This is a genomic window from Fictibacillus sp. 26RED30 (assembly GCF_015903845.1).
In the GTDB taxonomy this organism is placed as follows: Bacteria; Bacillota; Bacilli; order Bacillales; family Fictibacillaceae; genus Fictibacillus; species Fictibacillus phosphorivorans.
Genome location: NZ_JACZDV010000001.1, coordinates 460,386 through 575,728, shown reverse-complemented (window position 1 = coordinate 575,728; position 115,343 = coordinate 460,386). Strand labels below are relative to the sequence as shown.

The 115,343-nt window shown below is 37.8% G+C and carries 123 protein-coding genes, 1 tRNA gene, 3 riboswitches and 1 other annotated feature (2 of these 128 cut by a window edge); of the genes, 40 read left to right on the top strand and 84 right to left on the bottom strand.

Features of this window, described 5'->3' with window-relative positions; all coding sequences use genetic code 11:
* Positions 1 to 1,665, top strand: the 3' portion of a protein-coding gene (locus IHV11_RS02860; protein WP_197193639.1) for a methyl-accepting chemotaxis protein. The gene continues 519 nt to the left of window position 1, outside the view; 1,665 of the gene's 2,184 nt are visible here — the last part of the coding sequence; the start codon falls outside the window, past its left edge; it ends in the stop codon at positions 1,663 to 1,665.
* A 30-nt stretch (positions 1,666 to 1,695) separates the two neighbouring features.
* On the opposite strand, the gene mltG is transcribed toward IHV11_RS02860, so the two are convergent.
* From mltG to queD, 6 genes are all read right to left on the bottom strand, one after another.
* Complete coding sequence (gene mltG / locus IHV11_RS02855) at positions 1,696 to 2,721, bottom strand: endolytic transglycosylase MltG (protein ID WP_197193638.1); 1,026 nt, start codon at positions 2,719 to 2,721, stop codon at positions 1,696 to 1,698.
* 146 nt (positions 2,722 to 2,867) lie between these two features.
* A complete protein-coding gene (locus tag IHV11_RS02850; protein ID WP_197193637.1) occupies positions 2,868 to 3,380 on the bottom strand; it encodes a DUF84 family protein in 513 nt (170 codons plus the stop codon).
* Between the two features lie 13 nt (positions 3,381 to 3,393).
* Complete coding sequence (locus IHV11_RS02845; RefSeq protein WP_197193636.1) at positions 3,394 to 4,464, bottom strand: M42 family metallopeptidase; 1,071 nt, start codon at positions 4,462 to 4,464, stop codon at positions 3,394 to 3,396.
* An 84-nt stretch (positions 4,465 to 4,548) separates the two neighbouring features.
* Complete coding sequence (gene queC, locus IHV11_RS02840) at positions 4,549 to 5,220, bottom strand: 7-cyano-7-deazaguanine synthase QueC (protein WP_197131713.1); 672 nt, start codon at positions 5,218 to 5,220, stop codon at positions 4,549 to 4,551.
* Between the two features lie 2 nt (positions 5,221 to 5,222).
* On the bottom strand, positions 5,223 to 5,948 hold the full coding sequence (locus IHV11_RS02835) for a 7-carboxy-7-deazaguanine synthase QueE (RefSeq protein WP_197189599.1): 726 nt from the start codon (positions 5,946 to 5,948) through the stop codon (positions 5,223 to 5,225).
* Entirely contained in the window at positions 5,938 to 6,420 is a 483-nt protein-coding gene (queD, locus tag IHV11_RS02830) for a 6-carboxytetrahydropterin synthase QueD (protein WP_197131718.1), read from the bottom strand. The genes IHV11_RS02835 and queD overlap by 11 nt, the downstream gene beginning before the upstream one ends.
* Positions 6,421 to 6,666: 246 nt before the next feature.
* Here queD and IHV11_RS02825 point away from each other — a divergent pair, with 246 nt between their 5' ends.
* Positions 6,667 to 6,975: a PepSY domain-containing protein gene (locus IHV11_RS02825; protein ID WP_197193635.1), complete on the top strand. Its 309-nt coding sequence runs from the start codon at positions 6,667 to 6,669 to the stop codon at positions 6,973 to 6,975.
* A 258-nt stretch (positions 6,976 to 7,233) separates the two neighbouring features.
* Here the strand turns inward: IHV11_RS02825 and IHV11_RS02820 are convergent, their stop codons facing one another.
* From IHV11_RS02820 to trmB, 3 genes are all read right to left on the bottom strand, one after another.
* A complete protein-coding gene (locus tag IHV11_RS02820; RefSeq protein ID WP_197193634.1) occupies positions 7,234 to 7,770 on the bottom strand; it encodes a hypothetical protein in 537 nt (178 codons plus the stop codon).
* Positions 7,771 to 7,899: 129 nt separating this feature from the next.
* Positions 7,900 to 8,742 (bottom strand): YtnP family quorum-quenching lactonase, encoded by an 843-nt coding sequence (locus tag IHV11_RS02815; RefSeq protein WP_197193633.1) that lies wholly within the window; start codon positions 8,740 to 8,742, stop codon positions 7,900 to 7,902.
* 95 nt (positions 8,743 to 8,837) lie between these two features.
* Positions 8,838 to 9,479 carry a tRNA (guanosine(46)-N7)-methyltransferase TrmB gene (gene trmB / locus IHV11_RS02810; protein WP_197193632.1) on the bottom strand — a complete coding sequence of 214 codons (642 nt, stop codon included), beginning with the start codon at positions 9,477 to 9,479 and terminating at the stop codon, positions 8,838 to 8,840.
* A gap of 119 nt (positions 9,480 to 9,598) precedes the next feature.
* Between trmB and IHV11_RS02805 the strand changes: the two genes are divergently transcribed.
* Complete coding sequence (locus IHV11_RS02805; RefSeq protein ID WP_186320458.1) at positions 9,599 to 9,883, top strand: YtzH-like family protein; 285 nt, start codon at positions 9,599 to 9,601, stop codon at positions 9,881 to 9,883.
* Between the two features lie 50 nt (positions 9,884 to 9,933).
* Here IHV11_RS02805 and IHV11_RS02800 read toward each other — a convergent pair whose 3' ends face one another.
* From IHV11_RS02800 to thpR, 6 genes are all read right to left on the bottom strand, one after another.
* A complete protein-coding gene (locus tag IHV11_RS02800; protein ID WP_197131728.1) occupies positions 9,934 to 10,716 on the bottom strand; it encodes a phosphotransferase family protein in 783 nt (260 codons plus the stop codon).
* Positions 10,717 to 10,870: 154 nt separating this feature from the next.
* Positions 10,871 to 13,009, bottom strand: a complete 2,139-nt coding sequence (gene pulA, locus IHV11_RS02795; protein ID WP_197193631.1) for a type I pullulanase — start codon at positions 13,007 to 13,009, stop codon at positions 10,871 to 10,873.
* 157 nt (positions 13,010 to 13,166) lie between these two features.
* Positions 13,167 to 13,370, bottom strand: coding sequence for a hypothetical protein (locus tag IHV11_RS02790; protein WP_197189604.1), 204 nt, complete (start codon positions 13,368 to 13,370; stop codon positions 13,167 to 13,169).
* Between the two features lie 26 nt (positions 13,371 to 13,396).
* Positions 13,397 to 14,320, bottom strand: coding sequence for a diacylglycerol/lipid kinase family protein (locus IHV11_RS02785; RefSeq protein ID WP_197193630.1), 924 nt, complete (start codon positions 14,318 to 14,320; stop codon positions 13,397 to 13,399).
* Between the two features lie 48 nt (positions 14,321 to 14,368).
* Positions 14,369 to 15,151 carry a hypothetical protein gene (locus IHV11_RS02780; RefSeq protein WP_197193629.1) on the bottom strand — a complete coding sequence of 261 codons (783 nt, stop codon included), beginning with the start codon at positions 15,149 to 15,151 and terminating at the stop codon, positions 14,369 to 14,371.
* Between the two features lie 24 nt (positions 15,152 to 15,175).
* The gene (thpR, locus tag IHV11_RS02775; protein WP_197193628.1) at positions 15,176 to 15,733 is read right to left on the bottom strand and encodes an RNA 2',3'-cyclic phosphodiesterase; all 558 of its coding nucleotides are present in this window, start codon (positions 15,731 to 15,733) and stop codon (positions 15,176 to 15,178) included.
* Between the two features lie 111 nt (positions 15,734 to 15,844).
* Here thpR and cysK point away from each other — a divergent pair, with 111 nt between their 5' ends.
* The gene (gene cysK, locus IHV11_RS02770) at positions 15,845 to 16,777 is read left to right on the top strand and encodes a cysteine synthase A (RefSeq protein WP_197193627.1); all 933 of its coding nucleotides are present in this window, start codon (positions 15,845 to 15,847) and stop codon (positions 16,775 to 16,777) included.
* Positions 16,778 to 16,848: 71 nt separating this feature from the next.
* Here the strand turns inward: cysK and IHV11_RS02765 are convergent, their stop codons facing one another.
* Genes IHV11_RS02765 through IHV11_RS02755 form a run of 3 tightly spaced genes read right to left on the bottom strand, consistent with a single transcriptional unit; the run spans position 16,849 to position 20,520 of the window.
* On the bottom strand, positions 16,849 to 18,030 hold the full coding sequence (locus IHV11_RS02765; RefSeq protein ID WP_197193626.1) for an MFS transporter: 1,182 nt from the start codon (positions 18,028 to 18,030) through the stop codon (positions 16,849 to 16,851).
* Between the two features lie 20 nt (positions 18,031 to 18,050).
* The gene (gene pepV / locus IHV11_RS02760; RefSeq protein WP_197194901.1) at positions 18,051 to 19,457 is read right to left on the bottom strand and encodes a dipeptidase PepV; all 1,407 of its coding nucleotides are present in this window, start codon (positions 19,455 to 19,457) and stop codon (positions 18,051 to 18,053) included.
* Positions 19,458 to 19,512: 55 nt separating this feature from the next.
* Positions 19,513 to 20,520: an ion channel gene (locus tag IHV11_RS02755; protein WP_197193625.1), complete on the bottom strand. Its 1,008-nt coding sequence runs from the start codon at positions 20,518 to 20,520 to the stop codon at positions 19,513 to 19,515.
* 427 nt (positions 20,521 to 20,947) lie between these two features.
* Between IHV11_RS02755 and IHV11_RS02750 the strand changes: the two genes are divergently transcribed.
* The gene (locus tag IHV11_RS02750; protein WP_066243921.1) at positions 20,948 to 21,166 is read left to right on the top strand and encodes a DeoR family transcriptional regulator; all 219 of its coding nucleotides are present in this window, start codon (positions 20,948 to 20,950) and stop codon (positions 21,164 to 21,166) included.
* A 92-nt stretch (positions 21,167 to 21,258) separates the two neighbouring features.
* Here IHV11_RS02750 and IHV11_RS02745 read toward each other — a convergent pair whose 3' ends face one another.
* Positions 21,259 to 21,894, bottom strand: coding sequence for a PRC-barrel domain-containing protein (locus tag IHV11_RS02745; protein ID WP_197131749.1), 636 nt, complete (start codon positions 21,892 to 21,894; stop codon positions 21,259 to 21,261).
* Between the two features lie 41 nt (positions 21,895 to 21,935).
* Positions 21,936 to 22,664: a pseudouridine synthase gene (locus IHV11_RS02740; protein WP_197189612.1), complete on the bottom strand. Its 729-nt coding sequence runs from the start codon at positions 22,662 to 22,664 to the stop codon at positions 21,936 to 21,938.
* Between the two features lie 102 nt (positions 22,665 to 22,766).
* On the opposite strand from IHV11_RS02740, the gene IHV11_RS02735 reads away from it, so the two are divergent.
* On the top strand, positions 22,767 to 23,201 hold the full coding sequence (locus IHV11_RS02735) for a DUF6884 domain-containing protein (protein WP_197131752.1): 435 nt from the start codon (positions 22,767 to 22,769) through the stop codon (positions 23,199 to 23,201).
* A 51-nt stretch (positions 23,202 to 23,252) separates the two neighbouring features.
* On the opposite strand, the gene IHV11_RS02730 is transcribed toward IHV11_RS02735, so the two are convergent.
* On the bottom strand, positions 23,253 to 24,857 hold the full coding sequence (locus tag IHV11_RS02730) for a putative polysaccharide biosynthesis protein (RefSeq protein WP_197193624.1): 1,605 nt from the start codon (positions 24,855 to 24,857) through the stop codon (positions 23,253 to 23,255).
* Positions 24,858 to 25,041: 184 nt separating this feature from the next.
* Here IHV11_RS02730 and IHV11_RS02725 point away from each other — a divergent pair, with 184 nt between their 5' ends.
* Positions 25,042 to 26,304, top strand: a complete 1,263-nt coding sequence (locus tag IHV11_RS02725) for an NAD(P)/FAD-dependent oxidoreductase (RefSeq protein WP_197194900.1) — start codon at positions 25,042 to 25,044, stop codon at positions 26,302 to 26,304.
* A 57-nt stretch (positions 26,305 to 26,361) separates the two neighbouring features.
* On the opposite strand, the gene IHV11_RS02720 is transcribed toward IHV11_RS02725, so the two are convergent.
* The 5 genes from IHV11_RS02720 to leuS all read right to left on the bottom strand — a co-directional run bounded on the left by IHV11_RS02720 (position 26,362) and on the right by leuS (position 32,282).
* Positions 26,362 to 26,565, bottom strand: coding sequence for a sporulation protein Cse60 (locus tag IHV11_RS02720; protein ID WP_197193623.1), 204 nt, complete (start codon positions 26,563 to 26,565; stop codon positions 26,362 to 26,364).
* Between the two features lie 91 nt (positions 26,566 to 26,656).
* Entirely contained in the window at positions 26,657 to 27,292 is a 636-nt protein-coding gene (locus tag IHV11_RS02715; RefSeq protein WP_197193622.1) for an SDR family oxidoreductase, read from the bottom strand.
* 197 nt (positions 27,293 to 27,489) lie between these two features.
* Complete coding sequence (locus IHV11_RS02710) at positions 27,490 to 29,409, bottom strand: putative bifunctional diguanylate cyclase/phosphodiesterase (protein WP_197193621.1); 1,920 nt, start codon at positions 29,407 to 29,409, stop codon at positions 27,490 to 27,492.
* Positions 29,410 to 29,546: 137 nt separating this feature from the next.
* On the bottom strand, positions 29,547 to 29,846 hold the full coding sequence (locus IHV11_RS02705) for a rhodanese-like domain-containing protein (RefSeq protein ID WP_197193620.1): 300 nt from the start codon (positions 29,844 to 29,846) through the stop codon (positions 29,547 to 29,549).
* A gap of 15 nt (positions 29,847 to 29,861) precedes the next feature.
* Entirely contained in the window at positions 29,862 to 32,282 is a 2,421-nt protein-coding gene (gene leuS / locus IHV11_RS02700) for a leucine--tRNA ligase (RefSeq protein WP_197193619.1), read from the bottom strand.
* A gap of 61 nt (positions 32,283 to 32,343) precedes the next feature.
* Positions 32,344 to 32,572 (bottom strand) — a binding site (T-box leader).
* 201 nt (positions 32,573 to 32,773) lie between these two features.
* Between leuS and IHV11_RS02695 the strand changes: the two genes are divergently transcribed.
* A complete protein-coding gene (locus IHV11_RS02695) occupies positions 32,774 to 33,343 on the top strand; it encodes a biotin transporter BioY (protein WP_197193618.1) in 570 nt (189 codons plus the stop codon).
* 73 nt (positions 33,344 to 33,416) lie between these two features.
* On the opposite strand, the gene IHV11_RS02690 is transcribed toward IHV11_RS02695, so the two are convergent.
* Positions 33,417 to 34,613 (bottom strand): MDR family MFS transporter, encoded by a 1,197-nt coding sequence (locus IHV11_RS02690; protein WP_197193617.1) that lies wholly within the window; start codon positions 34,611 to 34,613, stop codon positions 33,417 to 33,419.
* A 165-nt stretch (positions 34,614 to 34,778) separates the two neighbouring features.
* Here IHV11_RS02690 and IHV11_RS02685 point away from each other — a divergent pair, with 165 nt between their 5' ends.
* Together IHV11_RS02685 and IHV11_RS02680 are read left to right on the top strand one after the other, a co-directional pair.
* Positions 34,779 to 35,744 (top strand): TIGR01212 family radical SAM protein, encoded by a 966-nt coding sequence (locus IHV11_RS02685; RefSeq protein WP_197193616.1) that lies wholly within the window; start codon positions 34,779 to 34,781, stop codon positions 35,742 to 35,744.
* Positions 35,741 to 36,316, top strand: a complete 576-nt coding sequence (locus tag IHV11_RS02680) for a class I SAM-dependent methyltransferase (RefSeq protein WP_197193615.1) — start codon at positions 35,741 to 35,743, stop codon at positions 36,314 to 36,316. Before IHV11_RS02685 ends, IHV11_RS02680 begins: the two co-directional genes overlap by 4 nt.
* A 334-nt stretch (positions 36,317 to 36,650) precedes the next feature.
* Here the strand turns inward: IHV11_RS02680 and IHV11_RS02675 are convergent, their stop codons facing one another.
* The gene (locus IHV11_RS02675) at positions 36,651 to 37,721 is read right to left on the bottom strand and encodes a tetraprenyl-beta-curcumene synthase family protein (protein WP_197131793.1); all 1,071 of its coding nucleotides are present in this window, start codon (positions 37,719 to 37,721) and stop codon (positions 36,651 to 36,653) included.
* A 41-nt stretch (positions 37,722 to 37,762) separates the two neighbouring features.
* Positions 37,763 to 38,551, bottom strand: coding sequence for an alpha/beta fold hydrolase (locus tag IHV11_RS02670; protein ID WP_197193614.1), 789 nt, complete (start codon positions 38,549 to 38,551; stop codon positions 37,763 to 37,765).
* Positions 38,552 to 38,635: 84 nt separating this feature from the next.
* On the opposite strand from IHV11_RS02670, the gene IHV11_RS02665 reads away from it, so the two are divergent.
* Positions 38,636 to 39,154 (top strand): gamma carbonic anhydrase family protein, encoded by a 519-nt coding sequence (locus IHV11_RS02665; protein ID WP_197131798.1) that lies wholly within the window; start codon positions 38,636 to 38,638, stop codon positions 39,152 to 39,154.
* Here the strand turns inward: IHV11_RS02665 and IHV11_RS02660 are convergent.
* A complete protein-coding gene (locus IHV11_RS02660) occupies positions 39,144 to 39,515 on the bottom strand; it encodes a VOC family protein (RefSeq protein ID WP_197131801.1) in 372 nt (123 codons plus the stop codon). The genes IHV11_RS02665 and IHV11_RS02660 overlap by 11 nt on opposite strands.
* A gap of 139 nt (positions 39,516 to 39,654) precedes the next feature.
* On the opposite strand from IHV11_RS02660, the gene IHV11_RS02655 reads away from it, so the two are divergent.
* From IHV11_RS02655 to IHV11_RS02635, 5 genes are all read left to right on the top strand, one after another.
* The gene (locus tag IHV11_RS02655) at positions 39,655 to 39,873 is read left to right on the top strand and encodes a spore coat associated protein CotJA (protein ID WP_197131804.1); all 219 of its coding nucleotides are present in this window, start codon (positions 39,655 to 39,657) and stop codon (positions 39,871 to 39,873) included.
* 41 nt (positions 39,874 to 39,914) lie between these two features.
* Positions 39,915 to 40,142 (top strand): spore coat protein CotJB, encoded by a 228-nt coding sequence (locus IHV11_RS02650; protein WP_197132171.1) that lies wholly within the window; start codon positions 39,915 to 39,917, stop codon positions 40,140 to 40,142.
* Positions 40,143 to 40,163: 21 nt separating this feature from the next.
* Positions 40,164 to 40,733, top strand: a complete 570-nt coding sequence (gene cotJC / locus IHV11_RS02645) for a spore coat protein CotJC (RefSeq protein WP_191752016.1) — start codon at positions 40,164 to 40,166, stop codon at positions 40,731 to 40,733.
* A gap of 120 nt (positions 40,734 to 40,853) precedes the next feature.
* A complete protein-coding gene (locus IHV11_RS02640; RefSeq protein ID WP_197193613.1) occupies positions 40,854 to 41,405 on the top strand; it encodes a phosphatase PAP2 family protein in 552 nt (183 codons plus the stop codon).
* A gap of 15 nt (positions 41,406 to 41,420) precedes the next feature.
* Positions 41,421 to 42,578 (top strand): glycosyltransferase family 4 protein, encoded by a 1,158-nt coding sequence (locus IHV11_RS02635; RefSeq protein WP_197193612.1) that lies wholly within the window; start codon positions 41,421 to 41,423, stop codon positions 42,576 to 42,578.
* A gap of 274 nt (positions 42,579 to 42,852) precedes the next feature.
* Here IHV11_RS02635 and metK read toward each other — a convergent pair whose 3' ends face one another.
* On the bottom strand, positions 42,853 to 44,058 hold the full coding sequence (gene metK / locus IHV11_RS02630) for a methionine adenosyltransferase (RefSeq protein ID WP_197131813.1): 1,206 nt from the start codon (positions 44,056 to 44,058) through the stop codon (positions 42,853 to 42,855).
* 164 nt (positions 44,059 to 44,222) lie between these two features.
* Positions 44,223 to 44,353: riboswitch (SAM riboswitch) on the bottom strand.
* 261 nt (positions 44,354 to 44,614) lie between these two features.
* Between metK and pckA the strand changes: the two genes are divergently transcribed.
* Positions 44,615 to 46,198: a phosphoenolpyruvate carboxykinase (ATP) gene (pckA, locus tag IHV11_RS02625; protein WP_197193611.1), complete on the top strand. Its 1,584-nt coding sequence runs from the start codon at positions 44,615 to 44,617 to the stop codon at positions 46,196 to 46,198.
* A gap of 68 nt (positions 46,199 to 46,266) precedes the next feature.
* Here the strand turns inward: pckA and IHV11_RS02620 are convergent, their stop codons facing one another.
* Positions 46,267 to 47,064: an alpha/beta hydrolase family protein gene (locus IHV11_RS02620; RefSeq protein ID WP_197193610.1), complete on the bottom strand. Its 798-nt coding sequence runs from the start codon at positions 47,062 to 47,064 to the stop codon at positions 46,267 to 46,269.
* Positions 47,065 to 47,224: 160 nt separating this feature from the next.
* On the opposite strand from IHV11_RS02620, the gene IHV11_RS02615 reads away from it, so the two are divergent.
* The 3 genes from IHV11_RS02615 (at position 47,225) to IHV11_RS02605 (ending at position 49,857) form a co-directional block, all read left to right on the top strand.
* On the top strand, positions 47,225 to 48,172 hold the full coding sequence (locus IHV11_RS02615; RefSeq protein ID WP_370568659.1) for an ABC transporter substrate-binding protein: 948 nt from the start codon (positions 47,225 to 47,227) through the stop codon (positions 48,170 to 48,172).
* Positions 48,173 to 48,293: 121 nt separating this feature from the next.
* Positions 48,294 to 49,073 (top strand): ABC transporter ATP-binding protein, encoded by a 780-nt coding sequence (locus IHV11_RS02610; protein WP_197193608.1) that lies wholly within the window; start codon positions 48,294 to 48,296, stop codon positions 49,071 to 49,073.
* Positions 49,051 to 49,857: an ABC transporter permease gene (locus IHV11_RS02605; RefSeq protein ID WP_197193607.1), complete on the top strand. Its 807-nt coding sequence runs from the start codon at positions 49,051 to 49,053 to the stop codon at positions 49,855 to 49,857. The genes IHV11_RS02610 and IHV11_RS02605 overlap by 23 nt, the downstream gene beginning before the upstream one ends.
* Before the next feature lie 9 nt (positions 49,858 to 49,866).
* Here IHV11_RS02605 and ytkD read toward each other — a convergent pair whose 3' ends face one another.
* From ytkD to IHV11_RS02590, 3 genes are all read right to left on the bottom strand, one after another.
* Positions 49,867 to 50,346 (bottom strand): RNA deprotection pyrophosphohydrolase, encoded by a 480-nt coding sequence (gene ytkD, locus IHV11_RS02600; protein WP_231618436.1) that lies wholly within the window; start codon positions 50,344 to 50,346, stop codon positions 49,867 to 49,869.
* Between the two features lie 183 nt (positions 50,347 to 50,529).
* The gene (locus IHV11_RS02595; protein ID WP_197193606.1) at positions 50,530 to 51,069 is read right to left on the bottom strand and encodes a hypothetical protein; all 540 of its coding nucleotides are present in this window, start codon (positions 51,067 to 51,069) and stop codon (positions 50,530 to 50,532) included.
* Between the two features lie 116 nt (positions 51,070 to 51,185).
* On the bottom strand, positions 51,186 to 51,449 hold the full coding sequence (locus tag IHV11_RS02590; protein ID WP_197131834.1) for a holin: 264 nt from the start codon (positions 51,447 to 51,449) through the stop codon (positions 51,186 to 51,188).
* A 213-nt stretch (positions 51,450 to 51,662) separates the two neighbouring features.
* Here IHV11_RS02590 and IHV11_RS02585 point away from each other — a divergent pair, with 213 nt between their 5' ends.
* Positions 51,663 to 51,875 carry a hypothetical protein gene (locus tag IHV11_RS02585; RefSeq protein ID WP_137788569.1) on the top strand — a complete coding sequence of 71 codons (213 nt, stop codon included), beginning with the start codon at positions 51,663 to 51,665 and terminating at the stop codon, positions 51,873 to 51,875.
* A gap of 46 nt (positions 51,876 to 51,921) precedes the next feature.
* On the opposite strand, the gene abbA is transcribed toward IHV11_RS02585, so the two are convergent.
* From abbA to IHV11_RS02565, 4 genes are all read right to left on the bottom strand, one after another.
* Positions 51,922 to 52,107, bottom strand: coding sequence for an antirepressor AbbA (abbA, locus tag IHV11_RS02580; protein ID WP_197131837.1), 186 nt, complete (start codon positions 52,105 to 52,107; stop codon positions 51,922 to 51,924).
* Positions 52,108 to 52,199: 92 nt separating this feature from the next.
* Positions 52,200 to 52,385, bottom strand: a complete 186-nt coding sequence (locus tag IHV11_RS02575) for a hypothetical protein (protein WP_197131840.1) — start codon at positions 52,383 to 52,385, stop codon at positions 52,200 to 52,202.
* Between the two features lie 44 nt (positions 52,386 to 52,429).
* Positions 52,430 to 52,513: riboswitch (cyclic di-GMP riboswitch) on the bottom strand.
* Positions 52,514 to 52,639: 126 nt separating this feature from the next.
* Positions 52,640 to 52,828 carry a Fur-regulated basic protein FbpA gene (fbpA, locus tag IHV11_RS02570; protein WP_197131841.1) on the bottom strand — a complete coding sequence of 63 codons (189 nt, stop codon included), beginning with the start codon at positions 52,826 to 52,828 and terminating at the stop codon, positions 52,640 to 52,642.
* 125 nt (positions 52,829 to 52,953) lie between these two features.
* On the bottom strand, positions 52,954 to 53,118 hold the full coding sequence (locus IHV11_RS02565) for a hypothetical protein (protein ID WP_153237601.1): 165 nt from the start codon (positions 53,116 to 53,118) through the stop codon (positions 52,954 to 52,956).
* 166 nt (positions 53,119 to 53,284) lie between these two features.
* Here IHV11_RS02565 and IHV11_RS02560 point away from each other — a divergent pair, with 166 nt between their 5' ends.
* Entirely contained in the window at positions 53,285 to 53,860 is a 576-nt protein-coding gene (locus tag IHV11_RS02560; protein WP_197193605.1) for a DNA-3-methyladenine glycosylase, read from the top strand.
* On the opposite strand, the gene IHV11_RS02555 is transcribed toward IHV11_RS02560, so the two are convergent.
* Positions 53,857 to 54,546: a hypothetical protein gene (locus tag IHV11_RS02555; protein WP_197193604.1), complete on the bottom strand. Its 690-nt coding sequence runs from the start codon at positions 54,544 to 54,546 to the stop codon at positions 53,857 to 53,859. The two genes, IHV11_RS02560 and IHV11_RS02555, sit on opposite strands and share 4 nt — an antisense overlap.
* Before the next feature lie 156 nt (positions 54,547 to 54,702).
* Positions 54,703 to 55,938, bottom strand: a complete 1,236-nt coding sequence (locus IHV11_RS02550; protein WP_197131851.1) for a dicarboxylate/amino acid:cation symporter — start codon at positions 55,936 to 55,938, stop codon at positions 54,703 to 54,705.
* Between the two features lie 168 nt (positions 55,939 to 56,106).
* A riboswitch (cyclic di-AMP (ydaO/yuaA leader) is annotated at positions 56,107 to 56,273 on the bottom strand.
* Between the two features lie 177 nt (positions 56,274 to 56,450).
* On the opposite strand from IHV11_RS02550, the gene IHV11_RS02545 reads away from it, so the two are divergent.
* Positions 56,451 to 56,645, top strand: a complete 195-nt coding sequence (locus IHV11_RS02545; protein WP_144698448.1) for a hypothetical protein — start codon at positions 56,451 to 56,453, stop codon at positions 56,643 to 56,645.
* Between the two features lie 220 nt (positions 56,646 to 56,865).
* On the opposite strand, the gene IHV11_RS02540 is transcribed toward IHV11_RS02545, so the two are convergent.
* The 5 genes from IHV11_RS02540 to IHV11_RS02520 all read right to left on the bottom strand — a co-directional run bounded on the left by IHV11_RS02540 (position 56,866) and on the right by IHV11_RS02520 (position 61,720).
* Entirely contained in the window at positions 56,866 to 57,579 is a 714-nt protein-coding gene (locus IHV11_RS02540) for an ABC transporter ATP-binding protein (RefSeq protein WP_197193603.1), read from the bottom strand.
* The gene (locus IHV11_RS02535) at positions 57,579 to 59,201 is read right to left on the bottom strand and encodes an ABC transporter permease (protein ID WP_197194899.1); all 1,623 of its coding nucleotides are present in this window, start codon (positions 59,199 to 59,201) and stop codon (positions 57,579 to 57,581) included. The genes IHV11_RS02540 and IHV11_RS02535 overlap by 1 nt, the downstream gene beginning before the upstream one ends.
* A gap of 114 nt (positions 59,202 to 59,315) precedes the next feature.
* Positions 59,316 to 60,383, bottom strand: coding sequence for a Fe(3+) ABC transporter substrate-binding protein (locus tag IHV11_RS02530; protein ID WP_197189632.1), 1,068 nt, complete (start codon positions 60,381 to 60,383; stop codon positions 59,316 to 59,318).
* 349 nt (positions 60,384 to 60,732) lie between these two features.
* Positions 60,733 to 61,473 (bottom strand): GDSL-type esterase/lipase family protein, encoded by a 741-nt coding sequence (locus IHV11_RS02525; RefSeq protein WP_197131860.1) that lies wholly within the window; start codon positions 61,471 to 61,473, stop codon positions 60,733 to 60,735.
* Between the two features lie 88 nt (positions 61,474 to 61,561).
* A complete protein-coding gene (locus IHV11_RS02520; RefSeq protein WP_197131862.1) occupies positions 61,562 to 61,720 on the bottom strand; it encodes a hypothetical protein in 159 nt (52 codons plus the stop codon).
* A gap of 132 nt (positions 61,721 to 61,852) precedes the next feature.
* Between IHV11_RS02520 and IHV11_RS21445 the strand changes: the two genes are divergently transcribed.
* Complete coding sequence (locus tag IHV11_RS21445; RefSeq protein WP_197193602.1) at positions 61,853 to 62,554, top strand: TrkA C-terminal domain-containing protein; 702 nt, start codon at positions 61,853 to 61,855, stop codon at positions 62,552 to 62,554.
* A 114-nt stretch (positions 62,555 to 62,668) separates the two neighbouring features.
* Here the strand turns inward: IHV11_RS21445 and IHV11_RS02510 are convergent, their stop codons facing one another.
* Positions 62,669 to 62,896, bottom strand: coding sequence for a hypothetical protein (locus tag IHV11_RS02510; protein WP_197131866.1), 228 nt, complete (start codon positions 62,894 to 62,896; stop codon positions 62,669 to 62,671).
* Positions 62,897 to 63,117: 221 nt separating this feature from the next.
* On the bottom strand, positions 63,118 to 63,762 hold the full coding sequence (locus IHV11_RS02505; RefSeq protein WP_197193601.1) for a 3'-5' exonuclease: 645 nt from the start codon (positions 63,760 to 63,762) through the stop codon (positions 63,118 to 63,120).
* A 353-nt stretch (positions 63,763 to 64,115) separates the two neighbouring features.
* Here IHV11_RS02505 and IHV11_RS02500 point away from each other — a divergent pair, with 353 nt between their 5' ends.
* Together IHV11_RS02500 and IHV11_RS02495 are read left to right on the top strand one after the other, a co-directional pair.
* Positions 64,116 to 64,781: a hypothetical protein gene (locus tag IHV11_RS02500; protein WP_197193600.1), complete on the top strand. Its 666-nt coding sequence runs from the start codon at positions 64,116 to 64,118 to the stop codon at positions 64,779 to 64,781.
* Positions 64,782 to 64,906: 125 nt separating this feature from the next.
* Positions 64,907 to 65,077: a YjcZ family sporulation protein gene (locus IHV11_RS02495; RefSeq protein WP_144698432.1), complete on the top strand. Its 171-nt coding sequence runs from the start codon at positions 64,907 to 64,909 to the stop codon at positions 65,075 to 65,077.
* Positions 65,078 to 65,131: 54 nt separating this feature from the next.
* Here the strand turns inward: IHV11_RS02495 and nagE are convergent, their stop codons facing one another.
* From nagE to nagZ, 9 genes are all read right to left on the bottom strand, one after another.
* The gene (nagE, locus tag IHV11_RS02490) at positions 65,132 to 66,538 is read right to left on the bottom strand and encodes an N-acetylglucosamine-specific PTS transporter subunit IIBC (RefSeq protein ID WP_197131871.1); all 1,407 of its coding nucleotides are present in this window, start codon (positions 66,536 to 66,538) and stop codon (positions 65,132 to 65,134) included.
* A gap of 14 nt (positions 66,539 to 66,552) precedes the next feature.
* Complete coding sequence (gene murQ, locus IHV11_RS02485) at positions 66,553 to 67,458, bottom strand: N-acetylmuramic acid 6-phosphate etherase (protein ID WP_197193599.1); 906 nt, start codon at positions 67,456 to 67,458, stop codon at positions 66,553 to 66,555.
* A 37-nt stretch (positions 67,459 to 67,495) separates the two neighbouring features.
* Positions 67,496 to 68,554, bottom strand: a complete 1,059-nt coding sequence (locus IHV11_RS02480; RefSeq protein ID WP_197193598.1) for a DUF871 domain-containing protein — start codon at positions 68,552 to 68,554, stop codon at positions 67,496 to 67,498.
* 19 nt (positions 68,555 to 68,573) lie between these two features.
* Complete coding sequence (locus IHV11_RS02475; RefSeq protein WP_197193597.1) at positions 68,574 to 69,947, bottom strand: PTS transporter subunit EIIC; 1,374 nt, start codon at positions 69,945 to 69,947, stop codon at positions 68,574 to 68,576.
* A 52-nt stretch (positions 69,948 to 69,999) separates the two neighbouring features.
* Positions 70,000 to 70,719, bottom strand: coding sequence for a GntR family transcriptional regulator (locus tag IHV11_RS02470; RefSeq protein ID WP_197189641.1), 720 nt, complete (start codon positions 70,717 to 70,719; stop codon positions 70,000 to 70,002).
* Between the two features lie 8 nt (positions 70,720 to 70,727).
* Entirely contained in the window at positions 70,728 to 71,447 is a 720-nt protein-coding gene (gene nagB, locus IHV11_RS02465) for a glucosamine-6-phosphate deaminase (RefSeq protein WP_197193596.1), read from the bottom strand.
* Positions 71,444 to 72,631: an N-acetylglucosamine-6-phosphate deacetylase gene (nagA, locus tag IHV11_RS02460; RefSeq protein WP_197193595.1), complete on the bottom strand. Its 1,188-nt coding sequence runs from the start codon at positions 72,629 to 72,631 to the stop codon at positions 71,444 to 71,446. The genes nagB and nagA overlap by 4 nt, the downstream gene beginning before the upstream one ends.
* Positions 72,632 to 72,753: 122 nt before the next feature.
* Complete coding sequence (locus IHV11_RS02455) at positions 72,754 to 74,007, bottom strand: exo-beta-N-acetylmuramidase NamZ family protein (RefSeq protein WP_197193594.1); 1,254 nt, start codon at positions 74,005 to 74,007, stop codon at positions 72,754 to 72,756.
* A 16-nt stretch (positions 74,008 to 74,023) separates the two neighbouring features.
* Entirely contained in the window at positions 74,024 to 76,045 is a 2,022-nt protein-coding gene (nagZ, locus tag IHV11_RS02450; RefSeq protein ID WP_197194898.1) for a beta-N-acetylhexosaminidase, read from the bottom strand.
* Positions 76,046 to 76,453: 408 nt separating this feature from the next.
* Between nagZ and IHV11_RS02445 the strand changes: the two genes are divergently transcribed.
* Positions 76,454 to 76,529 (top strand) — tRNA-Ala (locus IHV11_RS02445).
* 148 nt (positions 76,530 to 76,677) lie between these two features.
* Here the strand turns inward: IHV11_RS02445 and IHV11_RS02440 are convergent.
* The 3 genes from IHV11_RS02440 to IHV11_RS02430 form a co-directional block, all read right to left on the bottom strand.
* On the bottom strand, positions 76,678 to 77,841 hold the full coding sequence (locus IHV11_RS02440) for a tyrosine-type recombinase/integrase (protein ID WP_197193593.1): 1,164 nt from the start codon (positions 77,839 to 77,841) through the stop codon (positions 76,678 to 76,680).
* 1 nt (position 77,842) lies between these two features.
* Positions 77,843 to 78,043, bottom strand: coding sequence for a helix-turn-helix domain-containing protein (locus IHV11_RS02435; RefSeq protein ID WP_197193592.1), 201 nt, complete (start codon positions 78,041 to 78,043; stop codon positions 77,843 to 77,845).
* Positions 78,044 to 78,108: 65 nt separating this feature from the next.
* The gene (locus tag IHV11_RS02430; RefSeq protein ID WP_197193591.1) at positions 78,109 to 78,294 is read right to left on the bottom strand and encodes a DNA-binding protein; all 186 of its coding nucleotides are present in this window, start codon (positions 78,292 to 78,294) and stop codon (positions 78,109 to 78,111) included.
* Positions 78,295 to 78,975: 681 nt separating this feature from the next.
* Between IHV11_RS02430 and IHV11_RS02425 the strand changes: the two genes are divergently transcribed.
* Positions 78,976 to 79,929, top strand: coding sequence for an LAGLIDADG family homing endonuclease (locus tag IHV11_RS02425; protein ID WP_197193590.1), 954 nt, complete (start codon positions 78,976 to 78,978; stop codon positions 79,927 to 79,929).
* Positions 79,930 to 80,366: 437 nt separating this feature from the next.
* On the opposite strand, the gene IHV11_RS02420 is transcribed toward IHV11_RS02425, so the two are convergent.
* From IHV11_RS02420 to IHV11_RS02400, 5 genes are all read right to left on the bottom strand, one after another.
* Positions 80,367 to 81,422 carry a hypothetical protein gene (locus tag IHV11_RS02420; RefSeq protein ID WP_197193589.1) on the bottom strand — a complete coding sequence of 352 codons (1,056 nt, stop codon included), beginning with the start codon at positions 81,420 to 81,422 and terminating at the stop codon, positions 80,367 to 80,369.
* Between the two features lie 80 nt (positions 81,423 to 81,502).
* Positions 81,503 to 82,276, bottom strand: coding sequence for a hypothetical protein (locus IHV11_RS02415; protein WP_197193588.1), 774 nt, complete (start codon positions 82,274 to 82,276; stop codon positions 81,503 to 81,505).
* Positions 82,277 to 82,362: 86 nt separating this feature from the next.
* On the bottom strand, positions 82,363 to 82,818 hold the full coding sequence (locus IHV11_RS02410; RefSeq protein ID WP_197193587.1) for a hypothetical protein: 456 nt from the start codon (positions 82,816 to 82,818) through the stop codon (positions 82,363 to 82,365).
* A gap of 225 nt (positions 82,819 to 83,043) precedes the next feature.
* Positions 83,044 to 83,427, bottom strand: a complete 384-nt coding sequence (locus IHV11_RS02405) for a hypothetical protein (RefSeq protein WP_197193586.1) — start codon at positions 83,425 to 83,427, stop codon at positions 83,044 to 83,046.
* An 86-nt stretch (positions 83,428 to 83,513) separates the two neighbouring features.
* Positions 83,514 to 84,725 (bottom strand): hypothetical protein, encoded by a 1,212-nt coding sequence (locus IHV11_RS02400; RefSeq protein WP_197193585.1) that lies wholly within the window; start codon positions 84,723 to 84,725, stop codon positions 83,514 to 83,516.
* 763 nt (positions 84,726 to 85,488) lie between these two features.
* On the opposite strand from IHV11_RS02400, the gene IHV11_RS21330 reads away from it, so the two are divergent.
* Positions 85,489 to 85,611 (top strand): hypothetical protein, encoded by a 123-nt coding sequence (locus IHV11_RS21330; RefSeq protein ID WP_255547209.1) that lies wholly within the window; start codon positions 85,489 to 85,491, stop codon positions 85,609 to 85,611.
* Between the two features lie 622 nt (positions 85,612 to 86,233).
* Here the strand turns inward: IHV11_RS21330 and IHV11_RS02395 are convergent.
* From IHV11_RS02395 to IHV11_RS21325, 3 genes are all read right to left on the bottom strand, one after another.
* Complete coding sequence (locus IHV11_RS02395) at positions 86,234 to 86,692, bottom strand: YndM family protein (protein ID WP_197193584.1); 459 nt, start codon at positions 86,690 to 86,692, stop codon at positions 86,234 to 86,236.
* 89 nt (positions 86,693 to 86,781) lie between these two features.
* On the bottom strand, positions 86,782 to 88,380 hold the full coding sequence (locus tag IHV11_RS02390; RefSeq protein ID WP_197193583.1) for a sodium:solute symporter family protein: 1,599 nt from the start codon (positions 88,378 to 88,380) through the stop codon (positions 86,782 to 86,784).
* On the bottom strand, positions 88,377 to 88,502 hold the full coding sequence (locus tag IHV11_RS21325) for a symporter small accessory protein (protein WP_255520115.1): 126 nt from the start codon (positions 88,500 to 88,502) through the stop codon (positions 88,377 to 88,379). The genes IHV11_RS02390 and IHV11_RS21325 overlap by 4 nt, the downstream gene beginning before the upstream one ends.
* A gap of 264 nt (positions 88,503 to 88,766) precedes the next feature.
* On the opposite strand from IHV11_RS21325, the gene IHV11_RS02385 reads away from it, so the two are divergent.
* The gene (locus tag IHV11_RS02385; RefSeq protein WP_197193582.1) at positions 88,767 to 89,546 is read left to right on the top strand and encodes a hypothetical protein; all 780 of its coding nucleotides are present in this window, start codon (positions 88,767 to 88,769) and stop codon (positions 89,544 to 89,546) included.
* Between the two features lie 34 nt (positions 89,547 to 89,580).
* Here IHV11_RS02385 and IHV11_RS02380 read toward each other — a convergent pair whose 3' ends face one another.
* Positions 89,581 to 90,030 carry a hypothetical protein gene (locus IHV11_RS02380; RefSeq protein ID WP_197193581.1) on the bottom strand — a complete coding sequence of 150 codons (450 nt, stop codon included), beginning with the start codon at positions 90,028 to 90,030 and terminating at the stop codon, positions 89,581 to 89,583.
* A gap of 135 nt (positions 90,031 to 90,165) precedes the next feature.
* On the opposite strand from IHV11_RS02380, the gene IHV11_RS02375 reads away from it, so the two are divergent.
* Together IHV11_RS02375 and IHV11_RS02370 are read left to right on the top strand one after the other, a co-directional pair.
* The gene (locus tag IHV11_RS02375) at positions 90,166 to 91,473 is read left to right on the top strand and encodes an alkaline phosphatase family protein (RefSeq protein ID WP_197193580.1); all 1,308 of its coding nucleotides are present in this window, start codon (positions 90,166 to 90,168) and stop codon (positions 91,471 to 91,473) included.
* A gap of 37 nt (positions 91,474 to 91,510) precedes the next feature.
* Complete coding sequence (locus IHV11_RS02370; protein ID WP_197131935.1) at positions 91,511 to 92,782, top strand: MFS transporter; 1,272 nt, start codon at positions 91,511 to 91,513, stop codon at positions 92,780 to 92,782.
* Between the two features lie 48 nt (positions 92,783 to 92,830).
* On the opposite strand, the gene IHV11_RS02365 is transcribed toward IHV11_RS02370, so the two are convergent.
* Entirely contained in the window at positions 92,831 to 94,021 is a 1,191-nt protein-coding gene (locus IHV11_RS02365; protein WP_197193579.1) for a M14 family zinc carboxypeptidase, read from the bottom strand.
* Positions 94,022 to 94,283: 262 nt separating this feature from the next.
* Here IHV11_RS02365 and IHV11_RS02360 point away from each other — a divergent pair, with 262 nt between their 5' ends.
* Both IHV11_RS02360 and IHV11_RS02355 read left to right on the top strand, forming a co-directional pair.
* Positions 94,284 to 95,180 (top strand): formate/nitrite transporter family protein, encoded by an 897-nt coding sequence (locus IHV11_RS02360; protein ID WP_197131941.1) that lies wholly within the window; start codon positions 94,284 to 94,286, stop codon positions 95,178 to 95,180.
* 98 nt (positions 95,181 to 95,278) lie between these two features.
* Complete coding sequence (locus IHV11_RS02355; protein ID WP_197193578.1) at positions 95,279 to 96,193, top strand: DMT family transporter; 915 nt, start codon at positions 95,279 to 95,281, stop codon at positions 96,191 to 96,193.
* A gap of 37 nt (positions 96,194 to 96,230) precedes the next feature.
* Here IHV11_RS02355 and IHV11_RS02350 read toward each other — a convergent pair whose 3' ends face one another.
* From IHV11_RS02350 to IHV11_RS02330, 5 genes are all read right to left on the bottom strand, one after another.
* A complete protein-coding gene (locus IHV11_RS02350; protein ID WP_197194897.1) occupies positions 96,231 to 96,953 on the bottom strand; it encodes an amino acid ABC transporter ATP-binding protein in 723 nt (240 codons plus the stop codon).
* Positions 96,954 to 96,977: 24 nt separating this feature from the next.
* On the bottom strand, positions 96,978 to 97,637 hold the full coding sequence (locus tag IHV11_RS02345; RefSeq protein WP_197131947.1) for an amino acid ABC transporter permease: 660 nt from the start codon (positions 97,635 to 97,637) through the stop codon (positions 96,978 to 96,980).
* A 104-nt stretch (positions 97,638 to 97,741) separates the two neighbouring features.
* Positions 97,742 to 98,527, bottom strand: a complete 786-nt coding sequence (locus IHV11_RS02340; protein WP_197131949.1) for a transporter substrate-binding domain-containing protein — start codon at positions 98,525 to 98,527, stop codon at positions 97,742 to 97,744.
* Positions 98,528 to 98,749: 222 nt separating this feature from the next.
* Positions 98,750 to 100,573, bottom strand: coding sequence for a PAS domain-containing sensor histidine kinase (locus tag IHV11_RS02335; protein ID WP_197193577.1), 1,824 nt, complete (start codon positions 100,571 to 100,573; stop codon positions 98,750 to 98,752).
* 241 nt (positions 100,574 to 100,814) lie between these two features.
* Positions 100,815 to 101,360 (bottom strand): flavodoxin family protein, encoded by a 546-nt coding sequence (locus tag IHV11_RS02330; RefSeq protein ID WP_197194896.1) that lies wholly within the window; start codon positions 101,358 to 101,360, stop codon positions 100,815 to 100,817.
* Between the two features lie 139 nt (positions 101,361 to 101,499).
* Here IHV11_RS02330 and IHV11_RS02325 point away from each other — a divergent pair, with 139 nt between their 5' ends.
* The gene (locus IHV11_RS02325; protein ID WP_197193576.1) at positions 101,500 to 101,850 is read left to right on the top strand and encodes a hypothetical protein; all 351 of its coding nucleotides are present in this window, start codon (positions 101,500 to 101,502) and stop codon (positions 101,848 to 101,850) included.
* Between the two features lie 84 nt (positions 101,851 to 101,934).
* Here the strand turns inward: IHV11_RS02325 and IHV11_RS02320 are convergent, their stop codons facing one another.
* Entirely contained in the window at positions 101,935 to 102,246 is a 312-nt protein-coding gene (locus tag IHV11_RS02320; RefSeq protein ID WP_312035208.1) for a hypothetical protein, read from the bottom strand.
* A gap of 120 nt (positions 102,247 to 102,366) precedes the next feature.
* Here IHV11_RS02320 and IHV11_RS02315 point away from each other — a divergent pair, with 120 nt between their 5' ends.
* The 3 genes from IHV11_RS02315 (at position 102,367) to IHV11_RS02305 (ending at position 105,294) form a co-directional block, all read left to right on the top strand.
* Entirely contained in the window at positions 102,367 to 102,798 is a 432-nt protein-coding gene (locus IHV11_RS02315) for a hypothetical protein (protein WP_197131956.1), read from the top strand.
* Positions 102,798 to 104,423, top strand: a complete 1,626-nt coding sequence (locus IHV11_RS02310) for an anti-sigma factor domain-containing protein (protein ID WP_197193575.1) — start codon at positions 102,798 to 102,800, stop codon at positions 104,421 to 104,423. The genes IHV11_RS02315 and IHV11_RS02310 overlap by 1 nt, the downstream gene beginning before the upstream one ends.
* A 103-nt stretch (positions 104,424 to 104,526) precedes the next feature.
* A complete protein-coding gene (locus IHV11_RS02305; RefSeq protein ID WP_197193574.1) occupies positions 104,527 to 105,294 on the top strand; it encodes a potassium channel family protein in 768 nt (255 codons plus the stop codon).
* A gap of 33 nt (positions 105,295 to 105,327) precedes the next feature.
* On the opposite strand, the gene IHV11_RS02300 is transcribed toward IHV11_RS02305, so the two are convergent.
* The 3 genes from IHV11_RS02300 to IHV11_RS02290 form a co-directional block, all read right to left on the bottom strand.
* On the bottom strand, positions 105,328 to 105,732 hold the full coding sequence (locus IHV11_RS02300) for a YugN-like family protein (protein WP_197132189.1): 405 nt from the start codon (positions 105,730 to 105,732) through the stop codon (positions 105,328 to 105,330).
* A gap of 126 nt (positions 105,733 to 105,858) precedes the next feature.
* A complete protein-coding gene (locus IHV11_RS02295; protein ID WP_197193573.1) occupies positions 105,859 to 107,208 on the bottom strand; it encodes a glucose-6-phosphate isomerase in 1,350 nt (449 codons plus the stop codon).
* 173 nt (positions 107,209 to 107,381) lie between these two features.
* Entirely contained in the window at positions 107,382 to 108,545 is a 1,164-nt protein-coding gene (locus IHV11_RS02290; RefSeq protein WP_197131966.1) for an iron-containing alcohol dehydrogenase, read from the bottom strand.
* Between the two features lie 195 nt (positions 108,546 to 108,740).
* On the opposite strand from IHV11_RS02290, the gene IHV11_RS02285 reads away from it, so the two are divergent.
* A complete protein-coding gene (locus IHV11_RS02285) occupies positions 108,741 to 108,977 on the top strand; it encodes a DUF378 domain-containing protein (RefSeq protein WP_197131970.1) in 237 nt (78 codons plus the stop codon).
* Between the two features lie 39 nt (positions 108,978 to 109,016).
* Here the strand turns inward: IHV11_RS02285 and yugI are convergent, their stop codons facing one another.
* The 4 genes from yugI to IHV11_RS02265 form a co-directional block, all read right to left on the bottom strand.
* The gene (gene yugI, locus IHV11_RS02280; protein ID WP_066397183.1) at positions 109,017 to 109,436 is read right to left on the bottom strand and encodes a S1 domain-containing post-transcriptional regulator GSP13; all 420 of its coding nucleotides are present in this window, start codon (positions 109,434 to 109,436) and stop codon (positions 109,017 to 109,019) included.
* 80 nt (positions 109,437 to 109,516) lie between these two features.
* Entirely contained in the window at positions 109,517 to 111,433 is a 1,917-nt protein-coding gene (gene asnB, locus IHV11_RS02275; protein ID WP_197193572.1) for an asparagine synthase (glutamine-hydrolyzing), read from the bottom strand.
* Positions 111,434 to 111,661: 228 nt separating this feature from the next.
* A complete protein-coding gene (locus tag IHV11_RS02270; protein WP_197193571.1) occupies positions 111,662 to 113,044 on the bottom strand; it encodes a class II fumarate hydratase in 1,383 nt (460 codons plus the stop codon).
* Positions 113,045 to 113,510: 466 nt separating this feature from the next.
* Positions 113,511 to 113,666, bottom strand: a complete 156-nt coding sequence (locus IHV11_RS02265) for a sporulation protein YjcZ (protein WP_197131979.1) — start codon at positions 113,664 to 113,666, stop codon at positions 113,511 to 113,513.
* A gap of 539 nt (positions 113,667 to 114,205) precedes the next feature.
* Between IHV11_RS02265 and IHV11_RS02260 the strand changes: the two genes are divergently transcribed.
* Positions 114,206 to 115,090, top strand: coding sequence for an alpha/beta fold hydrolase (locus tag IHV11_RS02260; protein ID WP_197193570.1), 885 nt, complete (start codon positions 114,206 to 114,208; stop codon positions 115,088 to 115,090).
* A gap of 69 nt (positions 115,091 to 115,159) precedes the next feature.
* Here the strand turns inward: IHV11_RS02260 and IHV11_RS02255 are convergent, their stop codons facing one another.
* A protein-coding gene (locus IHV11_RS02255; protein ID WP_197193569.1) for a conserved virulence factor C family protein crosses the window boundary here: on the bottom strand, positions 115,160 to 115,343 show its final stretch. 947 nt of this gene lie beyond the right edge of the window; the window shows 184 of its 1,131 coding nt (coding positions 948–1,131); the start codon falls outside the window, past its right edge; it ends in the stop codon at positions 115,160 to 115,162.

Genomic DNA, 115,343 nt, shown 5'->3' with positions numbered 1-115,343 from the left:
ACGACGGTTGAAAGCTTTAAAGAAAGTGCTCAAACGTTTGATCGAATGTTAGATGAGAAAAACCTGCCTGCTGATCAGTTGTCTACTTTTAAATCAAATTTATTAAAATATACAACCTCTGCAGATACGATCCAATCGATCACAAAAAAGATCGGGGATGATATTTCGACTTTTGAAAAGATCGCTAATGTTGTAGATCAATCAACGAAAGATGCAGAAAGTAACTTGCAGAAGGAAAATGTTGAATTAACGAAAAACCAAAAATCAGTTAAGTTTTGGCTGACGATCAGTTTAATTGGTTTGAGTGTCGTAATCTTATCGATATTAAGTGTGATCGGTGTTTGGCTTCTACGGTCGATCCAATCCTCAATTTCGGTACTTAAAGAAGGAGCTGCCATTATTGGTGATGGTGATCTTTCTTACCGTGTAGAGACGAAATCTAAGGATGAAATGGGAGAACTAGCTCAAACCTTTAATCGTATGGCTGAAAAAATGCAAAAATCAATGAACGAAGTAAAAGATGCCGCTGAGAAACTAACGAGTTCATCTCAAAACTTAGCAGCCGTATCAGAAGAAACCACCGCACAAAGTGATGAAGTGACAGAAGCGATCTCTCAAGTAGCTACAGGAGCTCAAAGTCAGGCTGATCATCTGCAAGAATGTACACTTTTGCTTTCTGATGTGACTGGATATATTAAAGAAACGGCTTCGATCAGTGACGAGATTGCTTCTGATGCCATGCAAGCTGAAAACGAAGGAAAAGCAGGATCCAATATCGTCCATCAACTAAATACACATTCTGAGAACTTTTTAGAACTTGCTCAAAGTCTTATTTCAGAAATTCAAGACGCGAGCAAACAATCCAAACAGATTCATTCAATCGTTGAAACGATCCAAGAGATAGCAGGAAGTACTGACCTTCTTGCACTTAATGCAGCCATTGAATCCGCAAGAGCTGGTGAAGCAGGTAGGGGCTTTTCCGTTGTTGCCAGTGAAGTTCGAAAACTTGCTGAGCGTTCTAAGAATGAAGCACTAAGAATTCAGCAGCTAGTAAAATCCATGACATATCAAATGGAATTGTTATCAAAAGAAACAGTGCGCTTTGAGCAATATCGTGTTGATCAAGTTGAATCTGTTCAACAGACAGAAAAAGCGTTTTCAAGCATCATTCAAAATGTTTCTCAAATTAACGGAAGAATCTCTCAAGTAAAAAGTGCGATCGGTCGTGTTGAATCCGCTAATGAAAACTTATCTGAAAAGCTCTTTGAAGTGAGTGCGATATCTGAGGAATCCGTTGCTACAAGTGAACAAGTTAGTGCCTCAAGTATTCACCAAAAAGAAGCCATTCACCAAGTAAACATTGCTGCGACAGAACTGCAAGAAATTGCGCTCACTTTGCAAGAAGAAGTAGACCAATTTTCTTTAGGTGAAAGAGAAAATCTAATCACTGATGAAGAGATAGGTTTTATCGATACTTACCATGAAGCAGCAGCAACAGTTGATGATAGTGATGCAGAAGAGCTTGAAGCTCCAGACGATGAGTACAGAGAAGAAATTGAAGCAGAGACAGAAGTAACACCTGATCACCATGTTGATGTAGAGGAAATAGAGGATGATACGGAGTCTGTTCATTCTTTAGATCGTGAAACTAAAAAAGAAGATTAAGTATAAAAACCCGGTGATCACTCGCCGGGTTTAATAATTTCCACTCAATTGAGTATATTTTCTATGTTCTTTATACGTTTTTGAAAAGTAATGACTCCATGTACCATTCTGTTTTGCAACAAAGTAAAAATAGTTATGCTTTTCGGGATCTGCTGCGGCTTTTAAAGAAGATAGGTCTGGACTAGAAATCGGCCCTGGCGGCAGACCCTTATTGATATACGTATTGTACGGACTTTTAATCTTAATGTCTTTTCTTCTTAATGTTGCTTTTGGTTTTTCTAGCAAGTATTGAACAGTAGAGCAGGATTGCAGTTTCTTCTCTTCTTCTAACCTATTCACAAAAACACCAGCGATCCTACGTTTCTCTTCATTCAAAAGAGCTTCTTGCTCAATAATTGAAGCTAATGTTATCATTTCATATGGTGTTTGATCACTTTTAATTGTAATTTCTGTTGTTTCTTCGATTAGTCTTTCAGTCATTTGATGAATAACTTTATCTGCTCTCATTTTCTTCTCAAGATAATAAGTGTCAGGAAAAAGAAGTCCTTCCACAGCAAATTTTGTATCCGATTCTTTTACTTTCTTGTTTATTCCTAATTGTTCTTGTTGATTAACAGTTAATGTATCCCACGATTTTGCTACTTCAATAAATTGATTTCTATCCACAATTCCCGCTTTGCTTAATCGATCTGCTATCTCTATAACTGTCAAACCTTCTGGAATGATCACTTCAATGGCTTCTGTTTCATTTTCCAAAGTAGATAGATCTTGCAGAATCTCTTTGTACCCTTTTCCTTGTTTAATCGTATGTTCTCCTGCTATAACTTCACTTTTCTTTCCAGTAACTGTTGCATAAACGGTAAATAAAAATGGGCTTTTAATAAATTCGTTTTCTCTTAAATGATCGGATATCGTTTCAAAATCACTGTTTTCTTTTATAACAAAAGCCTTCTCTGCTGTTCCTTTAGGTGGTGAGACTTCATATACGACCCAGCCAACACAAAAAGCGATGAGGACAACACACAAGATCAGTACTCTTTTCGAATATGAGTTCAAAGTTAAAATCCGCCTAACGTTTTTGTTTCTAATTTCCCCTGATTATCTTTATTCATACAAAAAGGCTGTTAGGTAAGGTATACAAACCTTACTAACAACCTTCGATTGAAAAATATACTCTGCAATAGCATCGCGTTTTTAAACTTTTATTTGTTTAAACTGTATATATATTGCCCTAAAAGGATCGTGGAAATATGCAAAAACATCTCACTCCTAGACAGCATGCCACTGGTAAAGACGCCTATCGCTCCATCCTTTTTTCTGATCTCTGGGTCTTTTGTTAAGTCCCCCATCAATGTTCCAAGTTCCTTGCCCTGCTTCAGACCTGTTACGATTACCGCTGGAAGTAGAATGCGAGCTCCCGCAGCTGAATAGACGTTCCCATGTTGGTCAGCCACCGCTCCCCAGTTACATAAATACATGCCATCTTCCATCTCCATAACACCGCCTTCAAAACCAATGCCGATGTCCGCTCCTTGCTTCACACAATCTCTCGCACGATTGATAGCACCGATCTTTGTTTCCTCATCAGAAAAAGGCTGAGCCGCAACCAGTGAATCAGATGCGTAAGATACGAGTTCAGCATCCTCAAAATGCGTAATAAAAGGCTGAGCTGCTTTGATCTTTGCAGGATTAGAAGATCCAATTCCAATTTTCATCACATGCTCATCCTCAGCTGTTTTCTAAGATCGTTCTTAATGTAGATTCATCTGCTGTTTTCACAAGTCTTATTAACAATTCTTTTGCAGCCGCATAATCATCTACATGTATCATAGAGGCATGCGTATGAATATAACGTGAACAGATTCCGATCACTGCAGAAGGTACACCGTTACCGGAGATATGTACACTGCCGGCATCCGTTCCACCTTGTGAAATGAAATACTGGTATGGAATCTTATGCGTTTCAGCTGTATCTAGAATATATTCCTTCATTCCACGGTGAGTGACCATCGTTCTGTCTAAAATCCTTAACAACGCACCTTTTCCAAGCTGACCGAACTCACTTTTATCCCCCATCATGTCATTCGCTGGACTTGCATCTAAAGCGAAAAATAGATCAGGTTGAATCAAGTTAGCTGCTGTTTTGGATCCTCTAAGCCCTACTTCTTCTTGAACCGTAGCACCACTATACAATTCGTTAGGCAACGTTTCATCCTTTAATTCTTTTAATAGTTCAATCGCTAATCCCACACCATAACGATTATCCCACGCTTTAGCCATAATCTTCTTCGGATTGGCCATCGGTGTAAACGGACAGATCGGAACGATTTGCTGTCCGGGTCTTACGCCTAGGTTATGAACTTCTTCATCATTATCTGCACCAATATCTATGTACATATTCTTAATACCCATCGGTCTGTTACGCTGATCGTCGGAAAGAAGATGAGGTGGAGTCGAGCCGATAATACCTGTTATAACATCACCTTTATCCGTATAAATATTTACACGTTGAGCTAACAGAACTTGGCTCCACCAGCCACCTAACTCTTGAAATTTAAGCATGCCGTTCTTCGTAACCTTCGTAACCATGAAACCGACTTCATCCATGTGCCCTGCTACCATAATCTTTGGACCATTCCCTTTTTTAACACCAAAGATGCTGCCAAGACCATCTTGAATAATTTCATCTGATACAGGTTCGATCTCTTTTCGGACAAACTTACGAACATCTCTTTCAAAGCCTGGCGCTCCTGGCAATTCAGTCAATGTTTTAAACAAGTCGAGTGTTTCATTATTCATATAAAAACAACCCCTTCTAATTAGTCACATGTACATTTTTATTGTACACCTAATAAGAAGGGGTTTTCTATACTTATGAACGTTCTAGATTTCGTAAGTGATCGGATCGACTGCTCCTGCTTCTTTAAAACCTTTTAAACGTAAAACACAGCTGTCACATTGACCGCAAGCTGCCTCTTTCCCATTGTAGCAAGAAGTTGTTAGATCATATGGCACTTCAAGAGAAAGACCTTTTTCAATCGTTTCCTTTTTAGATAAAGAGATCAATGGTGTTTCTACTGAAATATTTTTCCCTGTCACACCCGCTTTTGTTGCAAGATTAATCGTTTCTTCCATGCTCTGAATGAATTCAGGACGACAATCTGGATAGCCGCTAAAATCAACCGCTGAAACGCCGGTATAAACGGCAGTAGCTCCGATAACTTCAGCATAAGCGCTTGCGAGTGATAAGAAAATCATATTTCTAGCAGGCACATAAGTTACAGGAATTCCTTCTTCTGCCTCAGTCGGAACATCTACCTTTTCATCAGTAAGGGCACTTCCGCCAATATCTTTTAAGAAGGTGAGATCTACAATTCGATGATCTGCTACATCATAAAATTTACCGACTTCAATCGCTTGTTCAACTTCTCGATTATGGCGTTGTCCATAGTGAAAAGTGATCGGATATAAGTCATATCCTTCCGCCTTTGCGATCCCCATACAAGTTGTGCTATCAAGTCCTCCGCTTAAAACAATAACCGCTTTTTTGTTCATGGTTAGACCCCTCTTTCTTCTGGATGCCAGATCACTTTATGAAGCTGAAGACTGAGCTTTGCATTTGGTAGTGGATTCTCCAACAAAAGTTCAACAAGTCGTCTCGGTGGCATACTTTCCCATACCGGACTTACACAGATCTGACCATTTCTGTAATGTTCAGAGACTACTTGTTTCGTTATCTCAAAATCATTCTCTGATCCCACAACAAATTTGATCTCATCTTGGTGCTGAAGCTCTTTGAAATTCTCCATGTGCATCCGTTCCATCTCACCAGATGCTGGGAGCTTATAATCCATCACGAATCTCATCTTTTTTTGTAAATCATGGTGAGAGTTGCGCAATTGCTCAAATGGCTGTAGATCGATAGCTCCGTTCGTTTCAATGTGGATATCCACAATATGATCCAAGTCAGCCATAGCTAGAAGCAAGGCAGCAGATTTTTCTCGGTGGATTAAAGGCTCTCCACCTGTAAAGCAGATTCGTTGTGAACGAAACGTCTTAATCGTATTCACGATTTCTTCAATCGTTGCTTCAAACTCAGGCTTAGCTGGTGCATAACTGTATGTCGTATCACACCATGTACAACGGAGATTACAATGAAAAACACGTACAAAAACCGTAGGATACCCAGCTTGTAATCCTTCACCTTCTACCGTTTCAAAAATCTCGACCATAGGAACTTTCCAATGTTTCCAAACGTCTTTAGACGGCAGATTAAACATCATCCTTTTCCACCATCCATTCTCTTTTCATGACAGCATAGCTAGTAGGTGTCTCATACAGCTTTAACTCTTCTAACCTGTGACCTTGTTCACTTAGACCTCGTTCGTTTAGTTCAAGATCAATTTGCTCCCAAATCCAAACCACCATATTTTCTGCAGTCGTATTCATCGGCGGAAGAACTTCATTTAAATATCGGTGATCTAGTTTACTGTCGATTGCTGATTTAAAGATTTCTTTTATCTCTCCAAAATCTACGGCAATACCGATTGAATTCACAAATCCGCTCATTGTGATCACTAGTTTGTATGTGTGACCGTGGAGATTTTTACATTTTCCATCATAGCAATGCAGATGATGAGCCGCATCAAACGTAAACTCTTTGCATACTGCAACCCGCTTATTATGGTACTTTAATTGTTCGCTCTTAATGTCGCGACCAAGTATTTGAACATCTGTTGGAATTTTATAAGTCATTCCAGTTCATCCTTTCGAATGGAGCACGAAAACAAAAAAACTCTGCTAAAAACGCAGAGAGTGTAAATGTTCATTCTTCACGCTCCCTAGTTTTGTTTTAAGAGGGGTGGGAATTTCGAACCCTCCATCTTTATCAAGAGTATCTTATCAAAAAAGCCCAAGAAAAAGAAGGCTTTTCTTTGTTATACTGATAAAGAAGAACCAATATGATTTTTAAAAATGAACTTACATAAGGTGGGAATAGTAATGAATTGGAGAAACCTGATTCTAGCAGGCCTCACAGGTGCTGCAATCGGTTATGTTGTTACAAAGAAGCAAACAGAAACCATCACACCAGAAAAAGCTTTAAAACAATTTAAGGAAAAAGCAAGAGATCATTACACAATCTCTGGAGCCTGGATCATGGTTAACTCAGAAGAAAAGAACGTGCACGGCCTTCCATACTCTGTATATAAGGGTGGCTTTTCAAACTCATCACCTGGAATGGTCGCCTCGCATTACGAATTCTTAATTGATGCTTCAACCGGAAGTCTTTTAGAGCTAATTCAAAAATAAAAGCTGTTTTCTTAAACTTTGTTGCTTTCGGAAGTGTTGATTTCCATGCCAGGCTTCTCGCTTTCTACGGTGCAGGCGGTGAGCCACATTCGTACGTTTCACTTTTAAATGTCTCACCTGTCTAGTTGCAGTGGCTAGACCCTCGAGGTCAAAAGATAAATGGCTGTGATGAACAAAATGCGCCTTCAAATCCAAAAACAAACACAAAGTAAAAAAAGCCCTTAGGAAAATAATTTCCTAAGGGCTTTCTTATGGAGATTAACGATATAATTTTGTTTGATCATAAAGATTGTTATCGATCTTGAATTTCGTAGTAAGATACTGACGCTTTTCCCAAACACCTAAAATCAATAAAGGAATGATGATTAGAAGAAATAATAGTCCTGTTACAACGATCCAATCCATATGAGTTCCAAGATCTGATTCGTGTGCTTTTTTATAATCTTTAATTTGAGAGTTTGCTTTAGCTACTGCTGCTTCAGCCAAAAGTTCGTTTTTGTCAGCATCATAGAACACAACTTCTGTGTGATCGAAGTAAAAAATATTATCTCTAACCGTATCATAGTTAGCAATGGCAACTGTTACTTCTGATGCATCTAGTTCTGAGTCTTGATTTGGGTATGTTTCAATGTCTGTTAATGTTAAAGAACCCTTTTTTAAATCTTTGTGCTTACTTTCAATACCCTTTTCAATCGTCTTTTTCATTTCATCTGTAGCTTGTTCAGCAGATACGAAAGTACCCATGGATAAAAACAGTGCTAAAACGGTAAAAATGGCAACTAACTGTTTTTTCATTTTCAAATCCCCTCTCATTTTTAACCCTTTAAGATATAAATAAAGTTCATCAATACATGCCTCTCATATTTTAACATATCCTGTCGATTTCGACATTCACTTGAAAATGGAAAATATGTGACGGTTTTTTTACATTTTTGGGGAACGTGGAATTCTTTCTGTCATGTCACCTTTTTCATCCCACTTAACAGCACGATAAATACAATCATGATAAAAGAAATACCATGTGTCAGGCTTTATCCATTTCTGTTTTTGAAAGATGGAAGTCATAGGATAATCATCATAAGCCAGCACCCATAGTGGGTTATGATGTGCATGAGTTGGCATGATGTCACCAATGTGATAGAGCTTTTCACCATTCTCTATCGTTAGCTCAATCAGGGAATGACCATCACTATGCCCTCCTGTATGAACCATTCTTATCCCTTCTAGAACATCTATCTCTTCTTTAAACGTCCTTACTTGATGCTGAATAGGTTCCCAATTTTCTTTCCAATATGTATTCTGAGACCTGATATTTGGATTCTTTAGCTCATTCCATTCTGTTTCAGAAGTATAAATAACAGCGTTTTCAAAAACAGGTACTAACTGATCATCTTCCCATCTCGTTAAGCCAGAGGCATGATCAAAATGCATATGAGTCATTAGAATAATATCAATATCAGCTGTTGTTAAACCTTCTTTTTCTAAACTTTTTTCAATAAGCGACTCTTCTGTAACGCCATAATTTCTTTTTTGTTTTTCGGTTAATTTCCCAAAACCGATTCCAGACTCGATCAATATGTTTTTTCCTTCAAAACCTTGAACAAGGATGGGTTCAGTTCTAAGTTCAATTTGATTCTTCTCATTAACAGGATATTTTCTTTCCCATAGAGGTTTAGGAACGACTCCAAACATAGCACCACCGTCCATGTGTGTGACCCCGCCATCCAACCATGTTAATGTCTTCGTACCAATTTTCCACTGATCCATATTTTAGTCTCCTTTCTATTTGGATCTCTGTACAAGTGTATCATAAGAAACACACATCAGATGAAAAGAAAAGACCCAAGCATATGCTTGGATCTTTATGAACGGAATTGTGCTTCCATTCGGTAAATTCGATATCCTTTTTCAGAGAATTTCTCTTCATATTCTGTCATAACGTTATCTTCCATATCACTCTTATGAAGATCAAGACTTACTTCGTTAAAGAACATGCCATAAGTTGACATGCTATGAAGTGAATACTCGAACAATCCTTGATTATCCGTCTTGAAATGTATTTCACCCGGCTTTTTTAATACCGTTTCGTATCGTTTTAGAAAACTTTCATGCGTTAATCTTCTTTTGGCATGTTTGGATTTTGGCCAAGGATCTGAAAAGTTGAGGTAAACACGTTCAATTTCTCCCGGTTCAAAATAATCCAGCAAGTGTGATGCATCTGCTCTAATAAGTTTTACGTTTGGTTTTTCGTCTTCTAGAATACGATCCAGTGCAGTAATGATGATGCTGTCATAAAGCTCCATCCCTAAATAATTTATAGAAGGATTTTGTTTAGCCATACCATTAACAAACTGTCCTTTACCTGTTCCAACTTCAATATGAATCGGATTGTCATTCCCAAAAAAAGTATGCCATTTCCCTTTCATTTTTTCAGGCTCTACTGAAACGTATTCAGGATGGTCGATTAATTTTTCTTTAGCCCAAGGCTTAAATCTTTGACGCATAGTTTCTCCCCACTTTTCACACTTTTATATACGATTTCATTTACCTCATAATAGTTTTAAACGAAGGATATTTTTTAGCATAATCCATAAGCTATGCAATGAAAGGATGTGCAGGAAAAATGCCCTTAAATCACAATGATCAATTGCATATCATAAGAGATCTTCTTCAAGACCATTATACCGATTGTGCTGGTTCACCATCTGAATGTGCTCAACTAGAACGTCTTGCTGCACATTTATTGGAGAACGGAGCAGTTCATGAAGAAGTACGAAACATCTTGTCCAACATTAACGAATATAGTCATACAGGCTTTTCACACCAGCATTTAGAAGAGCATATTACCAATCATCGTCCTCACTTAGAATCATGGATCAACACGATTCAAACACATCATCCATATTAAGACACTATTCCCTAGGAAATAGTGTCAGATGATCTTATATATTGTCAGTGTTAGATCGAACCAGCAAGTTTCTTAATACTTTCTGCAAAATGGGCAGTCTCTTTTGACTGTCCTTTTTCTTTATACCAGAAAAAAGAGCTTATCGTTTGTGCCAAAACATACCAATGCATTCTTCTTTCTAAATCATCATCAAGGGTTTCCCCATATATCTCGAGCCATTCTTCCCATTTTTCATAAGGGATATAGCTATAGAGAAGCATTCCAAGATCAAGTGCAGGATCAGCAATCATCGCTCCATCCCAATCGATTAAATATAATTCATCAGAATCGCTTAGCAGCCAATTGTTATGATTAACATCACAGTGGCATACAACCAAATTATCGACTTCCACCTCAGAGGCAGTCTCCATTAAATAAGCAAAGGAATCATTGATGATTTCTAAATAATCTTTTTCTTTCCGCATCTGCAATTGTATATCATTTAATAGGTCAACTGGTGTTAACCTTTTTTTCTCTAAGCGGTTCATCATGCCAAGCAGTTCTTGAGATCGGTGAATTTTCGCCAAAAGTTCAGCTACATTCTCACTTTTCATATCTGCTGCTTTCAATTCACGGCCGTTAAGCCATTGTTGAGCTGTTATAACATCTCCATTACCTAATCTTTTTGTCCATAAAAGTTTAGGAACAATTCCTTCTGCAGAAAGAACAGCTAAAAACGGAGAGGAATTACGCTTTAAAAACAGTTTTTGGTTCCCATATTCAGCTATATATGCTTCTCCCGTTGCTCCGCCAGCAGGGGAAACCTGCCAATCTTCTCCCAAAATCTGTTCCAAAATGTTCACCTTCTTGTCTAGTTAAGAAATCCGTTTTTTATTAGATGTTCGTTCAAAAAATTAAAGCTTTTCCGTATCGAATTAAATTACTGCGAAGTCATTATTTTAACACAAAAAATCAAGAAAAGCACTTGATTCTTGATTCTTTACAATTCTAAACAGAATAAAGCAAAGAAAAAGATAACGGTTCTAATCTATACGAATCCTCATTCAATACTACATTATCGTATCTTTCATCTTCAATCGCTATCATCCATCTATGCTGTTCTAAAGGGATGATTATCGGTTTAGTCGTTTGGTTGAAAAGCAATAAAGCTTTGCTCCAATAAGAAGCACCATCTTTTATTTCGGTGATAGGAAGGCGGTACTTAAATCCTAAACATCCATCTGGTACATTCCATTCCAAAAGCTCAACAGAGTTATCACGAAAAATAGGCTGTGATTTCCTTATACCTATCAGATGTTTAAAATAATCAACTTCTTTATGAAAGAACTCAGCAAGGTTCCAATCGAACGCATTGATCGTGTCGAGGAGATTATAGCTGTTCTCTTCACCTTTTTTCGTTCGAAAACATTCTTGCCCCGCATGGATAAATGGTACGCCTTGTGCAAAGATCGTAATCGCTAAAGCAAGCTGTTGCCTCTTTCTTCTCATTACTTCATCTTCGAAGGGGTGCCGAATGTACAAAAGGTCGTACAATGTGTGATTATCGTGACATTCTGTATAATTAATGCTTTGTTCAGCTTTAATAAATTTATCATGCTGACCTGCATAACCCTTCATCACATGACTCATCTGATGTTTGATTCGTTCATCATTATTACCATTAATAAACCCGCTTTGACCTTCAGGAAAGATACTTCCTTTAACATGGTCACGAAACGCATCATTAAAAAATGAATAGGATGGCATCTTCTTAGCAGAAGACAGAGAAGCTTTTCTTTCAGGTTCTAAATTCGTATTTAAATCCCAGCCTTCTCCAAGTAAAAACACGCCAGGATTCAAAGATTTTAACTTTTCTGCAGCCTGATTCATCGTTTCAACATCATGAATCCCCATCAGATCGAATCGAAATCCATCCACTTTATATTCACTCATCCAAAAAGTTAGCGCATCTAAGATGAACTTGCGCATCATTTTCCTTTCAGATGCTGTATCATTTCCTACACCCGTTCCATTAACCGGGTTTCCGCCATCGTCATAACGAAAATAATAGCCCGGAACGAGCTTTTCAAGTGATGATTCTTCACGTTTATAAACGTGGTTGTAAACCACATCTAGAATGATCGAGAGCCCATTGTGTTGAAGAGTCTGAATCAAAGTTTTTAGCTCTTTTATTCGACAGATCGGGTCATAAGGATTTGTAGCATACGATCCTTCAGGAGAGAAGAAATGAACCGGATCATATCCCCAGTTGTATGCTGAATCTGGCTGTGTTTCATCAACACTTCCAAAGTCTGCTACTGGCAACAACTGAACATGAGTAACACCAAGACTTTTTATATACTCTAATCCCGTATGAAATCCATTGGATGTTTTTGTCCCTTGTTCTGTTAATCCTAAATACTTTCCTTTATTTAAGACACCACTATCAGAATGAATCGTTAAATCCCGAACATGAACTTCATAGATGGTACTGTCTGTTTTTGAACGAAGGTTTATCTTTTTTTCTGATCGATTCCATCCGTCAGGATCTGTCTCAGGTAGATGGATGACAACCGAATGAACTCCGTTTGCAGTAATCGACCTCGAATAAGGATCTGTTGTTTCTATCCATTCATGATTTACGTTTACGACAAACATATATTCTGTAAGATGGTGATTTCCGTCTAACGTAGCTTGCCATACTCCTCTTTCAGACCGTGACATGTTTTGTTCAACAAAGGTATTAGAATGTTTAGTTTTATACTTAAGTATCATCGCAAAGGCAACAGGAGACCATACTTTAAATGTCGTACTCTCTGGTGTGTAATTCGCTCCAAGACTACTGTCATCATAATAGAGGCTATCGAACTTTTCGGTCCGTACAATGCTACCGATCATTAAAGGGATCTTTGTATCGTTATATGTGACCCAATATCGGTTTTTTAAATCAATGGGCGTTCTCGTTCTGCATTTGTAGATCACTTGATTATGATAATGTTCTTGTTTATCGATGGTTAATGGCTGCAATACCTTCTTATCATCTACCAATGAAAGTGATGGGATGATTGAAAAAGGGTTACAGACTACAATCGTTATCATAGAAAAATCATCGATATATGCCGACATTGATATATGATCAACTTTCATTGACCTCACCCCTTTTTATCGCTATTACATCATATTGAACTTAAAATGAATTTGTTATTCCTATCTATGAAAAAGAGGCCTATCCTAAAAGTAAGATAGGATTACTTTAGGCGGCCTCACGCATTTGGCGAAGATAACTAACAGATGTTTTTTATCTTCACTCCGCATTTAAATACTTATTCTTCATGATTCTCCCTGCAATAACGATTGCCGCATAAACGATGACAGGTACAACAATCCCAAGAATTAGCTGGTCATTGGTTACATCTAAAATCCATTTCTTCAAACCTGACTTCTTTTCGATCAACATAACCCAAAGGAAGGCAAATAGAGCAATATTAAAAAAATCTGTCCATTTCATTTTTATTCCCCACTCGTTTTAAAAATTTATATTTTAACTGAAACCGTACCTGGTTGAACTTCAATACGAACCGGAGTGGTTCCTTTGTACTCACCATCGGCATGAATGGCTACTGATTTACGTGTTATCACTTCAATCTCTTTACCTTTAAACTGAGAAACTCCTTGTACGTTAACATGACCACCCCAAAATACAGAAACAAAGAGCAATAAAAGTTTGAATAGAGATAGATCATGCACAATACAAACATCTAAAACTCCATCATTACACTTTGCGGAAGGACAAATTTTCATACCCCCTCCATAATAGGGCATGTTACCAACAGCTACAAGCCAGACATTGCTAAACTGATGTTCATGTCCATCGATTCTGATTTCCATGGAATCTGGTACATAAAATTTTAAAACCTTAAACAATGTAAAAACATAGGCAAGTGAACCTAATTTCAGCTTATGTAAATACTTTTTGTATGTCGCTTCATTTGTAAACTTTGCGACTTCTCCATCCAAACCAATACCAACGGCACTTATAAAAGACTGGATCTTATTGCTTCTTCCTAAAAGCTGAATACTTCCGGAGTCAGTCTTGGCCGTTCGATTGCGTTTAAGATATTGAAGTTGTTTTTTTACCCCTTTAACATCTTTCGTTAATACTCGAACGATATCATTGCCAGATCCCCCAGATATAAACCCTAAAGGAATGCTAGGATTCTCTTTCATACCGTTTAAAACTTCATGGATCGTACCGTCACCACCTACTGCAATAACAGCTTTAATATCAGCTTTGTTTATGTATGTAATCTTCTTCGCAATTTCTGTGGCATGACCGCTATACTCTGTATAAAACGTTCGATAGGTTATCTCTTCCTTGTCCATTACATTTTTTAATTGATTAAATGATTGAATCGCTTTTGGGTTGTTTGCGTTAATGATAAAGAAATATTTTTTCATTCCGTGCGTCCTCGATTTATGTTTTTAAAAGTAATTCGACAAAATCTCTCAAATACCTTCAAAATGAATCTCAGACTCACTGGATAACGGATCTTTTCTGTATAGAGAATTCGTTACACCTAATTTTAAGAGATCAGACACAAATTTTAATTGCAGTCCTTTAATCGGTGCCGGATTTTGTTGAAGAAGTGCATGCCATTCATTAAAATTGCGTTTATCTACATAGCTCACTCTTCTCCAATCACTCGTAAAATCAACAAAGGCATCTGGTGCAACAATACACGCTTTTAATGACAGCTGTTTTTGATAAGGTTCCCAAGCTTCTCGAACGAATGATTGCATGCGTTCGAGTCGAATAAATGGACTCAAGACGGTTTCTTTCTGCTCATCTCGAACATTTTTCCAGAAACGTTTATTTTCAGCTTCTTGCCAAATTCCTTCTCCATTCATCCAAACGATCAGCCATACCTCTGTGGGTCCTACCAAAATAATATTTAGTTCCACTCCTGTATTCTTCACTTGAAAGACAGGTTCATAGAACAAAAAGTAATTATCAGGAATTCCTTGAATGAGTAACTTTAGTGTTTCATCATGAAGATATTTATTATCCCAGTTTGAAATCTCTTTTACAGTCGAAGTGGCCCAGTTCATCTGATGATGAAATAATTTTTCCCGAAATTCTTGATGAGATTTCTTACGATTTTCTGTTCCATATTGTTGTTGAAATGCCCTCCAGCGATTTTCTTTAATCCGCATAAATAACGATTGATAATGATGCAAATTATTTTCGTATCTTGATACATAATCAAGTAATTTTACAAGCTGCGCCATTCGAACTCCTTTCTTTTCATCACTCTATATCGAATAAGAGTGTAAAACATGGTATTTGGGCTGTTTCTCTATATGTGTTTCATAGATAACCACTTCATCAGCTTGGAATCGAATGTTTTCACCATATCGTCTCCACCACTGCTGAGAATTCAGGGAATTACAGTCTGACTCTATATGTTTCCGTGCAAGCGTTATATGCGGGGCATAAGGTCTTTTATCAAGTTGAAAACCTACCTCTTCACATACATAAGCCACTTGTTTTTGCAGAGTATATAAACAGTGTTCTTCTTCAACACCTGCCCAAAAGATCCTTGGATGTTGTTCGTTTCCGAAAAAGCCAAATTGGTTTATTTGTAGTGAAAAACCACCCTCTGTTATACTCATTTTTTCGTTAAGTAATTCTTGCAGTTTTTGAAGCTGTTCTAACGAAGCAGCACCTAGAAAAGCTAAAGTGATATGAAAGTCATCAGGATGTACCCATGTTTTAAAATGATGTTCATTCCTTATAAGATTGCATATATTCGCAAGCTTTGTTTTGGTCTCATCAGGAAGCTTTAGTGCTAAAAAATAATGTCTTTGCATACTTCTCACACACCTTCATTTATTTTATCAAAGAATACATGGATTCATCTGCTTTTTTCCCGCGTGACTTATTTGTTATAATCGAATCAGCAAGAAAAAGGAGTGCAGTTTATGAGAGTTGTTACAAATATCGCAGATTTAATCGGTGATACACCTATCGTAAAGTTAAACCGCCTTCCTCATCAAGAGGGAGCAGATGTATATGTGAAGCTAGAGTATTACAACCCTAGTCGAAGCCTTAAAGACCGCGCTGCCTATAATATGATCGTTGATGCAGAACAGAAAGGTCTCTTAAAAGAAGGCTCTACCATTATCGAACCTACTTCAGGAAATACAGGGATCGGGCTCGCTATGAATGCGGCCGCTAGAGGTTATTCTTCCATTATTGTGATGCCTGATACGATGACAGAAGAAAGAATTAATCTTTTAAAAGCATATGGAGCAAAAGTGGTGCTAACTCCTGGTGATGAAAAGATGCCTGGAGCGATTAAAAAAGCCAGAGAGCTTGTAGAGGAAATTCCAAACAGCTATATGCCTATGCAATTTGAGAACCCTTCAAACCCTGATGCACACAGAGGAAGCACAGCAATTGAGATTAAAGAAGCCATCGAAGAGTTAAACAAGCCCTTTACTGCTTTTATCGCACCCGCTGGTACAGGAGGAACGATAACAGGTACGGGTGAACAGCTTAAAACATTTTTTCCGAATTTAACTGTTCATGTTGTAGAACCAAAAGGGTCTCCTGTTCTTTCGGGAGGAAAGCCCGGGAAACATAAATTAGTAGGAACAAGTCCTGGTTTCATCCCACCAATCTTAAATCAACAGGTCTATGATGAGATTGTTCAAGTTAATGATGAAGACGCGTATACGATCACAAGACGTCTTGCTTCAGAAGAAGGGATCTTGGTCGGTCCATCATCAGGAGCAGCTGTATATGCCGCTTTAAAAATTGCAGAAAAACGCAAAAAAGGTGAAGTCGTAATCTGTATGACGTGTGATTCAGGCGAACGTTATTTATCGAGTGATCTGTTTCAATTTGAATAAATGACAAAAGCATCCCAAACAGAATTGGGATGCTTCTTTTGTACATTGTTGCCATGAGGGTTGCTAATCTTTTATAGAGATCTTTGAATCAGTATGCGACCTTGCACTTCCATCTTTGTGAGGATTAACACCATTACCAGCCCTATGAACGATAAAGCACCAAAAAATAAGTACGTGTAAAAGATGCTGTGTTTATCAAAGATCACACCGCCTACAAACGTACAAAACCAAGAGCCTAAGCCATTCCCTACAGCTGTGTATAGAGAAACTGCGGTTGCTCTCACTTCTACTGGTGTATAAGCTCGCACATATTCCATTGCTGCTGGGATGAACAACCCAACTGAAAATCCTTGTACGATGGTTGTCAATAATACGATTTGGTAAGATGGTTCAAAAAAATAAAAGGTCCAACGAACAGCAGAAACCGTCGCTGCAAACACCATAATATGCATCATTCCCCATCTTTTTATGGTGAGTCCAGCAAACTTCATAAATGGAGCTTCACTTCCAGCTGCGATCAAGAAAGCAAGTCCCACACCTGCTAAAGTTCCGCCTGTTTCTTGAATATAAAATCCAAAGTAAAAGTTATTAGCAAAAATAGGACCAAACACCAAGAACGTAGCAGCGAGAAAAACGAGGTAGGAAGGCATCCTGACTAGCTGCCCAATCCCCTTCCTTAGATCTGTACGGAGCGATTGGTTATCTTTAGGCATCTTGAAAACAAATAAAATACAAAGAAGAAGAACAGTGGTAAACATATAGAAAATCACTTGAATTCCAATGGAATCTGAAAGCTTTCCTGCTATATATACAGCTACTGCAAATCCAATCGCCCCAAAAAGTCTGTAGTTTCCATACTGCTTGTTCTCTTTTTGTACGTAATTTAAAAGAATGCTGTCTGAAACAGGAACTAACGCACTCTGCATAAAAGAAAACGCGATAAGTATGCCGATCAACCAAAAATAGGACTCGAAAAGATAGATGCTATATCCTAACCCAGCTGTTAAAAGCAATGATAGAACTAACACGGATCTTGGACGCCTTGAATAATCTGTAACCACACCCCATAGAGGCTGAGCAAATATCATCACGACTGGACTGATAGACATTAATGTGCCTATTTCTGTCCCACTGAGACCTACTGAATCTTTAAAATAAACACCTAATAACGGAAATAAACTCCCTAGACCAAAAAAACTTAAAAGATAAAAGCCTTTTAGACTGATAGAGGTTTTATCGAAAGAATTATTCATGATGTACCCTCTCTTACATACTATTTAGCTAGTTCGTAAATGGCTTGAGCGTATATAGCAGAAGCGAGAAGTAAATCCTCTACAAACATGTGTTCATCCTTTTGATGAGCCACATCTTCTCGTCCAGGGAACAACGCGCCAAAAGCAACTCCTGTCTCCAATGACCGTGCATAAGTACCACCGCCAATAGCCATCAATTCACCCTTTTTCCCCGTTTGATCTTCATAAACCTTTTGAAGGGTTTGAATCAATGGGTGACTTTCTTCTACATAGTTAGGTGGATTATTTTCAATAATTCTCATCGACCAATCATCTGTCTTCGCTCTTGTTGATAAAGTATTTTCAATCTTCTTGCTATCATGTGTGACCGGATAGCGTATATTCAACCCTACTTTTCCGCCTTCTACTTGATCATATGAAAGGATTCCAGCATTGACCGTTAGATAACCGCTCGCCTCATCTTCTGCAGCAATATCTAGCTTATTACCTGTAAATTCGCCCGTAAGTTCGTCCAACAAGCGAAGAAATGACTTAGCGTTTCCAGTGAAAGAAAGAGTGTTTAAGAATTCACCAAGCATAAGTCCAGCATTCTTACCCATGTCTGGTGTACTTCCATGTGCAGATTTCCCTTTTACTTTTAGGATTAAAGCATCACCTTCTGTTTGAGCTTGGTATTCTATTACAGATTTCTCACCAAACGCTTCGAACGATTGTTGAATTTCCTCTAAGTTGCTTGCTTGAATCTTAGCCTCTGCATAGTCTGGAACCATATTTAAACGCTGACCCGATGTAAAAGAAAGTAAAAGAAGGTCACTTGTTTCTTCCTTTTGATTGTTATCTAGACGAAACTCCACATCAAATATTCCTTTTTCTGCAGAGATGATTGGAAAATCAGCATCAGGTGCAAAACCGATCGCTGGCATCTCTTCTTTCGTAAAGTAATGTCTCACACATCGCCAGTTGCTTTCTTCATCACAACCAATGATCATGCGGACTTTTTTCGATAGTGGAAGCTTGAGTTCCTGAATGATTTTCATCCCATAAAAAGCTGCCATCGTTGGTCCTTTATCATCAATCGCACCTCGTGCGAAGATTTTTCCGTCTTTCACTTCTGCTCCAAAAGGTTCTACAGACCAGCCATCACCAGGAGGTACTACGTCAACATGACATAGAACACCTACGATGTCTTCTCCGTTCCCAATCTCGATGTGACCGGCATATCCGTCCACATTCTTAACAATCATTCCACTTTCTTTTCCGAGGTCTAACATATAGGATAAAGCTTTTTCTATTTCTGGCCCAAAAGGTGCTCCTTCTTTGACATTTTCTTCATCAAGCAGACTAGGAATGCGCAATAGCCCTTTTGTATCCTCCATAAGCTGTTTTTTTCTCAATTCAACTTGTTCTTTCCAATTGACCTGATCCATCACACTTACATCCTTTCTAAATAAATTGTTCTGACGATTGTCTTTTCGATCACTATCAGATGATCGATTCGTATACATCTTTGCTGCAGATGATATAGAGACGTGCATCATCACGAATTGGTTGGTCCAACTTCTTGTTGATCGATAGATCGTTGCCGTCCGCAATAAGTGTAGCACCTTGTTTCAACAAACTGTCAAAAGCGTCTTTGTATGTTACCCATTCCGATTGTTTTCGCACCTCAAATAAGTTCTCTCCTTCTTTATGAGAAAGAAGCTGTGTGTAGATCTCCGTAATACCTTTAGAAAAGGCGGACCGTACAGCCATACGAGAAACTGTTTCATGACTTAAAACAAACTCATCTACTTTAGCATGCCTAAAGTTTTTAATATGTTCCTCTTTTTTGATCTCTACCGTACTATGTATGTGAGGAGTTAAACGTTCTACAGAAGTTACGATCAATAGTGTTTTACCATCAGCGAGTGCTGAATCATGAATCGAATCATCTGAAAACACAAGTACAGATTTGGCTTCCTTTAAATTTGCTTGTACGAGAGTCCCTTCTATTGATGGGTCACCTTGAATGTAATGCACACTTTGATGTGTAATCGGTGTAACAGGCAGGTTATCAATAAGAACTACTTCTAGGTTTGGATGAGTTTCGATGATTTCACTAACAGCATATTTTGCTTTCTCAGACCATCCGATAATAACGAAATGATTTTTACCTTGAAAAGTCAATCTTCCTTCCTCCTTTCGTTTACGATGAGCTCCTAATGCTTCTACCAGTTTCCCAATAGCCAGACCAGCAATACCGATGCCGATTAAAAAGATGAAGATCGCGTAAATTCTTCCTGCTGTGGATACCGGATAGTAATCACCATAACCGACCGTTGTAACAGTTGTCATTACATACCACAAGGCGTCAAACCAGTGAGGGAATGTTTTTGGCTCTAGAAGATGCATAACGACTGACGAAAAAATAACGATAAAAAAGGTAAATGAAAAAATTCCAAGCTTATTCAAAACGAAAAGCCTATTCATCAGTTTTTGTAAAATATACACCTCATCGCTCCTAACATAATAATTTTTAATAACCCTATTATTGTACCTTATTCCCATTAAAATGGTTAGAGTGTTTTGCTTTCTTAGGAATCATGGGATATTGACAAATAAATATTTTAGTGTATAATGGTGCCAAATGGGAGGTGTAGTGTTGGTTAACTAACAATTTTCCTCTATATCTTTATATTTAGGATCATATGTTCGTTATGAGGTTTTGCTGCCTAGCCGCACAGACATCTTTTTGAACGTTATTACTACATTTAATGGCTGAAGCAGCGAAGAACCAATACGGATTCTTCGCTTTTTTTTATAAAAAGGATGGGTCTTAAGAATTAAAAAGAATGTAATACAACGTTCATATTTCATTAACTTTAGACTGGTATCATATAGTGTGTTAACAACTATCTAAATAACAAGGAGTGGTTTTTTGAGTCCTTCAACTGACAGAATGTTGAATCGTGTGAAAGCCCTGTATTTGTTTATTCGCAAGAAAGGTACTGTAACAACACGAGAACTAGTTGAAGAATTTGGAACTACGCAACGTACCATCCAGAGAGATCTTAACGTCCTCTCTTATAACAATTTAGTAACAAGTCCTGCCCGAGGTATGTGGGAAACAACAGGAAAAAAAGTAAAAGTATCTTAAAAAGATATAATAAATTTTCGGATAAGCATATTGCATTAAATAATCCCCGCTAATTTCTTAGCAGGGACTTTTTTTGTTATTTACAATTAAGATTAAAGTTCATCCTTATTGTCTTTTAAGAGAAGATCAGGAGTTCTTTCAATGTTCCATTCACGGCTTTCCCAATTCGGCGTTCCTGAAACAGGCATATACTTATCATCCTGACCGAATAAGTTTTTCCAAAATCCTTCTGCAAGTGAAAAACCAATAACTTGCTGACGATCTGTATCAATGATCAAATCTTTTATCTTCCCAATTTTTTCACCATCTTGATCGATGACAGTCCAATCTTTTATAGCCATATAAGAATAACACTCTTTTGGTTCATCTCTTTGTAATTCATTTCCGGAGAACACGAGTTTATCTTCATCAAATTCTTTCACTTGATGCCAAGGGATAAAAAAGGTTTCTTTTCCATAGTTCTGATTAGCAGCAAGGTTAGAGCTTCCTGTAAACGGAGTATGCTGTGTACCGATGCCTGAAGTGGCAGCCACTACTGTTTCCATATGTTTATCTGAGGGAACCTCTTCACGCTGATTGATTCCGTTGTCAACGGTGTACGTAAAATAGCATAAGCGATGGTCGTACATATTAAATAGAATGTCGTTGATCTTGTGCTCGGTTTCTTCCGTTGAAATCGTATGATTTTGGGCTTTAGCATCCATTAACTTTTCTACAGATAATTTCATTGGTATACATCTCCTTTTTATTGGAAGATACCCCTTATAAATTATTCAAAAACATCCTCTTTTAAAGAAAGTAAGGAAAGTTCTTCGTCTGCGAGCTCTCTATACATTCCTAACTCAAGCGTTTCATCAAGCTTGAGTTGCCCCATCTGAATTCGCTTCAAGAAAATGACCTTTCTGCCGATTGCCTCGAACATTCTTTTCACTTGATGAAACTTCCCTTCAGTGATGGTTAACTCTATCTCTGATTCTTTGTCATCATTAGTCAGGGTTCTTAAAAAGGCAGGCTTTGTTTTATACCCATCATCTAAGATAACCCCCTCTTTAAAATCTTCAAACGCACCTTCTGGAATTGATCCATTTATTTTGGCGTAATACGTCTTAGGAACATGTTTTTTGGGTGATAACAAAGAGTGTGACAACTGACCATCATTGGTTAAGATTAATAATCCTTCTGTATCAATGTCTAATCTTCCAACAGGGAAAGGCTCGAAATTCTGATCTTCCATATAAAGAAGATCAATCACCGTCTCATGCCTAGAGTCTTCTGTCGCTGAAATTACTCCTTGGGGCTTGTTCATCATCAGATAGATAAACTCTTTATAAACAGCTTCTTCTCCATGAACCATCACGTTGTCATGATCAGGGTTCGCTTGAGTTTTTGCATCCTTTACAACCTCACCGTTTAACGTAACTGCACCTGATTTTAGTAACTGTTTTACTTCTTTTCTGCTTCCATAGCCTGTATTTGATAGCCATTTATCTATTCTCATAAGAAACCTCCTGATTGAATGATCTTTTTTTCCTATATTATTGTAAAAAATTGATTGATTTTTGAAGAAACAGGGTAATTTAGTACTATAGGAGGAATTGGAATGAAAAGGAAAATAGGTCTTCTAGCAACTGCACGAAAAAAAGCGTCTACCCCTTCTGCAGCTATAGATTTATACATAAGTCCCTTATTCGTTAAGTCTGTTCAATACGCACAAAATCATTATGATGATTTTTACTTTTTTAGTGCAAAAGAAGGACTATTAACGAAAGACCAATACATTGAACCGTATAATGTTTCTATCAAAAATTTTAAGACATCTGAAAAACGGGAATGGGCCCATCACGTTATTCAAGACCTTGAACAAATCATTAAGCCTTCTCAATGTAAGATTTATATTCATGGCGGTTGGGTATACCGAGAATTTTTACAGCCCGCGCTTGAAAGAGCAGGTTTTCAATTTGAAGTCCCGCTCGAAGGCTACAGTATCGGTAATCAACTTAAATGGTACGATGAACAGAATCATCAGAGTAAATAAAGACTATCGCAGAAAAAGAAGGCCAATAATCAGCCTTCTTTTTTCTTATGCTTATTTTCTGCGTTTCAAGAAAGGAATGCGATCTCCTAATATGATATTTAATAGTCCTGATCGGTGACTTAAGAACACATACACCGCTCCACCAGTGAGAATACCGATCGTTAATTTAATGATCGTATCCAGTCTTGTCTCTGTCTCACCTAAAAGTGCCGATACAATCATGACGGTAACTGCCATCGCTGCGCAAAATAACGTGATCAGAACCGTTCTTCGATATACCCATTTAAAGGAGAAGCCGCTGTATTTTTTAATGATATACAGATTAAACAAGATCGATAGTGTATACCCGATGTTTGTGGCAATGACAGAGCCAGTCCCACTGAACAGCAATAACAATTGCTTGTTCAAAATCAGTTTCGCTAGGAAACCAGCTGATAAACTGATAAACGCATAACGTTGCTGATTAAGCCCTTGTAGTATTGCTGCCGTAACGGTAAACATCGCAAACCATAACCCGGTCGGCGCGTACCATTGAAGATAATAACCACCGGTTTCCATAGATGATAACCCAAAGAGTGCGCCATATGCCGGGTATGCAAGAACTGTCAGCCCGATCGCTGCTGGTGCCGTTAAGAACAGTACCATCTGAAACGTTTGGGTGATCTGTTTATGAAGAATTTCATCATCGTTTTGAGTGAAAGACTTCGTTATCACAGGTATCAAGGTTAGTGCAAGAGCAGTTGCTAATGATACCGGGATCATAACAAGCTTATGCGCGATCTGTGTGATGATGGCGAATACAGATTCTGCTTCTTTTAACGTATAATCCATCTTTTTCAGCGTGTTAACGATCGTAAACTGATCGACCATCTGATAGAGCGGAATAGCTAGACCAACAGCTACAAACGGTATTGCGTATTTGATCGTTTCTTTATAAATATCTCTTAACGATATATCAGCAACAGGTTTACTTTCTCTATACATCTTGTCCAGATGGGGTTTTCTTTTTATCCAATACCAGATAAGAACGGCTAAGCCTGCGATTGCACCTAGTGTAGCTGCAAATGTAGAAAGCGCTACGGCTGTAGTAATCTCCCCGTTCATTAGGTTGATTACGACGAAACTTCCAACAAGAATAAACACAATTCGAACGATTTGTTCAACGACTTGCGACACAGCTGTCGGCCCCATAGATTGAAAGCCTTGGAAGTATCCACGAATCAAACTCATAGAAGGTACTACGATTAGAGCGGTACTTACCATTCGAATAACTAATGTAATATCTTCAATCGTGTTGCCTTGTCCACCTTTTTCATCAATGATCTGATGAGCAAGTATAGGCGCTAACATATACAGTATGACAAAAGCGAGAGTTCCTGTCAGCGTCATAACTAGAAGACCGGATTTCAACAATTTTCTTCCTGCTGCATAATCTCCCAATGCATTATATTTAGAAACAAATTTAGAAACAGCAAGCGGAACTCCCATTGTGGAAATACTAAGTAATATGGTATATGGAATATAAGCATAGCCGTATAGAGCCATACCTTGTTCTTCTACTAGATTTGTAAATGGAATTACAAAGATCAATCCGATAAATTTCGAGAAAAAGGTCGCAGCGGATAAGATCAATGTTCCACGAAGTAATCGAGACAACTATTTTCAGCTCCTACTAATCATCCTAAAAACATTATTGATATTGTATCACATTAAAAGCGGAAGTAACCTACTTTAACTTTTTGCAAAAAAGTAAGGATTATGAAAACATATAGTCTTTTTGATTAAGCTATGCTATTGTATGAAATGATTTTTATTGAACGTATTAGAAAGTTGGGATTGTATGATTTATGATTGTATAGTGATCGGCGGTGGACCTTCTGGCCTCATGGCTAGTGTAGGGGCTGCCACGAATGGTGCACGCGTACTATTGATCGATAAAGGAGAAAAACTAGGTCGTAAACTTGCTATTTCTGGAGGCGGGCGTTGTAACGTCACAAACCGACTGCCTGTTGAAGAAATTATCAAACACATTCCAGGTAACGGCCGTTTTTTATACAGTGCCTTTTCCGTTTTTAACAACGAAGACATCATTCAATTCTTTGAAGGACTAGGCATTCAATTAAAAGAAGAAGACCATGGGCGTATGTTCCCTGTTACAAATAAGGCGACTGATGTGGTTGCTGCTCTTCTGCAAAAAATAAAGCAGCTTGGAGTTACGATTCGAACCAACACTCCTGTAAAAACGATTCATTATGGTGATGATATCCACGAGATCATTCTATATAGTGGAGAAGTGATCCATACTAAATCAATCGTAATCGCTGTAGGCGGTAAATCAGTTCCGCATACGGGTTCCACAGGAGATGGTTATGCATGGGCAAAAAAGGCGGGGCACACGATTACAGAGCTCTATCCAACAGAGGTTCCCATCACTTCAAATGAATCATTCATCAAACAAAAGACCTTACAAGGTATCTCGTTAAGAAATGTTGCACTCTCAGTATGGAATCCAAAAGGAAAGTTGATTAAAGCCCATCAAATGGATATGATCTTTACTCATTTTGGAGTATCTGGGCCAGCTGCGTTAAGGTGTAGTCAATATGTAGTCAAAGCACTAAAAAAATTCGATGTACCATCAATCGAGATGAGAATCGATTCGTTTCCTGAAGAAAATGAAGAGACTCTGCTTACTTCTCTACAGAAAAAGATAGATGCTGACCCTAAAAAAGCCTTTAAAAATGTAATTAAAGGACTACTTCCAGAAAAATTTCTTCACTTTTTAATCGAACGCGCTGAGATTGATGGTGACTCCATCGCGGATCAAGTATCCAAACAAGCCCTTCGTCAGCTTGTTGCACAAATGAAGAGTTTCACTTTTTCTGTTAATGGCACCTTATCTATTGAAAAAGCTTTCGTTACAGGAGGCGGCGTATCCGTTAAAGAGATCGCACCTCAAACGATGGCATCTAAGAAGCAAGAAGGTTTATTCTTCTGTGGTGAAATCTTAGATCTGCACGGATACACAGGCGGTTATAATATTACTGTTGCCTTTGTTACAGGAAACATTGCAGGAACTAACGCGGCTTACCATGCAATGGGGTAAGCTTGAGCCCTATAAAATAGGAAGAGTGGCAACCCATTTAGCGGTTGCCACTCTTCCTTATTTAGGTGATTCTATTTTTTTATAGATAATCATGGCTGAAAAAGAAAACATCGTATCGTCCTCTGAGTGCACATTATCACATACGGCTATTTGATAGTTAATATCCACAATATTTTCAAGAGGAACAGTACTCAAAAACTCATTTATAGCGATCTCTAAATCTTCTTCATGATCTTCATCAAAGATTTTCACTTGAATCATAAAAAAGCATCCCCCTTTGGCCAAGTGTTTTGGTACTTCTTCGGCCTCTGGAGATGCTTATCCTTTGTTAGGTTTTGACTAGTTTTGTCTTTTACAGATTTTCAAGAGCAGTTTGAATAGGTACTTCTCCTTCAATCAATTCAAAGACTTTGTGGTTAACTTTTTCATTTCCGAGGCAGGCTGCAAGTGTTCTTGCTACATCTGCTCGAGGTATAGAACCGCGCTCGTTCAGTTTTTCTTTGGCTTGAATCAATCCCATTCCATCATCATCTGTCAGCGCACCTGGACGTAAGATCGTATAATTTAAGGAGCTGTTTATCAGTTCTTGATCAGCTTTTCCTTTTGCCTCTAAATAATGCTGAAGTCCTTCTGGTCCTTTTTCAGGAGTGTCTGCCCCAACTGAACTTACTAGAATGAATTGTTTCACCTTATGTTTTTGCGCTAATTGTATGGACTTTACCGCTCCTTCATAATCTACAGCATCTGTTTTCTCTGGTCCTGTATGACCACCTGAACCAGCTGTGAAGATGACAGCTTCAATCCCTTCATAAACATGTTCAAAATCTTGTTCCAAATCACCTAGAACGGCAGTAATATTCTCATGCAGAAAATGATCTTGCTGTTCTGTCTTTCTGACCATCGCTTTTACAGAGTGTTCTTGATCAGCTAGTATGTTAGATGTCATTTTACCAATATTACCGTTTGCTCCAATCACTAATACATTCACTACATATCCACTCCTTCTATTTGTCTACTTATGTAGTGTTTCACGAAATGATGAATATAAAACATTTGGTTGTGTAATAGAAGTATTTTAAGTAGGTCAGGAGGTTCTGAACGTACAATTTGAGAATTGTGATTTGTTCTGAAATCCAATAAAAAAAGCTCAAAACACCGTTCATCCACGACGTTTTAAGCTTCTTTCTAATTCATAACAACATTCTTATGTAACTGTCTTTGGAGTTCATCAGCATGAAGCGGCTTGTACAGATGATAACCTTGGCCGAATACACACCCTTGCTCTACTAAGAAATCGATCTGCTCACGACTTTCGATTCCTTCTGCAATTACACTAAAATCGAGATTATGTCCCATATCAATTATCGTTTTTACAATCGCTCCTGCTTTTGAATCTGTCAAAATATCATCGATAAACATCTTATCAATCTTTAATGTATCAACGGGTAATTGTCTCAAATACGTTAACGAGGAATAACCTGTACCAAAGTCATCGACAGATATGCGAATTCCTTTCGCCCTTAAAGAATTTAATACCGGAAGAGCTTCCTCCATGTTTTGCATCGTGGTACTTTCTGTAATCTCCAGCTCTAATGAAGTAGGAGGAAACTCAGTTTCAGCTAAAATACATTCAACTCTTTCGATAAATGCTTCTTCTAATAGTTGTCTAACCGATATATTTACGGAGATTAAAAGATCACTAAAGCCATTTTTATGCCAATGTACCCCTTGCAAACAAGCTTCTCTTAACACCCATTCTCCGATTGGTAGAATCATCCCCGTCTCTTCAGCTATCGGTATGAATTCAGCAGGAGAGATCATCCCTTCATCTTCTTTATTCCAGCGCAATAACGCTTCGACACCTAGAATCTTATTATTTCCGATATGAACTAAAGGTTGATAAACAAGAAAGAATTCTTTGTTAGTTAAAGCTCTTCTTAAACCATGCTCGAGAGTTAACCTTCTTTCCATCTTGCCATCACGTTGCTCCGTGAAAAATTGATAATTGTTTCGTCCTTTTTCCTTTGCTTGGTACAAAGCGGAATCAGCGCGTTTTAAGAGTGTTTCACTGTCTGAACCATTACCTGGATATGTACTGATACCTATGCTTGGTGTTGTAAATACTTCTTGTCCACTCAACTTGAACGGTTTTGTAAAAGCTTGAATGATCTGTTCTGCTTTTTGTTTGATCTCACTGATTTCTTTAAAGTTTAACAAAATCAGAAATTCATCTCCGCTTCTCCTAAACACGGTTCCGTTATATCCAACCGTAACCTTTAAAAGTTCTGCTACCTTCTGCAGCAACAGATCACCAAAGCTATGCCCAAGAGTATCGTTCAGAACATTAAACCGATCTAGATCCACGTACAACAGAGCTAGATTGCGACTCTGTACGTCCGCTTCCTTTATTTGTTTTTCTATCGTCTGCATAAATCCATTACGATTAGGCAGCCCCGTTAGTTCATCATAATAAGCCATATGCTCAATCGTGATTTCAGCTCTTTTTCTTTCTGTAATATCAATAAGAATAGAGTTAAAATCAACTAATTTTTTGTTGGCATCTAAAAAGGGAATTCCCCGATCTTGAATCCAGCGTATCTCACCGTTCGGCTTCATGATTCGATACTCACTTGTAGTGATCAATCCGTTTTGAATCGCGATGCCTCGTTTTATGATGATTTCGTCATCATCAGGGTGAATGACCTTTTTCCATAATTCTGAGTCATCATAAAAAGCTTGCAAAGGATAACCATATAACTTTTCAATACCCGATGTGATCAAAAGTTTATTGGTCTTTAAATTGTGTGACCATATCGCAACATCGATACTGTCAAATATATTTTGAAGCTTCACTCGACTCGCTTCTAATTCCGCAAATGTTTCTTTGTGATTTAAGATCTCTTGCTCTAAATTTATTGCATAACTATCTTTTACGATCAGCATCTTATAAATCAAAATTGCAAAAAGAACAACAATTCCTAAGTCGATCCCATACATCAAATAGCTCTGATTATACATTAATCCTATTGTGCTTATGGTATGTAAGGTAAACAAAACCGCTATGATATAGGTCCATTTTTTTGTTTTTGCGTGTTTTAATGGCATTTGTAAGCCTCCAAGGCTATTAAGTATACCTTTTCTATCGGCTATTTCATGGAAATTTAAACTTTCTTCAATAAAGTAAACATACTTATAAAAAAAACTCTCTGCTCAAGTCGTGAGCAGAGAGTAATATTATCGTTTTAGTCCTTATTATATTCCAGCATGCCACCTGTCATATTCTTGACCTTAAATCCATGATCTAGCAGGAAATAAGCAACATTCTCACTGCGGCGGCCGGAACGGCAGACGATGATGTGTTCTTCGTCCTTGTTTATTTCTTCTAAACGCATAGGAATCTCACCCATTTTGATATGTGCTGCCTCTGGAATCTTCCCTTCAGCTACTTCTTCATCTTCTCGAACATCAATCAGAGATATCTTTTTGCCCTCTTGGAGCAATTGCTTTACTTCTGATGGTGAAATTTCTTTTAATTCTTCCATGAACGTTTACCTCCTTTAATTCGCAACGATATTCACAAGCTTACCTGGAACTGTAATCACTTTGCGAATCGTCTTTCCTTCAATGCTTTGTTGAACGGATTCATCTTTTAGAGCAGCTTCTTCCATATCAGAACCACTGATGTTAGCCGCAATCGTCATCTTTGCTTTAAGTTTGCCGTTAACTTGAACAACGATTTCAACTTCATTTTCTACAAGTTGTGCTTCATCCCAAACCGGCCAAGACGCATATGCGATGCTGCCTTCTCCACCTATCATTTCCCAAAGCTCTTCACAAATGTGCGGAGCGATCGGGGAAAGCATCTTAACAAAACCTTGCATGAGATCCTTTGGAAGAACTTCTTGTTTGTTTGCTTCATTTACAAACACCATCAATTGAGAAATGGCTGTATTAAAGCGCAGCCCTTCATAATCTTCTGTTACTTTTTTAACCGTCATATGATATAGACGATTGAAGGCATCTGTGCCCTGCGCATCTCTAATGGAAGGATTTATCTTCTCTCCATCTTCAGCCAGAAGCAATCTCCATACACGATCCAAGAATCTGCGAGCTCCGTCTAAACCAGTTGTGCTCCATGCGATTGAAGCATCAAGTGGGCCCATAAACATCTCATACAAACGAAGTGTATCCGCACCATGACTTAATACAATCTCATCTGGGTTAACAACATTTCCTTTAGATTTACTCATCTTTTCATTATTTTCTCCAAGAATCATCCCTTGGTTGAAAAGTTTTTGGAAAGGTTCTTTTGTTGGTACGATACCTAGGTCGTAAAGAACCTTATGCCAGAAACGAGCATAAAGAAGATGCAACACCGCGTGCTCCGCTCCACCGATATAAATGTCAACCGGAAGCCAATGCTTAAGCTTCTCTGGAGATGCCAATTGCTCCTCGTTTTTTGGATCGATATAACGAAGATAATACCAGCAGCTTCCTGCCCACTGAGGCATCGTATTCGTTTCACGACGTCCTTTCTTTCCTGTTTCAGGATCCACAACGTTTACCCACTCTTCAACGTTAGCGAGAGGAGATTCTCCTGTGCCTGAAGGTTTGATCTCTTTAACAATCGGAAGAAGAAGAGGAAGTTGATCTTCTGAAACCGTCGACATCGTACCATCTTCCCAATGAATGACCGGAATAGGCTCGCCCCAATAACGCTGACGTGAGAATAACCAGTCACGAAGACGATAAGTAATTTTCTTCTCACCTTTTTTGTTCTCAGAAAGCCATTCGTTCATTGTTGCAATCGCTTTTTCCTTCTGCATGCCATTCAAGAAATCTGAATTAACGTGTTCACCATCACCTGTGTATGCTTCTTCTGCCACATTTCCGCCGGCAACCACTTCAGCGATCGGAAGTTCAAACTTAACTGCGAACTCGTGATCACGTTCATCGTGAGCAGGAACTGCCATGATCGCACCTGTTCCATAGCTTGCTAATACATAGTCTGCAATCCAGATCGGAAGTTTTGCACCTGTTACAGGATGAATCGCATATGCACCAGTAAACACACCAGACTTTTCTTTTGCAAGCTCTGTACGTTCAAGATCAGACTTTGTTTCTACTTGTCTTTGATAAGCGGTTACTGCCTCTTTTTGGTCTTCTGTTACAATATCGTTCACTAGTTTATTTTCAGGAGCTAAAACTAAGTATGTCGCACCGAAAAGTGTATCAGGTCGTGTTGTGAACACTGTGATTTTAGAAGAATGTCCATCTACATCAAAGTGTACTTCAGCTCCCTCTGAGCGGCCGATCCAATTTCGCTGCATGTCTTTCAAGCTCTCAGGCCAATCTAGTTCATCTAGATCTTCTAACAATCTGTCAGCGTATGCTGTGATCTTAAGCATCCATTGTCTCATAGGTTTACGAACAACAGGATGGCCGCCACGTTCACTTTTTCCATCGATGACTTCTTCGTTTGCAAGTACCGTTCCAAGTGCTTCACACCAGTTAACAGGTACTTCATCTACATACGCAAGTCCTTTATTATAAAGCTGGATAAAGATCCATTGAGTCCATTTGTAATAAGAAGGATCTGTTGTGTTAACTTCACGGTCCCAGTCATAAGAGAAACCAAGCTCTTTAATCTGTCTGCGGAACGTATTGATGTTTGTTTCTGTAAATTCTGCTGGATCGTTTCCTGTATCAAGCGCATACTGTTCGGCAGGAAGTCCGAAAGCATCCCACCCCATCGGATGAAGTACGTTGTATCCTTGCATACGCTTCATTCTAGATAGAATATCTGTCGCCGTATAACCTTCTGGATGACCAACATGAAGGCCAGCTCCAGATGGGTATGGAAACATATCTAGCGCGTAAAATTTCTTTTTATCATATTCTTCTTTTGTTTGGAACGTTTTGTTCTTATCCCAGAACTGTTGCCACTTTTTCTCGATTGTTTTGTGGTTATAATACATAACCGATCCTCCTTAGAAAACTGTACTTTTAAAAACAAAAAACCTCCCGCCCCTAATAAACATTAGGGACGAAAGGTTAATTAACAATTTAAACCTGCCGCGGTACCACCCTGATTAATGCAAAAATCGCATTCACTCGGAAACATACCTTAACGCGGCGAACGGCAAGCATTACTTTATTCACACTTGCAACTAAAGGGCGAGTTCAAAAAAGTCCGGGTTGACTTGCACCAGCCGTCAACTCTCTATCATTCCATTCTTTTTTTACTATTCCCTATCATCGTTATTAAAAATTTTGATGCTAATTTGTATTTTATGAATAACTCCCTAAATTGTCAAGGTTGTTTAGACGTATAATAGCCTATTTTTCCCATTTTTAAACATATGCCCTATCGCTGTAAGCGGTATCTTGACAAACATTATAGAGCTGTTTAATGTAATGTTAACTGATATTATTTTTACGTTAACATTAAAAGAGGGGTGCAACAAACATGTATGAAAGTAATCAAAAACTAAAGATGTCTCTTTACGCAGCACTTATGGCAGGAATTACAGCGATACTTGCTCAGCTGACCATTCCACTACCGGTAGTTCCGATTACAGGGCAGACATTAGCGATTGGGCTTTGCGCAACTATTTTAGGTCGTAAATACGGCACATTAGCTGTGATGATCTACGTCGCTATGGGTGCAATCGGTCTCCCCGTATTTTCGGAAGCTAAAGGTGGGTTCATGGTACTGATCGGTCCAACAGGAGGCTATATCGTCGGCTTTATTATCGCTGCTTTTATCACTGGACTCATTTTAGAAAAGACAAGTTTTACTCTGCTGCCTGCTGTTGTAGCAAACATGGCAGGTATGGTGATCACACTTGTGTTCGGTGCCGTTCAACTAAAGTTCATCGCAAGCCTTAGTTGGGAACAAGCGTTGAGTCTTGGTGTTATTCCTTTTTTACTTGTCGGAGTAATTAAAGCCATTTTGGCTTCCGTTCTTGGTGTTACGATCAGAAGAAGATTAATGTCAGCTAAACTGCTTCCAAAAGAAGAATCAAGAGCTGCTTAATTCAATAATATATAAACCAAGAGACCGTGATTATCACATCACGGTCTCTTGGTTGTTCATTTACCTATAAATCTCAAGAAGCTTGTTGAGGAATTTCAGTTTGCTGAATGGCATGTCGACTCTTGCTATATAGGATTGTTAAAATGAAAGCAAGCACCATCAGGCCGATAATCGTTTGGAACAACACAGATATGTTGAATAGATCTGCAATCATTCCTCCAAACAACGGACCAAGCATCCTTCCGCCTGTGGCTGTCGAGTTTACAATTCCTTGATAAAATCCGGCTCTGCCTTCAGGAGCGAGCTCTGCTGCGATGGATGGAACACCTGGCCATACGAGCATCTCTCCTATTGTCAGCACAATCATCGCTACCATAAATCCACTAAAGTCTTTTGCATTTCCCACCATCACAAATGAAATGACAAATATACAATATCCGACCAAAATTTGCGATGTTGTAGAATGAAGCCACTTTTTCAAGAAAAGGTTGACCAGCGGCTGACCAAGAACGATAAACACACCATTAACGGTCCAGAGTAAACTATACATTTTCAGACTTACCCCTAGTGATTGCGTATAAGCGGCGATCGTGGACTGCCACTGAACATAACCTATCCAAGCTAGCAGATACCCTCCGCATAAAATTAACAAAGCAATAAACGCTTCTTTGTTGTGAATTCTTTTACGTTGAGAAAAAACGGTTTGCACAGATGCTTCATCTTTTTCATCTATACCTTTAAAGCCGAATAACACAATAATAAAAAATATAAAAGATAGAGTGGAACAACTGATGAAAGATAGTGTGAAAGAATACGAAGCTGCAAATCCACCAAGAGCAGCCCCAAGCGCCACTCCTACATTCTGTGCAATATAGATTCTGTTAAACGCCTTCCTTCCACCCTCTTTCCACATCGTACCTGCTAATGCATACATAGATGGAAAGACGATTCCCATTCCAAATCCCATAAAAACAAGAAGGACACTGTACATCCAAAAATCGTGAAACCAGATTAATAAGAAAGAAGTCGTAAATGAAATGGAGACTCCGAGCATAATGGTCTTGTAGCCTCCTAATTTATCAAACAGCAATCCTCCCGTTAAGTTACCTATGATTCCGGCACCTGAGTTAAGTAATAGAACAATTCCTGCTACGGTAAGTGACTTACCAAGGTGTTCATGTATAAAAATCGTATTGATCGGCCACAAGAAACTTGAGCCCGTCACATTAAGTGCCATTCCAATAATGAGCAGCCATACTTTCGCTGGCATAAATATCCCCCGCTTGCTAACTAAGATGTCATAAACCACTCTGTATTTTATTCCTTTTTCCTGCACTTTACAATTTGAAAGTACTGACAACTCACTTTGCCGCTCAACGTGCGAACATGCTACAATGTCATATGGTGCTCATCACCGTATGAAGGAGTGAGAAAGATGACACACCTTATGGAAAAACCAGATTATTTTGGAGAAAAACGATATTACACATGGAATCAGCATTTAAAGTCCCATTTTGGAGATAAAATTATTAAAGTACCACTTGATGGCGGATTCGATTGTCCGAATCGTGATGGCAACGCAGCATTTGGAGGATGTACATTCTGCTCTCAAAGCGGCTCAGGAGATTTTGCAGGAAACCGCCGTGATGATATCATCACACAGTTTCACACCGTTAAAGAAAGAATGCATTCGAAATGGAAAAAAGGTAAATATATAGGCTATTTTCAAGCTTTTACGAACACTTATGCTCCTGTTGAACAACTTAAAGAGCTATATGAAACCGTCCTCGAACAAGAAGGCGTTGTTGGACTTTCGATTGCAACGAGACCTGATTGTTTACCGGATGATGTGATCGAATATCTTGCTGACTTAAATAAAAGAACTTATCTTTGGGTAGAGTTAGGACTTCAGACTGTACATGAGCGAACAGCATTGCTCATCAACAGAGCTCATGATTACGCAACATATGTAGAAGGCGTTGAAAAACTTCGAAAACATAACATTAGAGTGTGTTCACACATCATCAATGGATTGCCTTTAGAAACTCCAGAGATGATGATGGAAACGGCAAGAGAAGTTGCGAAACTTGATGTTCAAGGAATCAAGATTCATTTGCTTCATCTTCTGAAAAAGACACCGATGGTCAAACAATACGAACAAGGTATGTTAGAATTTTTCGATTTTGCCACATATGTAAAACTTGTTTGTGACCAACTAGAGATTCTTCCCCCACATATGATGATTCATCGACTAACTGGTGACGGACCATCTGACTTATTAGTAGGACCAATGTGGAGTCTGAATAAATGGAAAGTGTTAAACGCGATTGAAAGTGAGCTTAAAAACAGAAATAGTTTTCAAGGGAAATTTTATAATACGTCTGAGGTGAATACACCATGAAATTAGAAGGAGTTTTGCCGTTTGCGAGAACACTTCTTCGTACATTTTGTGATGAGGGAGATATCGTAATTGATGCAACATGCGGAAACGGAAACGATACTTTATTCTTATCAAAACTCGTCGGTGAGAGCGGCCATGTGTTTGCTTTTGATATTCAAAAGCAAGCAATCGAGAACTCAAAGCAACGGCTTGTTGATCATCATGCAGATCATAATGTTACTTTTTATCATGCCTCTCATGATGAGTTAACAACTCAGTTACCTAGTGATCTTCATACAAAAGTAACTGCCGCTATTTTTAACCTCGGCTACTTGCCTGGAAGCGATAAGTCGATTACAACAACAGGATCATCTACAATCGGTGCTATTGAACAGCTCCTGCAACTATTAAAACCTGAAGGCGTCATCATACTCGTGATCTACCATGGGCATGAAGAGGGAAAAAGAGAAAAAGAACTAGTCATGAATTATGTAAAACAGCTGGATCAAAAACAGGCTCATGTTTTACAATACGAATTTATTAATCAAAAAAACGACCCGCCATTTGTAGTCGCAATCGAAAAAAGAGGCTGAACTCAACTAATCAAAGTTGATTCAGCCTTTTTTAAAGTATACTCTTGTTAAATGGTGCAGTCTCAGGATTCAGAAACTGGTCGCCATCTATACACGTTGGGGTATTATGCATCATCAATCCAGAAATTTGAGCACGCAATCCAGAAGTTTCGGCTGTTTATCCACGAGATTTGCCTCTCCATCCAAAAGTTTTTGTCTTTTATCCACGAGTTTACAATCCTCGACAAATTACGCAATAGTTACTATCCTCACTTACCCCTGCTAAATGCGAACCACATGGAGCGGAGACCAACCAATTCTAAGAGCTACAAAGCTTGCTCAATCAGAAATTTATTTATGAAATAGAAGGTTTTAATCTTTGATATAATTTTCGATTTACATAGAAGAAGTAACTCGTTACGCCACCAACTTTAACGAGCTTTGCAGCCATCTTTTTGATTCCAGGACTCTCAGACACCTTCCGATCTGCAAGATAGATTCCTAAGAGACCTCTTTGGATCAAGCGATGAAACCTTGAGTTAGGCAGGTTTGCACAGCTTTTCTCTGCTTTTTCCGCAAAATAAACCATACGTTCTAACATGTGCTGATCATTCTTATAGTACGTACAAAAATTTAGATCGCCTTCTAACTTGTCCTCATTTTGATCAATAAAATAATCCAAAAGAATATGAAGACCTTGTAGCCATGGAAAATACCCTTTCTTTATCGTTGCAGCAGATTCTTTCGTGAAGTTTCCTTGAAACGCATAGCTGACTAAACAGAATATGCCAAGCGTTGAACCTGCACAGGCTGAAAATTCGTACCAAGTTATATCTGGTAGAACGGATTGATACTCTCCAAACCAACTGATTAGACGTGGCTCTCTCTCTTGAACGATTACATGTTTATGTACTTGCAGGTCACAATAGATCGAAGCAAGTCCGATTAGTTCACTTGCGATATTCGGATAAGCTTTCATCTCTGACAAAACACTTTGACACGTGTAGACAAGTTCGTTTAAATAACCGCCGTCGTCCTGTTCTTCTCTGTAACGATAATAATTAGTAGGAACAGCGCCAGGAGATAAGGCATGAAACATGCTTTCATGAAGTGCTCGGAAATCTTTTTCATTCAGTGAAGTGCTTCTGTCACAAAGATTATCTAAATAGTCGCTGATCGTTTGGTACGCTACAACAAACTCTATGGCTTTTTTGCGCTGGTTACCTGCTAGCAGTGTAAGGATAGCTCCCCCTTCACAGTGAAACATCTTATCCGATATGCTGCTAACTGCCTGTTTTCTTAATTCAGGGTTAGGAATCTTTTCAGCTCTATCATGCCAGGTCTTCAGCAGATGACTGACAGCCGGAAAAATCTGCGTATAAACGGAATACATCAATCCCCAAGGGTGAACCGGAACTTTGTTCATAAGATGGCTCCTTTTGTTTATTTCTTTCCTTACCTTTTTCTTTAATCGACCTCGCTATGCAAAAATAGAAATTTTTTCACATAATTAAACACATGATCTCTTTCAGGCTCGTTTAATACTTCATGATATAGGGACGGAAATTCTTTATACCATTTCTCTTGGAGCTGCACTGCGTTAAACCATTGCATAACTTTCATTTTATCCACGATTCGATCATCCCCCGCTTGTAATAGCATTAAAGGTACATTTGGGAAATCTTTATAATGATCAAAAACATGTTTTATCGAACCAATCAACTCTCGATACCACCTGACAGAAACTTTCTTAACGATCAACTTATCCTCTCTATCACGAATACGTATCTCTTCGTTCCTTGTAGCACTGCCTTCAGGTAAGTTCGTCGCCAACCTTACACTCGGAGCGAGTTTGTTCAATAGAACGGAAACGGCTTCTTTTCCTTTTGATGGGTAATGAACCAATCCTAAACACGGAGAGGATAAGATAACCGCTTTTACGCTTAGCCTTTTTTCCATCAAGGTTCTGATCACAGCTAATCCACCCATGCTATGTCCTAAGATATATACGGGATGGCCTAATTTCTCGGCTTCTAGATACCATTTTTCTATGGTTTGGATATAATCGTCGAATGCATCAATATGTCCTCTTCTTCTCGTTGTCGTACCTTGACCAGGAAGATCGCCTGAAACACAATGCAAGCCCGCTTCGTTCAGTTGCTTGATGACCCAATCATACCTGCCATGATGTTCATTTGCTCCATGTACAACAACGATTGTTCCGATCGCATCCTTTTTTGTTTTCCACGTCCACATTTCTCCACCTTCTTCTCTATTCATAAGACTTGATGATTTGCTAAACTGTAGATAGATAAATATTGATAATAGGAGTGTATAATGATGATCTATCCATTTGGAGATAAACAACCTAAGATTTCAGAAACTGCCTTTATTGCAGACTATGTCACCATTACGGGTGATGTTCAGATTGGCGAATATTCTTCTGTATGGTTTAACACATCTATACGAGGAGATGTTTCCCCGACTATCATTGGAAACTATGTAAACGTTCAAGATAATTCCGTTCTTCATCAAAGTCCGAACCGCCCTCTTCATTTAAAAGATGGCGTTACAGTTGGACATAGCGTGATTTTACATAGTTGTGTCGTTGAAGAGAACGCATTGATCGGAATGGGTTCACTCGTGCTCGATGGAGCTCACATCGGACAAGGAGCTTTTATAGGCGCAGGAAGTCTTGTTCCTCCTGGAAAAAAGATACCACCTAATACGTTAGCTTTCGGTCGGCCTGCTAAGGTGATCAGAGAATTAACAGAAGAAGATATCACGGACATGAACCGCATTCGCCGTGAATATTACGAGAAAGGTCAGTATTATAAGTCCTTGCAGCCTAAACGTTAAACTCGATTAGGTTACCATCTGGATCACTCACAAAAACTTGATGCCACTCTGTTTTGTTTGTTGGTTTGTTAACATAAGGAACGTTATGAACATCTAATGTTTTTATTAGCTTGTCCATGTCGGTAACTCTTATCGCAAAATGACCGTCTCTGCTATCAATCTCAGTCGTATTTCTTCTAGCCTTACCTTTAGGATGAACGATCAAATGAAGCTGTGTGTCACCGATATCATACCAAACGCCTGGAAAATCAAACTGCGGGCGTTTTTTATTTTGCTTGAAACCGAGAATTCCCTCATAAAAATAAAGGGATTCTTTTAGATTTGTTACAAGTAAGGATACATGATGTATTCCTGCATACATGTACTTCCACCTCACCTCTCTGTATGTTTTGCCCATAATTTTAACATAGAAACAAATAATTTGAGATGAATTCGTACTGAAACTGTCTTCCTTTTGAATACTTATAATAAAAGTTAATAATATGAAAGGAAGTTGTCTGATGCGTCCATCTAACCAAAAGTCTTATGTTCCTTATCATAGCCCTTACGATCCGTGCCCTCCGATTGGAAAAAAATATTACTCTACTCCTCCTAATCTATATATGGGATTCCAACCATATAACCTGCCACAATACTCACCAAAAGAAGCACTCCAAAAAGGCACATTATGGCCAGCATTTTATGATTATTATGAAAATCCCTATGAAAGAAGGAGGTAATATTAGTGCCATCAACCTTACCTGAAGAGTTCTATCAGTGGATGGAAGAACTGCAAGCAGTTGATTTTGTTCTTGTGGAACTTACTCTATATCTCGATACACACCCACAAGATGAATCTGCAGTCCAACAGTTTAATCAGTTCGCAAAACAAAGAAAACAGATCAAAAGAGCCATTGAATCAAAATATGGTCCTCTCCAGCAATACGGAAACAGTTATTCAGGTATGCCATGGAATTGGAGTGACGGACCATGGCCGTGGCAGTTATAAAGCGAAAGGAGGTTCATTAAAATGTGGGTGTATGAAAAAAAACTGCAATATCCCGTTAAAGTCACTTCATGTAATCCGACACTTGCCAAATACTTGATCGAACAATACGGAGGTGCAGATGGAGAACTCGCAGCGGCTCTTCGGTATTTAAATCAACGTTATACGATTCCAGACAAAGTGATAGGACTCCTTACGGATATAGGTACAGAAGAGTTCGCACATCTCGAGATGATCGCAACCATGATCTACAAGCTGACAAAGGACGCCACACCAGAGCAACTAAAAGCCGCTGGCATCGCAGACCACTATGTAAATCACGACAGCGCATTATTTTACCATAATGCAGCGGGTGTACCGTTTACTGCAAGCTACATAGCTGCAAAAGGCGATCCGATAGCTGATTTATATGAAGATATTGCAGCGGAAGAAAAAGCACGAGCTACCTATCAATGGATCATCAATATGTCAGATGACCCTGACCTTAATGACTCTCTTCGGTTCCTAAGAGAAAGGGAGATTATTCACTCTCAACGATTCCGTGAGGCAGTTGAAATCTTAAAAGAAGAACGTGACAGGAAAATATATTTCTAACCATTCTGCACATGCAGGATGGTTTTTTTATAATAATTTCATACTGTCTTCATGTTCCCCTTACAATTGTATTTTATTATTATAGTATCAAACAAAATATGAATGGTAAGGGGGATATTCATGACAAAAGTAATCGACTGGCTTTATGAAAAAGAGTGTACATTTTTCCGCCTGATTAATGGAAGATTACACAGAAATTCAATGGATCATTTTTTTCACTTGTGGACGCATCTTGGTGGTGCAACAGCTACTATCTCAACAAGTATTCTGCTTCTGTTATTTCTCCCTATGCATTTAAAGTCTTGGGGAATTGTTTGTATGCTGTCATTATTGATCAGCCACATTCCTGTTGCGATTTCTAAGAAAATGTACCCGAGAAAGAGACCGTATTTAAGCCTTCCAGATACAAACATCGGCGATAACCCATTAAAAGATCATTCTTTTCCATCCGGCCATACAACAGCCGTATTTTCAATCGTAACGCCTTTAATATTATTGAATCCGTTTATCGGTATATTTTTATTAGTCGCCGCTCTTTTAGTGGCCATCTCCCGTATGTATCTAGGTCTTCACTATCCATCTGATGTACTTGCAGGAATGATTCTAGGCATCAGCTCCAGCTTCTTTTCTTTGTTCTTAGTTAATAGGTTTGTCTTGCCTTATTTCTTATAAAAAGGAGATGAAGAAATGAAGCTTGCACTTTTTTCTGATACGTTCCACCCACAAATTAACGGAGTTGCTCGTACGTTAAAAAGATTTACGAGTTACCTAGAAACCAATGGAGTTGACTATAAAGTTATCATGCCTTCATTTGAAGAGGTTCAAGAAACAGAGGGCAAACAATATTATGCAATGAAAAGCCTGCCACTCTTTCTATATCCGGAGTGCAGGCTTGCCATACCTCAGTTTAAAGCCTTGAACGATGAACTGAATAAATTTAAACCTGATCTCCTCCATATTGCGACTCCTTTTAATATTGGCCTGTTCGGAATGAGATACGGTAAAAAAGAAAGCATTCCCATGGTTGCCTCTTATCATACTCATTTTGACCGCTACCTTGCTTACTACCATCTAGATTTCTTATCCCCTTTGCTCTGGCGTTATCTGCAATGGTTTCATAAACCTTTTGAAAAGATCTTTGTTCCAAGTGAAGAAACACGGAAGATTTTATACACAAAAAGCTTTACTTCTATTGAAATATGGTCCAGAGGAGTTGACTGTATGATGTTCACACCTCAAAATCGAGATTTCCATGTTCGTGAAGAATATAAGATCACACAGAAGTATATCTTCTTGTTCGTGGGAAGACTAGCACCTGAAAAGGATCTAAACATCCTCAAAGAAATGATAGATAAGCTGCCATCCCCTTTGAGCGAGAATGTTCATTGGCTGATTGTGGGTGACGGACCAAGTCGACGTGATGTCGAACAGTGGGAAACTGAATATAGCAATGTAACATGTGCAGGCTATCTATCTGGAGAAGATCTTGCGCGGGTTTATGCTTCAGCCGACCTTTTCGTCTTCCCTTCTTCTACAGAGACGTTCGGCAATGTTGTTTTAGAAGCAGCTGCCTCTGGGTTACCTGCTATCGTGTGCGATTCTGGCGGAGTAGCTGAAATTGTTCAAGACGGTGTAACGGGTAGAATCTGCAAAGCTACAGAAGCTGACTCATTCATACAAAATATCGTTTCTATTATGGAAGATCCTATGCTCTTAGGCTCTATGAAACGAAAAGCAAGAAATTATGCGATGACTCAATCTTGGTCAGCTATTTTCGGGAACCTTTTAATGCAGTATGAAGAAGTTATTTATACGAAGAATAAAAATAAAACGATCATTGCGTAGCGGTGAATAGGTAAGAGGATATGAAAATACGAGGATAAAATAAAGCTATCTTCCAAATGAACATTAGCGATTAAGATGTTCGTTTGGAAGATACACAAATTTTTTTTACGAGGTAATCACAATTATATCCGCAGATAAAGAACATTTATCCGTAAAACTAGCGAATAATTCCGTACATAAAATTTTTTATCCGATTTTCGACATAACCTTCTAAACTAACCACTAAAAAAACCAGACTTCCAAAAGGAAGTCTGGTTTAACATGTTATATGTTATTAAATATTTGCTTGTTTCTTAAGCTCTGCAGCTTTATCTGTGTTCTCCCAAGGAAGGTTGATGTCAGTACGTCCAAAGTGGCCGTATGCAGCAGTTTGCTTGTAGATCGGACGGCGAAGATCAAGCATCTTAATGATTCCAGCCGGACGAAGGTCGAAGTTGTTGCGAACTAGTTCTACAAGAACTTCTTCAGAAACTTTACCTGTTTCAAACGTGTTTACAGCGATTGATACTGGTTGAGCAACACCAATTGCATAAGCAAGCTGAACTTCAACTTTGTCAGCAAGACCTGATGCTACGATGTTTTTAGCAACATAACGAGCAGCATAAGCAGCAGAACGGTCAACTTTAGTCGCGTCCTTACCAGAGAATGCACCACCACCGTGACGAGCATATCCACCGTATGTATCTACGATGATTTTACGGCCAGTAAGTCCAGCATCACCTTGTGGTCCGCCGATTACGAAACGGCCCGTTGGGTTGATGAAGTATTTTGTGTTCTCGTCGATTAGTTCAGCAGGAACAACCGGCGTGATTACTTTTTCTTTGATGTCTCTTTGAATTTCTTCAAGTGTGTTCTCAGGGTGGTGCTGAGTAGAAATTACGATTGTGTCAATACGTACAGGTTTGTCGTTCTCATCATATTCAACAGTTACTTGAGTTTTTCCATCTGGACGCAAGTAAGGAATCTCTTCAGACTTACGAACCTCTGTAAGACGACGAGATAATTTATGAGCTAGTGAGATTGGTAGAGGCATAAGCTCTTCTGTTTCGTTACAAGCATATCCGAACATTAGACCTTGGTCACCTGCACCGATCGCTTCGATCTCAGCATCTGTCATAGAACCTTCTCTTGCTTCAAGAGCTTGATCAACACCCATCGCGATATCAGCAGATTGCTCATCGATAGAAGTTAGTACTGCACATGTTTCAGAATCGAAACCATATTTGGCACGGTCATAACCGATTTCTTTAATTGTCTCACGTACAACTTTTGGGATGTCTACATAAGTAGAAGTTGTGATCTCACCTGCAACAAGTACAAGACCTGTAGTTACAGATGTTTCACATGCTACACGAGCATTTGCATCATTAGCTAAAATTTCATCTAGAATCGCATCTGAGATTTGGTCACAGATTTTATCTGGATGGCCTTCTGTAACGGATTCTGATGTAAATAAACGACGACTAACTTTTTTGGACAAGTTAATATCCTCCCTTTAACTGCTTTTGAGTATGATACGGTACTTTATTCTTATCTATTTTACACAGTTTATGTTCTTAACCTGAAAAAGGCATAAAAAAAGCCCTTCCCTGTCTCACATACATTCACGAGGGAAAAGGTTTATAAAACCAAAATGCCTTCAACCTCTTATTGTCCAAGGTTATTTTCACCTTGCAGGTTAGCACCTTTTCATTTCCAGTAGCGTTATTATTGCCACTTTCATGTCGGTTGCTGGGTTTCATAGGGCCTGTCCCTCCACCTACTCAGAATAAGAGTAGCCGTTCTCGAAATATGATAGCGTAATGCTTCACCTCTGTCAATAGAAAACCCTATGAATAGCAATAAGTTTGGAGTATTATATTCTATAGAATGAAAGCGTTTTAAATAAGATGGATAATTCACAACATTTTGTTCTTTTTTTCAGAAGTAAGAACTTTTTTGATGCACTTTCATAAAATAGTATACATTATTTAAATCAATGTGTTATACTAATTTTCGAATATATCACTCTAGGATAAAGGATGGTACTGTCTCATATGAATACATTGGAATTTACGACAACCTTAAACGATCTTGTGACCCGTGAAACAACTCACCAGAACTTACCTGTTCCGGTTTTAGTAGAAAAATCTCTTCAGCGCAACGAGGGCATCCTTACATCCACAGGAGCACTTCAAGCTACAACGGGGAAATATACAGGCCGTTCCCCTGAGGATAAATTTATCGTTGAAGATGCTTCCATTAAAGATTCAATCGATTGGGGAAAGGTAAATAAACCATTTTCACCAGAAAACTTTGATAAATTATACAAAAAAGTACTCCAATACTTAAGCAATAAAGAAGAACTATTCGTATTTAAAGGGTTTGCTGGTGCGGACCGCGAGTATCGCCTACCTATCCAAGTAATTAACGAGTATGCATGGCATAACCTTTTTGCTCACCAAATGTTTGTGCGCCCGAACCACGATGAGCTAGGTTCTCATGAATCTCAATTCACAGTGATTTCAGCACCAGGATTTCAAGCTAATCCGGCTGAAGATGGAACTAACTCAGAAACATTTATTATCGTCTCTTTTGAAAAGAAAATTGTCCTTATCGGTGGTACTGAGTACGCAGGTGAAATCAAAAAATCTGTATTCTCTGTCATGAACTACATTCTTCCTGAAAAAGGCATCCTATCTATGCACTGCTCTGCCAACGTTGGGAATGAAGGAGATGTAGCTTTATTCTTCGGACTATCTGGAACTGGTAAAACTACATTATCAGCAGATCCGAACCGTCGCTTAATCGGAGATGATGAGCATGGTTGGGCTAACACCGGTGTCTTCAATATCGAAGGTGGATGTTATGCTAAAACAATCGATCTTTCTAAAGAAAAAGAACCACAGATCTGGAATGCGATTCGTTTTGGAAGCGTTTTGGAGAATGTTATGATCGATTCAGTTACAAGAGAAGCAGATTATAAAGATTCTTCACTAACAGAAAACACACGTGCTGCTTATCCTGTTGATGCTATTCCTAATATTATTCAACCAAGTGTCGCAGGACACCCGAATACAATCATCTTCTTAACTGCTGATGCATTCGGTGTACTGCCTCCGATCAGCAAACTTACTAAAGAGCAAGCGATGTATCATTTCCTATCAGGATACACGAGCAAACTTGCAGGAACAGAAAGAGGCGTAACATCACCACAAGCTACTTTCTCAACTTGCTTTGGCGCTCCATTCCTGCCACTTCCTGCTACCGTTTATGCTGAGATGCTTGGCAAGAAAATTGATCAGCACAACGTTCAAGTTTACCTTGTTAACACAGGCTGGTCTGGTGGAGAGTACGGTATTGGAAGTCGTATGAACCTAGGTCATACACGTGCAATGGTGCAGGCTGCTCTAGAAGGCGAGCTTGCCTCAGTTGAAACAGTAGTAGATCCTATTTTTGGGCTTCATATCCCAACACATTGCCCTGGGGTACCAGACCAAGTTCTTCAACCGAAGAAAACATGGAGTGATCAAGACGCTTATGATGTGAAAGCGAAAGAACTTGCTGGTCAATTTAATGCGAACTTTGAAAAATTCAAGTCTGTATCAGCTGAGATTTCTCAAGCTGGACCGCTCGTTTAATACACGGAATAATGACCTTCCATTCTAGCAATGGAAGGTTTTTTCATTTATGAAAAGGAGCTAAAATCTCATTCAGCTCCTTTTCCATGTCCTTTCATCCATGCGCATAAAGCATATGTAATCTTCCGGTTCTCTTTTGGAGGAAAATAATGGGTGTATTCAGGATAGATCCATGTTTCACATGGCTTTTTGAGTTCTTTTAATCTTTTTTCTATCTTAAGTGTGTGTTCGACGGTTACATTCTCATCCTTCATACCGTGAATGCAAAGTAAGGGTGTATCTAATTCTTCACAATAATTAAGCGGCGATCGCCATTCAAATTCTTCTGGATATTTCTCTGGTGTTCCTCCAATAACTCTCTTCATCATCCTGCGCAGATCCTCTCTCTCTGCATACGTGATAGCCATATCAGTCACACCGCCCCATGTTACGACAGAACGTATCTCAGGATATTTCATTGCCGTAAACAATGCCATAGGACCGCCACGAGAAAATCCGAACACATGAATATCCTCTTCATCTACTTTTGGAAACTGCTTCAAAACTTCATAAGCTGCAAATGCATCTGTTCGATCTTCCCCAGCAAAATCTTCGTTGCCTTCCCCCCCTAGATTTCCACGATAATAGGGAGCCATCACAACAAATCCTTGTGAGGCAAACTGAATGATCCTAGCAATTCTGACCATGCCAACGGACTTGATTCCGCCCCTGAGATAAAGGAAACCCGGAAAAGGTCCTTTCCCTTCTGGTAATGCTGCTAGTCCTTTTATTTTTAACCCATCATTTAAATAAGTAACTACATACAAACGAATGGTAGGATGCGGAGAAGGAAATCGCTGCCACTCTATCATTTTTGCCTTTTTCATTCCTACACTCCTTTATTTTTGTGGGCAAACACACATTTGCACCAATCACATACATTATTACATAAAAGTCATGACTTCATTCCTATGTGCAGGAGGATCCAATATGAAATATTTCAAAAGAAAACTAATGCTACTTTTTACTTGTTTACTAGCTTTCTCCATGCTGCTGGCAGGGTGCAATACCTCAAGCCCTAAAAAAGATAAGATCAGAATCGCCGAAGTAACACGATCCATTTTTTACGCTCCACAATATGTTGCCATAGAAAAAGGCTTTTTTAAAGAAGAAGGTTTGGACGTCGAGCTGACTACCACCTGGGGCGGCGACAAAACGATGACGGCTCTTCTATCTGATGGAGCAGACGTAGCACTCGTTGGTTCTGAAACAACAATCTATGTACATGCACAAGAATCAACTGACCCTGTTATTAACTTTGCACAACTCACTCAGACAGACGGTACTTTCTTGGTTGCAAGGAAAAAGCCGGAATTCTTTTCGTGGGATCAATTAAAAGGCAGTACTTTTTTAGGCCAGCGTAAAGGCGGCATGCCACAGATGGCAGGTGAGTTTGGTATAAAGAAACACGGGATCGACCCTAAGAATGATCTAACAATGATTCAAAATATTGATTTTGCCAATATTGCAAATGCCTTTGCATCTGGAACTGGAGATTACGTTCAATTATTCGAGCCGCAAGCAAGTCTTTTTGAGCAAGAAGGAATTGGGCACATTGTCGCTTCGTTCGGTGCCGAGTCCGGGAAGATTCCTTATACAACATTCATGTCAAAACAAAGCTATATAAAAGAAAACAAAGAAACATTGGAGAAATTTACAAAAGGCTTATATAAAGCGCAGTTATGGGTCGAGAACCATTCGGCAAAAGAGATCGCCAAAGTAATCGCACCTTATTTTGAAGATACCCCTGTGGAACTTATTGAAACGGTTGTAGATCGATATAAGAGTCAGCACAGTTTCGCTCTTAACCCGATATTAGATGAAGAAGAGTGGAACAACTTACAGACCATTATGGACGAAGCAGGAGAGCTTCCGAAGAAAGTAGATTATAACATTCTTGTGGATACTCAAATAGCTAAGAAAGCCATTAAATAAGAGAACTTACGTCTCTGCATAATGAAACGGCTACCAAAGTGAGCTTCTTGTTGCATTTTTACACGAGAAGCTTTACTGATGATTCGCTGAGATTACAAATACACAATCAGGAGGGATCGTCGTGGCTTTATTACAATTAAAATCTGTCGGGCAAACTTACTTTTCAAAAACGTCTGCCACAACGGCCTTAGAAGATATTTCGCTTTCTGTACAAGAAGGCGAGTTTATATCCTTACTGGGACCAAGCGGGTGCGGTAAATCTACACTTCTATCTATGATCGCTGGTCTGTTAACACCAACGGTCGGATCGGTAATGGTAAATAATCAAAAAATTACTTCTCCGCACCCAAAAATCGGTTACATGCTACAACAAGACTATCTGTTTCCATGGAAAACGATTCAGGATAACATAACGCTTGGTTTAAAACTGCGGAATCAGCATTCCTTAGAAAACGTTCAATCCGCTATACGACTTCTTAAAGAGATCGGGCTTGATCATACATTAACAAAATTCCCTTCAGAGCTTTCTGGAGGTATGAGACAGAGGGTGGCGCTCGTTCGCACACTCGCTACACAGCCTAAGATTCTCTTGCTCGATGAGCCCTTCTCAGCACTCGATTACCAAACAAAGTTAAAGCTTGAAGATCTCGTATCCTCAACTCTAAGAGAACATGGAAAAACAGCTATCTTAGTTACACATGATATCGGCGAGGCTATTGCGATGAGTGATACTGTTATCTTATTATCAACAAATCCTGGACGTATTTTCAGAACGTTTAAAATGCCAGAAACACTAAGGAATCTCCCTCCCTTTGAAGCTCGTCAGCATCCAGACTTTTCAGCAACCTTTCAGCAAATATGGGAGGAGTTGGAGCACATTGAACAAAACGATAAAGAGTAAGATTCACCACGAGTATCTTGAATCGATAAAAAAAGAAAATAGAAATATACGTCTTGTTCAACTATTTATTTTTATCAGCTTTTTCTTGTTATGGGAAGTTGCCTCTCTACGAGGTTGGATCAATCCTTTACTGTTTAGTTCACCAACGAAGATAGGGTCTCTTTTTATAGAAAAGGTTAGTGATGGATCACTTTATATTCACGTAATATTCACTCTAGGCGAGACCATATTAGGATTTATATTAGGTACACTGCTTGGGACTTTACTTGCAGCCCTGCTTTGGTGGTCTCCATTTCTATCTAAAGTCCTTGATCCCTATCTTGTTGTTTTAAACGCCATGCCTAAAGTAGCGTTAGGTCCAATATTAATCGTTGCGATCGGCCCGAACTTCGGTTCAATCATCGCTATGGGAATTTTAATCTCGATCATCATTACGACCCTCGTCGTTTATACGGCGTTTCAAAATGTGGACCCTAACTATATTAAAGTGGTCCGATCTTTTGGAGGAAATAAAAAACAGTGCTTTAAGGAGGTAATCCTTCCAGCCTGTTTTCCGAATATCATATCATCTTTAAAAGTAAATGTGGGGTTGTCATGGGTAGGTGTTATCGTAGGTGAATTCCTTGTCTCAAAACAAGGCTTAGGGTACATGATTATCTACGGATTCCAAGTCTTTAACTTCACACTCGTGCTGATGAGTCTCTTGATCATTGCCGTTATGGCTACCATCATGTATCAAGGAGTCGAATGGCTTGAGCGAAAACTTATTAAACACCGAATATGAGCTAACAATCTAGGCCAGGGAATGCAGAAGGGCGTATTTCATACTCTCCTTTAGCACCTGGTCTTTCATCATAAAACTGAACGCCTTATCAGTGGATACATCTTCAGGTAACTCACTCATCAAGACTGGCCCGTTCGTTTCAAAATAACGATGTTTTAAAAGAATCTTATCCACAGTCGCAACATAAATATTCTTAATGATCTTTCCGCCTTTACCATCGACAAAGTACTGACCAATATACTTAAGATCGGATACTCTTCCACCCGTTTCTTCAAAAACTTCCCGAACTGCTGCTTCGTCTGCGGTTTCTCCTGGTTCTACTTTTCCACCTGGAAATTCAATTCCACGTCTCGGATGTTCTGTCAGCAACCATTGATCTTTAAATTTACACAAACACCACACATGTTTAGGCGTATCCGAAAAGGGGTGGTCTGAAAACGACAATTGTACAGTGTTGTTATAAAAATCTTTAAATGTAATTATATCCATCACACTACTCCATCTCGACTGTTTCCTTTATTGTAAAGTTCACAACATTTAAAGTCCATTTGTTTTAATTGCTACTCTTTAAACGTAAGCTTCTAAAGAGCTATAAACTTCCTCTTTCTATTATGTAACAATCCTAGTCTATTCAATCTAATCGTAAAAAAACATGGGTGGTAAAACCCATGTTTAATCTACTGATGCAAATGTAATAATCCATTTCCCGTTCATATACTCAAACCCTAATGTAATTTCATAAGAACCATAAAGATCAGACTCATTTTTTTGGTGAACTCTATAAGAATGATCTGAAAGCTGTTTGATAATTACAGGTTCACTTTCTTCTAACCATGGTGGAAGTTCAGTTGGAATTATATACAAGGAACTTTCTCGTTCCTCAAATAATCCATCCGTATAATAAGCAGCTAGATCTTTAGACACAAAATTCGTTAAGTATGTTATATATTCTTCTTTATTAGAATAATTTAAAACCCTATAGTTTTCATCCGTTTCTTGCTTAAGTGCTTCAATAAAGAGATTCGCCTGTTTCTTCGCGATATCCTCCGTAAATGCAGGTGCAGTTTGTTTTTCTTTCGTTTCTTCAGCCGTTACTGGCTGAGTGATAATCTTGTCCGAGGCACCGGACTTCTCTTGAACGTTTTCAGGAATGTTAGGGACAATGATGAATGATAGCATAACAGCCAAACATAGTGCTAGAAAAGCTTTCATGATAGTTCACCGCCTGACATTGTTTTCTTACTATAATCTATTCACTGATTTCGGAATTCTAAACCCTTTTTAAGCAAAAGATGAAAGTGCTACCATAAATAATCTCATGAACCTCACTAACTTGCTCTTTTATATTTTTTACTTTTCTTGCCGATCTCATACAATCCTGTGGCGGCTAAGCCCGCGATTCCTCCAGACCATAACCGTAGTTCTACATTCATCTCTGTAACAGGGGCAGCTAACAATCCAATCATCAATCCCATAAAAAAACTAGTAATGGGTATATATTTTTTCGGAATCGGGAAAGTACGTTTTAAGAGCTCCATCATAGCTGTCACTAAAGGAGCTAATAGTGATGAAAACATGAGTACTTGCTCCAACAGGACCACCCCCCTTTTCATTAGCACGACCTTCCTTTAGTAACTTAAAGATTCAAGCTTCATAACTTATTTCCTGCCAAAATAAAAAATTACTTTTTGTCCTAAGCGTTATATAACAGATCGCATAAAATAAAGTGCCATGATTTTTTTCGGTTATTTTATTGAATTGAGTCAATACTATTGGTAACGAAAGGCAAGACAGGAGTGAGTTTTATGGTAAAAGGCGATGATCTTTTTTTAATACGCTTAGAAGCAAATGAAATTTCTTGGTGGGAGTATGCTAGAAATGTCTCACCAGTTTCCAGACCAAAACAATATTTAACGTATTGGTCATTCTTAAAAAACAGAGGTAAATTACCTAGAAGATTAGTAAAAGAAGCTGAATGGCGTATGGAAGCCAGAAGAAAAGGATTATTAGATACTTAACGTAAAAAGCAAAAGACCCTTGAGAAAAGGCCTTTTGCTTTATTTTTTAATTATGTAATTTTTTTAAGAGTCCGTTCAGTCTTCTTACTTTTGATTCATAATCTGGCTTGAGCTCGTATTCTAGATCTTTCAGCTCAGAATCAACAACTTCATATGCATACCCTTGACTCAACAGTGCTTCAATTAACAATTCTTTTTCATCATCGGTAAGGTTTATCCTCAATTTATCCAATTGTTAATCCCCCTCTCATTCATAAATCCATTATAACGTGAGGGTTCTATGCTTATCCTTACTAAAAATTTGGAAATTTTGCAATTCAGTATTTAACTCGTGATAACCACCCAAGCGATAGCACCTAAAATGATTAGGATATTTGTAAAAACATCTATGATTCTGTTATCTTTTTTAAGCTGGCTTTTAGTGAAAAACAGTAAAAGTGTTAGGAAAAAAATTGTTGCAAAATAAAAACCAATCGCTGACCATGAAAAGAATAATAAGTGCTGATCCAATGATATCCCCCCTAAATGATTTCATAAACCGAAGGATAATGTCGTAAGGTAGCTGGCTGGCATATTTGGAAAATGAAGCCCCTTTAGCTTTGCGTCCTCACTTTTCAATGAGTTTGCCTTTATCAAACGATTTATGGCAATATGTCTTAGCCATTTTTTTGGATAAATCCCACAAGACATTCTTCCTATTTTATAGGTATATTATATCAGAAAATAGTTAAGAGGACTCATTATTTTTTTACTATTTAAACGATTTAGCTTATATGATTTTCTTGATCAATGAATTGAGCATTCTTCCATTCTAACTCTAGTTCACTTAATGTAAAATCAGTTAGATACCTATGGTCTTCATACCCATACAAACCTCTATGAATTAGATGCTGGATGAGTCGTTGTTTACGTCCTTCAACCGCTCGACGCAGTTGTCCTTTCTGCGAATCCATATAAAATCTTCTCCTTTTTGTGAATCATGATTGTTATCCATTCTAACCACATAAAAGAAGATTCAAGCCTGCTAAGCAAACAAAAAAGTTCCTTATACAAAAAGGAACTTCACACGAGATTATTGCTAGTGTAAGACAGATTTACTCCATTGTTCATAAACCGAATTAGGGGCATTCCAGCATAGCCAGGAAACCATGGTTTTAATTCCATGTTGACTTACTTCCCAGTACTCCCAGCGTCGTTTGGAGAGATTTTCATAAATTCCTGTTTCATTCACCCAACCGTCCATATTAAACGCCTCCTATTCATCTGCTTTATAAAAAATTCTTTTTTCTTTCGTTATTTCCTCTTTTTTACGGTTTGTAAAACTTCGACAAAAGGAAACATAAATTTACATGAACCTGTTGTTATTGTACTAATAAATAATACATGTCATACATAACAAGGAGATATAAATGAAACTATGGGGATTACCAACTCTAGATCTAGCAAAAGAACTCTTAGGAATGAAGCTGATACATATCCATGAAGACGTTATAACATCGGGATACATCGTGGAAACTGAAGCCTATCTGGGCCCTGAAGATCGAGCTGCGCATTCCTATAACAATCGAAGAACAGCTAGAACAGAAGTGATGTACGGTGAAGCAGGTACAATTTACACCTATTTTATTTATGGGATGCATGTTTGCTTTAATATCGTTTCCAGACCCGTTAATAAACCTGAAGCCATACTAATTAGAGCACTGCAACCAATTGAAGGAATAGAAATAATGAAGGAAAGAAGAGCGAGCGTAAAGAATGATGTTCAGCTTACGAATGGTCCAGGTAAACTGAGCAAAGCAATGGGTTTCACATTGAATGATAATGGCAAGAAAATGAATGAGGAAAATATACGGATAGAAGAAGGAATTGAATTAGTTCCGAATGAAATAATCTCTGGCCCACGCATAGGTATACACTATGCCGAAGAAGCTGTTCATTATCCTTATCGGTTCTGGATAAAAAACAACCCTTACGTATCACGTTAATACGCAGGGTTGTTTTCTTTCTTCGTTGAAACCGTAACATCCTCTTCCTGCATGTAATCGACCTCAGTTGTCCGATTGGTATCTTGAATCCATGCTAGATGATGATACGTTTGTTTTTTTATAGCAACGTATTTTGCTTGCATAATGAACAACCAGAAAAGGATGAACAACGTTGTTTTCAATACATTTTCCGCAGTAAGGGCAGCCGCCTCGATCGGTAGAACATTCACTGTTATACTTGAAAGCAATCCAATCACAACAGCTCCCAAGATGAACAATGGCTGGTTCGTACGTAAAAATTTCAATCGATGCTGCAAGTAGTTCTGGATGGATAAACGTTCTTGAGCATTGAACTGGAGGTATCTGCTTTTAGCTGATTTGGCATTGGCCACTAAACCTTTAGATCGATCTTTCTTCCAAAGGGATTTCATAAATAGGGTGAATTCTATATCACTAGCGGGTTCGTTATTCATTTTTCTGTGAATAAAATTATGAGCTTGATAATAAGTAATTGCATTCTGTACAAGCCTTAGTAATACGTAGCCTGTGATGATCGTGAGTGAAAAGACAAACCAAAAAGAGTTCATTGCGCTCTCTGTTAACTCGATGATAGGATTTATAGCGGTTTGAATCTGTACCCATATGATCTTTGCTGCAAGCGTTAGTATCTCTAGCCATTTTTCCAAGAAGATCACTCCGAAATCTCATTAAGTATCTTCTTATTTTACCATGATTTTTCATTAGTGCTTACATTTATTTACTCAACATTTGTAAACTAGGGAAATCGGCATACAAAAAGGCCGCAGGTATATGTATACACCGCGACCTTTTGAAGTGATTATTTATGCACTAACTTCTTGTTCACGAGTCCCAAGATGTTTGTCTTCGCCTTTATCAACGATTACAGCACAAGCAGCATCACCAGTGATGTTAACAGCTGTTCTAAGCATATCAAGAAGTCTATCAACACCTAGGATTAAGGCAATACCCTCGACAGGTAATCCTACAGAGTTCAATACCATCGCTAACATGATCAATCCAACTCCAGGAACACCAGCTGTACCGATACTAGCAAGCACTGCCGTTAAAATAACAGTAAGCATCTGTGTTAAACCTAAGTTAACATCGTATACTTGAGCGATAAAAATCGTCGCAACACCTTGCATGATAGCTGTTCCATCCATGTTAATCGTTGCACCAAGCGGCTGCACAAAACCACTTATCGATTTTCGAACACCTAAATTTTCTTGAGCTGTTTTCATTGAGATTGGAAGTGTTGCATTTGAACTAGACGTACTAAATCCAACTGACATCGCAGGTGCAAAGCCTTTAAAGAACCAGAGCGGGCTCTTCTTTGCAAATAGAGCAATTGAACCACCATACGCGACAACAGAGTGGATGAATAAAGCTAAAATAACTACGCTCATGTATAAGCCCATCGCTTTGATGGCATCCATTCCTTGACTTCCTACCGCTGAAGCAATCAATGCAAAAGCACCATATGGAGCAAATTTCATAATCAAGTTTACAAGATACATCATAATGTCGTTACCTTGTTCAATTAAATCCATTATACCTTTTGTTTTGCTTCCCAACATCGTTAAAGCAAATCCTACAAATACGGAAAACGCGATAATTTGAAGCATGTTTCCTTCAGCCATCGATTGAATTGGATTAGTAGGAATAATGTTCAGCAACGTGTCCGTAACTGCTGGCGCTTCTTGTTGCTCGAACTTAGCACCTTCTGTTTTAAAGTCCCCTACACCTGGTTGAAAGATAAGCGCTAAAGCCATCGCGATCGTAATCGCAATTGTTGTAGTTCCTAAGAAGAACCCCACCGTTTTAGCACCCACTCTTCCAAGTTTCTTCGGATCACCTAACCCCGCAGTTCCAAGTACGATTGAGAAAAAAACAATTGGAACAACTAACATTTTAATAAGGTTTAAGAATAATGTCCCGACTGGCTTTAAAACGTATTTATCCAGTGTTGAAAAAGCATCTGGTACAGCTAGATTAAGAATTAATCCCGCGACAACCCCAAGTGCAAGTGCAATTAAAATTTTTGTAGATAATTTCATAATAAAGTACCCCCTTTGTTAAAATCTTCTCACTATTTAGTGTGCAGTACGTTGAAGAAATTTTATACTAATACATGCCCTATTTGTTGCATATAAAAACCCACCGAAAATAGAGAGGATTTTCCGTGGGAATACACCGCAACACATAGACTGAGCCCATGTATAGAGTTCTCTCTCCAAAAACGCTTACGAGGTTAGCTGTCGGATTAGGAAATTGAGAGTTGTCCCTTTTGTGTATGCACAAATTCATCCCTAGGCTTTATAAGCCATATCGTGGTTCCCCCGCTTCAAGATATTCTATGGAATAGAACGTCCGAATTCAGCGAATCATATATAATATGCTCTAATTTTATCAACATACATAAATTTTTGTCAAGAATACTCACTATGCTTATTTATTCCAATTAATTGTTTCATGATGAATGTTTTTCCATATTCTCACTTCTACCCCATAAGCATATAGAAAAAAACGAATTATATATAAGGTTCTATTTTTCAGGGAGGTATTGTAAATGAAAATCGTATTTTATGAAAAAGGTGAATTAAGTATAATCGTTGGAGCATCCAAATTAAAAGGTGAACTTACGATTGAACAAATAAAGAACGAAAGCGAAAAGAAAGCAAAAGAATTAGGTGAATTATTAGGAAGAGAAATCGGATTTTTAATCGATATGAACGGTAAATTAGATACTCAATTTAAAAAATAAGGCTGTTTAAAACATAATTTCTTTTGGAAGTATGGATTTCCGTTCCAGGCTGCTCGCTTTCCATGGGGCAGGTGTGAACCACATTCGTACGTGTCACTTTAAAGTGTCTCACCTTCCACTCCAATCAACAGTTATAGAGGTAAATTCAAAAAGATCTAAAAGCAACAATTCTTTAGAAAACAGCCAAAAATAAAAACCGGGATATCCCGGTTTTTTGTTTTTATACGTATGCGAGTGATAATTGTTCTTTATTCCTCTTCAATACCATTTCTGGACGCCCTTCATCCTGTATCTTTCCATTGTTCATCAGTATGATCCTGTCCCCTATGGCACGAGCATCCTCTTCGTCGTGAGTTACAAAAATAGAAGTGATCCCCGTACGTTTTAAAATTTCCTGTAACTCATCCCGAATCTGTAGTTGAAGCTTAGAATCGAGATTGCTAAATGGTTCATCAAACATGATCAAAGATGGATTTGGAGCCATAGCCCTAGCTAGTGCAACACGCTGCTGCTGTCCACCGCTCAATTCATAAGGATAACGAGAAGCATAGTCCTCCATTCCCACAATAGCCAATAATTCTTCCATGCGTGCTTGCTTCTGCTTACGATTCATTTTCGTTAAGCCAAATTTTATGTTCTTTTCAACCGTCATATGAGGGAACAAAGCATAATCTTGAAAAACCAAACCTACACCACGATTTTCCGGCTGAACAAAACGAAATGTATCATTCATGACAGCCTGATCTATGAGGATCGATCCTCTTGAAGGCACCTCTAGTCCTGCTATAAGACGAAGTAACGTACTTTTCCCGCTTCCGCTTTCTCCTAAGATCACCGAAACTTCTCCTTGATTAAAGTTTAAAGAAAGATTTTCGAACAAAGGGTTACGCGAATTTTTATAATGAAACGCTAAGTCTTTGATTTGAACAAACATTATTTTGGCTCCTTTTCTAAAACTCTGTGTAAAAAGAAGATGGAAAGTGCACTTATACAAATAATCACCATTGATGAAACAGAGGCTTCGTGAATACGTTCGTCACTTGCGTATTGAAATGTTTTGGTAGCTAGCGTATAAAAATTAAAAGGCTGAAGGATAAGAGTAAGAGGCAGCTCTTTTAATATATCTACAAAAACAAGGATAAAACCACCAGCAATAGCACCTTTAATCATCTTAATATCCACTTTAAAAAACGTCTTCGTTACCGACATACCTAATGTCCTCGAAGCTTCTGTGAAAACCGTTCCTACCTTATCAAAGCCTGATTCGATGGAGTTAAAACCAACTGCTAGAAAACGGACCACATAGGCAAAGATCAGCATACTAATACTTAAGCTCAGCACAAGAGTTGGCTCTAACCCTAACCATTCATATAACGTGAATACCTTCTCGTCTAGTGAGAGAAATAAGGTCAATACACCTATTGCAATTACAGCTCCAGGAATCGAATACCCTAAAACCGTTATTTTTGAAAAAAGCTTCCCCATCCATCCTTTTGATAGACGACTAAAGTTGGCGATAATTAGAGCGACGATAATGATAAGAACTGAACCTATAGAAGCAACAAAGACCGAGTTCCAAATCAAGTCAACAAAAGCAGTATTTAAAATAACGTCATAAGTCATATACACCCAATGTATAAGCTGAATGAAAGGAATTCCGAAAGCTAGAGCAAATAAAGAAATGAAAAAACTAAGCACAGCGAACTTTTTCCAACCTTTAAGTTCTTTAGGTTGTAACGGGCGGACTTTTGAAGTGGAATAGCTATACTGTTTCCTGCCCCTTATTACTCTTTCTAATATCAAGATCAAAACTACGATAAACATCAAAGTACCCGCTAACTTGATAGCCGAATAGATATCTCCCATCCCAAACCACGCTTGAAATATTGCTGTACTAAAGGTTTGAATACCAAAATACTTTACTACCCCGTAATCATTGAAGACTTCAAGAATGACCAAACTAACTCCACCAACGATCGCTGCACGTGACACAGGAAGGACGACTTGTATAAATGTCATGAACGATCCTTTTCCTAGCAACCGTGCATTCTCAATCAGTGATGATGACTGATTTTCTAAGAAACTTTTTGTGATGATATATACATATGGATATAGGAACATCGTAAAGATAAAAACAGCACCGGGTATGTTCATGATGTCAAAGAACTTTTGGTCCACTTTTATACCAAACTGGTTCCTTAGTGACGTCTGAATGACGCCTGTATAATTTAAAATACCATGGTACGTATAGGCCCCAATGTATGGTGGAATCGCAAGTGGGAGGATAAGACCCCACTTAAAGAACCGACGCATAGGAACTTTATAGGCGGAAACTAGCCATGCCGCACTTACACCGATCAGCACTGTGAAAAGACCAGTAAAACCAACGAGTGTCACGGAATTTACGATATAATTTTTCAACATGAATTCTTTAATGTGTTCCCAATTCTCATTACTCTCAGCGAATAACTGAACCATGATGAGCAAAGCCGGTAAAAGGATTAAAGTAGAAAAAATCACACTAAGCAAAGCCCAACTATTAAACTGTGATCTCATTTTTCGAATGAAATACAATATTTTCACCTTCTTTACTCATCAGCATTGTTCTTGTTGTTTGTTTTACATGGAATTAGCCGTATCACAAATCGTGATACGGCAAAATATTAACGTTTATTTCCAGCTGACTTCATTCATAATCTTAACAGCATCTGCATTGTTTTCACCTAACTCAGAAAGGTTAAGATCTTGTTCTTTAAACGGACCCCAAGACTTTAAAAGCTCTGAAGGCTCTACTTCTTTATTAACCGGATACTCGTAGTTGGCTTCAGCAAATACTTCTTGAACTTTTGGACTAGACAGATATTCCATTAATTCTATAGCATTCTCTTTGTTCTTAGCGTGTTTCGTAACACCTATACCACTAATATTGATGTGCGTTCCTGTTGTTTCTTGGTTAGGGAAGAACACACTTAGCTGTTTAGCAACTTTCACTTCTTCAGGATCTTCTGAGTTCAACATCTGACCAAAATAGTATGAGTTCATGATGGCAACATCACCTTCACCAGCAGCGATACCTTTCGCTTGGTCTTTGTCACCACCTTGTGGATCACGAGCCATGTTGTTAACGATCCCTTCTGCCCACTTCTTCGCTTCATCTTTTCCGTTTAATGAAATAAAGGATGATACTAATGATTGATTGTAAATATTTTCTGATGAACGGATCAGTACTTTACCTTTCCATTTGTCTTCAGTTAACGCTTCATAAGTAGATAGTTCTGATTTGTCTACTTTTTTCTGATCATATACGATAACACGTGCACGTTTTGTTAGACCGAACCATTGATTGTCTTTATCTCTTAAATTATCAGGAATATTCTTATTCAAAGTTTCGCTTTCTACACTTTGTAAGAGGTCTTTATCTTTTGCCCAGTGTAAACGTCCAGCATCAGATGTGAAGAAAAGGTCTCCTTTTGTTGCTTTCCCTTCTCTTGTAAGACGCTCGATCAACTCATCTTCTTTACCCTTAATAAGGTTGACTTTAATTCCTGTCTCTTTTGTAAAATCAGCAAAGATTTTATCATCAACTTCATAGTGACGACTTGTATATAGGTTTACTTCTTCTTTTTTTGTCTCATTATTATTCGAACTCGCACCCTCGTTTGATTTACCACAGCCTGCTAAGACTAAAGCAGCTAGTAGGACCATTGTAACAACCGTAAAAAGATTCTTTTTAAACATATGTCAGTTACTCCTTTTATGTATAAGTAATTGAAAACGATTATCAACTTCACTTTTAATTATAATGATAATCATTCTCAAGTCAACCGTTTTTTTTAATGTTTTTCTCTGGTGGATTGTTGTTCTCAAATCCTATTCTCCTTTAAGAGCTGATTGGAGTGAAAGATGCCAAGTATCAGGTTCGGACAAGCACGGAGGTAATACTTATAAAAAATGAAACTTACAAACGACGCTCACCGTTCGCCCTGAAGCCTGAAAACAACTACTTTCACAAAGGATGGTTCTATCCAAAAGAAGAAATTAAAAAAGAAATCAAAAAAATCTCTTAGAAGTATCTACTTCTAAGAGATCATTCCTGATTTAAAGGTTTCCACTGGTTATAAACCCAATTTCCTAATCTGTTATATCCCCTTCTATTAGGGTGTATAGAATCAGAAAAATACAGTTCTTTCTCAACGTTTTCATAGAGTTCAAAAGTAGAGATATACTTTGTAAGCGTGCTTTCTTTGCTCGCCTCAACGATTGCTTCATTCCATGTCTTAATACTCTCTGCAGCTGTGGGATCGTATTCTTTCCCAAAATAAGGATTATAAAGACCTAATACGTAAACCGGTGCAAACGAATTGTTTTCCCTCACCACTGTCAGTGTTTTAGTTAAATTGTTTCTTAGCTTTTCTTTTCCTAGCATTAATTTCTGCTGAGGCAACTGGCGAAAGTTCCAACCGGCAGCGTGACGAAAGTCATTTGTGCCTATAAAAACAAAGATATGATCTGCTTGTCTTAATGACTTGATCACGACTCCATTATCCAATTGTCTTAACAATTGGTCGGAACGCTGTCCACTGATCCCAAAATTATTAATGATTACATTTCTGCCTGTTTGCTGCTGAATATTTCGTTTAACGATCCCGATATAGCCTGTTTTGGATGGGTCACCAACTCCATACGTTAATGAGTCTCCAAGGGCAACGACCTTCAGAGTTTGTGTATCGCTCGCCCCTTCTGTTTCTCCATAAAATTGAAAGATAAGGAATAGTATGAGGGCTAGTCCTGTACCACCAATTAACCATCTTTTTGATACTTTCCGCACATCAAATCCTCGATTCTGTTACAAGTTATTGTTATATTACTTTTTACCATAACGAGGGAAAATATCAAGTAATGAATGTGTTAATTTGTTATTTCAAACGATAATCTTCAGATGTAAGTGATGTATCCTCCCAAAGATTTTCTTGATCGTATTGATATGAATCTTTTTTCACGAATGTATGAATCAACATAGCAACTCCTCCACACAATAGACTTGCGGGCACTAAGGTAATAAGAAAACCTATCATCTACATCCCTCCTGTACCAAACTATATGAGGGGCTATATATGTTTATGAAACGAATAAAATATTTTATTTCCTCTATATAAATAGAAAATAAGGGTATACAGGTAAAGAAGAATTTTAACGGAGGTGCCTTTGTGGGTTTTTTATTCACTTTACTTTATTTTGCCATCATAGGAATTGTGATTGAAATTAACGTTCTGTTATTCACGCTAACTGGTCTTAAAAAAGAAATCGCTCGCTTCCAGGTCATCTCAATGTTTACAGCCACTGGATTTACGACAGGAGAATCAGAGTTGATTCTGGAGCATCCGGTACGCAGACGTTTAAGTACGTTTCTCATTTTGTTCGGAGTTTTTTCATTAGCGGTTATCATTTCATCGATAAGCAGCATCTTATCAGATGAATTTCGTTCGATCGAACTTGGAATCATTATTTTAGTACTCATCAGTTTATATTTAATCTTAAGCGTACCTAAACTAAAAAAATACATGAAACGTTCTTTTGAGAGTCACATGGAAAAAAGCTATAACTTAGCAGATCTTCCTTTAAGAGATGTTATGTATTTTGAAGAGGATGATGTTGTAGTAGAAATTCCTATACATAAAGATTCAAAGATAATGGGGAAACAATTAAGAGACGTCATTCAAACAGAAGATGATCTAATTGTCTTATTTATAAAACGAGGAGATGTAACAGTACGAAAGGATAGTTATACGACAAAAATACAAGAAGGAGACATGTTGGTCCTATATGGTCACAAAAGTTGTCTACAAGAAAGATTTAAAAATGAAATGGATGAATTGAAATCAAAAAAAGAAGTAGAGGAATCTAAATAAGAAGTGATCTTTTTCATTTCTTATTTTTTTCGACTTTACCCCCTGAAAGCAAAATATATGAGCGAATAAAACTCTAGGTAGTAAAAAAGAACCTCTTTATGAAGAGATTCTCAATTAACCAACTTCTCTGACTGTATTAGGGACAAATGATAACAGTAAGGAAATAATATTATTAATTTGCTCTGGAGTTATATGTATACCATCATTTGCTAACAATTCTTCTTTTAATTTGATTATTGAATCCACTTCCTCAAGTCTTGCACCTGTCAAGCAATGGTCTATCGTGTTCAAAAGTTCCAACAACTGATTGTTTTTATTGGTTATGTAATATGTAGTATCCACCAACAACACCCCCTACGCTTACTATTATTATCGAAACTAAGGTCATTTTCCTACAAAAACAATTCGTCAAATGACGACATATCTTACTTTTTATGGATTTTACCCTATAATACCTATACATTTATGTCGAAGGAAGTCGAATAAACAGGGAATAAGTCCTATCCTCGTCTTAATGGTTAACTGTTTGCATTGAAAAGTTTACATTTAAAACTAAAATTACTTTAGTTAAATAACTTTGATAAGGAAGCAAAGGGAGACTCATTCACTTCAGACTTTGTTTTATAAACTAATTTTTCAGGCTCAAAAAGCTTTGATTCTAAAAAAGAAGTCGGGTTTTTTACAAATTTGATCTTTCTATATATCTTAGTGAGAATTCTAGCTGTATTCATGGCATCGTCTAGTGCTCTGTGTTTAGATCCTTCATAAACAAGTTCCATTGCCTGGAGTGCACGCGACAACCCATAACGGAATCCCTTTTCACTATCGTGGAGCATACTGAAATGAAATTGCAGATCGTTATGGTTGATGATCCAATCCGTATCTGCTTTATGAAAAGTTGAATCAGTAATGAGTGCCCACTTATCTTCTGGTCCCCAAGAACAAAGATAATATTCTTCTACGCCAATCCAGGATCTAAAATTTTCAATTGCCTCTGTATAAACAGGAGCAGAAATCAAATCTTTTTTTGTGATACCAGTCAGATTCGTAATTCGTGTATTCAACTTATCCATTTTTGGTTGAACGAATGATTGAAACGTATCCAAAATTTTAAGCTCACCATCAACTTCGATCATTCGAATGGCACCTATCTCAATAATCTCTGAGAGCCGGTTTGTCATTTCTAAATCATACACAATATACTGCATCCCATTCCACCTGCCCTTCCGCATTCATGCCTTTAAATGGATGTCTACCATATATTGTAGTTGATTTGTTAACAAAATGAAATAATCCTCCATGCATTCGACTGATAATGAGTTCTTTAATAAAAGCATTGCAAAATGCCCCCACGAGATGTAATCAACTACTTTGGAAACAACAAAAAAGCGATAACAGCTATATCCTTATTTTATGAAAATGAGGTATTTAAATGTCATTCTATTCTCAAAAGGATATAAGTTTCTTCATTTGCCAAAGTTTTCATTTTCAATTTTTATACTCTTTTGTTAACATTGGAAGTGTCTGTTAAACAATATGAATTACATAATGAGGGAGTATCATGAAAAAACTTATTACGCTATTGCTTATAATTGGGTTACTAACTGTAACAGCTTGTTCAAAGGATACGAAACAAAATGAACAAGGAACTTCTGAAACAAAAGCAGAGAAGGAAGAATCTACTGATAATTCCACATCTGAACCAGTAAAAGAAGATTCAGAAGCAACTGAGACAACTACTAAAGAAGATGACAACAGCAATGCCGAAGGTGAATCAGAAAATAGTGATAGTGAACAAACGGACTATCTAACTAGCGAGCATCAATTTGTTGCTAGTGAACTAACAAATTCTTCAGAAAAACAAATAAGCGACAGATGGGGTAAACCAACCCGCTCTGAAAAGATTCAGTTCCGCTACTCAGGTACGACTGAATTCGTTCCCGCTATCGTAAACTACTATCAGAATGATAAGTATGCGGTTACGTTTGTGGAAGGAAAAGCAGCTCGTCTTGTTTATTCTGTAATAGACGAAGAAATTATGTTTAATGATGAAGAAATGACAAGAGCTCTTGAACTTGCGGGTCTACCTGTAGACGTTGAAGAAACAACAGACACAGACACAGCTTATGTATACAACGACCTTGGTAATATATATGAAGTTACGATGTTTTCAAAAGGTGAATTCGTAGATTACTTATACATCATCTTAGATGAAGCATACAAATAGACTTCTTGTTGACAGCAACTCTCTTAAAATGAGGCGTTTATCTCCGTTTCTATGCTCATCCTACTTGCATAAAATGAGCTGAGGAGAGAAATCGGCTTCTCACATGCAAGAAGAGGAGTGAAATTATGTCGTCAAGAAAGTACTGTTCTGATAGCTTTACGCTTTACGTGGTACTATTCGTGCTGCTCATTATTGTCGGAGCCGTCTCGTTTAATGGAAACTGCTGCGTATATGCGTATCCATGTTCCTATGGATACGCAGCAAACGTACCAGTAAGTGGTTATTGGAACGTGTAAGAAAAACATAGACCGCCATTTTCTTTAAGAAGATGGCGGTCTTTTTTTATAGCTTTATAGCTTATCTCTCATACAATCTGCGATCGGTTCAACCTCAGAACCTACTACAACCTGTATATTTTGGTTATTAAGCTTAATCAGCCCTTTAGATCCTGCTCTCTTTAAACCTTCCTCATCAACTGCTGACAAATCTTTAATCTGAACTCGTAATCTAGTAATGCAGTTTTCAAGCAGCACGATATTGTCTTTTCCACCGAGTGCACTCAAGTACGCCGATGCTGCCGTTTCGTACCTTTCATTGGTTGTAGAAGTTGCTGCGGCTTCTGAAACTATAGATTCTTCATCTTCTCTGCCTGGTGTTTGCAAGTTCAGTTTTACAATTAGATAACGGAATATTCCATAGTATAAGACAAAATATACCGCTCCCATCGGAAGTAACAACCAACCATTCTGCGAGATCCCAATATTTAAGAAATAATCAATCGCACCAGCAGAAAACGTGAACCCGTGATGTATATCTAGTAATACTGCGACCGACATTGAAACAGCCGTTAATACAGCATGAATCACATACAATAAAGGAGATAGGAACATGAACGCAAATTCGATAGGTTCTGTGATACCAGTGACAAAGGAAGTGAGTGCTAAACTTCCTAACATCCCCGCAACTGCTTTCTTCCGATGTTTTTTTGCTGTATGAATCATTGCTAAACACGCAGCTGGTAGCCCGAACATCATCACAGGGAAAAATCCAGCCATATAGAAGCCTGCTTTAGGATCTTCAGCAAAGAATCTCCATAAGTCACCCGTAACTACCTTCCCATTTTCACCTGTGAATTCACCAAATACAAACCATAAGAAGCTGTTGAGTACATGATGAAGTCCAAGTGGAATTAATAAGCGGTTAAAGAAACCGAATATACCTGCACCGATCGCACCTGCACTTGTTATCCAAGTACCAACATTCTCTAACCCCATCTGAAGATATGGCCAGATGAATCCGAAGACTAGCGCTAAAAGTACCATCGTACCAGCAGTTACGATTGGAACAAATCGTTTACCTCCAAAGAAAGAAAGCCATTCTGGGAGTTTCGTATTATAAAATTTATTATATAAAAGTCCAGCTATAACCCCTGCTAGAATACCTCCTAAGACGGACATATCAAATTTCCCGTCATAATTCAAGTTTACTTCGGCAAATGTTTTGGCTCCTTCTGTTAATACAAAGTAACCGATTGCTCCTGCAAGTCCAGCAGCTCCACTCCCATCTCTAGATAATCCGACTGCAACGCCTATCGCAAATAAAAGTGCTAGATGACCAAAAATCGCGTTTCCTGAAGCAACTAAGAATGGTATGTCTAGTAAATCGTCTTGACCAAAACGTAGCAAAAGTCCAGCTGCAGGAAGAACTGCGATCGGAAGCATGAGCGCCCGACCGATCCGCTGTAAGAAACCTAACATAGTACCTACCCCTCTCACTTTTGAGTGAAATTACGTATCGCTTCTTTTAACTTTCCATTATGCTCATCTAGTTGCAGTTTAGCTTCATGTGGTGCGACGCCTGTCACAAGCTGAAAAATTGCCGCCTTTGTGTTGCCACCTTGTTCTTGCAAAGCCATTTCCGCTTCTTTTTCTGTTGCACCCGAAGCTTCGATAATAATATTTTTAGCTCGTTGTCTTAGTTTCTCATTCGTTGGTTGAACATCTACCATTAGATTGCTGTACACTTTACCCCATCTCACCATGCTGGCTGTACTGATCATGTTCAACACAAGTTTTTGAGCGGTACCAGCTTTCATTCGGGTAGAGCCTGTGACCACTTCTGGCCCCGTTATAACAGGAATGCTAATGTCCGCAAGTTTTTCCATCGGCGAATCCACAGAACAAACAAGAGCCGCCGTTAATGCTCCTTTTGTTTTGGCGTATTTCATCGCACCTAAGCAATATGGAGTTCTGCCAGAAGCCGCAATCGCAACAACAACATCTCTTTCTGTTACATTCAATGATTGAAGATCGGATTGACCTAACTCTGCATCATCTTCCGCTCCTTCGATCGCATGTTGTAAGGCATACTCACCGCCTGCAATTATCCCTACGACTAACTTTGGATCTGTGCCGTATGTGGGAGGACACTCTGAGGCATCTAACACACCTAACCGCCCACTAGTTCCAGCACCTATATAAATCAATCGACCTTCATTTTCAAAAGCTGTTACTACTTTTTCAACGACAGAACTGATTTCTTTTAAAACAGGAGTAATACGACTGGCTACTCCCAGATCGGCTTCGTGTATTTTTTGGATCACTTCTAAAGTTGTAAGTTCATCAATTGTTAACGTGTCAGGGTTTCTTTTTTCTGTAGCCAATTTGGTTAAGTCCATCTTGATCTCCTTTAAATGATTGATAGTTAACAAAACTTTATTTCACTTTTGAATTCAGCAGCACAAATCTCTTGCCGCTTGCAACTTTCTTCATCAGTGACAAGCTCTCTTCTTTTATACGTCCCGCTACATTCGTTTTTGTATCAGCAGGAATATCTTTTAAACAAATCTGAAGTTCACCCGCATACCTGCCATATAACTCGTTTTCAACCGTTATCGTTCCTTCATTAAATACATCTAACTCATGAGCTCCTGATCGAAAATGAGAAGGCTGATGCCTTGACTCAACGGACCGGATCACATACTCTGCAGCATCCATTCTATTCGTATGAACCATGTTGTCGTATGTCTCGTATCCTTTGTTTAAATCGGCATAAAGAGGGACTGTACCTTCCATTAAAAACTTTAATTCTTGCAACGTTTTGTTCGTAAGGTTCAAATCTCCTACACAGATTTTATCCGTATTCATTTCTTGAAGTTCTAACGCAGCAAGTGCAGGTGATACATGTCTGTGATTCTCAATTGTAGGAAGCCCTAAATGAAGAGGGCCGCGTAATTGTTCATCACCTTGAATAAATCCCATCGTCTTGATTCCATACCGATGAAACAGAGCATTTCTCTCATAAAGAGATTGCTTAGAGATACCTGTAAACGGTTTTGGATAAAAGTTGTGCCAAGCCTCTGTTTGATTCGGTTGAAGTCCCTCATCCATCAACTTCCTAAGCTCTTCTTCGTCAATGGTACTTGCATTCAGGCCAACTTTCAGGTGGTGAGACAGCCAAGCGATCTGCTTGGCTGTAAACCCATAATCCACCCTGATACCCGAAATGCCCCAGTCTTTTAGGGAAGGCAGTTCATTAAAAGATAAACCCAACCGCTCTAGAGAAGCTGGTGAAACATCAGCCATTACTTCCATATGAAACTTTTGAGCCGTTTTCCCTAACCATTTAACTTGTTTAACGTAATCCACGTCCTTCTCTTCAGGAATATGAAGAGAAGTAAAGATATATTGAAAGCCACTTTTAGCGGCTTTCTCCATCCAGTTTTTATTAAACGTGTCTGATTCACTCAGGTAAATCGAAATACCATAACACAAAACGTTCACTCCTGATTCGTTAGATGTCTTTTGCCATACTCTCTTTAAATCCAAACGTCCATGTGAATAAGAATCCGAAGAAATAAGCAATTACTAAACCTACTAGATAGAGAACCATTTCATTTGGCCAAACAAGGAATACTAACGGTATACCTGATACACCAATTGAAACCGTTGCTATCTTAAAGAACGCTTGAAACGCTCCACCAACTGCTGCTCCTAGACATGCTGTCAAGAACGGTCGCCCGAGCGGAAGGGTAACACCAAAGATTAATGGCTCACCTATTCCAAGCATACCTACAGGTAATCCACCTTTAATGACTTTACGAAGACGCTGGTTCTTTGTCTTAAAGTAGATCGCAAAGGCAGCACCAACTTGCCCTGCTCCACCCATTGCTAGAATCGGTAATAAAGGATCATCACCGATCGTGTTAATTAGCTCCATGTGCACTGGTGTTAACCCTTGATGCAATCCTGTTACGACCAATGGAAGGAATGTTCCTGCTAAGATAAGTCCAGAGAAAATACCGCCTACATCAAGAATATTTAATAGTCCTTTTGTGATAACATCTGAAAGAAAACCACCAACTGGCTGCAGGACATAAAGTGTTGCAAAGCCTGTAATCAGTAACGCTAAAGTCGGTGTAACAATAATATCAATAGCTGCTGGAACAAATTTACGAATTCTCTTTTCTAAAAAGACGATAAATATGGCAGCTAACATAACTCCTATTAAACCACCACGACCAACAACTAATGGATCACCAAAAAGTGTAATATTAGCTAGGTTCGGATTAATGATTAAGATTCCGGCAGCTCCTCCAAGTGCAGGGGTACCTCCAAATTCTTTTGCTGTGTTGATACCAACGAAGACGGCCAAGTAAGCAAACAATCCTCCACCGATAACACCCATCATCTGCATGAATGATGTGTCTTTATCTGCGCCATAGTTAATTGCCGCATTCGTGATTCCCATAATTAAACCAGAAGCAACAATAGCAGGAATCAGCGGAATAAAGATACTAGCGATCTTGCGCAAAAATTGTTTAAAAGGAGTTGCGTTTTTCTTGTTGATGGCATCCTTATTCATGCGTGCCATCTGTTCGAGGTCCATTGGATCCGTCTCATCAACAGATTGAATGTTCATACCTGTTTCTTCGCTCATCGCAAGCGTGACGCGATTAACGATGCCAGGTCCAACAATGATCTGCAGTGTATCATCTTCAACGACACCCAGCACACCATCTACTTCTTTAAGACCTTTTAGATCTGCCTTTGACGGGTCGTGTAGATTAACCCGAATTCTCGTCATACAGTGCATCAACGATTGGATGTTCGAAGAACCTCCAAGTTTTTCGATGATACCATGAGCCATTTGCTGCTCTTTCCCCATGCTTCTTCCCCCTTTTAGTAAACGCTTTCATTTTTATATAAAACGCTTTTTATCAGCGTTTCATATCGATCATAAATTTGTAGCGATCGCCTCGATACACCGAATGAACGAGCTCAAGTGGCCGTCCTGTCGTTAAATAAGTCTGTCTCTTAATAAGAAGAACGGCTGCGCCTTTTGTAATCTCGAGTATCTCGCTTTCTGCTTCACGCGAAATGGACGCTTCTAAACTTTGTGTCGCATAATCTATTACAAAGCCTGCATTCTCAACTTCAGAATACAAAGAACCTTCTTTTATATGTGATTCGTTTAATTCAAGAAGATCAACGGGAACATAAGTAGTCTCAAACGCCATCGGAATGTCATTTGCAAGGCGTACACGTTTAATCTCATAAATTTCTTGACCCTCTTCTATCTCAAGCGCTTTTGCTAATCTGTTTTCAGCGGTCGTTTTTTGGAAAGATATGAGTCTAGATGCGGGTTTATAGCCCCGTGACTTCATGTCTTCTGTAAAGCTTGTAAGGCCTAGAAGCTTCTGCTCTATTTTCTTTGCAGAAACAAACGTACCTTTTCCTTTTCGGCGGGTTAAATAGCCATCATTCACAAGATTATTGATAGCCTGCCGGACTGTCATGCGGCTTACTTCATAGTTTAGAGAAAATTCTCTTTCAGAAGGTATCATGGTTTCAGCTTCCCATTCACCCTTATCAATCTTTTGTTTGATCGCTTCTTCGATCTGAAAGTAAAGTGGCATTGGTGATGTTTTATCAATCATAAAAATACTTAACTCTCCTCTACTAAAAGACTCCTTGCACCTTTGTCAGCTAACACAGTAACGTTAGGATGATGATTAAGAACTGTCGCAGGTATATCGGAATTCATGATACCTTGAAATAGCGCTCTTACTGCCCTCGCTTTTTTTTCGCCAGCAGCAAGAAGCAGGATTTCTTTACTCTCGAGTATCGTGCCGATTCCCATCGTAATCGCTTTTCGCGGCTGTTTCTCATGTGTAAAATATTTAGCGTTCGCCCTTAATGTCGACTCTGTTAACTTCACTACATGCGTGCGCGAACTAAAATCTGTACCCGGTTCATTAAAACCGATATGTCCGTTCTCTCCGATACCGAGCACCTGAAGATCGATACCACCCAGTTGTTTGATCACTTCTTCATAGCGCTTGCATTCATTTTCAAGATCTACGGCGTTACCATCTGGGAGATGAGTTTGATTCTTATGGATTCCAATATGATCGAAAAAGTTTTGTTGCATGTATTCATGGTAAGCTCTGGAACCGACATATTCGTCCAGGTTAACCGTGTACACTTGTGAATAGGACTGCTTATACTCTTTACTATATTTTGAAAGGTGTCGGTACATGCCTAAAGGTGTCTTCCCCGTAGCAAGACCAAGTACAATTTTTTCTGAACTCTTTATTTTCGAAAACACATATTCAGCTGCCATTCTACTAAGCTCTTCTTCATCGGAAACCTTGATCAATCTCAAACTCGTTCCCCCTTTCGATGATACACAAGCTCGCCTCGACAAAATGTCATGAGTACATCGCTGTCCTCCGTCAACACCGTAATATCGGCATCTTTACCAACCGAGAGACTTCCTTTTCGTTCAAAGATCCGCAACTCTTTTGCAGCATTTTCACTCGTCATCTTCACAATATCCGACCAAGAGCACTGCGTATAATCCATCATATTTTTAACAGCAGCATTCATCGGTAAGATACTTCCTGCTAGTGTTCCGTCAATTAATCTAGCTTCATTACCTGTTACAGTTACTTGCTGGCCACCAAGTGTGTAGGATCCTTCTCCTAAACCTTTGGCTCTCATTGAATCCGTAATTAAGACCGTGCGTTCTGCACTAATAGAATGGTAGGCTAGTCGAATCATCTCAGGACTAGCATGAACGCCATCCGCGATCATCTCAACCATCAATTCTTGCTGTAAGAGAGCAGCACCAGCAACACCTGGATCTCTGTGATGTATTCCGCGCATGCCGTTAAATAAATGGGTAACATGAGAAATACCTGCTTCAATCCCAGCTTTTACTTCTACAAAAGAACTGTCACTATGACCGATCGAAGCGATCACATCTTGTGAAGATAAGTACTTTGTAAGTTCAAGTCCACCATCCATTTCAGGTGCTAAAGTGACGAGTTTTATTTGATCATCAGCACTTTCTTGAAATTTTTTAAATAAATGTACGTCAGGCTCCTGAATAAAAGACGTAGGCTGTGCACCTGCACGTACTGGAGAAATAAAAGGTCCTTCTAAATGGATACCCAGCATTTCAGCGGCTGGACTTCGAGATTGTTTTATAAAGTTTGCAGCAGTATTAAGTGCTGTATGAATAACGGATGTTTCTTCAGTCATCGTTGTTGCTAAAAAGGATGTCGTTCCTTCTGCTGGGAGATGTTTTGCAACAATCTCTAGTGCTTCTTCATTACCATCCATAAAATCTGCTCCAGCAGCACCATGAATATGAATATCGATCATGCCAGGAATGATGATACAGTCCTGAGGCATGGTATACCTTATTACATCTTCATCTGGTGAAAAGGGGGTTGGAGTACCAACATAGTGAATCTTATCGTTCTTTATCCACACATATCCATTTTTAACGAGCTTTCCTTCTTCGTTAATCAAGTTCCCAACTAGTAAAATATTAGGTTTCATGTCCACTCCCCTTTATCACTTTATGCCTAGCCTATCATTCTTATGACTAGTTGTCTATACCAGTCAGAAAATTCAAACAAAAAAGCTAAGGCTAAAGAAAACGCCTTAGCTCTCAAATACGCTTAATATAATAAATATTTTTTTCGTAAATCTTTAAACTCTTCCAGTTCTTGATCATACCGAGAAACAATTTCATCTACAGTTCGCCCTGTCTCAATATACTCTCGAACCCATCCGTTTCCGGTTAATAGATCGAAGAAAGAGATCCCTCTACTATCTTCTGCCCTAAATTCAAAATCATTTGGGTAAAGATCATGAAGGCTTTTCACAAGAGTGATTCCAGTAAGAACAGGCTGGAATAACTTTTCATCCTTTACATGAATCTCAACTCCGTGAGATAGCTTCCCTGCATGTTTTGATGAAGCAGGTGTAAACGAGGCTGCTCTAAATGTAACACCAGGCAGAGCTTCTTTATTTAATTTCTCAGCTAGTTGATCTCCATTAATAAATGGAGCACCGATCAATTCAAACGGCTTAGTCGTTCCGCGACCTTCTGAAACGTTCGTGCCTTCGATCAGTGCACTTCCAGGATACACAAGTGCCGTATCTTTTGTAGGCATATTAGGTGAAGGCAACACCCATTCGAGACCACTATCTTCATAGCTCCAAGATCTCTTCCACCCCTTCATCTCTACTACTTTTAAATCTGCATCAATATCAAACTCTTTGTTAAATAATTTAGCTAGTTCTCCTACAGTCATACCATGCCTAAGCGGAATTGGATAAAGGCCAACAAATGAAGAGTAGGCAGGATCTAATACAGGTCCTTCTACTTCTTTACCTCCTAATGGATTCGGACGATCGAGTACCACAAATGGAATATTGTTCTCTTTGGCTGCTTCCATCGCATAAGCCATCGTGTAAATATACGTATAGAAACGCGTGCCTACATCTTGTATATCGAACACTAAAACATCGATTCCTTCAAGCATCTCAGGAGTTGGCTTTTTCGTTGCTCCATATAAGCTGTAGACTGGAAGACCTGTTTTTGGATCAATGTAGAATTCAACATATTCTCCAGCTTGAGCACTTCCTCGAACTCCGTGCTCAGGTCCGTACAATGCTTTTAACTCTACATCTGGATGATTGTATAAAACATCAACGATACTGTTCAAGTTGCGGTCTACTCCAGTCGGGTTCGTGATTAAACCGACCTTCTTACCCTTTAATACCCTCATATCATGATTCAACAATTGCTCTAGTCCTGTCTTAAACCTTTTCTTATGATCAAAACCTTTCTGGTTCGTAGCTTGAGCACCTGGCAATATAAAAGAAAACAACATCAATATCGTTAAAAAAATTCCCCATTTTCTCATTGTCTATTTCCCCCTATTAGTAGCTTTCACCATGACCAAACGGATATAGAATCTGTTCTAAACCTTCTTCATAGATCGTAACAGGTAATTTACCTGAAGGATCGTTCATTCCAAAAATAGTTTCTGCTGCTGCCCTAAAGCTCGCATCTCTGAAGCTGTATTGTGTAAGATAAGCTGAAACTTCAGGGAACGCCATAATATCATAAGGATTTCGAATACCTACTGCTGTTGTTTTATCTGGTGCAGCCTCAATAACTTGATTGATCATCTGCATTTGAGGTGAAGACGGTGAACGTCCAGCCACGTTAAACGTATAGGTTCCGAGAACAACGAGGTCGGCATCTTTTACTTTTTGTAACTGTTCAGCATTTAAAGGTTTATCTGCTTTTATCAACTCTACCGATGAGTGATGAGAAGCTAATGCTTGTTTAAGGTTTTCAATATAGGTATTGCCAATAACCACTACCGACTTGACCTCGTTCTTATCAACCGGTAAAAGATTATCGTTCTTCACAAGTGTGATTGACTTTCTTGCCACTTCATTTTCTAAAGCCTTATGCTCTTGGTTGCCAACGACATTCTCTGCATGTTCAATTTTTTCTTCAACTGGTGTCTCATTTACTTGTTTGTAAATCCCGCGATTCGCTTTTAACGTCAATAGACGCTCAACAGATTGGTTCAATCTTTTTTCTGTGATTTCTCCATTATCGACTGCCTCATATAAACCGTTTGCGACTTCTTCTAATCCTACCGGCATTAATACGATATCAGTTCCAGCATTTACTGCACGAATGACAGCATCAACCGGCCCAAAGTGATCAACAATGGCGTTCATGTTTAATGCATCGGTAGAAATAACACCTTTAAAGCCCATTTCTTTTCGCACTAAATTTGTTAAAACTTCGTATGACAATGTAGCTGGAAGATTGATTTCTGTTCCATCCTTTTTAGAAATCACAGTGGTAGGATCAATTTTAGGGAAGGTAACATGTGCTGTCATAATAGCATCAATACCTTCATCCATCGCTTGCTGAAAAGGATATAGCTCAACTTCTAATAACCGCTCTTTTTCATGAGGTACAGATGGTAGACCTAAATGAGAATCAACAGCTGTATCACCATGACCTGGAAAGTGTTTAGCAGTGGCAGCCATACCTGAATTTTGTAATCCTTTTGTATAAGCAGTACCTAAATTAGCGACTAACTGAGGTTCTTCACCAAATGATCGTACTCCAATGACAGGATTATCTGGATTGTTGTTAACATCCAAAACAGGAGCAAGGTTCATATTAATTCCTAATGAATGGAGCTCTGATCCAATGGCATGTCCGACAGATTCCGCCATCTCCGTTGATCTTGTGGCACCAAGCGCCATATTTCCTGGGAAATCGGTACCGCTCTGCAAACGTGTCACAATTCCACCTTCTTGGTCGATTGATACCAATAATCCATAATCTTCATTGGCTTTTTTATATTCATCGACTAATCTAACTGTCTGCTCTGTTGTTACTACATTTTCCCTAAATAGAATAACGCCACCGAGGTGATATTTTTTTACAAGTTCTCTAATCTCATCGTTCATTTCCGTTACAGGTTGCCCTTTCCAATTTCGGAAATCTGGCATTAACATCTGGCCAACCTTTTCTTTTACTGTCATAGACTTTATCGCTTTTTTGATCACGTCATATTTTTGGTTTTTTTGTTTTATAAATTCTGCCTTCCCGTTTTTAACGTGTATTCCGATTTTGTCGAACGACTTACCATCTGTAACTATGATGATTGTTGCACCATTCTTACCATTTAAGCTTACAAGGCCCTCATTGTTTACAGAGGCAACTCTTTTATTAAGGGATTTCCATATTAAATGATTTGTCGCTTCGACATATGTTCCATCTTTACTTGTTATCAATGCTGCTAAATCTACTGTATCGCCGTTAATATGCTTACTTAGTTGCGGCATATTTTGAGCGATCATTAATCCTTCATTTCTTTTATGTTTGGCTGAAACACCTTCAGCCTTCCCAATTCCAGCAAACATAGGAACGATCAATAGGGCGATTAAAAGAACATACCGAATGTTTATTGATGTTTTCACATTACTAACCTCCTTAAAATTTGGTAGCGCTTTCTTTCTTTGTCACTTTTCGGTAGAAAAAAAGCGGTTCCTGTCGTAAGAGTACAAAACAGAACTTAAGTCCTTTAAACTACTAGGCCTAGTTGTCTATACCAGTATTAATAAAAATACTTTTAAGGTAAAAAAGACTTATATCTTTTTGAGAAAGTGTCATTTAGAGGAGAGTTAGGTATGACTAAAATTTTTGATGAATCATAACTGTAATATATTTTAATTATTATTTGATGTTAAGAACGAGGGTATGCAGATTTATCCAAAAAGGCTTGCTCCATTTTCAGAAAAATTATATACTTTTCTATGTCAGTATTAATCGGGGGCTTAGCTCAGCTGGGAGAGCGTTTGGCTGGCAGCCAAAAGGTCAGCGGTTCGAACCCGCTAGTCTCCACCACTTATTAATAATGGCAATTTTTACTCAAACATAGACAATAACATTTTATTTTTTTGTTGTTTTGGCTCGTTTTGGCACAGTCTGAAAAATGTTTCTTATTGGTACCTATTAATAATTAAAGACTCTGTACCAGATTGGTACAGAGTCTTTATGTTTTACTTTCGTAAAATACTGTTGTGATTTCATCAGCTGCTAACTTTTGCATAGAACTTCCAACATGTGAATATGTGTCTAATGTTATACCCACCCGGCTGTGTCCAAGCCTATCAGAAACTATACGTGGATGGACATTTTTTTCTAATAGTAGAGTCGCATGAGTATGTCTTAAAGCGTGAAAGGATATTGGTTTTAAACCTAATTTTAATGCTTTTCGTTTTAAGTTTTTGTAAATACTGTCTGGATGAAACGGCAAACCATATTCATTACAGATAACCAAGTCATTATCGTTATAGGCTTTACCAAGCATATTTTTTTGCCTATTAATCGTTCTTAATCTTGTTCTTAATAATTGAGTTACTTCAGGTGGCATAATTACAGTCCTTTTAGAATCCCGTGTTTTAGTTGTTGGTTGAATCGTTTTTTTATTATCAAGGATACTTTTAATCCTAATTTCATTTTTATCAAAAACAACATTTTTCCACTTCAATCCTAGAATTTCACCTCTTCTAAATCCTCCTGAAAGTGCAATAATTTGGGAAAGAGCAATACAATCTTCATTTTCTATAAAAGCTTTAACACAATAGTCATGATAAATTTTTGCATCCTTTGCGTTCCATGGTGAAATTTCTTTACTTATCGGACTAGGAGCTTCTACGTCTTCTATGGGGTTGGATGGAATGTGATTTTTCTTTGCAGCCATATTAAAAACTACTTTAAGTATTTTATATATTGCTGACTGAGTTTTGTTTGACAGTCTTTTTTCATAAATTGTTTCATTTTTCATTTTCCTTACTTTTGGAATTACCTCATCAAATTTCCTGAACATACTTTGAATGTGGTATTCATTAATATCAATCATATGAATATTACCCATTTCCGGAATAATATGATTATCAATATGATTTTTATATACCAAAAAAGTTGTGTTTTTAATACTCCTTTTATTTAATAGCCATTCACTAAAGTATTCCTTAACGGTTAGTTTAGAAGGTTCATGAAATTTCCCACTATGTTTAGCAGCTAATATTTCTGCTAAAACCATCTGTGCTTCTTTCTTTGTTTTGAATTTAAACCTTTTTTGTTTTCTATTTCCTTTAGGTCCAATATCGGCTCTAAAGCGATAGTATCCATTTATTTTTTTTATTTCTGGCATCTTATTTTTCCTCCATTTTTTTTGATTGTCCGTCCAACCATTGCAATAAAACGTCCTTGTAAATCAGAATTCTTCTTCCAACTTTTACAGTATGAAATTGACCTGAATGAACCAAATCATAGGCAGAACTCTTTCCTATTCTTAGTATTGAAATTATGTCCTCCACATTTAACACATCTGGATAATCTTTCATTTTTTCCATTTTCACTTTCCTCCATTTTTTATGTTTTATCACATTTTTTTAATAAATGTTAAACTTTCAACTATTTATTGGTTCTGACCCTGCAACCATAAAATAAGTCCATTTTTTGTGTACTTCTTAGAACATGGAACTTTAAATTTTCCAAATTCCTCAGTTTTAACTAGTTCATAAGTTTGACGTGTTCCAATTCTTAAAACTTCTTTTATTTCTCTAACTGTTAACAGTTCTGGATAAGATGATAAGCTTTTCATTATCTTGTGCCCCCGAGATATTTGGTGAGCTAAAGGTAACATTTTATTTAAGTAAAAACTTAAGAAAGTAAAAAAACTTTTTAAAAAAGAATTTTTTTTGTTTTGGTTACTTTTTGCTAGTTAAAATTGATATATTTATATATTTGAATTAAATTAAAGGAATTTTTGAAAGGTCTAAGGGAAAGGGAAGGTCTACATTTTAGGGGGAAGAGAGAAATCACCCTTTTAAAAAGGGTGGCATCAATGCGACAAAAATACATTTTAGGTGTCGGTCGATTTTAAGAAGAATGCTCCATGCTACATTGCTGTAGTCGGAATTCGCCCAGGTCCTGCTTTACCAAATATTCTATTCAGAATACACTCTTCTCCACCAAGCTTTCGCTTCAGGTACGGGATAAATCTGGGGACAAGTTCACCCCGTCTAACGGCTCGTCAGCGAAATTACTCGCCGCCATGGCAAGACGGGATACCTTGGTAAAAATTTTAACGTCTAATTAACAACAGAATTACCGCCTTCCGGTTCATCTGAGGAGCGCTTCGCTACATAAAATTTTTCATTATAAGGGTAATTTGTTTGGATTTTTTTATTATCCTTCTTTAAGAAAAAATAAAGTTGTATAAATGTTCATTTTTTTAGAAACACTTCTAGTAATCTAATTTTCTATACTTTGAGGTGTTTCTATGAAAATTGCTTTATGCGAGAATTGTGGTAAACCTTACGAAAAGATACGTACAAGAATGAAATTTTGCGGAAGAGCTTGTAGCGCGGAATATAATTCTAATCGAACTCATGATGACTTTATTATTAAAAGTTACATCAATGGGGTATCAAGTGACAAAATTGCAAAAGAAACAAACTTATCTAAACCTACAATATTAGCAATTCTTCGTCGAAATCAAGTAATTATTCGTTCGAATAGAGAAAACTCAAGAAAGTATGCTGTTAATCATGACTATTTTGAGTCTATTGATAGTAGAAATAAGGCTGCTTTACTTGGGCTCATTTATTCTGACGGTTATATCACGTCTAGTTACGGTAAAAAAATAGTTGGAATCAAAATGAAAGATTCAGACTGCAACCGCATTATTTTCACTCAACTGTTAGAAGCTCTGGACAGTGACTACCCTATTCGAGAGGGTAAAAGTACGACAGGTTATTCTGGTAGTTCTGAGTTTATACGAATTGAGATTGTCAGCGAGAAGATGTATGATGACTTATTAGGAAAAGGTGTTCTCCCAAATAAATCCTTAACCCTGAAATTTCCTAGTTCTATACAAGTGCCTTCAAAATTTCTAAATGATTTTATTGGAGGGTATTTTGCAGGTGACGGCGCATTTAAAAAAAGAAAAGTTCATGTTAACCACTTTTACTCTATTTCATTTATTGGAACGCAGGATTTTTTGCAGGGAGTTAAAAACCATTTAGAAACAATAGATGAGGTCTTTAAGACTGGTTATAAACATCTATACAAAGACTCCCGCACTAAAAATACTTGGTCTCTTAACTACTCTTCCTTGGACACAGTAAAAAGCTTCTGTGAAATAATTCTTCATGACTGTCCAGTTTTTCACGAAGAAAAATATTCTCGATACCTTTTAATGAAAGATAATTACTTTCTTAATGAAGGTGTTTAAAAGATTGAATTTTAAAATTGTAACTGGTTCTTTTTTGGAGTACAAAACAGAAAAAAGTATTGTAAAAGCAAGCTAATTCGCTTTTGAATTAGCTTGCTTATTTTTGTTGTTATATCAACGTTTATTGGATTTTTATGTCTAAATAGCACCTATTTCGCCTAAGTTTTGGAAAGATGACAATAGTTATTAAATATATCAAATCAAAAAAACTCTTTTTATCTGACTAATATATCTATAGATATGTGTACAATTAAAGACTTTACTCTATAACGGTCATCATATTCCCTACTAAAGTAACTCTGACACCATCATCTTAATAATTTATTTTCGAGATAACCTCACCAGGTCCAACTAACACCTTCTGAGCCTAAAATGAACCATCACACGAAGACATCCATATCAGCTCCTAAGTAAAATGTAGTTTAATAGATTTTCATCTAACTTCGACCAGAACTGGAGACACCTTCCTGCTGTACTTTTGTAAGGGGAAGTTTTAAGCAAGTTTCAATCGCTTGATTTAATCTATTTAAGTAAAGACTTGCTTGTTCAAAATTCAAATCATTGATACCTACTTTCTTAAAAGAATTTTCATCCATAATTCCTTTGTGCATAATATCATTTCTTAAATTAAAAATATCCTTAAGATTATTGAAAAGGGCTTGATTCAATTCTAATAAGTTTACCCCATATAAATATTTTAGTATGACTTTATAATAAGTATCGACCATATTATTTTTACCAATGCTAATTAACTTGTCCAAAACAATATCATCTTCAAATTTTGATGGATACAATGTTCCGGTACTGACAAACATTTTTATAAAGGACTCTGCTGCAATAGCACAATATATAATAAATTCTTCAAACTCCGATTTATAAAGCGCTTTCGTTGCCTTATTAATGTAAGTAACCCATGTGAAATTTACAACATAGTTGCCTTTATAATCATCTAATAATTTTTCGCTAATAGGCTGAAATTTATTCCGATATAAATCGACCATAAAATTATCCGCAATAGAATTCCAAATTCTTGAATTCATATTTACTTTATGTTCAGGATTAAGAAATATAAAATCTGTATGAGTTCCAATAACACCACTTAAAGGATTTATTGCAAGGTCTTCGACCCAAAACATCTTTGTACTTTTACTGATATATAAAAGAAAGTGATTTAATTTAACTCTAACTTCTTTAAATATCTCTGTTCTATCCTTTGTCGTTACATTATAAGTATCATATATTGAACTTTTTTCAATTGAATAGTTTATGTGGTGGTATTTGTTTAAAACTGCTTCAACTTCTATTGTATTGCAGAAGTTTTCATTATAATTAGGTGAGAAATTTTTATTTTCCAGTTCATCGATATTTGGTAAGAAAACAATTTTAAAAAAAGAAAAATTATCGTCTACTGGCAGCTCTGTTTCAATGGATTCAGGAAATTGTAATCTTAATAAATATGGTAAGCTAATTTTAGTTAATAATTTTATACTCATAACACACTTCTTTTCTTATTATATAAAATGGATTAGGTGGCATTTTAGTGTAATATTGCTCCTTCTCCATTAAAGTTCTTCTATTTATGGTAATGAGGCATTATATCGTACCATTCGAATCTACTCTCAATTTCTTGCGAGTTCAATTCACTTCTATCTAGTATTCTTAAATGATATTTTAAAATTGGTTTTTTCTGTGCTGCCTTTATGTCACCGTTATCTAAATAGAAGGTCTGAAAAACAAAAGGTGTTTTTGGTAAGATATTTTCTCTAAGAATCTCTTTTAGATTTCCTTCGCCTGAAAAAGTAGAAGGAAAAAATCTTATAAAAGAAAACACTTTAAAATTAAGTTTCTTTGTCTGATTGTGACCTTCATTTAACTTTATTTCTTCGATGTTTTTCATTGTTCTATTTCTGTTTTTATTAGGATACACAAAGAATGTGTATCGTTTTTCATCATCAAAAACATAACTAAGAATTAACTCATTATTCTTATCTTTGTACCTGTTTTCATTTATACTCTTGAAGTATCGAAATTCTTCTTGTGCCTCTATTTTTGTTCTATAAACTAGCCCGATAAATGGACGCTCAATTCCGTCAAATTCATCAAACCCAACAGCCACAAAAGTTTGTTGTGGTTCATATCTAATGGGTGGCATTGGATTTAGATAGAGATAGTCATATTTGAAAATTACTTTTTCAACAATCAGACCTATAATAACTAAACATAAAGTAATTAGAACTGCAATCTTTGTTTGTAAGGTAAAGAAGCTAATAATAATTGAAGTTAAAATAGCTGCCCATTTTATAGTTGTTATTGCTGCTTTATAACGAATAGGTACTTCTATTTTCATTTTGTTCCCCTTAATAAAAAAAATTAAATTTGGTAATAACTTAGTAGTCATTTTGTTTATAATCATTTTTTTAATTGCTAAATGGTTTAATGTAGTAAAAAATGGCTCATCCTATATAACTTTTTCCCCTGAACGATTAACCAAACAATAAGTAATATTCCGCTTATACTTAGGAATACCAATGGGAACAAGAAATACCAATCTGGATTATACCTATGAATAATTGTATAGTCACCAATTTCAAATTTTTCAGTTACTGTAAAGGCTTCATTTAAGATGTTCCGATGATTCTGTATTTGTGCATTCGTTTCTCCATCCTTTATAAAACTAATTGATTCAAAAGTGAGGTATTTCTCGTTTATATCTTGAATGGAAGCCTCAATCCCAGCAATATCTTCTTTAGAAAATTTACTTATCTCCAACTGTTCAATTAAATTTCCCCTTGCTTCACTATATTGAAATTTAATTGAACCTACTACTTCTAAGCTTAGCAGACCCAAAACCAAAAAAAATAAAAAGAAGTAAAACAGTTTGATTCTCAAAATTTTCCCCTCTTTCTTTTTTTTCAATATTTTGTAATATTCTATGAAAACAGGAGGTCTTCCTGCTGATTAAGGCTCTGTTTAATATAAATCAATATAAAAAGTTAAGAGCACTGCGATTTGCAGTGCTTTTTCGGTCGCTAATATGAGGTTCCCTTATGTTTTTCAACTTTTTGTACTCTTAGAACCCGTTACCTTGTTTGTGGGGGGGGGGATTACACTTCATTATAAAGCAAACTCTTTAAAAGTTACTGTTCTAATTTTCATCGCCTGAAAAATCACTCTAATTAACTCCTCACATTTAACTACACTAAAAAGATAATCTAAATCAGAAGGATATCCATTATATAGAGATAGCCCTAATTCACACATCTGTTTGGTTGTGCCAGTAAGTTGAGCTGCAGTAAACTCATGTCTTTCTTCATCTTCATTCCACGACGTTAGCGCAAACAATGGAGACATGGAATAATCTACATCTTTATAATTAATTGCATTGAAAATCTCTGGAAATGCAGCTATGTAATTACTAGCTTCATATTGTATACCGCCCGGAAACTTTAAATTCAAAATGTAAAAATTCTTCTCGTGTAAATCGTTGTAAAAATACATTGTAATTCCTCCATGTAATTAGTTTTTTAATTGCTAGTGTTACTGTTAATAAAAGATAGCAAAAACAAAATCAAAAAACTTAAGAATCACAATTTATTTTTAAACTTTAGTAAATTTTTTTTAATTGCTTGTACACTGACATAAAATCGAGTCACATCTTGTCTAGAATGATTTAAATCTGTAGATATCAACCACTGGATTTTTTCATAGTCCTGAATTTTCCTTTCACAAGGATTACTACATTTTTCTTTTATTCTTCGTTTAAATTCCTCATATTTTCCCTCTAATCTCTCATCTTGTTCGGATATCTTCTCTTTAATTAGGCTGTCTAGTTTTTCATAGTTTGAACAATAATAAATCATTCTGTTATATGCAAATCCTCCTCTAAAACTATGTGATGAGAAAGTTTCCCCATTTGTTCCCGAAATACCCAGTTTATCAGCAGAACGTCTAGCCAATCTTGTTATCGCTCTACGTATTTCTTCATCAGATTTATAATTTCCTTGAGCATTTTTCTGTCGCTTAAATACTCGACCGGTTTCTTTATCAAAATTGGTTTTTAAATCGGCTAAAAATGCCTTTTCTTCCTTGTTATGATGGTTTGTATAAACTATATTATCTAACCCACCTTTTGCTTTAATAGCTTCATGTTTATCATGAATCAAGTCAATATACTCTTCTTTTTGCCTAATAGCTTCAGAAACTCTAAAACCTGTTAAATACTGATAACGAGCAATACTAGCAAGATAAGGGTTTCTTTTTCCCATTTCCTCAAGAACAAGAAGACATTCTGCTGGATTTGCTTTATATCGATGAGAGTCTTTATAGTGTCTTACTATGTTGAATTCTTCAATAATTTCAAGCATTAATTTATGATTAGTAACATTAAAGTTGTCTTTTTCTTTAAAAACTCGCGTTTTCGTAGCATGCTCATTAATAAAATCTAGTGCATGAGCAACCTTTCTTATTGTATTAGCACTTTGTCCTGTAGCAATTCTATCTAACAACAATTCTTGCGTATTCTCTGGTCTTAAATCTTTCCAATGGGTAATATAAAATTTTTCATAAGCATCATGCAATATGGCTGCAGCTGTATCATAATACGTTTTCTTAGTTCCATCAGAGATTGTTCTGATTTTGTTTATTTCATTATTTAATCTGTCATAATGCGAAGTACCTTTTTCATATTTTGCTTGCTCCTTTAAAAGCTCCCCCTTCATATTAGAGTTTTCAACTTGAGCTCGATTTATAATTTTTTTTATCTTCTTCAGTTGCGCATCCAAATACTTTTGAGACATATATAACCACCACCAATACCATAAAAAAAAAATATAAAGCGCATCATTTTTACGCCAATTTGAACATCATCGTAAAAAATGAAGCGCCAAGAGCATGTGGTCTTATTTTTGCCCAAATCGCATGGCAAAAATGGACCACACTTTTCAGCCCTTTAGGCTGGTTCTGTACACTTTCAATCTATTAAAAATATGCCTCCGGCTATTTTTGATTGAAAACATACAGAACCAGCTAAGCCAATATCACTGCTCGTCACGCAGCTCATTAAATGTTGGTTGCTTCGCAACTATTGCAAAGCCACGTTCCGTGTCTGTGTAACCCAACGTGTATAACTCCTAAAAACATTTACTCGTTGCACTCGAAAATCGTTTATTCTTATCCCCCCGTGCGTTAGTTCAGTGCAAGCACGAATGTTATACTTCTTCTATCGAAGATGTTCGCTTTTCATTTGTCGTCTAAAGATGACATCGAGCCGGCGCTCAATACATTTTACAAATAAGTTTCTCTTTATTCGTGAGAATCTCTATGTTTCTATTTTCCTCGCCATTTTGTTTAATTAGTAATATTTTTAACTATTGTTTATTTTCATCCTTTCTAATCTCAATTTATTTGTTCTAAGTCTACTGTCCGTCACTTTTTGTAAACACAAAAAGCCCCTAGCAATTTAATGCTGTTTGTAAATATACATAAAAATAATACACTGTATTCTAAAATGTTGATAAAAAAATATAATATTATTAAAAACTCCGAAAATCAGGTGATAATATGGATAAAAAAAATGAAAAAAACGACACTGAAGAAGATGTTCTGGAAAGTGAATCAGTAAAAGATAGAAATATAATAATTTTTGATGTTGGTAATGCAGGTAAACGTGCCAAAATTGAATAAGGAGACCATGCTATAAAACAAATTATTCTGCCATGAAATTTATTTTCAACTAATATAATTGCATATTATATCTTTAACGAAGATTGATTAGTGGGGGGAAATCCATGATTAAAGTGTTCAATTCAGACAGAGATGACATTATCAGAGACACAGGTGACGCAGGGAAGCGTAACTAAAATCAATGAGGAAACTAAAAGTGCGATATTGTAAATTCATTTAGCTATATAGCTCTAATCAGACATTATTGCTAGAAGATTAGCAAAATAAGCATAAAGTTTGTGTTAAATAATGACTTTTAAAACGGCTCGAAATTATACATTGGTTTCTTACCCATCATTTATCGGCACAAAAATGGCACATAATAAAAAACATTAACTAAAACTAAAGGAAAAAAATATTAACTTAATATAAAAAAAGCCTATTCTATAGAGGGTTGTACTTTTCAATAACATATGAGGACTAATTAGGTGAAAAGCTGGCAGCCAAAAGGTCAGCGGTTCGATCCCGCTAGTCTCCACCATATAAATTCAAACGAATCACTAATCCCTTGAGAGAGCTCAAGGGTTTTTCTATTCAGAACAAAAAAGTATCATGCTCTTACGCCATGATACTTTTTTGGAGACTATTCTTGTTTATTATTTTTATTTCTTGGATCTTGTTCTTCAGCAAATTCTGTTGCATAACGAAACCCTGGTCTAAACCTTCTTTGTTGCCTCCCGTTTCTCTCTTTATTCTTTGAAGGCATGTGCTTTAATAAGTATTGATGAACAAAAACTTCTGTAGCGGTGATAATACCTGCTGCGATCACACTTCCCCACGCGATCTGCATATATCCGTTTAAGAGGATTGATCCGAAAATCCAAACCACTAGATACGCTAAAATAAATTCTGCCATCAACGTGTTGTTCTTACCTATTCTCGGCAACAATATACGGTCCGCTACAATATATGTGATTGCAGTTGTTGTAACCGCAAAAGAAACGATATCACTGATCGAAGCGTCAAAGAACAGATCGAGTCCGATCCAAAATGCTATCAGGCACACAAGAAATTTCATAATAATGACTTTTACTTGATCCATAATAAAAAACCTCCTTAATCTGTTCCTAGTTTGCAACAAATAGTGGAGGTTCATACTTCTTGAAATTAATTGTGTTTGCCTCGAATATTTTATTCAGATACAGCTGTGATCATCGGTTCTTTTTCTTTTTTCTGTGTAAAGCTTGTTCTTTTATCGAGTAAGCTAACGATTATGAACACGGCTGAAGATAAAGGTAAAGCATAGAATAGAGGATCGATGTGCGTCCATGGATAAGGAAATATCGCTGCTTTTCCAAACCATGCTTGTGATAACCCGATAGCAGCAGATTCTTTAAGGTGTATGAATAAGAAACCGATGATACTTACAGTAAACCCAACGATCATACTTGCTGTAGCTGCGGTCTTCGTAGCTCTTTTCCAATATAGTGCTCCTATCAGAGCTGGCATGAATCCGGCTGCGCATATTCCAAACCAAAAGGCCGTTGCTTGAGCGATGATTCCCGCTGGAAGCAAGTAAGCTAATATAACAGCAGCGATTACTCCAATGAGCACGCCGATTCTTGAAGGATTGAGCTTCGATCCAAATAAGGATTGAATACCAAGAGTTTTTAAAATATCTTGGCCAAAAGCTGTTGCTTGAACATGAATGAGTGAACTAACTGTAGAGATTGTGGCAGATAATAAAGTGAGTGTAAACAGATAGATAAACCATTCAGGCATGATTTGGTTAATGAAGATAGGGATGATAAGATCGACGTTTCCTTTTGCGGCTGTTAAAGCGATCTCACCGGTTTTCTCATAAAAATATAGATTGCTTAACGGGCCGATCACAAAAGCTGCACCTGTCATAAAAAAGATAAAAACACCGCCGACTAATACAGAACGATAAAGTGCTCGATCATCTTTTACAGTCATGCATCTCATTGCGAGTTGAGGCTGGGCTAATACTCCTATTCCAACTCCCATGATTATGGTACTAACAATGGTCCACCAAAGTGGAGATCCGAATTCAGGCATACTTGTCCAGCCTTGATGTCCTTGATCGATAAGAGCTTGAGGCACAAGATCCTTCATTGCGGTTAATCCATTATGCCCCTCCATAATGCCGCCTACTGCTTGATAGGTGACGAACAAGAAGATAGCCATCCCGATCAACATAACAACTGCACCAAACGCATCAGTATACATAACGGCCTTAATTCCACCTGTTACTACATAGATCCCAATGATTGCAGCTAGCAGAATAAGAGCGAGATTAAAGTTCATCGAAAGAGATTCTTGAAGAAATCTTCCTCCTCCGATCAAAACAATACTCGTATAGGCTGGCATTAAAATAAATATCATAGCTCCTGAAAAAACCGTGATAAATTTTGAATCATATCTTTTTCCTAGCAGTGTAGGAAACGTTGTAGCGTTTAGATCTAGTGACAACTTTCTAATCTTGGTTCCGAAAATGGCAAAGGCTACAAATATACCTAGTACGATGTTAAGAAACGCTAGCCATAACAAGCTAAATCCATGAGCTGCTGAGACGCCACCAAAACCCACAATGGCCGACGTACTAATGAAAGTAGCTCCGTAAGACAATGCCATGATCGCAGGGTGAATGTTTCGACCACCTACTAAATAATCTGACTCTGTTATCGTCTTTTTATATCCATAATAAGCCAACCAAGACATGATACCCATATAGACGATAAGGATCGGAATAAGGACTGCAAAATTCATTTTGAGTCATTCCCTCCTCTGTTCCACATGATTCCACCAAAGACAACACACCCTAATGCCGAGACAACGGTAGCCACCCACACAAATGCGATAAGTCCATCTTCCATTCCAAGCATAAACATAATCCCCTCCAATGAAATAAATGTGAAAACAAAATTCGTGAATGCGCTTACATAAATATGTAAAAATAAATGGCTCGCCAAATTCCTCCTCACACTGACGTATTATATGACTTCTTTTTATCCACAGAATCCCCTTTAAGGTTCACGTTTTTTTATAGAAAAATGCACTTTGTAACATTTATGAAATATTTCTGTAATATTAGTGAAACCATTTCAGGTCTTCTCTCGTCTAATAAATAACAAGACAATGAGGAGGACATAACATTGAAATTCAAAAAACGTACGGTCATCTTTACAGCAACAGCATTACTAACAATCGGGGTATTAAATGATAGCGATTTTGAGAGCAAAGTAAAAGCAACAGAACAGAATGCTCCTATTAAACAGGAGGTTGTCACTCCTACACAAACTGATAAAGTACTTACACTAAAACTAAATCAAAATGATGTTGAAAAAAATGAAAAACGGGTAGCAGCATCGAAAGCGAACGTTCCTGTTCAAACGCAAAATGAAGAAACCGTTCAAAAACAAGTTGCAAAAGAAAAAGTAGAACAGCCAAAGATTTCCGAACTGCCGAAAGAAAATAAAACTCAAACAACAAAACCTGAACCAAAGCCTGCTGTTCAGCCACAGACAAAAAATGTGGAGGAAAAACCTAAAGTAGAAGAGCAAGCACAAGCGAAGATGCCTGAAACTAAAATTATTGGTGGTTACACATATGTTAGCTTAATGGATGATACACATGAGAACTTAAAAGATCTCGTAGCCATCGCAAAGAAACATGATGCTACTCTTTATGCGATTGAATATAGCGACAGTTTTTTGATGTTTGATAATTCTACCGATCAAATGATTATGAGTTTTAGCACGGGTATTAATATGACTTCTATCGAAAACATAGATGTACTATACGATATGCATCCTACAATTAAAGAACAGATTCAAGAAGTTATTAAAACTGGGAAAGAGATTCAAGTCAAAACTGGGGAATTTGAGAGCTACCATATTTCAAAAGTTGATGGAAAGATTAGAGTATCGTTTTAAAGACATAGAAAAAAAGCCCTGTTACGGGCTTTTTTTATTTCTTCTTTATCTCTTTTAAAGCGACTACTTTAAGCGCCATCAGTTCATTATCCGTTACTTTTTCGAGCAGCTTCTCATATACAGCTTGCTTTTCGTCTTCATTCAAGCCTTTACTTACCTTCTCTCTAATGGAAGCTAGTTCTTGAATGGTGTATCTCTCAGAGATGAATTGAACAGCATCATTCTTTGTAGTAAATGGCAACTTCTGCTTTGGAGGCTTCCCTGTTTCTATGTACTTTCTAATCTCTGGGTCTTCTAGAAGTTTCGTGATTTCATCTTCATTCGACTTTAATTCTTTTGTGATTTCGACCATTGCTTTTTCAGAAGCGTAATCCATCGTCAAGACGTACAGAATTACACCAGATGTGATAAAAAACATTATTACAACACTTAACCACCATTTGATCACTTCATCACCCGCTATATAATGAGATAATTCATTCATAACACAACTTACAAAGTTTGGAAAGAAAATGGTATGATTTTTTATAATTCATACATAGACTTTACACGCGTTATATTCCCTTATGCTATCATTTAATTTAGAATGGTTAATCTTAGCAACATTTGGAGGAGTGTTATGTCCCGTCTAACCAATCATTTAGTTGTCATCTCTTTTGACTGTCTTTCTTCCCTTGATTTTCCTATCTTAGAGCAGCTTCCGCATTTTAAGGAATTATTGGATCGAGGCTCCCATTGCAAAAAAGTAGAGACAATCTATCCTTCTGTAACGTACCCCTGTCATACCTCTATTGTTACAGGAAGGTATCCAAAAAACCACGGAATCGTAAATAATACGTTAACACAGCCAGGCAAAGCTTCGCCTGATTGGTATTGGCACAGAAAACATATTAAAGGAACTACTTTATATGATGAAGCTAAAAAAGCAGGTATGACTACCGGTGCTCTTCTTTGGCCAGTGACTGCAAGAGCGAACATCGATTACAACATGCCCGAAATTTTTGCGAACCGTAAGTGGCACCACCAGATTCCTGTTTCTCTACTAAACGGAAGTAAAAGATATCAACTTGATATGAACCATCGATTCGGACATCTGCGTAGTGGTTTGAACCAGCCTGAGCTTGATGATTTTGTTTTAGAGTCCACGATACATACGATTAAGAATAAAAAACCTGAGCTATTGCTTGTTCATTTTGTGGATCTTGATTCACAGAGGCACTATCATGGTTTTTCTTCTGATGAAGCAATGGATGCGATAAAAAGACATGACAACAGACTTGGCAAAATTATCGAATCCTTACAGGAAGCTGGTATATATGAAGAAACGACGATCGCCGTATTAGGAGATCATAGCGCTCTTGATGAGAGCAAAGCTATTAAACTGAATGTTTTATTGAAAGAACATGGATTAATAGATACTGATTCAAAAGGGCCAATACAAAATTGGAAAGCCTATTGCAAAAGTTGTGATGGATCAGCATATATTTACCTGAAGGATTCATCTGATCTACAAACAAAGGAGGTAGTGAAAAAACTTCTGGATCACTTATTGATTGATGAAAAAAATGGTATTGAAAAGATCTACAGTCAAGAACAAGCGGCTGCAACCGGTGCTGATGATCAATGTGCGTTTATGGTAGAAGCTAGACGAGGTTTTTATTTTAACGAAGAACATCAAGGCTCTTTTCTAAACAACATTACAGATCAAGATGTGAGGGAAAAACGGTTCACGCATGCTTGTCATGGTTATTCTCCTGAAAAAGAAGACTACACTACTATCCTGTTATTAGCAGGTAAAGGGATACAAAGAAATGTTGTTGTTCCTTCCATGCATTTAATTGATGAAGGGCCGACGTTTGCTAAACTATTAGGTCTAGATTTAGGAAAAACGGATGGTAAAGTCGTACAAGAGTTTTTAAACATCTAGTTTTTAATTAAATTCTAGTATAGAGAGGACAAAACCTATGAAACGGTTTACGAAAGAAGAGAATAGCTGGATGTACTATGATTGGGCAAACTCAGCGTATTCGATTATTATCTCAACAGCTGTATTTCCTTTGTTCTTTAAAGCAGCTGCCACAAATGCAGGAGTCAGCTCTTCGGATTCAACCGCTTATTTGGGTTATACGATCGCGATTGCTACGTTCATATTAGCGATGCTTAGCCCCGTTTTAGGTACAATTGCAGATTATAAAGGATTAAAGAAGCGATTCTTCACTTTCTTTTTTGCACTTGGTCTTATTTCTACTGCATCATTAGCTTTTATTCCAAGTGATCAATGGCTCTTATTATTAATATTTTATACGTTAACTGCAATCGGCTCTAGCGGATCTAATGTCTTTTATGACGCTTTTATAACCGATGTAACAACAGAAGAAAGAATGAACAGAGTGTCATCTAGAGGGTTCGGATTAGGATACATCGGGAGCACGATTCCTTTTTTGATCAGTATCGCGATTATCGTGTTGGCACAAAATGAAGTTCTGCCGATTTCAACTACTCTAGCTAGCAAGATTGCATTTTTGATCACTGCGATATGGTGGGGGATATTTACGATTCCTATGCTGAAGAACGTTTATCAGAAGTACGGTATCGAACGAGAGCCGAAACCTTTGATCAACAGCTTTAAACGTTTAGGTAAAACAATGAAAGAAATAAGAAAGTATCGGGCTCTATTTTTATTTCTGCTCGCCTATTTCTTTTATATCGATGGCGTCGGGACCATCATAACGATGTCCACCGCTTATGGTTCAGATCTTGGAATCAGTTCTACTAATCTTTTAATCATCCTTTTTGTAACACAGGTGGTCGCTGCCCCTTTTGCCATTCTATACGGAAGGTTAGCAGAAAGATTTACAGGTAAGAAGATGCTTTACGTTGGAATAGTGGTCTACATTATCGTTTGTATTTATGCTTATTTCTTAAAAACAACAATGGATTTCTGGATTTTAGCCATGCTAGTTGCTACGTCTCAAGGTGGAATTCAAGCGCTAAGCCGTGCTTATTTTGCTAAATTGGTTCCGAAAGAAAACTCGAACGAATTCTTTGGCTTTTATAATATTTTCGGCAAGTTCGCCTCCATTATGGGGCCGTTGTTAATCGCCGTAACCGCTCAAGTTACCGGTAACTCTGCTAGTGCCGTGTTCAGTCTTGTCGTTCTTTTTATCATCGGCATAACGATCCTTATGTTTGTTCCAGAACCGAAAGTGGATTCTTCCCATACGATCAGTGCATAAAAAAACTGCTCTCTAGCAAATTCTAGAGAGCAGTTTTTTCTTTATGTTTTATTTAACGATCCACTTTGGTCCAAGAATGGTTTGGATACGATAAAAGTTTCCATACGCTGCATTTGCTTTATAAGTCCCTGGATATAGACTTGCTGCAGCCATTTTGTGGTTTACATGAGGACGGTCATGTAAAGGAACTTTTTGAGTAAGCGTAATGGTTTTTGTTATTGGTGTGATGCGCTTCTCCCAACGCTTATCCCCTTCTACTGCCATATAAAGTCCTGCTTTTTTGTTCCTTGTCCATTCTTCATTAATAATCGTGATTGGCGGATTCGTCTCTCCTGCATATGGAGCTAGTTCAAACGTAAAACCAGGACGTTTGAAGGTTTGAATAAACCAGTCTTTGTATCCACCACCACTTGATAACTGTGTATCAGGAGGGATTAGTCGATACCCTGTCATGTTGGCAAGAGTTGTACCGAGGGTTTTGTCCCCTTCAAAGGTGTTGGTTCCATAATTAAAATGGTAGTATAGTATTCTTCCAGCTGTGTGGTAGGAGTTCGTAATTTCCGGGTCTACTAGATAAGTGAGAGCCGACACCGCTTTTGCTTCCTTCGTTACAAGGGGAGCGCTACCTTTGTAATCTTTATAAGAAGGAGCTTTTGCATTATTTGATATCTGTTCCCAACGCGCAGGATATTGTCTGTTCAGATCAACCCCTTGGGCATTCGACTTCCATCTTTTAAAATCTTTGCTTCCACCATTCATCTTAATGAGATTGGCATGAGCTGATGTGGGAAAAGCGGACAATCCTTTTTGCTGAAGTACGACACCATCTGGGTTCGTCATCGGTACGAACCAAATAGACGTATTGTTCAATACATTTGCAACATTATAGCCGTCCATCGTACCGTTGGAGACATAGCGTTCACTATACTGATCGATCATTTCCATCACGATATTTGTTGTCATCCACTCTCTTGCATGATGTGATGCATTGTATAAAACCGTCGCATCACCTCTCCCTAGCTTAACAGCCCAGATGTCTCTACCATAAGGCGTTTTTCCAATGGATCGATATTGGACTAACCCCGGGTATTTTTGAGCAAGTGTCTTGATGTTACTCGTCATCGTTTCATATGTATACGTTTGGTTTGGATTTACATAGCTTGCTGCTTCTACCTTATAACTCCAAAATGATAAGCTCCCTAGTAATATCCCCATAAACAACACTAGACCTTTTTTCAATCTGTTCTCTCCTTTCAATACACTCTGAAATTATTTGAATATATTAATAGTATAGATAAGGATTAGCACGGCTTCGCATGAGGATAGTCGCCTTTAATATTTCAATTTGTTTACCGTAATTAAGTCGAATTTCATATAAATTTGGAATTTAAAAGTAAATAATAAGATTTATTGTATAAATTTCATCATATATGGTTTTGCTTACTTCGAATTATGGGAAGAGTAGTAGGACGAGGATGACATAATAAGAGGGAATGCAAAAATGAAAGAGAATCAGGACAACAAAAATAACAAAAAAGCTGATATTCCAGATCGGCAATACTTTTTTCCAGTTCAGATTATTGAGTATTTTATTGAAGAAGGCAAAGCTTCTTTACAGATTACAAACTTAGCACAATTCATTTTATCTTTTATGGCAGGAGCATTTATCGCATTTGGTGCACTAGGTTCTGTTTTGTTATCCATGGGAGTAGACACAACTGGTACCTATAACCTTTTATCAGGTGTTGGATTCGCGATCGGCTATACTATGATTTTTCTATCAGGATCTATTCTTTTTACGGAGATTAATGTGTTACTTCCAAGCTATATTCTACAAAGCAAGTATTGGATTAGTAAAAAGGTTCTGCGATTTTGGGGGATCTGTTATATTGGTAACTTTTTAGGAGCATTATTTGTTGGGTTCCTTCTAAATATGTCAGGTTCATTAGACAAAGAGTTTTATGAAACCCTATTAAAGTTTATGGAAAAAAAGATGGAGTTTACTGAACGAGGAACATGGGGTTGGTTTCAAGTATTATTCTCTGGTATTCTTGCCAACTGGCTCATCGGTATTGCAGCCGTTCTCGCAACAGCTGCACGTGATGTAATGGGTAAAATATTTGGAATTCTTTTACCTGTAATTATCTTTGAAGCAGGAAATTTTCAACATGCCGTGGCCAACATGGGGTATTTCAGCATTACCGTTTTAGAAGGCTTTGAATACAGTTGGTATGAATTTATACTTCTTAATTTAATTCCTGCTACGATTGGTAACTTGATCGGCGGAGGTATATTAGTATCATTGTTACTTTCTTTTGCTTTTAAAGAAGACATTGATGATAATATCGTGAAAGAGGAAGAAGAGGAAGTAGAAAAGATAAAGCATAAGATGGAATAATTAAAGAAACTCCGAAACACCTTTATTGTGATATACAGTAAAGGTGTTTTTTGTTAGAGTTTCAGTAGGATTATGATTTTTTTAGGGGATGAACCAAATTGCCTTATCAAACGAAACTTGCTTTTTTATATGTAGCGATCGGCGCATCTCTTTGGGGCATCATCGGCTTTTTCGTTAAAGAACTTTCGCTTGCCGGTTTTACTTCGTTACAGATCGTCTTTTTACGAGCTACCAGTGCTTTTCTGCTATTCCTTGCATGGATTGTTTTAAAAAATCCTGCTCTACTCAAAATCAAGTTAAAGGATACTTGGTATTTCTTAGGTACCGGGATATTAAGTGTTTCCTTCTTTAATTGGTGTTATTTTACGACGATACAAACGTCATCACTCGCCATTGCAGCTATTCTTTTGTATACAGCTCCAGCTTTTGTGCTTGTAATCTCTAGTATCGTATTTAAAGAAAAATTAACTCATCAGAAGCTGCTAGCCCTTACCGTTACTTTCATTGGATGTACACTCGTATCAGGTCTGTTCTCCGCTCAATTAGAACTATCGATTACTAGTCTTCTGATTGGTCTAGGAGCCGGCTTTGGCTATTCGCTCTACAGTATTTTTGGAAAGTTAGCGAGTCGAAAATATGAAACGCTCACTATCAGCATCTACACTTTTTTCTTTGCGATGCTTGCTCTATTTCCGATCAGCGATATGACTTCTGCTAATATCCAAGTGTTTCGCCCATCCGTTTTAATGAATGTTATCGGACTCGGCCTTTTTCCAACCGTATTTGCCTACTGGTTCTATACACAAGGCTTAAAACAGATGGATGCTAGTAAAGCAGCTATTGTATCTACTATTGAACCGGTTGTAGCTACCTTAATGGGTATGTTGCTATACAAAGAATCAATATCCATTGTTCAGAGTATCGGTATTATATTTGTACTTGGTGCTGTTCTTATGATACAAGAACGAAAAGGAAAAAATATTCAAACTCCCACCATTCAAAACAGACATTAAAAGGTGCAGCATAAACGCTGCACCTTTTTTTGTTTCACTATAGAATAGAGCTCAAAAAGTCTTTCGTTCGCTCTTCTTTCGGGGCATCAAAAATCTCTTCTGGCTTTCCTCTTTCCCAGATTTGTCCATCGTGCATGTAAACGACCTCGTCTGCAACTTCTTTTGCAAAGCCCATCTCATGAGTTACAACGACCATCGTCATCCCTTCTTGCGCTAGCTCTTTCATTGTGGCGAGCACTTCTCCTACAAGTTCTGGATCGAGTGCTGATGTCGGTTCATCAAAAAGCATGATATCTGGTTTCATCGCAAGCGCTCTTGCAATAGCAACACGCTGCTTCTGTCCACCCGATAACTTCGCTGGATAGACATCTGCTTTATCAGAAAGACCCACTTTCCCTAATAAAGCTTTTGCATCCTGTTCTGCTTCTGATTTATTTTGATTTTTCACATTTAGTGGAGCTTCCATCACATTTTCCAATACGGTTTTGTGAGGAAACAAGTTAAAGTGCTGAAAAACCATCCCTACTCTTTGACGTACTTCGTTTAAGTTATGTGTTTTCGGATCGATTTCTTCCTCTTCGATGACGATCTTACCACCATTTTTAATCTCTAGAAAATTAATGCATCGAAGCAGCGTGCTTTTTCCAGAACCACTTGCACCAATTAAGACGACCACTTCGCTCTCTTGTACGTTAAGATTCACTTCTTTTAATACTTCTAAATCTCCAAAACTCTTCTTTAAGTTTTCAATGCGTATCATTTCTTTTTTCAACTCAGACACCTCCTATTCCCCAGCTGATAGTTTCTTTTCTAACAGATTAACAAGTAATGTGAAAAGCAGAACGAGTATTAGATAGTATAGACCAACAATAATCAGGTACGTCATCTCATCAAATGTCCTCGATCCCTGTGTCGTTGCTATACTGAACAACTCGTTAAGGGCAATAAAGGATGCTAGTGATGAATCCTTCAGACCGATAATAAACTGGTTGCCTAGAGGAGGTAGTGCTCGTTTAAAAGCTTGCGGCAGGATGATTCTTCTCATTGCCAATCCATAAGTCATCCCTAAAGAGCGTCCTGCTTCCATTTGTCCCTTATCAACCGATTGAATAGAACCTCTGAAGATCTCTGCAATATAAGCTCCATTATGCATAGCAAGACCAAATGCCGCAGACCAAAAAGCAGAAATACCTAACTCTGCTAGACCAAAGTAAAAGATGAAAATCTGTACGATCAAAGGTGTACCACGAATGAGTGCAATATAAATATTCGCGATCCAATTCAGGACTTTAATTCCAGAGATTTTAAATAATGCAAAAACAAGTCCAATCCCCGTACCGATTAAAATAGATACAAAGGTAAGTTGTAGAGTGATCAAAAGTCCCTTCATGAAGAGCGGATAACTTTCAACTAATACGTCTAAAATGTGTGCGAGATCAAACATGCCATTGTCCTCCCCTTTTTATTCTCTTTGTTAATGGTGTGTTATCGAATGTATGGATAAAAGAAAGCCACCCTGCACGTAACCTCATGAGGGCGGCTCCACCATTATTCAGGCTTCTTCGTGATATCAGCACCGACGTATTCTTCACTAAGCTTCGCGAGCTCACCGTTATCCTTCATTTTCTTTAATGCTTTATTAACCGCTTTTAGCAATTCTTTATCTTCTTTTTTAATAGCAATCGCTTGTTCACTCGTACCAAGCTGCTCTTGTTCGACGATTTTAAATCCTTTTTCTATCGCTTGTTTACCAGTGATAGCATCAGTAATAACCGCATCGTGTTTTCCTTCGCTCAAAGCACGCAATGCTGTAGCATCACTGTCATAGTTTTTAATTTGATCTGTAAATTCTTGTGCAGATTTTTCATAGGTAGAGCCTTTTGAAACAGCAACTTCTTTTCCTTTTAAATCTTCTTTTGTTTTAATATCACTGTCTGGTCTTGTAAAGATTACCGGACCTGAGTAATAATAAGGCTCGCTAAAATTCACTGCTTTCTTGCGGTCTTCAGTGATTGTATGGCTTGCCACTGCTGCGTCAAAACGATCTGCCTTAATAGCGGATACAGCGCCGTGGAATTTAAACTTCTCTGGAACAGGCTTTAGACCAAGTTCTTTAGCAATCGCCTCACCGACTGCAACATCAAAGCCTGTTAGTTCCCCTCCCTTATCAACCGAGCTGAAAGGCGGAAACTCTCCTGATACGATAAAGTTAAATTCACCTTCGTTCTTTAATTCTGGACCCCCGTCACTTGATTCACTACTGCCACATGCAGCTAGTACAAACATTGAAAAAACGACAGCTAACATCCCTATCTTCTTTTTGAAATCTTTCATTCTTATCCTCCTTGAATATCCCATTTTGTAGATTCCCCTACTAGACAAGGGTAGCATGAATTGGAAATGTTCTCAATTTTACGTGAATTCCCACCTATCAAAAAGATCAGATTTTTCATGCATCTTGTATATGGTTACCCTTTACAAAAAACTCGTAAACACTTATTTAGCAAGCAAAAAAATGCGCATTTCAGATATACTGAAATGCGCATTATCAAATCTTTATGGCAAAAGTTTAGTCGGCAGCAATATTGTAACCGTGGTTCCAATATCTAACATACTTTCAAATGTAATATTTCCATGATGATTTTCAATGATCTTCAAAGATACCATTAGTCCCAACCCTATGCCTTTTTCTTTATTGGAATAGAAAGGTTCTCCAAGTCTTGCAAGTCGCTCTTCGCCGATTCCCACTCCTTGGTCAGTAACTTTAATAAAGACATAGCCTTCATCATGTGCTCCTGTTTCTACAAAGATGGTGCCGCCGCTATTCATAGATTCGATCGCATTCTTAATCACATTAATGATTACTTGTTTAATTTGATTTCCTTCACAAAGAATCTGAGGGACGTTCATTAAGTGCGTCTCGAATTGAACGTTATTAAGGTTCGCCTCTGAATCCAACAGCGTGATCGTCTGTTTAATAAAATCATTTACGTTTCTCTGCTGAAAAAAAGTTTCCTGGTGCGGTTTAGCTAATACTAAAAATTCAGTAATGATCGATTCAATCCGATCCATCTCAGACAAGATGATTTCACTATGTAGATCTTCCATGTCTGCTTTCATAAGTTGGACGAATCCTTTGATACTTGTTAGCGGATTACGAATCTCATGAGCGATTCCTGCCGCAAGCTCACCAACGACCGTGAGTTTATCTGATTTTCTGAGCAATTCTTCTTTTTCTTTTAAATCTGTAATATCTTCTGAAATACCTGCTATGCGATAGATCTCTTCATCGTCATTGGTGATCGGAAATGCTCTTGTTCTGATCCAACGGACTCTGTTATTTTTCCCATGTATCCGGTATTCAATCTGTGATTCACCTTGCGCGATTAATTTGATGAACGTTGAAACAGCTTCTTGATCTTCCGAGTGAACGTCTGTAAAAACAGATTCAATCAGCTCCGTTTCTTCGACATCCCAAATTTGTTTAAAAGCCTTTGATATGTAAAGTAGCTGATGCGTTTTATAATCTTGCATCCAAAAGATGTCTTTTGCATTTTCAGCAAACTGACGGAACCTCTCTTCACTTTCTCGTAGTCCTAGTTCCATCCTCTTGCTTTGGGTGATATCTCTAGAAACACCTACAATTCCTTCCACTTGACCTTGGTCATTATTAATTGGAGATAGGATAGCCTGATAATAGAGACGTTCACCATCACGCACATTACTCCACTCATAAAATTGAGATTTGCCTTGCAAAACAAGACGACATGCCTTTTCTTGACCATCAGCAATCTCAGCGCCAAAAACTTCGCGAACGGTCTTGCCTAAGAAGTAGGATGGCTTAACACCGTGTTTCTCCATCCACCTTCCATAGATGCCTGTATGTACAAAATTTGTATCTAACGTAAAAACAGTGTCTTCCATTGAGTCGACAAGCGAGTTAAAGCGCTGCTGACTGCGATTCAATTTTTTTTCCGTACGTTTTAGCTCCTGGTTATCCGTTAGTGTAATGACAGATAGATCACACACATTATCTTTAAGAGGAATGATAGAAACAGACAACGAAGAAGAATAGCCCGTGTTTTTACAGATTAAATCTATTTCGATCTGATATTCTGCTTTTTTGTTTTTCTCATGTTGAATGTAAGCTTCTTGAAGTGACCATTTCTCTTTGTTTGAATCTGTTATAAAAAATGGCAACTCATATACATATGAGCCTTCTACTTCAGAATCAGACAATCTTAACATCCCATACGCTTTTGTATTGGCGTAAAGAATTGTGCCACATCGTTCTATAACGATAATCCCATTATTAACCGCTTCATAGAACGTATGCATCATTTGTTTTGTATTTTGTAATTCAAACGAAGTCTCTCGCATGTTCTACATCCTTGTTGAATTATTTTTAAAGTATTTACAAGAAATGCCTTTTCTCTATTTTTCTATTAAATACAAAAAAACACAAGAGTTATTTTCCTCTTTTTGGATTCAGATCAAAGATTACCAATTAATACTTAGTTTTGAATAGAACAGGTTCTCTAGTGAATAACAATCCATCAAGTGAACATTTTGAAGAAACCCTTTTGTAGACCTATAATAATTAAAATCAAAAGCACACTGATTATTTCTCAGTGTGCTTCCATAAAGCTGTCTTAAATGATTTAGCATCTCCCAAGCTTTTTGAGTCAGCCAATATCTCCTCAGGTGCATTTGCTTCTCCTATTAAATAACCAACAAATTCTGTACCTAAAAAGTCGAATATATATTGAAATTGCTGAATCAAGGGCAGTGCTTTTATTCGAGGATGATCTCCCCCTACTGTAATAACATAAGCTTTTTTATCGCCCATGGTTTTCTTAAAGTTTAAGGTTTCGTCCCGCAAACTCTGTGAGAACCGATCTACAAAGTTTTTCATGATCCCACTCATTCCATACCAATAAACAGGTGTAGCAAAAATAAGTACGTCATATTGTAAAATCTCTTTGATCAATTCCTCGTAGTCATCATCTACCTTAACAAATCCGCCTGCATCATGGCGTAGATCATCTATAGGATTGATTTTGTAGTTTTTGAGGTAAAAAGAAGTATGCTGAATGTTGTCTAATGCCTTTTGAGTTAGTGCTTCCGTGTTACCATGTTCTCTAGAGCTGCCGTTAATAACTGCGATTTTCATTCTTATCACCTTTCTTTTACGTATCATCTTAATTGCTAGAAACTCACTTCAAAAAAATGGTTGATTGCATCCTAATCTCATAAAAAATACAAACAAAGAATAGAGTATAAGATAACAAATTAGGAGGTCTATAATGATCGTATTCACCATTATCTGCATGATTGCTTTCTATCTTCTAACGATACATGATTCTAAGAAGTTGAAACAAGTTATCTGGCCGTTATACGGAATAATAGGCATCGTGTGTTTTATCAGCTTACTCTCATTAACATCTGATACCGTGACTTATGAATATTGGGTAAGATTGTTCTTTCTGGTCTTAACCATACCTGTGTTGATTCTTGTTGTTCGTAAAGTGTGGCAGCTCTGTTCTGAAACGACGAGATGGATTCAATATACAGTTTCTGTTCCTATCTCTATTCTGTTTATCCTCACACTCTGGTTTTGCTGGAACATGTTTCCGATTTTTATGTATGTTTTATAAGAAGAACCAATACAACCGCCTTCAGTTGCTCACTGAAGGCGGTTGTATTGGTTTAGAAGTGTCCTCTTTAGATGGACAAAATTGCTATTTGTCTTTTTCGGGGGTCTGACCCCCTTGCATGAACGAAAGCACTTCCTTGACGATCGTGTTTATCTTTTGGTTGATAAATTGATCTCCGAAGCTTTCTTTCGCTTGCCTGATTGCGGCAATTACTTCTTCATCATATTGAATGAGTTCTTCATCATCTTCTGCTTCATTGTATAAATCAATCATGCTGTCTAACCCCTCTTGCATGCGATCTATCGCTTCACTATATTTTTCTCGATCTTCCTTATTATATTTCAACTTCATCACCCATTCACAGCTTTTCCATCTATCTGTCCTAACAAACTTCATAAACATTTACTCTTGTGACTTTTTTCACTATTTTTTCATAGGAAAGTATACTATAATAATTTGGTTATTATTATCTTGAAATATATTATTTTACATATTAGCCGGAAGGAGGGGGAACAATTGATCCGCCGTTGGTTTACGAAAAAAAATAAATCATTGCAGCCTGCATTTGAAACACCGTCTTCAAATTCATCGTTGAGTCTATGCACAAGTACCACGGATGAACCAGATCCTGTAAAAGAAATATCGCATTTTAAAATGCGGTTAAAAGAATATGGAATAGAGTTTAGTCACTTAGTCTCCAGCACTCCTAAGGATGTTGAAAACAGACAGCAAGCCATAAAAGTTGCTGAAGAAATCTCGAAAGACCCTGAGATGCGGAATTACTTTCTAACGTGGAAACGGTTGCCCCTTCTTCATAACGAAAGTACACAGCATCAAAAGCACACCATGAAAAAACAGCGAGAATACATAACCGCTCTTACCCTTATCTTTATAGAAAACTATCAAGTGTTGCTGCAATATGTTCCTGGCACGGGAGGAAAACACTAATGAACAAAGCGATTATTGTAGAGGTTAACAAGCGCCATGTCATCGTTCTTGCAGAGGGCGGAGAATTTAAAAAGATTAAAAATACCAATGCTGCCTATATGGTCGGTCAAGAAATTCGTCTTCCAGTAAGACAAGAAAACAAGAAATCTATTTTCTCTATTTTCATAAACTGGAAAACAGGAACTGCCGTAGCACTGGCTATCTTTCTCTTATTCTTTCAAGTACTCGCACCGATATCAGGACCTGGGGCGTATGCCTATGTCGGCATAAACATGGATCCAAGTCTTGAATTGAAGATTGACGAAGAAATGAGAGTACTGGATATCTTGGCTTATAATCAGCAAGGTCATATGGTTCTTGATCAGTTGAACGATTGGGAAAATGAAGAAATTGAACATGTAACTGACCTTATTTTTGATACATGCGAAGACCTCGGCTATCTCAAGTCAAAGGAAGAGGTATTGATTACTACAACCTTATCTGAGGAAATACCTGCTGATAAGGAGAAAGAAATCAAACAACAAGTGAATGAAGTGATGACAGAGACCGCTAAAAAGAAATCGATAGAGATGACAACTATCGTGATGAGTTCTAAAGAGCGCGAACAATCTAAAAAGATGAAAATGTCACCTGGTCATTATGCGATTTATAAAGCAGCTAAGAAGTCTGGAATGAAAATTACAAAGAACGAAATTTCAACTCTTACAATTGAAGAGATTTCAGAAAAAGTGGGCCCTATAAAAGAGCTTTTAAAAGAGGATCTTGAAACAGTTGATGCCTCTGAAGACAAGAAAGAGGATCTTGTATACGAACCGCCTCTACCTATCTTAGATATAAAAGATTCGAGTAACGAGGTAAAGGTTGAAAAGGAAGTAACACCGGTTCAAGAAAAAATACAGGAACCTCAGAAAAAGAAAACGTTCGAATTACCTGTAAGTCATGCTGAAATTCCTTCTGCACCAAAAAAGGAAGAAAAGCCAGCCGAAAAACCAATTAAGAACGAGCAAGAAAAACATGTGAATACGCCTGCTCCTTCTGGCGGTGAGCAAGACAAGAATACACACAAAGCACCTACGAAGAGTACACCTGTCGTCACAGCACCAAAGGAAGAGAAACCAAAACCTGTAAAACCCGTAGAGGATAAACCGAAACAGGAAACACCAAATGAGGAAAAACCTAAACCAGAAATTCCGAAAGAAAACATTCCTAAGGAAGATACTCCGAAGGTAGAAACGCCTAAGGAAGAAAAACCTAAAGACGAGACACCTAAAGAAGAAACACCTAAAGAAGAGAAACCTAAAGAGGAAACACCTAAAGAAGAAACGCCTAAAGAAGAAACACCAAAAGAGCACTGGATTTATATTGAAATTATTATTGATGGTATCGTTATAGAAGTTCGCATTAAAGTAACAACAAATGTCACTGATGCTGAGTTAAAACAACAAGCATTAACCACTTATCATCAAAATGCTTCAAAAGAACAGTCATGCCCTACATCAACTTCAGCATTCACACAAGAAGTTGAGCAAGCTGAAGTTTCTAAAGAGTTACAACAAACAACAGAAAATGAAGTTGCATCAGATTCTTCCATTGAAGAACCACCACTTTTAGAAGAGGCTTCATAATGGCAAACCCCAGGACTAACTCCAGTCCTGGGGTTTTTGTTTTCATTTCGGTATAGACAGCAAACTTTTATGGCAATAGTGATAATAGGAGGAGAGTGTTTGTATGCGGTCTATTTATTATGCTTACTTAAGAATGCCAATGCTGATTCGACTTGCGATTATTCTTTTTAGCATTCTATTATCCAGCGCTATTTTAGCTCACCTCTTAGAAACAAAAACATTTCCAACTATATTTGAAGGGTTTTATTGGGCAGTTATTACGGCTGGAACAGTTGGATATGGCGATTTCACTCCTGAATCAACCGAAGTAAGGATACTAGCTATTTTCCTTGTGTTCATTGGCGCGTCTTTTTTTGCCTTTTTGACTGTTCACTTGGCAAGTTCTGTTGTTAAAAGAGAAAATCGCTTTCTAGAGGGGAAAAATATGTATAAAAATAAAGATCATTTCATTATAGTAGGCTGGAACGAAAGAGCTAGACATACGATTCAAGCTCTTAAAGAGCAATTAAAATCCAACCATATCGTTTTAATCGATGAATCATTAAAAGAAAATCCGTTATATGTTGAAGGCATTCATTTTATCCATGCTAAACCTAGTGAAGATCATACTTGGATGATGGCTCATGTTAAACAAGCTCATACCATCTTAATTACAGCTGATGCAAACTTAAAGGAATACGAAGCTGATACTAATACGATTCTTTCTATTCTTACAGCCAGAGGACTGAATCCTAGAGTATCTATTCATGCAGAAGTGTTAACAACGGAGCAAACTTCAAACGCAATACGAGCTGGTGCCGACCATATTATACACACTTCAAACCTTGCTTCACATGCGATGGTTTCTAGCCTTGCAAAAGAGATACGATAAGAAAAACAGATAGACGTCATGGTCTATCTGTTTTTAATTTAATACAGCAGTTTCTACCTTTTTCACTAAATCTTTGGCGATCCCGATCCACTTTTGATCAACCGTCGCATCCGGATCTTGCGGCTCTGAAAACTGATTAAAGCTCCCTGAGATATTACCTGTCTCAGCATTGTCGTCGAGCCCAACCTGATATTTGTGAGCCAGTAAAAAAGGTTCACCAAATTGAATAGTGGTATCTTTTTTATCTAACTGACCATCAATGGCTTGAAAAGGAATTCTCAAAAACGTATAGCCTACTTCATCATCCAGTTTATAATCGAAATAGCCGTGATCATAATCCCAGTTCCCCCCGTAAGAAAAGCCCATCCCTTTCAAAACATCTTCAGCTTCATTTAATGCACAACATTCATTTTCAAGTTTGCTTTTTATCGGTTTCATCATTGTCACCCCTTTATTGTCTATTTCTTAGCGTATCCAATCTGACATGAGATTATTTGACCATTAGTATAAGTAAACATAAAAAAAGCCTGACTCAGCAATGTTTGAGTCAGGCTTAAAAAATGATTATAGACGCTTTTCTAATTCTTCTTTTTCTTTTTCAAATCCAGGTTTACCTAGAAGAGCAAACATGTTCTTCTTGTATGCTTCTACTCCCGGTTGGTCGAATGGATTAACACCTAACAAGTAGCCACTCACCGCACACGCTTTTTCAAAGAAATAAACCATATATCCAAAATGATAAGGTGTCATTTCAGGAATACTTACCACTAAGTTTGGTACTCCACCATCTGTATGAGCAAGCATTGTTCCTTGGAATGCTTTCTTGTTAACAAAATCCATTGTCTGACCAGCTAAGAAATTCAGTTTATCCAAATTCTGATCATCTTCTTCAATTGTAATTTCTTCTCGAGCTGAACCTACGTATAACACCGTTTCAAAAAGGTCACGACGCCCTTCTTGCACGTATTGCCCCATTGAGTGAAGATCAGTAGTGAAGTCAACTGACGCTGGATAGATGCCTTTGTAGTCTTTTCCTTCACTTTCACCGTAAAGCTGCTTCCACCATTCAGAAACATAGTGAAGACCCGGCTCGTAGTTTACCATTAATTCGATGGTTTTGCCTTTATTATAAAGAGCATTACGAACAGCAGCATATTGATAAGCTTCGTTATCTGCAAGGTTTGGGTTGTTGAAATCAGCTGCAGCTTCTTTCGCTCCGTTCATCATCTCTTCAATGTTCACTCCACTTACTGCGATTGGTAATAGACCAACAGCAGTCAGCACTGAGTATCGTCCACCTACATCATCAGGGATGATAAAGGATTCATAGCCCTCTTCGTTCGCTAATGTTTTAAGTGCACCCTGAGCTTTGTCAGTAGTTGCATAAATACGTTTACGAGCCTCATCTTTACCGTACTTTTCTTCTAAAAACTTTCTAAAGATACGGAACGCAATCGCTGGTTCAGTCGTTGTCCCAGATTTAGAGATCACATTTACAGATACATCTTTATCTTTTAATACATCAAAAAGTTCTTTAACATATGTCGATGAAATGTTCTGTCCAGCAAAGAATACTTGTGGAGTCTTGCGGTCTTCTTTTGATAAAAGGTTGTAGAAGGAATGATTTAACATTTCGATCGCTGCACGAGCTCCTAAGTACGAGCCACCAATTCCAACAACAATCAATACATCAGAATCACTTTTAATTTTTTCAGCACTTTTTACGATTCGGCTAAATTCTTCGCGGTCGTAGTTTTCAGGAAGGTCAACCCAGCCAAGATAGTCATTCCCAGCACCGGTTTTTTCATGAATTGCTTCATGAGCAGTTTTTACCGCACCTGTAAGATAATCTACTTCATGCTGACCAATAAAAGAAAGGGCCTTGCTATAATCAAAACTAAGTTTCTTTGTCATATGTAAGCCTCCTAAAACATCATTATTCTTTCACTTTATACAAGTACAAGGACCAAATCAAGAAACCAGACAAATGTAATCGGTTTCTTTTCAAAAGACGAAATATTCAAAAAGCAGCCATATAAAAAGAAGGATCGATCCCCTCTTTTTATATGGCTTGCATTACAGATGATTTATAAAGACATTCTCAAAATGTTGAGTACATCTTCTTTATTCTGTTTCTTGAAGTTCCCAAACTCACCTCTTGCCATCGCTTTATCTGCGATAAGGTCAAGCTTTGAATCGTCAATATCATAATCTTTAAGAGCATTCGGAGCTCCAAGAGACGACCAGAATGCAGAAAGACGATCAATACCTTCAAGAGCCACTTCTTTATCGGACTTTCCTTCTGTTTCAACGTTAAACACTCTAACAGCAAGTTGCTTGAAGCGAGCTACATTCGTATCCACATTATGTCTCATCCAATTAGGGAAAAGAATAGCTAAGCCGCCAGCATGCGGAATATCATAGACCGCTGAAACAGCATGTTCAATGTTATGACTTCCCCAATCACCTCGAACACCCATTTGAAGTGTACCGTTTAATGCCATCGTTCCGTTGTAAAGAATTGTTTCACGCAACTCATAGTTCTCAAGATCTTCTAGAAGCTTAGGTGCGGTTTCCATTACTGTTAATAGAATGGATTCAGCAAAGCGATCTTGTAGTGGTGTGTTTGTAGCGTTATGGAAATACTGTTCAAATACGTGCGACATCATATCTACAATTCCATAAATCGTTTGATCCTTAGGAACTGAGAACGTATAAGTAGGATCTAAAATTGAAAATTTAGGGAATACAAGTGGACTTCCCCAACCATATTTCTCTTGTGTTTCCCAGTTCGTAATAACAGAACCTGAATTCATTTCAGATCCAGTTGCAGCTAACGTAAGAACTGTTCCAAAAGGAAGTGCATCTTCCACTTGAGCTTGTAGAGTAATGATATCCCATACGTCTCCATCATACTTAGCCCCAGCTGCGATTGCCTTTGTGCAGTCAATAACACTTCCACCACCAACAGCTAATAAAACATCGATGCCTTTTTCTTTACAAATTTCTACACCTTTACGAACAGTAGATACTCTCGGGTTTGGTTCCACACCTGAAAGCTCACTAACCTCTGCATCCATCTTATTAAGCTCATTCATCACTTCATCAAACAAGCCGTTTCGTTTTATGCTTCCTCCACCATAAACCACGAGGACTTTCTTTCCGAATTTCCCTAATTCGTCCTTTAGCGTTTGAATTTGATTTTTACCAAAAACTAATCGAGTTGGATTGTAGTATATATATTCGTTCATGAATATCTCTCCTTCTTACATGGTTAATCCGTATTATGTGGGACATAAAATGTAATGTAAAGTAATTAGCTTATCGAATACTAGCATGTGTTTTATTGATTAGTTTCATGCCAGTGATTAAGGGAATGAATAATTGTAGACATAATATGCCACCCTAAGGAAGCTTTTCAATTATTAAAAAGAGGAGGGAATTACATGAGTGGATTACAGCGTTTCGCACTTGCATTGGTTATCATTGGAGCCATCAACTGGGGTTTAATCGGGTTCTTTCAGTTCGATCTAGTTGCTGCTATTTTTGGAGGTCAAGATGCTGTTCTTGCCCGTATCGTCTATGGTCTAGTAGGTCTTTCTGGTCTTTACTGTTTAACACTATTGTTTAAACCTTCCGAGGAACTTAGCCGAGAAGGTCATACAGAACATAACCGTGTATAATTTAAATAAAAAAAACCTCTCGATCGAGAGGTTTTTTTATTACTTTTTAAGGCGCTTGTTTAGTTGAGCTTGACGATCTGTAGACTCTTTCAACCAATCTTTAAGTTTTGCTTCAAGAGTGTTGAAACCTTTGTTAGCGTCTTGATTGTTTGTGTTGCTCTTTTTGTTATTATTGTTGAATCCACCAGGGCGGCGTTCTTTTTTAGGTGCAGGAGCTGGAGCTTCCTGTGTTTGTCGGATGGACAGTGAAATCTTCTTGCTGTCTTCGTCAACAGAAAGAACCTTTACTGACACAACGTCACCAACACTTAATGCATCGTTAATATCTTTAACGAAACCATGTGAAACTTCAGAGATGTGTACAAGACCTTGTACATTATCATTTAATGCAACGAACGCACCAAAAGGCTTAATGCCTGTAACTTTACCTTCAACAATGCTACCTACTTCAAAATTCATGAAAACACTCCTAACTATTTTTTAACCTGTTAAGTATAACATAACTAAATCATACAAGCAAAACTAATAAAGAGTGTGTTTTATCGACTTGAAACCATCATTTCTTGAATTTGATCTTGTTTTGGTGAGAGGTCTTCACCAAAGTGATACATTTTCTCAATATTTATTTGATGCCACAACATGAACATGAGTACTGTCCATATTTTTCTGCTGTAATCGCCTCTGCCAGCTCGGTGTCCTTCTAAAAGATTCAGTACTACATCTTTATTAAGATATTGGTCTGTATGACTCGTCTGTATGAGTTGTATAGCCCAATCATACATCTCATTTTTTAACCAATGTCGAATTGGAACAGGGAAACCTAACTTACGGCGATGCAGCACAGAATCAGGAACGATCCCATTCATCGCTTCCCTTAGTGCATATTTTGTTGTTCCATTCGTTACTGTAAGACTTGGATGCAATTTGGAAGCAACATCGAATACTTCTTTATCAAGGAAAGGCACCCTTAGCTCTAGCGAATGAGCCATCGTCATCTTATCAGCCTTAACGAGAATATCGCCTCTCATCCAAGTATGAAGATCAATATATTGCATTTTATGAACATCGTGAAAAGCTCTCGCTTCCTCATACAACGGCTTAGTTACATTTTTGTAGTTATAAGCAGGACGATATTCTTTTAAGAGTTTGCTTTTTTCACTCTCTGAGAACATTTTCGCATTTCCAATATAACGTTCTTCAATTGTCATACTTCCTCGCTGCATAAAACTCTTCCCTTTAACACCTTCAGGTAGGATGCTTGCGATGGCAGCTAACCCTTTTGCAACACCTTTTGGCAATGAAGAAAGATGTCTTAATGAGTGAGGTTCATGATAGATGTTGTATCCTCCAAACAACTCATCAGCACCTTCTCCAGAAAGAACTACTGTCACGTGTTTTGCTGCTTCACGAGCGACAAAATACAGGGGAACAGCTGCTGGATCAGCTACTGGATCATCCATATGCCAGATGATTTTTGGAAGTTCTTTAATATATTCTTCAGGTTTAACTAAATAGTGGATATTTTCAACGTTTAATGCAGCAGCAGTTTGAACAGCTACATCAATCTCACTAAACCCTTCTCTTTCAAATCCGACCGTAAACGTTTTTAGCGATGGGTGCAGTTCACTCGCTAAAGCGACAATTGCACTTGAATCTATTCCTCCAGACAAGAAAGCCCCTACAGGAACGTCAGAACGCATATGAACTTTTACTGAATCTCGCATAACAGAACGAATTTCATTCTTCGCTTCTTCAAGTGTCATATTATTTGGTTTAAAACTAGGCTTCCAATACGATTGGATAGACATCGGTCTGCCCGCTTTTTTTACAAAATAATGGCCAGGTTCAAGCTTTTTGATCCCCTTTGTTAAAGTCATTGGCTCTGGCACGAATTGATAGGTCAAATAATGATGAAGTGCTTCGGCATCTACTTCTTGCTTTTCTTTAACAACGTTAATACTTTTCTTTTCAGAAGCACAGTATAGTCCTTCTTCATCCTCAAGATAGAAAAAAGGTTTGATCCCGAAACGGTCTCTTGCTCCATAAAGCTCTTTCTTATCTTTATCCCAGATTAAAAAGCCAAACATCCCTCGAAGTTCAGTAAAGGCTTTTTCTCTTCTCTCACTAAAAAGAGCGAGGATTACTTCGGTATCCGAATGGGTTTTAAACATATATCCTTTTTCTTCTAGATCTTTTCTTATTTCAACATAATTATATATTTCACCATTAAAAATAATCCAATAACGGTCATCTTCGTATGAAAGTGGTTGTTTACCACTTTCTATATCAATGATGCTCAGACGGCGAAAACCGAAGCGAACATACTGATCTACAAAATGACCACTATCATCTGGACCTCGATGAGTAATGATGTTAGTCATATTGATTAATTGCTCAGTTTCTTTTTGTTCTACCGTCTCAGGCGTGTTTAACATATATCCAATAAAACCGCACATTTTCAAGTTCCTCCCCAAAAAACAGTTCAAATGTCCACTTTTCATTTATTAAACCAAGTTAACTAATTGGTTTTCCAGAATATTATTTATTTCCCTTTATATGTGAATGAACTTCTCTATTATAACTCTGTAAATTCCAATCTTCACTAATTATTTGTTAATAATATGAAAAACAAGAAATCTGTACTATATTTGTCGAGAAAAGCGATTTAAAAGTTACAACTAACTTTAAATCATTGAGTTTGGATCTAAGATTCGGTCAGCTTCTTCTCTAGTTAAGATCTTTTTTGCAACCAGCACTTCTTTTAATGTCTTGCCTGTCTCGAAACTTTCTTTTGCTACCGCTGCTGCTTTTTCATAACCAATATGAGGGTTTAGCGCTGTTACAAGTGAAAGACTCTTCTCGAGCCAATTTTGTATGTTCTCTTCATTAGCAGTGATATCTTTTAAACATTTTTCTGTAAAGATAGTGATTCCATTACTCAAGATTGTGATAGATTGGAGCACATTGAAACCAATTACAGGCATCATTGCATTGATTTCTAGCTGACTTCCGATTGCAGCTGTGGACACACATGTGTCATTACCTATTACTTGTGAACAGATCATATACATGTTTTCTAAAATGACCGGGTTGATCTTGCCTGGCATGATCGATGATCCTGGCTGCACCGCTGGCAGCATGATTTCAGCAAATCCTGTCCTTGGGCCACTGCTTAACAGTCTAAGGTCACTCGATATTTTTATTAAGTGGAGAGCTAATTCTTTTAAGTGACCGCTTACTCGAATCGCTGCGTTCGTATTCTGCATAAAAGCATATGTATTGTCACTCTGTGTAAACGGCAGCTTCGTTTTTTGTGCAATCTGTTTTATTGCGAGTTGTGCATAATCAGGGTGAGCGTTTATTCCTGTACCTACTGCATTCCCACCCAATCCTAAAGCATATAAAGAGGTCTCTGAATGTTCTAAAGCATGCTTTACAGATTCTAGTGTGCCTCTGTAACCTTTGAATTCGCTGCCTAATCGAATAGGCACAGCATCCTGCAAATGTGTTCTGCCCGCTTTAATAATCTCGTGAAACTCTTTTTCTTTTTCCTTCAAAACTTGAATCAAACGACTAAGAGCGGGATAAAGGGTTGTTTGAAGTTCAGATGCAACTGAAATTTGTATAGCTGTCGGAATGGTATCATTGGTGGATTGTGACATATTCACATCATCATTGGGGTGAACAAGTGAATAATCACCTTTTTCCCCACCTAATATCTCAGAAGCACGTGAAGCTAGAACCTCATTCATGTTCATATTTTGAGAAGTGCCCGCTCCTGCTTGATAGGCATCTACAACAAATTGATCTCTCAAATCGCCGTTAACTACTTCATCTGCTGCCGAAATGATGGCATTCGCTTTTTCGTTACTTAGTTCCTTACATTCTCTATTCGCGAAGGCTGCGCTACCTTTAATGATAGCTTGTGCTTTTATGAATGATAACGGTAACCGAATACCGCTGATCGGAAAATTTTCTACCGCTCTTTGTGTTTGAGCTCCATAGTAGGCCTCTTTAGGGACCCTTACTTCCCCCAACGTATCTTTGGCAATTCGAAATTTATCCAAAATCTCTACCTCCTTAAGTAGCCTTATATCTTGTATCCCCTTCTTAAAAAAGATGTAACCCTTTTCCAAAAACACCTTTACTATGTAATTAATTGTTGTAAACAAAAAAACCGCCTAGTTAGACGGTTTTCGTTTTGTGCAGTGAAACGACCACAGCAGGCTCTTTTTTTATAAACTTATGCTCTGTTCTAAACCCTGCTTTCTTTTGTTTCAGAAAGGTCTTTTCCGATATTGGACGGGGCCTTGACCAGGAAAGGGAGTCAAGATTTTTCCAGTTATCATGTGTAATGATTTCACTTTTGTAATAATAACAGTTACCGCTTACGTATTCTTCACATATATAGCGGACTGTTTGTCGACTATGCATAACATCTCTCCATTTTTTTCTTTCATTATCCCCGCATAACTGTTCATCCATACTTAAGCAAAAAAAGGCCTGAAGACCCTACCTCCAAGCCTTAATCTGTTAGTCTCTAGTGTTCCACCACCACCAGCCACCAAATATCAAGATGAGAATAAATACTATAATTATTACAGCCCAGATCCAACCGTAACCATAGCCGCCATAACCGTAAGCTCCGTAAGCATACGGGGTATAGTAAGGATAATATGGAAATGCCATCCTGCTACCTCCTCTTATTTCTTTATGCGTTCTTACTCCTTATTAAAATATGTACGAAGTGGGTAAAGAGGAATAGAGGCAAACGCACAAATTTTGGCTTTCCATTACTTTTTTAAGTTTTAAAAGGCTGTTTTGGATGTTTTCTGATGCTCTATGCAAGTTGATTGGAGGGTAAGGTTGCAGACTCCTATGGGACGAGCGGTCAGGTGAGACACTTAAAGGCGCAAAGCGGCAGTCCGAAAAGTGGAAGTGACTCGTTTAGCCCCGACAAGCAAAAGATAAATGGGCTAGGAAGGCGTACTTTGCCTTCTTGACCGTTTAACTTTTGACCTCGAGGGGCTAGTCACTGCAACTAGACAGGGAGCTCACCGATCGCCCCATGGAAAGCGTGCAACCTGGAGCGGAAATCAACTGCAACAATGTAAGAATGCAAAATTTTTTAGAAAGTAATAAAAAAAGAGGAAATAATTTCTCGTTGTATCTTGTGGATCGATTGGTGAAACTACTCATAGAATTCTGCGGACGGAGGTAAGACATTCATGGCTCATGATGAAAAGCACAAATATTATCCAGGATATCGAATCAATGTGAATAATGTTCAAATTTATTATGAATACTTCGATCACGAAGATCCACATGCGAAAGTCTTAGTTCTCGTGCATGGATTTTTATCTTCTACGGTTAGTTTTAGAAAGCTGCTTCCTTACTTAACGAAGACGTATAAAGTATTGTCTATCGATCTTCCAGGGTTTGGACAGAGTGAAAAATCGACAAATTTCATCTACAAGCTTTCTAACTATGGACAACTGATTATAGATTTCTTAGACGCTTTAAACATTCAAAACGCCATATTGATCGGGCACTCTATGGGCGGCCAAATTTCTATGCATGCAGCAAAGAAGTCTCCAGAGCGAATTGAAAAATTAATCCTTCTTGGCTGTTGTTCATATGTAAAAAGAGCAAGCCGTTCTTTAATCGCATGCTCCTACTTACCGTTGTTTAGTTGGGGAATGCGCAATTGGATTCAGAGAAAAGACGTAAAAGAAAATTTACTTTCTGTCTTACATGACTCAAAGCTGGTTACGGAAGAAATGATTGAAAGTTATAGAAAACCGATTAGCGAGGTAGCGTTCATCCATTCTTTAGTCAGGCTATTACGGCAACGAGAAGGAGATATGTGCTCACAGGATTTAAATCAGATTCAGCAGCCCGTATTGATGTTATGGGGCAAAGAGGACAAAGTGATGCCCGTTAAAACAGGTTATCGTTTAAAACATGATCTACCTAGCGCTGAACTTATCGTCTATGATAAATGCGGACATCTGCTGATGGAAGAAAAGCCCCAAGAAATATGCAGTGAAATCACACGTTTTATTGAGCGAGGAATCACTCACGGAACTGATTTTCAACAAGAAACATCCTGATCATTTCTGATGTAATATAATTAATAAAAGAGGCTGAACCCATGTCTCCTAACAGGCTCAACCTCTTTTTTATTGTTCGCGACTCTTTGTCATCTGTTGCCACACTGTCCCCGCTGCCTCTTCACCGCTTTGGATCCGTTCGATCGCAATTTTCACTTGAAGAGATACTTCAAACTCAGGATCATCTTGAGCTGCTTTTAAAGCAGGAAGTGCTGTCTCGTCACCAACTTCAAATAAAAAGCGCGCCGCTCTC

Bases quoted from the DNA above. Each gene is read 5' to 3' on its own strand.
- IHV11_RS02850 (WP_197193637.1), bottom strand. From the start codon at position 3,380: ATGAAAATTGGAATTGGATCTTCTAATCCTGCAAAGATCAAAGCAGCT.
- IHV11_RS02845 (WP_197193636.1), bottom strand. From the start codon at position 4,464: ATGAATAATGAAACACTCGACTTGTTTAAAACATTGACTGAATTGCCA.
- queC (WP_197131713.1), bottom strand. From the start codon at position 5,220: ATGAACAAAAAAGCGGTTATTGTTTTAAGCGGAGGACTTGATAGCACA.
- IHV11_RS02835 (WP_197189599.1), bottom strand. From the start codon at position 5,948: ATGATGTTTAATCTGCCGTCTAAAGACGTTTGGAAACATTGGAAAGTT.
- queD (WP_197131718.1), bottom strand. From the start codon at position 6,420: ATGACTTATAAAATTCCAACAGATGTTCAAATACTTGGTCGCGACATT.
- IHV11_RS02825 (WP_197193635.1), top strand. From the start codon at position 6,667: ATGAATTGGAGAAACCTGATTCTAGCAGGCCTCACAGGTGCTGCAATC.
- IHV11_RS02820 (WP_197193634.1), bottom strand. From the start codon at position 7,770: ATGAAAAAACAGTTAGTTGCCATTTTTACCGTTTTAGCACTGTTTTTA.
- IHV11_RS02815 (WP_197193633.1), bottom strand. From the start codon at position 8,742: ATGGATCAGTGGAAAATTGGTACGAAGACATTAACATGGTTGGATGGC.
- trmB (WP_197193632.1), bottom strand. From the start codon at position 9,479: ATGCGTCAAAGATTTAAGCCTTGGGCTAAAGAAAAATTAATCGACCAT.
- IHV11_RS02805 (WP_186320458.1), top strand. From the start codon at position 9,599: ATGCCCTTAAATCACAATGATCAATTGCATATCATAAGAGATCTTCTT.
- pulA (WP_197193631.1), bottom strand. From the start codon at position 13,009: ATGAAAGTTGATCATATATCAATGTCGGCATATATCGATGATTTTTCT.
- IHV11_RS02790 (WP_197189604.1), bottom strand. From the start codon at position 13,370: ATGAAATGGACAGATTTTTTTAATATTGCTCTATTTGCCTTCCTTTGG.
- IHV11_RS02785 (WP_197193630.1), bottom strand. From the start codon at position 14,320: ATGAAAAAATATTTCTTTATCATTAACGCAAACAACCCAAAAGCGATT.
- IHV11_RS02780 (WP_197193629.1), bottom strand. From the start codon at position 15,151: ATGGCGCAGCTTGTAAAATTACTTGATTATGTATCAAGATACGAAAAT.
- thpR (WP_197193628.1), bottom strand. From the start codon at position 15,733: ATGCAAAGACATTATTTTTTAGCACTAAAGCTTCCTGATGAGACCAAA.
- cysK (WP_197193627.1), top strand. From the start codon at position 15,845: ATGAGAGTTGTTACAAATATCGCAGATTTAATCGGTGATACACCTATC.
- IHV11_RS02765 (WP_197193626.1), bottom strand. From the start codon at position 18,030: ATGAATAATTCTTTCGATAAAACCTCTATCAGTCTAAAAGGCTTTTAT.
- pepV (WP_197194901.1), bottom strand. From the start codon at position 19,457: ATGGATCAGGTCAATTGGAAAGAACAAGTTGAATTGAGAAAAAAACAG.
- IHV11_RS02745 (WP_197131749.1), bottom strand. From the start codon at position 21,894: ATGAAATTATCTGTAGAAAAGTTAATGGATGCTAAAGCCCAAAATCAT.
- IHV11_RS02740 (WP_197189612.1), bottom strand. From the start codon at position 22,664: ATGAGAATAGATAAATGGCTATCAAATACAGGCTATGGAAGCAGAAAA.
- IHV11_RS02735 (WP_197131752.1), top strand. From the start codon at position 22,767: ATGAAAAGGAAAATAGGTCTTCTAGCAACTGCACGAAAAAAAGCGTCT.
- IHV11_RS02725 (WP_197194900.1), top strand. From the start codon at position 25,042: ATGATTTATGATTGTATAGTGATCGGCGGTGGACCTTCTGGCCTCATG.
- IHV11_RS02720 (WP_197193623.1), bottom strand. From the start codon at position 26,565: ATGATTCAAGTGAAAATCTTTGATGAAGATCATGAAGAAGATTTAGAG.
- IHV11_RS02710 (WP_197193621.1), bottom strand. From the start codon at position 29,409: ATGCCATTAAAACACGCAAAAACAAAAAAATGGACCTATATCATAGCG.
- IHV11_RS02705 (WP_197193620.1), bottom strand. From the start codon at position 29,846: ATGGAAGAATTAAAAGAAATTTCACCATCAGAAGTAAAGCAATTGCTC.
- leuS (WP_197193619.1), bottom strand. From the start codon at position 32,282: ATGTATTATAACCACAAAACAATCGAGAAAAAGTGGCAACAGTTCTGG.
- IHV11_RS02695 (WP_197193618.1), top strand. From the start codon at position 32,774: ATGTATGAAAGTAATCAAAAACTAAAGATGTCTCTTTACGCAGCACTT.
- IHV11_RS02690 (WP_197193617.1), bottom strand. From the start codon at position 34,613: ATGCCAGCGAAAGTATGGCTGCTCATTATTGGAATGGCACTTAATGTG.
- IHV11_RS02685 (WP_197193616.1), top strand. From the start codon at position 34,779: ATGACACACCTTATGGAAAAACCAGATTATTTTGGAGAAAAACGATAT.
- IHV11_RS02680 (WP_197193615.1), top strand. From the start codon at position 35,741: ATGAAATTAGAAGGAGTTTTGCCGTTTGCGAGAACACTTCTTCGTACA.
- IHV11_RS02675 (WP_197131793.1), bottom strand. From the start codon at position 37,721: ATGAACAAAGTTCCGGTTCACCCTTGGGGATTGATGTATTCCGTTTAT.
- IHV11_RS02670 (WP_197193614.1), bottom strand. From the start codon at position 38,551: ATGTGGACGTGGAAAACAAAAAAGGATGCGATCGGAACAATCGTTGTT.
- IHV11_RS02665 (WP_197131798.1), top strand. From the start codon at position 38,636: ATGATCTATCCATTTGGAGATAAACAACCTAAGATTTCAGAAACTGCC.
- IHV11_RS02660 (WP_197131801.1), bottom strand. From the start codon at position 39,515: ATGTATGCAGGAATACATCATGTATCCTTACTTGTAACAAATCTAAAA.
- IHV11_RS02655 (WP_197131804.1), top strand. From the start codon at position 39,655: ATGCGTCCATCTAACCAAAAGTCTTATGTTCCTTATCATAGCCCTTAC.
- IHV11_RS02650 (WP_197132171.1), top strand. From the start codon at position 39,915: ATGGAAGAACTGCAAGCAGTTGATTTTGTTCTTGTGGAACTTACTCTA.
- cotJC (WP_191752016.1), top strand. From the start codon at position 40,164: ATGTGGGTGTATGAAAAAAAACTGCAATATCCCGTTAAAGTCACTTCA.
- IHV11_RS02640 (WP_197193613.1), top strand. From the start codon at position 40,854: ATGACAAAAGTAATCGACTGGCTTTATGAAAAAGAGTGTACATTTTTC.
- IHV11_RS02635 (WP_197193612.1), top strand. From the start codon at position 41,421: ATGAAGCTTGCACTTTTTTCTGATACGTTCCACCCACAAATTAACGGA.
- pckA (WP_197193611.1), top strand. From the start codon at position 44,615: ATGAATACATTGGAATTTACGACAACCTTAAACGATCTTGTGACCCGT.
- IHV11_RS02620 (WP_197193610.1), bottom strand. From the start codon at position 47,064: ATGAAAAAGGCAAAAATGATAGAGTGGCAGCGATTTCCTTCTCCGCAT.
- IHV11_RS02615 (WP_370568659.1), top strand. From the start codon at position 47,225: ATGCTGCTGGCAGGGTGCAATACCTCAAGCCCTAAAAAAGATAAGATC.
- ytkD (WP_231618436.1), bottom strand. From the start codon at position 50,346: ATGGATATAATTACATTTAAAGATTTTTATAACAACACTGTACAATTG.
- IHV11_RS02595 (WP_197193606.1), bottom strand. From the start codon at position 51,069: ATGAAAGCTTTTCTAGCACTATGTTTGGCTGTTATGCTATCATTCATC.
- IHV11_RS02585 (WP_137788569.1), top strand. From the start codon at position 51,663: ATGGTAAAAGGCGATGATCTTTTTTTAATACGCTTAGAAGCAAATGAA.
- fbpA (WP_197131841.1), bottom strand. From the start codon at position 52,828: ATGGATTCGCAGAAAGGACAACTGCGTCGAGCGGTTGAAGGACGTAAA.
- IHV11_RS02565 (WP_153237601.1), bottom strand. From the start codon at position 53,118: ATGGACGGTTGGGTGAATGAAACAGGAATTTATGAAAATCTCTCCAAA.
- IHV11_RS02560 (WP_197193605.1), top strand. From the start codon at position 53,285: ATGAAACTATGGGGATTACCAACTCTAGATCTAGCAAAAGAACTCTTA.
- IHV11_RS02550 (WP_197131851.1), bottom strand. From the start codon at position 55,938: ATGAAATTATCTACAAAAATTTTAATTGCACTTGCACTTGGGGTTGTC.
- IHV11_RS02545 (WP_144698448.1), top strand. From the start codon at position 56,451: ATGAAAATCGTATTTTATGAAAAAGGTGAATTAAGTATAATCGTTGGA.
- IHV11_RS02540 (WP_197193603.1), bottom strand. From the start codon at position 57,579: ATGTTTGTTCAAATCAAAGACTTAGCGTTTCATTATAAAAATTCGCGT.
- IHV11_RS02535 (WP_197194899.1), bottom strand. From the start codon at position 59,201: ATGAGATCACAGTTTAATAGTTGGGCTTTGCTTAGTGTGATTTTTTCT.
- IHV11_RS02530 (WP_197189632.1), bottom strand. From the start codon at position 60,383: ATGTTTAAAAAGAATCTTTTTACGGTTGTTACAATGGTCCTACTAGCT.
- IHV11_RS02520 (WP_197131862.1), bottom strand. From the start codon at position 61,720: ATGATAGGTTTTCTTATTACCTTAGTGCCCGCAAGTCTATTGTGTGGA.
- IHV11_RS02505 (WP_197193601.1), bottom strand. From the start codon at position 63,762: ATGCAGTATATTGTGTATGATTTAGAAATGACAAACCGGCTCTCAGAG.
- IHV11_RS02500 (WP_197193600.1), top strand. From the start codon at position 64,116: ATGAAAAAACTTATTACGCTATTGCTTATAATTGGGTTACTAACTGTA.
- IHV11_RS02495 (WP_144698432.1), top strand. From the start codon at position 64,907: ATGTCGTCAAGAAAGTACTGTTCTGATAGCTTTACGCTTTACGTGGTA.
- nagE (WP_197131871.1), bottom strand. From the start codon at position 66,538: ATGTTAGGTTTCTTACAGCGGATCGGTCGGGCGCTCATGCTTCCGATC.
- murQ (WP_197193599.1), bottom strand. From the start codon at position 67,458: ATGGACTTAACCAAATTGGCTACAGAAAAAAGAAACCCTGACACGTTA.
- IHV11_RS02475 (WP_197193597.1), bottom strand. From the start codon at position 69,947: ATGGGGAAAGAGCAGCAAATGGCTCATGGTATCATCGAAAAACTTGGA.
- IHV11_RS02470 (WP_197189641.1), bottom strand. From the start codon at position 70,719: ATGATTGATAAAACATCACCAATGCCACTTTACTTTCAGATCGAAGAA.
- nagA (WP_197193595.1), bottom strand. From the start codon at position 72,631: ATGAAACCTAATATTTTACTAGTTGGGAACTTGATTAACGAAGAAGGA.
- IHV11_RS02455 (WP_197193594.1), bottom strand. From the start codon at position 74,007: ATGAGAAAATGGGGAATTTTTTTAACGATATTGATGTTGTTTTCTTTT.
- nagZ (WP_197194898.1), bottom strand. From the start codon at position 76,045: ATGTTTGCTGGAATTGGGAAGGCTGAAGGTGTTTCAGCCAAACATAAA.
- IHV11_RS02440 (WP_197193593.1), bottom strand. From the start codon at position 77,841: ATGCCAGAAATAAAAAAAATAAATGGATACTATCGCTTTAGAGCCGAT.
- IHV11_RS02435 (WP_197193592.1), bottom strand. From the start codon at position 78,043: ATGGAAAAAATGAAAGATTATCCAGATGTGTTAAATGTGGAGGACATA.
- IHV11_RS02430 (WP_197193591.1), bottom strand. From the start codon at position 78,294: ATGAAAAGCTTATCATCTTATCCAGAACTGTTAACAGTTAGAGAAATA.
- IHV11_RS02425 (WP_197193590.1), top strand. From the start codon at position 78,976: ATGAAAATTGCTTTATGCGAGAATTGTGGTAAACCTTACGAAAAGATA.
- IHV11_RS02420 (WP_197193589.1), bottom strand. From the start codon at position 81,422: ATGAGTATAAAATTATTAACTAAAATTAGCTTACCATATTTATTAAGA.
- IHV11_RS02415 (WP_197193588.1), bottom strand. From the start codon at position 82,276: ATGAAAATAGAAGTACCTATTCGTTATAAAGCAGCAATAACAACTATA.
- IHV11_RS02405 (WP_197193586.1), bottom strand. From the start codon at position 83,427: ATGTATTTTTACAACGATTTACACGAGAAGAATTTTTACATTTTGAAT.
- IHV11_RS02400 (WP_197193585.1), bottom strand. From the start codon at position 84,725: ATGTCTCAAAAGTATTTGGATGCGCAACTGAAGAAGATAAAAAAAATT.
- IHV11_RS21330 (WP_255547209.1), top strand. From the start codon at position 85,489: ATGGATAAAAAAAATGAAAAAAACGACACTGAAGAAGATGTTCTGGAA.
- IHV11_RS02395 (WP_197193584.1), bottom strand. From the start codon at position 86,692: ATGGATCAAGTAAAAGTCATTATTATGAAATTTCTTGTGTGCCTGATA.
- IHV11_RS02390 (WP_197193583.1), bottom strand. From the start codon at position 88,380: ATGAATTTTGCAGTCCTTATTCCGATCCTTATCGTCTATATGGGTATC.
- IHV11_RS21325 (WP_255520115.1), bottom strand. From the start codon at position 88,502: ATGTTTATGCTTGGAATGGAAGATGGACTTATCGCATTTGTGTGGGTG.
- IHV11_RS02380 (WP_197193581.1), bottom strand. From the start codon at position 90,030: ATGAATGAATTATCTCATTATATAGCGGGTGATGAAGTGATCAAATGG.
- IHV11_RS02375 (WP_197193580.1), top strand. From the start codon at position 90,166: ATGTCCCGTCTAACCAATCATTTAGTTGTCATCTCTTTTGACTGTCTT.
- IHV11_RS02370 (WP_197131935.1), top strand. From the start codon at position 91,511: ATGAAACGGTTTACGAAAGAAGAGAATAGCTGGATGTACTATGATTGG.
- IHV11_RS02360 (WP_197131941.1), top strand. From the start codon at position 94,284: ATGAAAGAGAATCAGGACAACAAAAATAACAAAAAAGCTGATATTCCA.
- IHV11_RS02350 (WP_197194897.1), bottom strand. From the start codon at position 96,953: ATGATACGCATTGAAAACTTAAAGAAGAGTTTTGGAGATTTAGAAGTA.
- IHV11_RS02345 (WP_197131947.1), bottom strand. From the start codon at position 97,637: ATGTTTGATCTCGCACACATTTTAGACGTATTAGTTGAAAGTTATCCG.
- IHV11_RS02340 (WP_197131949.1), bottom strand. From the start codon at position 98,527: ATGAAAGATTTCAAAAAGAAGATAGGGATGTTAGCTGTCGTTTTTTCA.
- IHV11_RS02335 (WP_197193577.1), bottom strand. From the start codon at position 100,573: ATGCGAGAGACTTCGTTTGAATTACAAAATACAAAACAAATGATGCAT.
- IHV11_RS02325 (WP_197193576.1), top strand. From the start codon at position 101,500: ATGATCGTATTCACCATTATCTGCATGATTGCTTTCTATCTTCTAACG.
- IHV11_RS02320 (WP_312035208.1), bottom strand. From the start codon at position 102,246: ATGAAGTTTGTTAGGACAGATAGATGGAAAAGCTGTGAATGGGTGATG.
- IHV11_RS02310 (WP_197193575.1), top strand. From the start codon at position 102,798: ATGAACAAAGCGATTATTGTAGAGGTTAACAAGCGCCATGTCATCGTT.
- IHV11_RS02305 (WP_197193574.1), top strand. From the start codon at position 104,527: ATGCGGTCTATTTATTATGCTTACTTAAGAATGCCAATGCTGATTCGA.
- IHV11_RS02300 (WP_197132189.1), bottom strand. From the start codon at position 105,732: ATGAAACCGATAAAAAGCAAACTTGAAAATGAATGTTGTGCATTAAAT.
- IHV11_RS02295 (WP_197193573.1), bottom strand. From the start codon at position 107,208: ATGACAAAGAAACTTAGTTTTGATTATAGCAAGGCCCTTTCTTTTATT.
- IHV11_RS02290 (WP_197131966.1), bottom strand. From the start codon at position 108,545: ATGAACGAATATATATACTACAATCCAACTCGATTAGTTTTTGGTAAA.
- IHV11_RS02285 (WP_197131970.1), top strand. From the start codon at position 108,741: ATGAGTGGATTACAGCGTTTCGCACTTGCATTGGTTATCATTGGAGCC.
- yugI (WP_066397183.1), bottom strand. From the start codon at position 109,436: ATGAATTTTGAAGTAGGTAGCATTGTTGAAGGTAAAGTTACAGGCATT.
- asnB (WP_197193572.1), bottom strand. From the start codon at position 111,433: ATGTGCGGTTTTATTGGATATATGTTAAACACGCCTGAGACGGTAGAA.
- IHV11_RS02265 (WP_197131979.1), bottom strand. From the start codon at position 113,666: ATGGCATTTCCATATTATCCTTACTATACCCCGTATGCTTACGGAGCT.
- IHV11_RS02260 (WP_197193570.1), top strand. From the start codon at position 114,206: ATGGCTCATGATGAAAAGCACAAATATTATCCAGGATATCGAATCAAT.